Raw genomic sequence first — 83,499 nt, forward strand, 5'->3', positions numbered from 1 at the left:
CCCCCCCCCCCCCCACACAAAACACAAACAATTCGGCATACAAAAAAACAAGCAATCAAAACGCTGATTGCTTGCCTGTTTTTGTTGCGATTCTGTTAATCCAGAAGCTCCATCTTTTCGAGTGAGCGGTAAAGGACTACTGCTGTTTCTGCTCGTGTGATTTTTGCTTGTGGATCGAAGACGTTGCCTTGGCGACCTGTGATAAGTTCTAGTGCATATGCTTGTGATACAGCTTCAGCTGCGTATTTAGAGATTTTCGCGCTGTCTGCGAATTTGTGTTTCGTGTTCAAGCCTTCAAGCAGGGATGCTTCCTGGTATTTCACAGCGCGCATGATCATGACGGCTGTGTCCTGGCGGGAAATCGGTGCTTTCGGGTCGAACTTGTTGCCTGGCAATCCTTGAACGATGCCCGCGCGAGCTGCGGCTTCGATTTCTTTGGATGCCCATGTTTTGCCTGGGCCTGCGTCTTTGAATTTGCCTTCGTAGTCTTTCAGCGGCAATTCAAGTGTACGTGCCAATAGCGCTGCGAATTCTGCACGTGTCAGTTCCGCTTTTGGTGCAAACGTGGTATCGGTCTTGCCTTTGATGATGCCTTGTGAAGCGAGTGCTTCGATTTGGATTTTCGCCCAATGCGATTTGATGTCTGTGAACGTCACTTTCGATGCTTTCGTGATGGTGAATGTCTTTTCAGTGACGTGTCCACCTGCATCTGTAACTGTCACTTCGTATTGGTTGGCACCGATTTTCTTGACTGGCACTTTGACTTTGATGTCTTTGTTGAAACTTGCTTTGCCGTATGGCTCGGACATGTCTTGTTTGAAGACTTCGCTGCCGTTTACGTAAGCGTAGATTTCATCCATATTGTCTTTGATTTTCAATGTTACTTCCGCTTCAGTTACATTGGCACCTACCGTTTTCGGTGCGTTGACGATTGAAATGGCAGCCGGAGTTGTATCCACCAGGATCTGGCGGCGAAGCTCCATTTCATTGCCGAACTCATCCACTGCTTTGACCGTTACGTACTGAGAGCCGTCTTTCAATGAAACCGTGTGTTTGAAGTTGGTGCCGTCAAATTCTTTCGCTTTGACGCCATTGACTGTCAAGGAAACGATTTTCGAATCGTCTTCTACACGGCCAGCGACAACCACTTCTTTCGTATCGTACGTTTCCAGTGTTTCCGGTGAAGTGAAGAAAATGACTGGTGCTGTTGTTTCATTTTTCGAACCTGCTGTCAGGTTCACTTCTTTTTTATTGCCAGCGATGTCATAGAAAACCGCTGTTACTTTGTCTCCTGTTTTAACAGGTGCTTCCACTTTGTATGAAGTGGTTGTTGGCGCTAATGATTCGTTGGCTGGCGTAGCCGCGTTTTCCGTGACTTCTTTGCCGTTGACGAATACTTCCCAACGGTCTGCGCCAGCGCCTGATGCGTTATCCGCAAATTTCGTTACGGTCACTGTTTTGGTTTGTGCGTCATACTTGGCTGCCGCTTCCGGAGCTACCGTATCCACGATAATCGGGAAACTGATCGACTGCCATTGTGCATTCGGGTAATCAATGACTGCGCGAAGCTGGATCTGGTACTTTCCGTCTTTCGCCGGTTTGCCGTCGATCATTCCGTCCCAGCCGTTAAGCGGGTTGAATGTGTAAGGCTCCGTTGCTGAGTAATGCTTAGTCAAACTTGAAGCGGTACGGATCGTGCGCAATTTCTTGCCCGCTGCATCCAGAACGTTTACTTCAAATTCTTTGGCGTTGCGGATCAATGAGTAGACGGGTACTGCCATGTCCTGCAAACCGTCGTCATTCGGTGAAAATGCGAAACGTTCAGGAACGTATTTGCCGGCATGTGTGCCGCCTGTGATATCATTTCCTTCGTCATCCGCCAATAGTGTAATGCCGTAGTAAGAATCGGCATCCCATGCAAATTCGTCGAAGATGCTGGCATCGTCCCATCCGCCGTTAAAGCCGTAGTAAGGAACGACCAATTCCGTGTTGCCAGTTACAGCTTCATTGGTGTCGGTCAACGTGACAAACCCGTCCACGAAGAAACCGTTTTTGAACGCTGCGTATTCAGGTGTTCCTTTAAGTGCAGAAACATCGACTGTTACTTTGATTTCTTTTGTTCCGTTTGCCGGAACCGTGATTGTTTCAGGAGCCGTGACGGCCACTTTGTCTGTTACGACCGCTGAACCACGGACGTTCGGATTGGTGATATCCGTGTCTGTTGCTTTTCCTGCTACTACTTCTTTTTCTGATTTATCCGTTTGGACGTTTACATCCACGTTGTAGTTCGCTGCTTCTTTAGAGAAGTTTTCAGCTTGCAATGTGAAGGTGAATTTATCGCCGACGATTTCTTTCAGCGCCACTTTTGCGTCGCCTGTCGCTTTATTCGTCAGCATCACGTCTGTTGAAAGCGCGTCATGCAACTGCATCAAGCCAGCACCTTGGCGGCGTGGAGAGACAAATTCGCCTTTTGCGAATTCAACCGGATCTGCTGTGTTCATCATCAGGTTTTTAGCGAATTGAACGCGCTCACGCCCTTTTAAGCCAAGCTCTTCAATGCGCTGGAACATCAACGCCGTACCACCTGAAACGTGAGGAGCCGCCATAGACGTTCCGCTCATCAAGCCGTATTCATCGTTGTTCAAGGTCGAGAAGATGTTGCCGCCCGGAGCTGTGATTTCAGGTTTGAAATCCAGGTTCGGTGTCGGGCCCCAAGAAGTGAAGTCACTCATTTCACCAGCACTCGGGTTTTGAATATCAAGATAGTCGCCATCAAAAGATACAGTCACTTTTTTGCCTGCATCCAATTGTGCTTTCATTGCCAGACCGTCTGCTTGTAAAGCGGACATGTACGGAATTTTGATAGCCGGATCTGACGCCATGCTGATGGTGCCGGTTGCGTTGTTATAGACGATGACGCCGATCGCGCCAGCTGCCTGTGCAGCCAAGCCCTTTTCAACAAAACCGATTTCGCCGCGTGAAACCAACGCAAATTTGCCGGCAACGTTCTTGCCAGTGTATTCAGCTGGTTTTCCAAGTCCGACATCCACCACTTCGTAATTGGGATTCGGCAAGTTTTCCGGGTCAGCGTCATTGGCTAGCGTATAGATGGCTTGGCCGGTTTGCGTCCCGTCTACTTGGTAATTAAAGCTTTTCGCAGTGATTTTGTCATTTTCGAAAGATGCCACACCAAATGAATCGATTGATGTGCTTGGTGATCCTGTCAAACCGTAATCCTGGTTATCGGCGCGGGGGGCAGCATAGCCCGAACCGAACATATCGGAGTTTCCTGCTGAAATGGAAACCAGGATGCCATTGTTTGTCGCTCTTTCAACTGCTTTTTGTTCCGGGTTTGAGGAATCCACAAATCCTGCAGTGGAACCAAGGGACATATTTATGACGTCTGCACCCAGTTTGATCGAATCATCGATCGCTTTGATGTAGATGTCGCCATAAGTCGACGGGTAAAGCGGATCGTTGCCGAATACTTTCAGCGCCAATAATTGCGCTTCCGGTGCAACGCCTTTGATGCCGCCATTTTCTTCATTGCCGTTCGCCCCTACTGTTCCAGCAACGTGCATGCCGTGCATAGAAGCTTCCGGTCCAAGGTCAAGGATTTCGTTGTTGCCATCCATATAGTTGTAGCCGAAAGGCACTTTAGCTGTGAAGAATTTACCTTTATCGATGGATTTGTCAGCCAATAAGGCAGCTACATCGGATTTTGTGATGTCGCCTGTTTTGTTGTCTGTCAACACCATGTCTTTGTGGCTAGGGTCGATTCCTGTATCAATGACACCTACAACCAGGCCTTCGCCTTTGTAGCCGTAATCTTTCCATGCTTGTTGAGCCTGGACCAATTCTTTCGAGTATTTCATTTCCGGTTGAACTTCAGGGCGCTGGTATTCAGTCGCTTCGTAGACTGATTTGACGCCGCTCAAGTTCGCAATGTCTCCAACTTCGCCCGCTTCAACTTCTGCGGAGAATCCGTTGAATACCGTAGTGAAGTTTTCAAGATATGTAATGCGCGGAGATACGGAAGCAATCGATACTTGCACGGATTCCTGGCCCGTCACAACTGCTGCTTCCAATGTCTCTTTTTGTTTGTCAGGAAGATTTTTGTATAAAACGCCCTTTTCAGTAGCGCTTTCAATCGCCGGTGCTTTATCAAGCTCGATGATCACACGTACTTTTTTATCCGGGTCTTCCGGATTCACGAATTTTTCAGGGATGTTCAATTCCCCTTTTTTCGACTCTGTACTAGGTACGTTCGATGAATTCGCAGCAGCTGAGACCCCGGTCAGGCCAAAGACAGCTGAGCTGAATGTCATCATAAAGACCATCGCCAGCAATAAAAACGGTTTGAGCTTCGTCAATGTATTTCCCCCTTTGTTCTGATTCGCAATTGTAGAGAATCTTTACAATTGCACAACAACTTAAATTTACCATAATTTTTCAATGTTGCAAATATTAAATGGGGTTTATTTCATGTTAAAGAGGCTGATTTAAGAGGAATTTGCTAGATATAGCTTGATATTATTTAGTTTCTCGAATTAAAAAAATATTTTTTGAGATGGAATTTAAATTGTTTGCGTGCCTGGTGAATTGTGTGCGTGCCTGGCACGCACACAATTCAGTGGAGCGATCGTTGTTTATGGTTTGTAGTGAGTGATGGATTTCTTCTATATAAACAAATTGTGTTTCTACCTTCACTTTCGGAGCGGCTACTTGAATATGTCATCTCCCTACCTGATCTCATTGCTCCTTTATCTGCACAATCCGCATCTTTACTCATGCTTCACTTGTTTAAAAAGTATAACTCACACACAGCGACGGATTTCTTACCCATTGAGCATGTCCCATCTCATTTCTACGGAATTCATGTAGAAAAGTAGAAACATCATGTAGAGAAGCAACTAGTGAAGGTAGAGGCATCGCCTTTGTACGGTAGAACCCCAAATAGCTCATATAGAACCCCAAACTCATCCTGTACATCGACAAAATCCATATGTAACCTCTTTAATCTCAAGCGAAGGCGCGTGCACCATCGCTGCCGAGCATTTCGAGAACCCCACACTCCCTATCTATTTCAAACAAAAATAGAAATATGTATCTCCCCCACACCAAGCGGAGCGCTGTCCGGCTTATGACGGGAGTTCCCTCCAGAATCGTCGAAGCGCCTTATTGAATTGTGTGTGTGCCAGGCAAACACACAATTACAGGAACGCTCACAATTTAAACACATAAAAAAAGCCAAACCCGATTGCATGGGTTTGGCTGTACATATGGAGTCTACTTCTTCTTGGCTTGGCCTTTGTTGGTGACGACGGTGTAGTTCCCCAGCTCGTTGACGCTGAGTGTGAATGTGTTGCCGTCGAGTTGGCCTTGGATGATTTTCCATTTGCCTTTGTTGTCTTCACGTGCGCCGAACTGGACTTTGATGTCGCTTGTGGTGTCGAATGCCAGTGTTACCGGTGACGTGAATTTCACAGGCAAGTTGTTGCCTGCTGCGTCAGTGAGTGACAAGTCGATTTGGTTTGTTAAGGTTGGGCGTTTGTCGACTTCTGTTGCGTCATCAACTGCCACATCCAGTACAAATCCGTCTCCTGCTGCTTTTGCCAGTTGCTGAAGATTTTCTGCTGATAGTGTCAAATCGGCTGTCGGCATGTCGATCAGCAAGTCTTTTCCGCTTTCCAGCAGTTCTGCAACTGTTCCTTCCGTGAAGGCAATCGCCAATTCTCCGCTTTCATCCGGTTCGCCTGCAGTGATGACTGCCTGCTCTCCAGTGAAATCAGGGTCGGCTTGTTGTTCACCCGGAACTTGTTCCTTTTCAAATGCGATTTGCGCAAGCAATGGATCGTGATCCGATGCGCGGCCATGCTGTTCCATGAACATGGAGTTGATGTGGACCATGTCCAGTTCCGTACGTTCTGCCATGTTGTTTGTCACCAAGAGGTGGTCAAGCACTTGTGAATTCCCTTGATAGTAATACGAATAACGGTCTTCCAGTGGCACATCTTCGACTTTATTCGTTAAAATATCGCCTTTCAATGCCGCAAGTGCCGGTGTGAATTCGAAATCGTTCATGTCGCCTGCAACGATGACGTTAAGGTCCGGATCTTGTGCAAGTCCTTCTTCAATAAAGCCGTTGATGGCTGTTGCCAATTCGATGCGCTCATCGACCGAGCCCAGGAATGGCGGTTGGTTCTTGCCGAATAACGGTTGGTCTCCACCTTTTGAGTTCAGGTGGGCGCCGATCACGACAACTTGTTCACCTTGGAATTCGAATTGTGCAGCGATCGGTTTGCGTGTGTTCGGCATAGCGATTGGCTGAACGCGTCCCGGATTCAAGGCCAATTCGCCGTCAATCCATGAATTGTCTTCCGTTGCTGTGCCTTTTGTTCCTTCCGAAAGGGTGACGCGTTCAGGGTTGTACAAATAGCCGACGCGGATATTTCCGCCTGGCTCTCCGCCGTCTGTATTGTATTCAGGCGCAATGTCCGTCCAGGCATAAGTCGGACCGCCTGCAGCTTTGATGCCGTTGATCAGGCGCTCGTAGCTTGCCGTTGCGTCACTGTTCCCTGAAGTAATCGGGCCGTCGTTGTCCTGTACTTCCACCATGACGATGATGTCCGGGGAGTTCAGGTCTTTGACGAACGACTCTGCGATGCGCTGCGCTTTCGCGTTGGACGTGTGGTTCGGATCTGCAGAGAAGTTCTCTACGTTATAAGCCGCCACTGTCAGTTCATCTTCTTCTTTAGAAATCCATGTTTGTTCCGGCTTCGTCCCGCCGTCTACAAGTTCGGTAAGGTTGCTTTCTTTAGCCCAGATTTTGTAGTTCCCGAAGCCGAAACCAAGGACGCCTACAGGAGTTCCGGCAAATGAATCACCGGACTTCGCGATATAGTTTTCATTATCGATGTCGAAAGCAATGCGTTCCGGGTTGTAATCGTCTTCTGCAATCAACACGCCGCCTTGTTTATGGAAGTCGTTATTGGTCGCATTTTTGGAAACGACAATCACTTCGCCGTAGCTCTGCGGTCCGACGATTTGTGCATCAGCTACGCCAACGCGCATAAGTTCAAGCGATTCCCAGAAATCAATGCCATCTTCTTCTGGATTAAACTCAGTCAATCCGTCATTGTCGATAATCTTAGTTGGCGGGAATACGTCTTTACCGATAAGAATCGGTTCAGGAAGTGGCGCAGTTCCTGTCTTCACTGCGTCCGTTGCACGGATGCGCGTGATCGGCAGGTCATTGACTTTCATGTCGGAATAGCCTTCCTGGAAATGTTCTTCCACGGTTCCGCTGATTGTGACCACGTCACCGACATTCAGGCCGTTTGAAGCTTTGTTGACCATGATGGCTTCTGAAGTCGTCAAATCTTCATCCGGGTTGGTGTCTTGGATGACGAAGTTTGCAGAGTTGTAGAGATGCGTCACGACGCCAACGATTTCATTGACAGCGACTCCTTGGTAATTCGAGTAATGGCCTTCGCCTTGGATATCACGGATTTTCAAGTCCCCTGTTTTCAGGACGGTGTATTCGAACGTGAAAATCTCTGACGTTTCGTCAGCAATTGCGATTGCTTTGATTGCTGTATCTTTAGTCAGTTCGATTGGTGCTGTGTATTCAGTGCTTGCAGCAGTCGGTGTCGAGCCGTCAAGCGTGTAATGGATTGTTGCATCTTCCCATCCGGATGCCAAAGTGATTTTCGTGCCTTCTGAAACGACACCTGGGAATGTATCGGCATAAACAGCCGGTTTATTGACAAGTTCAAAACTGTCAAAGCCAAGCGTTTTCACTTGGTAAGAGTCGTTGAATTTCGAAGCGATTCCGTTTACATGAATCAAATCGCCTTCTTTGTATTGTTTCGTAAATTGCTCGAAAGTGAATCCGTTGCGGTTGTCGTTGCGGATTGTGACCGCTTCGCCGTTTTCAGCAATCGCCGAAAACTCAAACGTACCGAAATCGTTCACAGATTTAAGGCCCGTAATCGCAACGTTCTGCAGTTCGATGCGCTCGCCTTGCGTCTCTTCATTGACACCAGTTGGCGCAACGGTTTGAACCGCAGGCAGTTCGTTGTTGGAAGAAAGAACTTCCACTGTGTTCGGCTGCAATTGAAGTTCGCCGCTGTATTCAGAAACTGTGCCCGTCAAACGGACCGTGTCCCCCGGTGCAACGGTTGCACTTGATGTGTAGACATACAGTCCAGCCGTATCGTCTTGAACGTAAAAGGCATTCCCGCCCCAGAATCCTGTCCCTGTTGTGACTGTAGCTTCAACTTGGATCAGTTGGCCTGGCATCGTGCGTGCTTCTGCCAATGAAGCGACGACAGTTGCTTCAGGTGGTGCTTCACCTTCGGATAGAATGGTGAAAGCGGAAGCCGAGCGAAGTCCTGGCACTTGGAAATAGGCACCCAACGTTCCTGTAATCGTAACTTCAGCTTTAAAGTTAGCCGGATTGTCGACCAAATTCACTCCAGCACGTGTTGCCCCTGTCGGCAATTGAACCGGAAGGATTTTTGCCGGATCGGTTTCATCCGGAGAATCGGCCAGCCCTACATTGGTAGCGGCTGTGAACGGTGCTTCCTGATCATAATTTGTTCCACTAACCGCGACACCCACGATAAAGCCTTTTACTGTGGCCGCGCCGGAATTATTGGCAATCGCTTCAGCAACCGTAATCGGCTCTGCCGCGTCTGCTGTAACCGCCATATAGGGCAGCATTGCCGATAAAGCCAAAATGAGGCTTAGAAAAATCTTACTGACTGCATGCTTGGACAAGTTCTTCACTCCTAATCAATGAAATATCACTTCGATTACGCTGTATGTGTAAACTATTGCGGAATATAAATAGAAATAGAATTTTTCTTAACTTTATCCATACATTCATAAAAAAACAGCTTTGCTGCAGGTATCGCCGGCAGCAAAGATGCCATTATTGTTTTTTATTTTTGTACATAAGGAGCAAAAATCGAAATCATTTTTGCTGTTTCTGCACGAGAAGTGAATGCACCAGGTCTGAATTTGCCATTATAGCCTTCAACGATTCCCAGCTTATCCAACATTGTAATTGCTTCTTTATCGTATTTGCCGTAATCGCTGTAATCCGCAAAATCAGTCACTTTGTATTCGCCATTTACATTTTCATAGACACGCTTTAAAATCAAAGCAAAATGAGCACGTGAGATGTTTGCTCTTGGATTGAATTTCGTTTCACTGACACCGTTGATTATGCCTGCTGCATATGCTGCATCTATTTGTTTCGCTAAAGTTCCCGGAAGATTTTTCGTATCCGTAAACGGTGAAGCCGGTGCATTTTCAATTTCTATGCCCAACATGCGATTCAAGATAAGTACAGCCTGCCAACGAGGCAACGTTTCTTGAGGTGCAAACGATGTATCTGATTTACCAGTCATAAGTTTTCGGTTATAAACATCGGTGATGTATGGAGCTGACCAGTTTTCCATATTAACATCCGTATAAGGAATTACTGGACTGATGCGGTTTTCAAGTTTTGGTTCAACTGTTTTCAAACCGGCAATGTAGTCGATGAACATTTGATAATCGATGTTTCCTGGCTCGCTGACACGGCCGGCTTTATAAGCTGCGCCGAATGATTCAAAGCCGTCTCCGCCTTTAGCTGTGAACGTGTTGGTTGCCACTTTGTATGATTTGTTCAAATCAAGTGGTGTTTTGACATTGCCGTTGACCACATTCACTGAAGTAACACGTGATCCTGCTGCTTTTGCCGGATCAAATGAGAATTCGAGTCCTGCCACGTGCAAGAATCCGCCATTTTCAGCCGGGAACAAACGGACACTGTGCTCAAGTGCTGTTTTCAATTCTGAACCTTTTAAGTTCATGATCGCCAAAGCGTTGCCGAATGGCATCGTCGTCAATACTTCACCTACTGTGATATCGCCTTGTTCGATGGATGCACGGATCCCGCCGCCGTTTTGGACAGCGATCACTGTATTTGGATCAATCGTTTTGGCTGTGGCAAGCATGCCGTCTGTAATCAAGTTGCCCAGATTGGTTTCAGAAGCACGCACGCCGCCTTCGTTGCGTCCACCGTTAAGGAAGACTTCAGCCGTAGCACCTGTTGACTCGTTTTTCACTTCTTCCACTTCTGCAGAGTAATCTTTGAGAAGCTCAGCCGCTTCTGGATCTGCAACGATTCCTTCAGCGCCGACATCATGCAATTTGCCAGTATGTGAAGTGATCACACCTTCTTCATTAAACGTTAGATCCAATTGGCCAAGGAATTTATTGTATTCATTTGCTTGTACGATAACTGTCGGATCTGTGTTTCCTTCGAATACGAACGGTTTCTCCAACTTAACATGCGTGTGACCGCCAACGATGACATCGATGCCTTCAACTGCAGCAGCCAACAACTGATCGTTATCGAATTCAGCAGAGTCGTCAAATCCGATATGTGTCAAAGCAACGATTTTATTGACGCCTTCTGCTTCAAATGCATCAACCGCTCCTTGAGCAGCTTCAATGTAATCAGAGAAAGTGATTGCTCCTGGACTTGAGATGGATGTTGTTTCAGCAGTCGTCAAACCGAAAACTCCGACTTCTTCGCCGTCAATTTCCTTAATGATACCGTTATAGATTTGACCGTTTTCGGCTTCAGCTGTATATACTTTTTCTTGATATCCGGCCATGATGTCATCACCTGAAAAGTCTACGTTCGCTGCAACGAATGGGAAATCGGCACCGCCTACAAACTCACCAAGAGATTTATGGCCTTCTTCGCCTGAGCCTAAATCGAATTCATGGTTACCGAAAGTCATGGCGTCGTATTTCATCAAATTCATGAACGGCAAATCCGCTTGCCCTTCAAAGGTATTAAAGTACAATGTTCCAGAAAAAACGTCCCCTGCATCCAGCAATAGATTATTCGGTTTTTCTGCACGAATCTGGTTGACCAGTGTGACACGGTTCGCCACTTTATCCAAATTTGCGTGCGTATCGTTCGTGTGCATGATCGTCAGTTCAAAATCCCCTTCTGCTGCTTGTGCTGTTCCAGGTGACTGAACCCCAACTACACTTGCCGTCAATGCCACTGCAATTGCTGATTTAAACATTTTCCCCTTCATTTGACACCATCCTTAAGTTTTTTTGACTAATTGCCCCATGGGCAGACTGATTCCCTAACTAAAGTCAGCGAAGTTAGGCATGATGTACTACTTTAAACAGGCGCAATTATTCAGCTTAATTTTATCATGCAGTATTTCTTTCAACAATAGAATAATTTGAACTTTACTAATAATTTAACAATTTCTTTACTTTATTTACAAAATACATATTCTGCTTACATACTTCCAACAGGGACAAACATGTTATGATAATAAAAGTGCTTATCTCACAACAGCTTCAGATTTAAAAAGGTCAGGTGATACGATGAATTTATCCAGAAAATACTTAAATGAAGTCCAATATGCACGGGCACTTGCGTTGTTTGGGGTGTTTGCAGTCCATTCTTCTTCTACCGGTGTAGGCGGAAGCGATCCGAGTTCGCTTTCCTTTGCTTTATACAACTTTTTCAATATTGCTGGAAAGTTGGGCACCCCCACATTTATTTTTCTAAGCAGCTTTATCTTGTTTTATACTTACTACCACCGCGAGTTGACTATGAACCTGTTTCAAAAATTCTATAAGAAGCGCCTATTGTATATTCTGGTTCCCTACATTGTCTTCTCCGTATTTTATTATGTATTGAAATTGAATCTATATGACACATTTGTAGATTTCCCTACATTGATTTCCAGCTTTTTGGCAGCTTTAGCGACAGGCAAAGCGCATACCCATCTGTACTTCGTTTTTGTCAGTGTTCAATTCTACTTGATGTTTCCAATTTTGCTGTATTTGTTTAAACGGTTCAAGTTCGTCCGCAAATATGCGATTATCCTTGGGATCGTCATTCAGTGGACATGGGTTATCCTGAACTCAGAGATTTTCCAGGTAACCGCAAAGAATTCAATCGCTCTGTCCTACTTTATGTTTTACTTTTTTGGGGCATTCCTCGGCGTTTATTATGAACGTGTTGCGGCCTGGATTCGCAATTGGCGAAAAAACTGGCCTGTTTTGGCCGGAATCTTTGTCGCTTATGGCACGATGATTTTCATCTACGTCGGGATGATGTTCATGATTCGCACACAGCAAGGCAGTTACAGTAACCGGATGCTTGAATTCGCCTGGAGCACTCATGCATTTTTTGCTGCTGCAGTAATCTTCATTGTTATTCATTTTATTGAAATATGGAAGATGCCAAAATTCAAGAGAGTTTTAACGGAAATTGGCGCTGTCTCATTCGGCATGTACTTAATCCATCCGTTCTTCCTACTATTTCTGAGACGTTGGCTCCCAGGAGGCGAACCATTGATCTTCCATTCCTGGCAACTCATCACTTTTGGTGTAACGTTCTTCAGCAGCTGGCTGATCGTCCGCCTATTCTATGACTTTGTTCCGTACAGTTGGATCGTTTTTGGTCAAGGCAACCGTTTATTTAAAAAGCCTGAACAAACAAAAGAAGTAAAAGCATAGATCGATTAGGCATCCCATAAATAGGGATGCCTTTTTTAGTTGAATTTCGAGTGATTTGAGAAAGGAGTCATCCAGGATACCTCGCGGCGGCTAGTTCGGATTGGGTATCCACACTAAGCCGGGCAATCGGAGAACGCCGCCCGGCTGATCGTGATTCTGTAGCATAAATTTGTGGATCTAAATGATCTAGTTAGGATTCTACTGGAATAAGGCGATGCTTTTACCTCAACTAGTTTCTTCTCTACAGGAGGTACCTACTTTCCTACAGAAATTCCGTGAAAGATGAGAAGCATAATGGCGGGTTCAAGGAGCGAGAAATCCATTTTTGTGTATGAGCTAAGCCTAATCAGAACGTTATGCTCTTCATGCCGGCTGTTCGCTGAGCGACAGCCTCAATTTAAAGGCTTGAATTGTTTGCGTGCCAGGCACGCAAACAATTCCACACAAAAAAAGCCATCCTCAAGGTTTCACAACCTCGAGAACAGCATGTCTATTTAACGGTTCTTTACTTTTGTTTTTTCAGTGTATGCCAATGGTGCGGCGCTCGCGATTGGTGCCTCGATGGCGTCGAGGACTGTGCGTGCTGTTTCGTTGGCACGTTTTTGGAGCGGTGCGGCTGCTTGGGTGATTTTCTGCAGCTCGTCCGGATAGTTCGTGAAAATGCGTTCGATTGCCTGGACAAGGTCAGCGTGGTTCCAATCCGTGGCTTCTACGTGGCCAAGGACCGGCTGGCTGACGATGTTGGCGAACGAGTCGATTTTCGGGTCGTACGACAACGCGACAAAAGGCGTATAGCTGACAGCCGCGAAAATCAGAGCGTGCAGGCGCATGCCGAACAAGACGTCCGACTCTTTAATGATGGCCATCTTCTCTTGAATCGTGCTGTCATGAGGTGCGATATGCGCCTTGTTTTTCATTAGGTCTTGGACTTGCTGGGAAGTCTTGAAATCGTGTTTGCCGTGCATCGGAACAAACACAACTTCGTATCCTTTAGCCGCCAACTCGTCGAGCCCTTTTGCGATTTCACCGAAAGCATACGCTTCATTGTTCCAGTCGCGGACCGAGACGCTGATGACTTTATTTCCGAAGTTCTGCTGGCGCAGCCAAATGCTTTCGAAGCTTGCCGCCTCCAGCCCCATGACCGGATCGGGCACCAGGCGGATATCGGCAGTGACGCCGATTTTTTCCAGCAGTTGTTGGGATTGTTCGTCGCGGACCGTCAGCAGCTTCACTGAATTCAACACATGCTTGACGATCATCTGGTTGAGCCGGCTGCTGATTGGGCCCATGCCTTGTGCATAGACGAATACCGGTTTTTTCAGCTGTTGTGCGATTTTCATGACACCCGCGTAATACGGGATGCTTTTGCGGCCGGTCTCGTCCTGCAACAGGCTGCCGCCTCCGCTGATCAACCCGTCGGAAGATTTGATCGCTGCGCGCACATCTTTCAGGCTCCATCTATTGACGGCCTTGACACGATAGGTTTCAGCCGTTTTTTCCGGCTTATTGGATAGTACGATAATTTCAATTCTTGGATAGTACTCTTTCAATGAATGGATAATGGCATAGAGAATAGCTTCGTCTCCCACATTGTCAAAACCATAATATCCAGATAACACTATTCTCACGCCTGCCACCTCATTCTTATCATAGTGATCATTTTCTTCCACACAGTTTCATATAGCCAGATCAGGACAAGTCCTATTATAAACCCGAAAACTATACTATAACCACTTCTGAGCAAAGAAATCAATAACGGGATATGAAGATGAGTAAATGTATTCACTAAGGACAGAAAACCGATGACCCCTGGAATAAGCAGGAAATAATAGGCTTTCGGGTAACTCTTCACCATATGGAGTGCCAGGATGAACAACGGGAAGCCAATAAGGAATTCTTTTGTCCGCGGTCTGACGTATAGAAGCTGCTCCAGCATCAGGCGAACCTGCAGCTCAATCGCAGAAACTTGTCCGGCATTGCCTGTCCGGCTCATGTAATACAAAATAACCCCCGCTATAAGGGCGATGACCGCCATATGCCAGTAAATCACGTTCATTTTCAAGAGCTTTCTGATATTCCCCCACACCGCATAGATGGCGATAAAGGCAATTGGAATGATGTAAATCAACGATACCCCTCTGAACAAATCAATGCCCAGCAAGTATTGATTGCCATTTAGCAACACAACGATCAGCCAGATGCCGATGGCCGCAATGGACAGCGCCTGAGCGTAAGAGCGGATCAGGTACCATTTTTTCTGTGGTTCTTTTTTCAAAAGCACTGCCCAGATCGGCGCCGTCACGGCAACCGCTAAAGCGAATGCCTTCAAGACCATGCTTTGGCCGGTCACCAGATAAATAGCAGCAGCCAGTGCAGAGCCGATCAATGCCAATAAAGTCAGTCGGTTAGTTTTAAAGACATACTGAGCTGCCAGTGTCAGGAACGCAATGGCACCAAGCAGAGCCATGGCGGTTTGCCAAAGCGGTACGCTATACGTTTCGAATGAACGCGATTCACCGCGCACAAAGCTGTCCGGCATGTTGTTATTGACATCCGCCTGCAGCTCTTGCAATGCCGTCAATGCCAGATTGTATTCCGGTTGATCCATGTTGATGAAAAAAGCGCGCATATTGCGTTCTTTTGCTGCGCGGACAATTTTATCCGCGCTTTCCGCGATATTGCCATCTTCAACGGTCAGGCTGTGGAGACGCACGAGGTTCAAGTCATTGATATAAGCCAGCTGGTTCAAGCCTTTTTGGCCCGCAAATTCAATGCTCATCAGCCCGTATCCGGCTTCTTTCAACTGCTCGCCGAATTCTTTCAGGCGTTCAGGATCTGAATATACTGGAGCGTAATTCCCGCTGAACAGGATTTTTTCAACTCCAGGTTCTTTAATTGACAGAAGTTCCTCAATCATCCGCTCAGTCTGTTCCTCATCTGAATAGTCGCCCAGACGCGGCACAACCATAAGCCCTGCTTCCTGTATCGAAGCAATCACTTCCGGGTCATAGCCGACCGGTACGGAAAGGATCTTATCAGCAGCGCCCGGGATATAGGTGTACGCTTCATCATTTACAGTGAACGTAAATTTCTCTTCAAAAAAACCGGCTGTGGTTTCTTCAAAATCAAACGAGCCATTCGAATGGATAAACAATCCCGTTTTATCGAAAGGCGCTTCGAGTGGATCCTGCTGAGTCAACAGCAAATGTTCCCGCATACGGGACGTGCTGACAGCGGTGATCAGCCCTTTTCGTTCCAAGGAGCTGATTGTATCCGGTTCGAGGCTGACGCTTTGGATGCCCGTATTTTTGAAGTCGGACAGGATACCGTCCAACGTCAATGACGGATCATCGATCAGCCAGTTAGTGGTCAGCTTGAAAGGAACTATGGTCTCGATTTTTTTATTTGATTCTTCTATTTGAATGCGCTGAAATGCTGAAGGAATGGTCAATAGCAATGCCGCAAGGAGGATTCCGATTAAAACTTTCTTCACGTAAGTACACACCCTTAACTTTTCTTGGTTGGCCCGGATAACAGGCGTTATTTCTTGGCGATGAATTTATTTATGACAGGAATGCGCTGCAATACGCTTTGGTCCACTGCTTTTGTCACCAGCAGCAAGACAAAGTAGATGACGCCGCCGGCTGCTACTGCCGCTCCTACATACAATAAAGCTGAAAGTCGAGTCAGCTGTTCAAAATCCAATAGGTAACTTGGCAGCCAAATGGCTGCCCCCATGACAAGTGAGGCAAAGACGATGAGGCCTGTTTTTTTCGGGAAAAAGCTGAAACCCGTGTATTTGCGGATGGCTAGAGCGTTTAAAACGAATAAAATCAAGTAAATCGCTGCTGTGGAAACCGCAGCTCCTTCCAATCCGTAACGATTGACCAGCACCAGATTCAGCACCAATTTGATGAGGACACCGATGATGATGATCCAAGCGCCGAGCCGCGCTTTATTGATTCCCTGCAATACGCCTGTACCGAGGACAGTCAGCGAAGTGAACAAGGAACTGAATGAAACGATTGCGAGTACGGTGCTGCCTTGCAGGTCCGTGAACAAGCCTAAGTTGATCGGCAATGTCAGGACGACCAAACCGACAGCGGCTGGAACGGATAATAAATAAGTCAGGAAAAACGTGTTGTCGATCAGCTTAGCTGAGCCGATTTTGTCGTTCTGCGCCAATTTGGTTGAAATGGATGGAATCAATGGCAGGATGACAGAACTGGCAAAAACCGTAACGATTTGGACCAATGCCAGGCCCCTTCCGTATATTCCGTACAGCGAATTGATGTCTTCCGCAGCTTCTCCGTGCATTTTCAATGCGGTCGGAATGGTGATCGAGTCCACCAGGTTCAATAAAGCCATCGTAATGGCACCGATGCAAATCGGAATGGAAATCTTCAGGATCGTTTTGGCGGTTGATTTGAAGTCCGCCAGTTTATAAGGCAGCCCTTTTACAACTCTGACAGATGAACGGTTGTACAGAATACGGAGATAAATGAACGAACCGATCGCTCCGATGATGGAGCCGATCATGATGCCGCCCGCAATCTGCTCGTCGCTGTAAAGACGGTCCACCATATAGATGGCGACCAGCAGGATCAGGCCGACGCGGATGAATTGTTCGATGACCTGCGATACCGCAGTCGGCGTCATGTCCTGATGCCCCTGGAAATAACCGCGGTAAACCGCCATATAAGGCGCCACAAGCAAGGTACAGGAAACGGTGATCAGCGCAAGACGCGTCGTTTCGCCTCCAAGGACACCAGCGATTTGATGGGAAAATCCGTAGAGGATCAGGAAACTGGTAACTCCGAACAATAATGCAAGAATGCCGGAAGTGAAAAAGACGTTCTTGATTTGCTGTTGATCGTCTTTTGCACGGGCTTCCGCAATCAGTTTGGAGATGGCGATGGGAATTCCGGCGACCGACAAGGTCAAAGCGACCATATAGACCGGATACACCAAGGTGAAAATTCCCAGCACTTCATCTCCGGCGATGTTCTGGAGCGGAATCCGAAATAAACTGCCCAGTATTTTAGACAGCAAAGCTGCGATAGATAAGATTAAGGTACTTTTCAGCAAAGTATTCTTCATTCTTTACGTAAAGCCTTTCGCCCGATCACCGTCGCTGCGAATTTCGGCAGCACCAGCATGCGTTTCCAACGGGAAGGCTGCTTGACCAACCGGTAGAACCATTCCAGGTTCATTTTCTGCCATAGTTCCGGCGCACGTTTGACGGTTCCGGAAAAGACATCAAAACTGCCGCCGATGCCAATGAAAACACCTTTGTCGAATTCATCGATATGCGCACCGATCCATTGTTCCTGCCTCGGGAAACCGAGCGCTACAAAGACGATGTCCGGCTCCGCGTTCTTGATCTGCTGCGGCAGGAGATGATCGTTCCAATCAAAAAAGCCGTTATGGCTGCCGGCGATCCGAATGCCCGGATAATTCTCTTTCGCTTTTTTGACGGTTGCCTGCAGCACTTCTTCTGCAGCGCCCAAGAAAAAGATGCTGGAGTGGTTTTTGTCTGCCGCCTCGAGCAAATCAAGCATTAAATCATAGCCGCTGACGCGTTCCGGCAGCGGTTCGCCGACGATTGCGGCAGCTTTGACGATGCCGATGCCGTCTGCTGTTATGTATTGGGCTTTCGCTAAAGTTTGTTTGTATTGATCGTCTTCCAGGGAATGCATGACGATTTCCGGATTGGCTGTCACGACAAACGTTTTTTCCTGTCTTTCAATATGGCTTTGCAAAGTGTTGATAAAAGCTGTCTGGGTTGTGTGGATGAATGGCACTCCCAGTATATGAACAAATTTCGAAGTCATCGGTAATCTCCTCTTCAAGGCAAAATATCTTAGGCTAGTATAACATAAAGAAGAACCCTGTGTTCAAGCTATGTCCGCTTGAATACAGGGTTCTTCCGTTAAGATTGTGTAAATTTTATTTCTGAGCGAGCGGCAGCAATTTGATGTAATCGCCGTGTACGTAAGCCTTCGCATAGGAATTGTTTTCAGAAGCGACTTCATGCCACATTGCACCATTGGCAGCCTTCACTTGCTGATTGAGAATGACAGGAACTCCTGTTGTTTTCAACGTATAAATAGAAGCAAAGTTTGTGCTTGCATCTTTCCGGAAATTCAACGGGCTTGTTGTCGTATAGCCGAGCTCGTAGTGATTCAAATCTTTATTGCCAAGATACGAATCGATCCGGTACATATGCCCCGCGATTTTCTCTCCCCAGAATGCGTCAGATGCATAACGTACGTTCATGCCGATGCCTTTATGGCCGAGGACGGGTCCATTGTAATAGCCGCCAGTCGGTGACAAATAGCCTGAATTGATCCGTTTGGCTGCATCTTCAATCGACTCTCTGAATGTGGCGTAAGAATACGCCTTGTTATAAGCGTCTCCATCTACTGCTCCATAGCCGAAAAGATTCCGTTTGTCCTGTGCAATTTTGCTGGTTCCCCAGCCGCTTTCATGGATAGCGTGGGACAACAGGTAAAGTGCATTGATTTTGTGTTTCTGTTCCATTTCTTTAAAGAACTTGCCTGAACCGACAAGGGGACTGCTTGTCCAGACTTTGCCTTGCTGGGTTTTATTGTAGTAAGGGAATTTATCTTTGAGGAATTTATCCAACTCCTCTGCTGTATAGCTGCTTGCTGAATGAAGCGGAAGCTTGTTGAAATACTGATGGCTTTCCACAACTTTCGCTCCAGCCGACGTTGTGAATGTTGCGCCGTCCCAGCTGTAATACTTCATGCCGCTGACGAATTCTTTCGGCGCTTTGCCGATGATTCCCGTCGATACGTAGCTTCCAGTCGAATGATTGAAAAGTTTATGGACCAAGTTGCCTTTGTCCACTTCATAATAAGATTGCCCTTTCAACATCGGCTGCGGAATCAAACGGACCACTTTCGAACTGACGTAACCGGTTTTTCCGGCCAGTTCCACTTTGACGGTCGTCGCTGTAGCGTCCAGGAATTTCAATTCGGTATTTGCCGGTACGTACGGGCGGAATGTGCTTTTCGTATCCGCACTTAGCTTTTCCGTTGGATAAATCTCGGTAAAAGCGTTCGTTGCAGCAATCCCCTGCTTCATCCAGACGATTTGATTGCTGCGTTCGACGGCCTCAACTTTTGAATTCTTTTGTGCATAGTCTTTTGCTTGGTCAAATGTCTCAAAGTGCTTCACGACCGTGGTTTTGTCTGCTGTGACTGTTGATGCCTGAAACTCCAGATTTTTCGGCGGGAACACTTCATCTCTGCCTCTCAGCATAACCAAAGCCACCATCCATCTTTTTGAACTGTCTTTCGGTTTGAAAGTATTGTCTTTATTGCCTGTAATGATTCCGAGATGCGTAAGAATGCGAACGCCTTCTCTATGTTCATTTCTTATAGTAGAAGTATCCGTAAAATCCAATGCTTTTGTCTCTGAAACATCAATAACAAGGCCTTTTGCAGTTAAGGCCCGTGAAACCATGGTCGCCATTTGTTCACGGTTGATCAATTCATTCGGCTTAAATACATTGTTCGGATAGCCTTTGATGATCCCTGCCTCTACAGCTTCAGCGATTGGGTTAAAGTACCACTTTCCAGGCTCCACATCCTTGAAGTTTGATGTAGCTGCAACAGCCGTTGCTGAAAATCCGCCGTTTTCAGCAGAAGCGCTGGTTACGGGTGTGCCAAGTTCGAACGATTGCACAACCATTTTAGCGAACTCTGCTCGTGTTACTTCTTTATTAGGGCGAATCGTGCCGTCGTTATAGCCTTGGATAATCCCTAACTTCATTAATTCTCTCATTTCAGCTTCGTATGCATGGCCCGACAAATCATCTGCTGCTTTTGCAGTCTCTGACGAAAGAGTCGAAAGTACGATAAGCATAGCCAAGAAGCCTATCAGCAATTTTCTCATCTTGATAAATCCCCCTCTTGTAAATTAAGGCAATATTTTACTATTTATAAGGCAACTCATCTGCTCCTTATAAATCAGTTCTTACCTTAAAGCATTTTGACCGGGTAAACTATAATGCTAATTATCTATATTTAACCATTTATTTATGGATAAATATTCAATGAACAGGTTCAATTGTATCATCAACTCTATTCTTCACGAAAGACATATTTTTACTTTTTTTTTAATTGCGCAATAATATTCTAAAATTTCTCATATCTTTATCAACTTTATAGGCATTTAGTATTAGGTTGAAAATCACCGAACAGAAATAATACTTTTAAACCATACTATTTTCTCATTTATCAAAAATACCCATTAATTTGAATAAATTTCTGCTAATATATCTAACATAGAGAAAGAATTAATAGGAGGAAATGAAAATTAAATGAAAACCGTTTTATCGAAAGTTACCCTGTTTCTTATTGCTGCCGTTCTTGTGATTTCCAGTCTAGGTATAAATACTGCATCCGCTGCAGGCAATCCGTTTAAAGATGTGTCGTCTTCAGACGAGGAAATACTGTATTTATACAATAGAGGTACCATTAAAGGCATCTCTGATACGATGTTTGGTCCAAAACAAGCTGTAACACGCGAGCAAGCTGCTACATTGATTGGCCGTGCCTTGAATTTGGATGCCGACAAACGGAAAACTTCTTTTCCAGATGTCAATTCAGATCGTTATAGCTCAGGTTATATTCAAACAGCTTACGAAAAAGGTATTATTACTGGCGGTTCAGACGGGAAATTCCGTCCCCAGGATACGATGACCCGTGGCGAAATGGCCTTCTTACTTAGCCGAGCTTTTAATTACCAAAAGACCGGCCATGTTTACTTTACCGATATTAAAACTAACAACAATAGTGGCAGCCTGTACACGGCAGTCAATAAAATCGCTACGGCAGGTGTTTCGAATGGTACTGGAAAAGGCACCTATTCACCGAGCAGCAAATTGATCCGTGAAGAGTTCGCTATTTTCCTGGCTCGTGCATTGAATTCAAGCTTTAGAGTTACATACAAAAACGTAGCGTTCGCTGATTTGAACGTTACTGTCAACAACTTGAACGTCCGCAAAGGAGCTGGCACCGGCTTTGCATCCATCGGAAAATTGAATGCCGGCGCACCGTTCCGTGTCTATGGCTACAACGGTTCATGGGCATACGGCATCAGCGGCAACATGACAGGTTACGTCAGTACCGCCTATCTCGGAAAAGCAGTTCCAGTCTCAGCGAACAACCGCTTTATCACACTTGATCCTGGCCATGGGGGCAACGATCCGGGCGCAGTTGGCAACGGCTTACGCGAATCCGATATCAACTTGGATGTTTCCAAACGCATAGAAGCGAAATTGAAAGCAAAAGGCATCAAGGTCTATATGACCCGCACTACCGATGTGTTCCATTCATTGAGTGCTCGTGTTGATAAAGGGGTTGTCAGCGGATCGAATGCTTTCCTCAGCATCCATACCAATGCAGCCACTCCAGCAGCAAGCGGATCTGAAACTTTCTATTCTGCTTCAGTCGGCAACGACAGCAAGCAATTAGCGACATTTGTTCAAAACCGCTTGTATAAAGCGATGGACCACCAGAACCGCGGCGTTAAAAACTACGGCTTCCAGGTCATCCGCACGAACCCGCTGCCAGCTGCTTTAGTGGAATTAGGATTTATCACCAACAAATCCGACGCTTCTAAATTAGCTACCGCTACTTACAAAGATCGTGCCGCTACGGCAATTGCTTTAGGAATCGAAGATTATTACAATTGGAAAGCAAAAAATTAATTTTCCCAAACGGACTTTTTAGTCCGTTTTTTTGTTGTATACTACATGGAAAGCACATTGCCCAGAGGAGGAAATCTATTGAACAAATTAAGCGCTATCGCAATATCCGCTATACTTCTCAGCGGATTATCTGCCACCCACGCCGCTGCAGCCGAAACATCAAACGAATCAGAGCGTGTTATCATCTCTTTTAATGAAGAAATCGATTATAAATTGCTTGAAGAAATGGGAGCCGAAATCCACGAGGAGTTTGATTCCATTTCTGCAGTGTCAGTCACGTTGCCCGAAGAAGGCATGATCCAGTCAGCCAGCAACGAATCTTCCATTGAATACATAGAGGAGAATTCAGAAGTCAGAGCCGCTGCACAGACCACTACCTGGGGTTACCGCGCCATCAAAGCCAATACCGCTTCAAAGCTCGGATACACCGGTAAAGGCGTGAAAATCGCCATCATCGACTCAGGAATCAACGCCAAACATCCTGACTTGAAAGTGGCTGGAGGCATCTCCAAAGTTGAAAACTCCCGCCATGACACAGACAGCAACGGACACGGCACCCATGTGGCCGGAGTCATCGGAGCGCTGAATAATTCTATCGGCACAGTCGGCGTTGCGCCCGACGCTAAGCTTTATTCCGTCAAAGTCCTGTCAGCCAACGGAGTCGGCACACTTGAAGGCGTCGTAGCCGGCATCCAATGGGCCATCGACCAGAAAGTCGACATCATCAATATGAGTTTGACCACCATCAATGACGACAAAGTCTTGCGCGACATTACAAAAAAAGCATACGATGCTGGAATTGTCGTAGTCGCGGCTTCGGGCAACGAGCGGCGCACCGGCGTTTTCAATGACGTCCTGTTCCCTGCACGCTTCCCATCCGTCATCGCTGTCGGTTCGGTATCCAAGCTCAACCAGCTGTCTTACTTCTCGAATTACGGTGCTTCACAGGAATTAGTGGCGCCAGGCGAAGACATTTTGAGCAGCTTCGTCGATGCCAAAACCACCACTCAGGAAGATTATGCAGTTTCCGAAGGAACGTCGGTCGCTGCGCCTTTCGCAGCCGGCACCTTTGCGCAATACATGGAAGCCTATCCGCATCTGACAAATAAACAATTGCGCGAAACCGTGAAACGTTCAGCGACGGACCTGGGAGTAAAAGGCCGCGACAATACGTTCGGCAACGGACTGGTCCAATCGCTCCAGACCAAAGCCGCTCTCTATCCGGACATGAAGCTCAACGCCTGGTACACAGCACCCATCAAGAGCATTTTCGACCGTGGCCTCACCAACGGGTTCCCGGACGGCACATACCGCCCGAACGACACAATTACCCGCGCTGAAGCCGTAACCATGCTCGGCCGTGCGTTAAAGCTCGATAAGTCGAATAAAAACCACCGCTTCACTGACGTCCCAAAAGATTCTTATGCAGCCGGCTATATCAATAGCGCCTATGAACGCGGCTACATCAAAGGGGTCAGCGCCAAATCATTCCGCCCGAACGATCCCATCAAACGCGGCGACATGGCACTCATCATCCAAAAAGCATTCAAACTTTCCGGTACACAGCAAACCGGTTTTAAAGATGTACCCAAATCCATGTATTATTACGACGCCATCCAAGCAGCCTATTCAAACAATGTCGTCAAAGGCTACAAAGACAACACATTCCGCCCGAAAAACCCCATCACCCGCGCCGAAAACGCGGAGATTATGAGCAACGCTTTGAAGTGATTGATTGTAAAGCCGAACCGGTTTGCCGGTTCGGCTTTTTGATTTGGGGTTTCGGGGGCCTACAGGATGTTTTGCGGGGGCTACATGAGTTAGCGTGGCTCTTACATGAACTACTCGCTTCTCTACAGGGATGACGGGGGCTTACCTGCATATTTGTGAGTTCTACATGATGTTTTGTTGAGGCTACATGAACTAGCGTGGCTCTTACATGAACACCTCGCTTTTCTACAGGGATAACAGTGGCTTATCTGCATGTTTGTGGATTCTACATGACGCTTTGTTGGCGCTATATGAACTAGCGACGCTCTTACATGAATTAGTCGCTTTTCTACAGGGATGACGGGGGCTTACCTGCATGTTCATGGATCCTACACGACCTATTGTGAGCGCTACATGAACTATCGCTCCCCTTACATCAACATCTTACTTCCTTACCAGCCCCTCATCCACCCACCTCCAAATCACCCTCTCCCACACAAACCTTCCCCCTAACCAAAAACCTTATCTACCAAAAAAAAGCAGACCCCCTCGATAAAACCGAGGGGGATCTGCGATTCAAACCATATTTTATTTATTGATAGCTCTGTAAACAAATTTTGTGGATTCTACATGATGTTTAGTGAGAGCTACATGAACCAGCGACGCTCTTACATGAACTATTCGATTCTCTACAGGGATGACGGCGGCTTACCTGCATGTTTGTGGATTCTACATGACGCTTTGTTGGCGCTACATGAACTAGAGACGCCCTTACATGAACATCTCACTTCCCTACCAGCCCCTCATCCACCCACCTCCAAATCACCCACTTCCACACAAACCTTCCCCCTAAACAAAAACCTTATATACCAAAAAAAGCAGACCCCCTCGATAAAACCGAGGGGGTCTGCGACTAAAACCATCTATTATTTATTAATAGCTCTGTGAACAAATGTTGCGTATTCAGCTCTTGTTGCGTTGGCATTCGGCTTGAATGTGCCGTCTTTGTAGCCAGTCGCTAAATTGCTTGCGGTTACGCTGTTGATTGATCCTTCAGCCCAATGTCCTTTGACATCTTTGAAAGAGGTTGAAGAGTTCGAAGCTTTTAGCGCAAAAGCATTGGTCAAAATTTTACTGATTTCTGCACGGGTGATTTTGGCGTTTGGCGCGTAATGGCCAGGCGAACGCCCTTGGACGATTCCCGCTTTCATGACTGCGTTAATGTTGCCGGCTGCCCAATGCGATGAAGGGACATCTTTGAAAGCCGAGCTTTTGACTGGCTTCAGTTTTAATGCGCGTGCGATGATCGTTGCCGCTTCCGCTCTTGATACGTCATTGTTCGGTTTGAACAAGCTGACATCGTATCCTGTGATGATGCTTTGCGTGCTCAAGCTTTTGATTTCTTTAACTGCCCAGTGGCCTGTCGCTACATCATAATACTGGCCGACTGGAAGAGCTTTTTTGGCTACAGGTTTTGCGACAGGTTTCGATACCGGTGTCGCCACATTTTTGACTTCGCTCAAACGGCGGGCACCCGTGTATTTTGGAGCCCAGTATGAATTGGTGTTTAAGTTGGCAACCGTTACACCGCTGCTCGTTGCAGAAATGAAGTTGCCATTGCCGACATAGATACCGGCATGAGAGATTCCAGCTTTGTATGTACCCGAAAAGAATACCATATCGCCTTCTTTAAGATTGCTTTTGCTGACGCCTGTTCCAATTTTGTATTGTTCAGCGGCAGTTCTTGGAATTGAAATGCCGAAGTTGTTGAAAACGTAGCGTAGATAACCGGAACAATCGAATCCTGATGGTGTTGTTCCTCCGAATTTGTAAGGTGTTCCTTTAAATTTATTGGCATATGTTGTAATTTCATTGGGTGTTGCTGCATTGGCTTCGGTGGCATTGAATGGGTTGGCTGATAATAAAAGAACAGCAATTATCATAAGCATTAGACGTTTCTTCACATAGCACCTCTTGTGTGGGATTTCGGGATGGTGATCAAGCATCTACCGTTAGTTACTTATTTAGTATATTTTTGATTGTATCAGTAAAAACTCCCATATCATGTTACAGTTATATTACAGTTGCGTAACATTGCCTATTTGTATGTTTAATTTTAGGACATTACAGGTATATAAATGTCTAGATTTTAACTAGTTTAAAAGAACCGCCATAGACGAAAAAAGACCTTTTTGCCTGATGGCAAAAAGGTCTTTTTAAGATATTTATTTATTCGTGGCGATTTTCTTTGTCGCCCCAGCACTCAGTGTTTTTCAAGCCTGGAATATTTTTAGCAAAGAATTCCGGATTTTTGCCCGCTTTGCGCTGGCTTGTGTAATCCTCCAAAACTTTGAAAGCAATTTTTCCGAGGAGAGCGATAACGACCAAGTTGAGTATGGCCATGAAGCCCATGAACAGATCAGCCATGTTCCAAACCAGTTGAACTTGTGCCAACGCACCGAACATTACCATACCCAATACCCCGATACGATAAGCCAGCAACCAAGCACTGTGGGCATTGATGAACTCGATATTCGTTTCCCCATAATAATAGTTCCCGATAATTGAGCTGTAAGCGAAGAAAAGGATTGCTACCGCTAAGAAATAAGGAGCCCAATCGCCCAAGTGGACGTTCAATGAAGCTTGTGTCAAAAGGATGCCTTCTTGTTCGCCGTTCGAGTAAAGGTCTGCCAAGATAATAATGAACGCTGTCGCAGAACAAATGATGATGGTATCAAAGAAAACACCTAAACTTTGTACAAGACCTTGTTTGGCTGGATGCGAGACGTTAGCAGATGCCGCAGCGTTCGGCACAGAACCCATACCGGCTTCGTTGGAGAACAAGCCCCGGCGAACGCCTTGCATGATGGCTGCACCAATTCCGCCGCCTACTGCTTCTTCTAAGCCAAATGCACTCTTCACAATTAAACTGAAGACCGCTGGAATTTCAGTAAAGTTCATGATCACAATATAAAGTGCTACCAAAATATAGGCAACAGCCATGATTGGAACAACGACTTGAGTAACACGCGCAATCCGTTTAACGCCACCGAAAATGATGACGGCCGTCAATAGGACAAGAGCGGCTCCTACTGACCAATCTGGGATATTGAAAACATCTCCAAATGATTGGGCAATCGTATTTGATTGGACCGAGTTAAAAATAAAACCGAATGCCAAAGTCAATAGTATGGCAAAGACGATTCCCAGTTTGCGGGTTCCCAACGCCTTTTCCATATAGTAGGCTGGCCCACCACGGAATTGTTCACCATCGCGCACTTTATAAACTTGCGCTAGTGTACTTTCAATAAATGCAGTGGCCATTCCGATGATGGCGACCATCCACATCCAAAAAACTGCACCTGGTCCTCCAATAGCGATCGCTAATGCGACACCGGTGATATTTCCTGTTCCTACTCGTGAGGCTGTAGAGATTGTAAAAGCCTGGAATGCGGATACCCCGCTGTCTCCATCTTTTTTCTCAGTGATGACACGGAACATTTCGCCGAATAGACGAACCTGGACGAATTTGGTGCGAATTGTAAAATAAAGGCCAAGACCCAATAGAAGTGCAATTAATATGTATGTCCAGAGCAAAGTATTGACGTTATCGACGAACCACGTGATTCCTTCTAAAAAAGCATCCATCTCTGTTCTCCTCCTTTATTAGTAAACTTATTAACAATACCCTGTTTCCACTGGAAAGAAACTTCCTTTTCCTGGCGGATAGAAAAATGAGACCCTCTGTTGAGAGGGTCTCGGATATCGGCTCGCTTCATCATACCATGCGACTTTCTTACATAAGAGTTGTTTGTATTTTAAGTTATTTCCCGGGAAATAGTGGCTTAAGTTGTTTTCAATGTATGGGCCAATACCCGCGCACCGATGGCAAGGGCCCCGTGGTTAAAATTCATGTCCGGATGATGCAGCCCTGGTGCGAGATCCGCTCCGATTCCAATCATCGCCGCATGCAGTTGCGGTTTTTTGATTGTATAAAAATGAAAATCGTCTGCTCCTGTTGTATGGACCGGCGGCGCTGTAGCCTCATCACCCAAAGTTTCCCGGATAGCGGCATCGGCGATTTGCATGGCGACTTCCGATACTTCTGCCGCAGGCGTATAGTCCGTCCACTCAAAAGAGATATCGACATCATGCAGATTGGCGATTGCTGTTAAACCTTCACCTATTTTGCGCTGAAGTTCCGCCATTAATTCGTTTGATTGGGAGCGGACATCCATCGAAAACTTAGCGCTTCCCGGAATAATATTTAAGCTGTCTCCACCCGTTTCAATATGCGTCAGCTTCGCTGAATACGACTCGAATGGCGAAAAATAAATTGATTTCACGAACTGGTGAATCGCCGCAATGACGTCAATTGCATTTTTGCCTTGATGCGGACGGGCTCCATGGGCATCCACTCCCATGATTTTTCCTCTCAGGAAAATCCCAGATCCGTGATGAAGCGCAGGCGTCACTTGGCCAAACGGCAACTCCTCAATCGGACGCAAGTGCACTCCGTATAAATGCGATACCCCATCGATTGCTCCCCGCTCGATCATCGATAACGAACCGTTGCCCCGCTCTTCTGCCGGCTGAAAAATAAAACGTATACGTTTCGTCAGTGTTTCATCTTTCAGATGCAACAGCGCGCCAAGCACCATGGCCATATTGGCATCATGTCCGCAAGAATGATTGGCCTGCAGCTTGCCTTCCACTTCCTGCCAAAGCGCATCGATATCCGCACGTACGGCCACCACTTCAGGTCCTTCGCCGATTTCAGCAATCAAACCGGTGACATCCGGAAACGTATGGTGCTGAATGCCAAGCTCTGTCATAATCGCTGCCAGTTTCTTCGTCGTCTCGACTTCTTTCCAACTCACTTCCGGATGCGTATGGAAATGCTGAAAATATTCCAGTATTTGCTGTTCGATGTCCATGTAATTATCTCCTTTGGGTTGAGAAGTTCATGTTGATAATTTGATTGTACACGAGGAGATGGGCTGGGTGAAGGATTAATGAGAACGCGTCTATTATTTGAGGGGTTCTAAGTGAAGCTTTTGAGGTTCTGGATGGATAATGGATTCCTACATGACGTTTCAGCTTGTCTACATGAACAGATCGATCCTTTACATGAACAACTCCGCTTTCTACATGAAGTTTGTTGGGTTCTACATGAATTGCGGACTCCTACAGGACGTTTTAGCTTGTCTATATGAACAGATCGATCCTTTACATGAACAGCTCGATCCTTTACATGAACAACTCCACTTTCTACATGAAGTTTGTTGGGTTCTACATGAATTGCGGACTCCTACAGGACGTTTTAGCTTGTCTATATGAACAGATCGATCCTTTACATGAACAACTCCGCTTTCTACATGAAGTTTTACAACTTCAATGATCATACTTCATTTTTCCTGAGGTTGACGGATATATTGGCGATAGCGCCGGCCGCCCACGGGTTGGCAACCACTTCGGATAAGGAACCGCTTCGCTGCATCCAAACTTTTCAAGCCGATGAAATCGCGGCATTCGGCTGTATTGATAGTGGATTTAATTAGCATGAACCAATCCTGCAATGCAGCTGCATGAGCATCTTGGCTGACGAGCCGGCATGTTTCACATTCCCAGGCACGCTGCGTTCTTTCCATCTTGCCAAGTATGCAGCGGGGGCAAAAGACGCCGGTCTCGATTTCCGAAGGATCGATTTGAAATTTCGGGGCGAGCGGGAAAGGCTGGTACTCTTTATGCGTAACCACTAAGCGGCTTCCGAGCTGATGAAGTTCTTCTATAGAAAGAACCGGTGCTGGCAATTTCATTTCCGATAAGTGAACATTGACTTCTCCAGCAGCCAAAACTCGGACATTCGGCGGTGCGCCTTCAACAATTTGAGAGGGGTGCGCGATGATGATCACGTTGGCCACCGGCAACGGACATCCAAGAGTTTTTAAAAATTTGCTCATGCGCAATGCGGTTTCGTTCATTTGCGCGATGGGGCTCTTGTAGCTTTTAATTTCTCCGGTTGCTGAAATCGAATGCAGCGCACTCGGATTCTGCTTGAACTCGAGTTTGCCAGCGATGTTTTTGATCTCCAACAGAAATACACAACTCTGTGTGAGCACAACTGTGTCCACTTGGATTTTAAATCCCTCTCCTAATGAAAAATCTTGGATTATCCGGTGTGGATAAGGCGGATCAAAAAATTCCAGCGCCTCATCCAGCCGCTCTTCCCCACCATAGCCCGCTTTGGCATTATTGAGGCTATTTTTAACAGTTGCCCGTTTGGGGTGCGTCGGGGAAATCCTTTTCAATAAAGCTTCATACCCTTCAATTTTCATTGGCTTTTCACGGTGTTTAATGATCATAACATCTCTCCTTTTTTTCATTAGTCTAGCAGATAAAAGAAGAGATTACCATTTATATCCAAATGCGAGTTTTGAACCTTCTATAGTGCCCAAATATGAGATTTGAAGGTATATTAAAGTAAGGATTTTCGTTTTCTATATGAACTTCTTGTCCCTTTAAATGAGCTATTCATCCTCCTACCTAAACATTTCACGTTTCTACACGAATCAGACATCCCTATCTCACATTTCACCCTCTCTACCTGAACATCTCATCCCCATACATGAACTATCGACTCGCCTACCTAAACATCTCACTCCCCTACACGAATCACACATCCCTACCTCACATCTCACCCTCTCTACCTAAACAACTCCCCCCTTTTACATGAACGATCCACTCGCTTACCTAAACATCTCGCTCTCCTACACGAATCACACACCCCTATCTCACATTTCACCCCCTCTACCTGAACATCTCACCCCCTACATGAACGATCGACTCGCTTACCTGAACATCTCGCTCCCCTACACGAACCTCACATCCCTACCTCACATTTCACCCCCTCTACCTGAACATCCCATCCCCCTACATGAATAATCCACTCGCCTACCTAAACATCTCACTCCCCTACACGAATCCCCCCGCTCACACCCCCTCCCTCGCCCAACACCCCATATGCCAACCCCAAAACACGCTTTTCGCGCGCGAAAAGCCACAAAACAGCCCTTGAACTAAAACGATGAAAGCAGTTTGCTTGCTCTCATTATTCTCCCATTTTTAGTTTTCACTGCTGCCCTGTAATCTTTTCTAGCCAAAGAAAAAAACCACCTCAACGGTGGCTTTTTACAGGGATCGAGAGAATCATTTCTTCTAAGAGAATAGGCATTTCCTCGAATGTGTTTTTGATATGGAGGCGTTCGGTGCGTTTGTGGGCGTCTTTGCCGTAAGGGCCGACGTTTAAAACGGGCGCCGTTAATTGTTTCATTGCCTGGAACGGGATGCTGTAGGGATCGCCGTAGACAGGTGTGTTGTTTTCATAGGTGACCCAGCCGTCGCTTTGGTCGTTGTAGTTGACGTAGCTGAGGTCTGAAATGCCGTTGAAATAATGGACTTGTTCGATGTCCAGGTTGAACTTTTCTTTGGCATTGGCTGTCACTTGTTCGACGCATAGCTTCACCAGCTCGTTTTCGGATGAATTGACGGGTGGGTAGTAAGGCGGCGCGTACATCAGCACGATGGCTGGCGTCAGTTCCTGGCAGTTGATGAGCAGGATGTCGGTGACATGCATCGATTTTTCCCGCACATCCCATTCAGGATGCATCAGCGTATCACGCAGCAAATCGGTGACGTAGTCATTGCCGAATTTATTGAGTGCATATTCCATCAGCTTTTCGTAGCGCATGACACGGATACTGCCGACCGGTTCGATGTTTTCGCGTTCGCACATCGCGTGGTAGTCGCGCTCGCAGTGTGCTGCCGCCTCATTGGCAACGGTCTCAAAAATCTCGAAAACTTCTTCCGCCGTACGTTCCATCATAAAGACATTGTACATGGCAGCCGTGCGATAAGGCGTCTGCGCAGAATAAGACAGTTTTAAATCACGTTGCGTCAGAGTTACCGGCAAAGGCGTGGTTTCGCCATAGACGACTTCCTTGAAATTCGGATTCCATTCCATGCGATGTGTCAGATAAGTCGAGATGTAGCTTGATGTAATGCCTGACAATGGTTCACCGACATGCGTTTCTTTGCCGTAGAACAGCGCCGATGGCATGATTTTTCCGATTGATCCCGTGTAGAGGTAATGGGCCTTGTCGCCGGGTTTCATTGCAAAAACAGGTTCGCCGTTCAGGAACAGAATAAATTCAAGTCCGTGTTCACGTTCAAGATCCAGCAGCTTGGAAACACCGTAGCGCATGCCGGCCGAGTTGACTTCCTCATCCGGTACGGTCATCAGCAGCAAATTGATCGGCCATTCTTCGATGGAGGCTTTTTCGATCAATGCCATGTGCAGCGCTAAGCCCGCTTTCATATCCATGGTGCCCCGGCCGAAAAGATACTCGCCGGAATCAAGGTCGTTTAACGTATCCGCATCCAGTTCGTCGCGGATTAACTTAAAGGCCTCTGCCAGTTTATAAGGACTGCACGCCAAAGGTTCCAGATCTCCGTATTCTCCTGTATGGACGGTGTCGAAATGGCTGAGCAGGACGATGGTATCAACGGCTTCCGGATGCTTGTAGAGAGCTGTTACGTTTTGACGCTCCCAATTCACTTCACCCAATCCGATATATTCCGGATGTTCTTGGAAATACGGAAGCTCCATGAGCTTATCCTTCAACTTATAGGCAAACTCCACTTCTCCATCTGTCAAAGTCAGGCTTTTCCAACTGACAAGTTCACACAATAAATCCTGTAATTTCTCTGGCGTTCCCCATAATGTGGCCACGGCTTGTTCACTCCCCTGATTGTTCATAGCTGTCTAACTTTCTTCTATTATAGTGAACTTGGCTGCAAATAAAAAGAGGGCGCGAAAAAAGCATAGATACTCCTCCATAAAAAAAACGGCTCATTGTGAGAGCCGTTTTTTGCGTTTCTTCAATAAATCTTCTGCTGCACCGGAGCCGAACAACACTCCGATGACAATCAGCACAAGTCCGTATAAGTGGCCGGCAGTAATTTGTTCATTCAAAATCACACTGGCTCCCACGAGAGAAAATACTGTATTCAAGTTCATGAAGATGGCGGCTTTAGTCGGACCCGCCTGACCGATTGAATAATTATAGAGCATATGGCCGACCGCTGTTCCAAGCATGGCCGAGAACAGGAATGCCACCCAAAACGACGTTGGCACCGCAGCGAATGCTCGGATTTCACCTGGTTCCTGAATGAGCGAGATGATGAACAGAACCGTGGCCCCCACAATAAACATATAGCCTGTCAACAAGCGCGGATCCAGCGAACGTGCGGCATTGGCGATGACGATATAACTAAGCACCTGTGCCAGAATCGACAGGAAGACGAAAATGTCTCCGAGGTTCAAACCAGTGGCTGCGCCATTTCCCACCAGTACGGTCGCGGCTACTCCCGCAAAACCTACCACTACCCCCAGCCATTGCAGGCGAGACGGCACGTTTCTCATGATCAATGAAACCAGCACCGCTGTCAGCATCGGACCTGTCCCAAGAATTAACCCGGCATTCGAGCCGGTAGTCAGACTGAGCCCATTCGACAGGAAATAATGGTGGCCCACGACATTCAGCAGCGAACCGAGAAAAATGTATTTCCAGTCACTTTTGGCCGGCCAGCGCAGCATTTTGAAACCAGCCAGGATGCCGATGACCGACAAGCCGGCCAGCAAAATCCGAAACGCCGTCAATGTGACCGGGTCCACGAACGCGACCATGTATTTAACAGAGGCTAAGTTAAAGCCCCAGACAATCATAACTGCTGTCAGGATGCCATAAATTTTCCACTGATTCACTCGCGAAGACCTTCTTTCAACTTTCCGAATATAAGGCTGTATTTTACGCCTGTTTCAGGTATCTGTAAACGCCCAAAACTTTATTTGATCGATGATGTGTTGTAATTATAAGCTTTTCTGCCGATCAGCAAACTGAAAGCGATAAACGCTGCAAGCGACAGCAGCACCGGCAAAGTCACGGTATGGACGCCGAACAGGTTGCCGTTTTCCAGGTTGTAGAAATGCAAGCCGATATAGCTGATGATGCCCGTAGCCATCGAAGCGATCGCCCCGTATTTATTGCCCCATTTCCAATACAGGCCCAGCACAATCGGCCAAATAAAGGCTGCTTCCAACCCACCGAATGCGAATAAATTCAGGAAGATCAATAAATCAGGCGGATCCAGAGCAAGCAGAAAGACGATTACGCCCAAGATGCCAGTGACGCCGAACGACACTCGCTTGATGGTTTTGATGGTGGCATCAGGTTTTATGTAATTCAAGTAGACGTCTTTGACAATGGATGAACTGACCAACAGCAACAATGAATCGACTGTCGACATGATGGCAGCCATCGGGGCAGCCAGAACAATGCCCGCGACCCAAGGCGGCAAAGTTTCCAACGCAATGAGAGGAATAACTTTATCGCCGATTTCGATGCCCGGCATAACCGGACGGGCAAAAACGCCGATCAAATGCATGTTCAGCATAATAAAACCGGTGACAATCGTTCCAATAATCAGCGCTCTGTGCATCGAGCGCGAGTTTTTATAAGACATCGCCCGCACTGCAATCTGCGGCAGGCCGACAACGCCGACACCAACCAGAATCCAGAACGACGACACATAGGCAGCACTTAAATCGCCTTCTGCTCCGTACGGCGTCACCAAATTCGGGTTTTCATTGATGAGGTCATTGACGATATTCGGAATGCCCCCGCCCGCAATGATGACGGCAATCAGCAAGATCAGCGTCCCGATCAGCATAACTGCTCCCTGCACAGCATCCGTCAAGGCCACGGCACGGAAACCGCCGATCGTCACGTAGACAAGCACACTGATCGCAAATAAAAACAAAGCCGAGTTATACGATAAGCCAGTCAGTGATTCCACCAGGCGAGCGCCGCCTATCCATTGAGCGGCCATAGCGGAAAACAGGAAAATAATGATGCTGAGCGCCGACAGCAGCACAACGGCTGAACTGTCATAACGGGATTTCAGGAAATCGATCATTGTAATTGCTTTGTAGCGGCGTGCCATAATGGCGTATTTCTTGCCGAGAATCATCAGCACAAAATAACCGGTGACCACTTGGGACATGGCAAGCAATACCCAACCGAATCCCATCGTGTAAGCAGTGCCCGGCCCCCCCAGGAAACTGGAAGCACTGCCGTAAGTCGCGACCATGGTCATGGCCAGCACAAAGCCGCCAAGTTCACGGCCGCCAAGGAAATAATCACTGACAAAGTTGGAGGTAGTTGATAATTTCCGGCTTGCCCAGTAGCCGATAAAGAAGATGATCAATAAAAAGACGATCATCGGCACTAAAACTGCGTAATTCATTGCAGGTCCTCCTCTTCTTCAAATGGCACATCTGTAAAGAAGAACTTCACGATGACGATCACCAGAACCGCAATCACCAAAAATCCGACAACGCAGCTGTAGAAAAACCAATCCGGCAAGCCGAAGACGTAGCTGTATTCCTCTACCGGCCGTGAGCCCATGCCGTACGCAAAGCCGAACCACCAGACAAAATTGAACAACGCCAAGCCGACGCCGATTTTTGCTTCCCGGTGGGCAACTTTAAATCGCCAATCCGTTTCTTCCATTTCATACACTCCGTTCATCCGCTTTTTTCATCTGCATCTATCGTACACCATTGCCCGCTGCAGATTAACCCCATTTGTCCGCTTTTCTTCCAATTTAAAACCCGAAAGCAGCTGCTTTCGGGTCGAGTTGCTCGATTTTATCGGGCCAGTACATATTCGACATACGCACGCCAATTCGTATTCTTGGCATAGTCGAAATTCGGCTGACGATTTGGAAACGGCATGAAGACTTTAGGCGGTGCAGTGAAGTTCTCAAGCTTTTCTTCATTGAGAACCAGAATTCCCGCTTCCGGTCCTTCAGTCAGCACGGCTTTGCCGCTTACTTCAAAATTGGTGGCGACCGGCAGAACATCCGGACGGCCATTGATGTTCAAGGTATGGGTTTTCCCGGCGCTGCCATCGTAGTCGAAGAGCCAGTTTATCGGAAGGGCAACAGCATCTTCCGCTGTTTCCAAGGCGATAGCGGTGTTGACGTTGCTGCCAAACGGCATCTTGCTTTCAACCGGCGCATCCGCTGCAATCCGAATTTCGTAATAGGCCAGCGGGTTAGTCTGTTCTTTTGGATCTAATTGGTGATAGGCCACGAGCCATTTGGACTCTTCAGCAGGCATCTCGGAAACGCTGATAACCGTTCCAGTCGCAATGCCTTCGATCCCTTGCCCTTCAATATCCACTTGGTCCGAAACTTCAACCAATGGCCATTCATCTGCCAGCACATAGCTGAGGAATATTTTTTCATTCGAATAGATCTCAATGCTTAATGGTTCTGTATCCCGGTTGATTTTTGAAACCGTTCCATCTACCGGGCTGATGACTGACGGGTTCGACAGGCTTTGCGATAATTGAGCATCGAGTACCGCCAATTGGGATTCGATCGAAGCCAATTGCTGTTCCGCCTGCGCAATGCCCGCCGCATAAGATCCATCTTGTGGAACCGCGACACCGACAGAGACATTCACGTCGAACTTGATGGTTTCATCGTCTTCATTGGTAATTTCGGAATTGTCGGCTTTGTCTTGTGATACAGGTCCGCCTTGAGCAGCCCGCGCCTGTTGAAGCGCAGTGAGTGAACTTTGCACTTCAGTCCGCTGGCTTTCCAAAGCAGTCTTTTGTGTTTCCCAAACCTTGCGCTGTTCCTCGGATTCCGCTTCGTTCAAACTGGCAAGTTCCGACCCGGCCGTTACGCTGTCGCCTTCATTAACCATCCACTGCTGAAGCGCTTCGTGGTCCTGCACATAGATTTCCACAGTCCCTTGAGGTGCTGTCAATGCTTCTTTGAACAAATGGGTGTCGTATGTACGCGCATACGTTTGTTGATATTCGCCGACATAGACGCTTTTTGGCAAAATGCTTTTCTCACCGAACATCAGTAAAGTATTTGCCGTCAAAAAGGCAATGACCGCGATAGACAAACCTACGAAAAAGAATCTATTCAAACGGATTGCCCCCTTCCATAAAACCTCTCAGCATATCGTCCACCGGAATCAGGCTAAATGAAGCTACGATCAACGCTGCAACAATATGAAGCAGAATCAAACCAAGCAAAATCAGCTTTGGATTGATTTTCGTGAAATTACGAATAAACCGGTACTGAATCGCAATGATCAAAGACGTGAATAACGTCAATTGGTTGAAGAAATAAATTAAAAATTCGTTGTCCAGAAACGTCGAGGCAATCGGTCCGAATGAAAAAATCGATACGGACATCGTGAAGCCCGTCAAGGCAAACAGCAGGAAAATCAATCCTTTTTCAATAATCAGCAAAGCTGTCACATAAGTTTGCATGACAATCGCTGCACGCCATGGCATCCTCAGCATTTTGCTGAATAAAAAAGCAGCGATGTAAAGATGGAAAGCCAAATAGAAGCCCGCCCACAGCAGTGTTCCGGCAAGTGAAGTCCAGCGTGCCAATGTATACGCATCCCACATGCCCGCTGCCAGTAACGGCGTCAGCGATTCTGTGTTCATGCCCCAAATCTCCCCGAGAGCGAAAACCAGCAAGCCGATCGCAATAATCCAGGCAATGCGTTTACTGACATTGCGCATTTCGGTGTTTTGTAAATTATGTATGAGTTGCCCTTGTCTTGGGAAAAAGTGCCAGAATTTAAAGTCTGATATCATGCGCGTTGGTCCTTTCAAGGCATTTAACGTTCTGCTTCATTATACTTTACCAAAAAAACAACCTCTTTGGAACGCATCAGCTGGTACATTTTACAATATTTAAAACGTTTGAGCCGAAAGGCATAGGGAATTGGTTGAAGTGAATAAGCGGGAGAAATTGTGCGCGTGCCTGGCACGCACACAATTCCATGATATTCATGTAGAAACTAAGAAACTTCATGTAGAGCAGAAACTAGTTAAGGTAGAAGCATGACTTACTCTTGTAGAACCCCAAACTCATCCTGTACAACTACAAAACCTCATGTAGCCTCACACATCCTAAGCAAAGGCGCGTGCACCACCGCTGCCGAGCGTTTCCAGAACCTCTCTCTACCTATTTATTCCATACAAAAACAGATGCTTGTATCACCCCATCCCCCAGCTGAGCCGCCCCCCCGGAGTGGGTGGAGCAATAAGCCAGGCAGCGATCTTCAGCTGCCTGGCTTATTGTGGGAACCCACTCCAAAGCGGCCGAAGCGACTTATAGAGACACTACAAAGCTATTATCTTCCTCTTTTCTGCCTGGCTTATCGCGGAACCCATTCCAAAGCAGCCGAAGCGATTTATAGAGACACTATAAAGCTATTATCTCCCTCTTTTCTTCCTGGATTATCGCGGAAACCCCTTCCAGAGCGGTCGAAGCTACTTACAGAACCACTCAAAAACCATAAAAAAAAGAAGGCTGCTCTTGGCGAACAGCCTTCTTCCCATCTGAGATTATTCTTCGATGATACGGTATTTCTTATGTGAAATTACGGTCATGTTGGATGCCGCACCAATTTCTTTTGCGTCTTCTGGTGAAATTTCAACAATCACCGAGTTGTCCATAATTTTAAAGATGGTGCCGTTAACATCGACGCCGTTGCGAGTGAAAGAAATCCATTCGCCAATGTAGCGGGCTGCTACGAATTCTGATACTTCTTTTTCATGGGGTTGGAATGCCATCATTACCACGCCTCTCTTTTTAAAACACTATCTATACATTATAACACATTTCGCCACCCATTTCACCTCTCAGCCAACACCCGATCCAAATGATTTTATTCACAAAGCCGGTGTCAGAAGGCTTTTGGAAAATATAGAGAGGATATCTCTTCTTTAGTCATGGTCTTCCATTTTCATGAATCGGCGGACTGCGCATAACTCCGTTTCGTGTTTTGTGCCGGCCAGTTCAATGATTTCCACCGATCTTCCCGGCGTCGGGGAATGCAGCATTAATCCATTGCCATAGTAAATCCCAACGTGATGGAGATTCCCTTTTCCTTCTTCATAAGCAAAGAACAGCAAATCACCGATGTGCCAGGCATCCTGGTCGTACTTATCGATTTCCAGTCCTTCCAGCGACTGATCAACAGCATCGCGCGAAATGATGACGCCGTTCGCCTTCATTAAATTATAGGTGAATCCGGAACAGTCATAACCATAGCTCGACATGCCGCCCCATAAATAAGGCAGGTCCAAAAACCCGGCGCCTAGTTTGGCGATGTCCAGACCGCTCCCTCTTGGACTCTGGTTATAGGCAGCGACAATTTCCACAGCATCTGCCATGATCAAAGCGTCGCCATCCGGAGTTTGCAGGCGGACGAATTCGCCGAGTTCCTTAACCGGGAGCAGCGTATTAAAAGATACAGCTTTCAAAGGCGCGAAGCTTTCTGTCCATAGCTGAGCTTTATTTGCCGTTACACGGGCGTAGCCGAGTTCGGTCAGCGCTTCGACTTCCTTCAGCTGAGTCATCGGGACCCATCCCGGATAGCCTCGCTCGTCTTTGCGACACGGTTGCCACAATGCGATAATTTTCGCCCAACCGTCCACCACTTCCTCAATCACCACGGGCTCGCCGTAAAGAAGCTGTGTTTGGATACGGCCACTGTCAGTCAAGTCTTTATTGTCCTCACGGCTCATTTCCTGCAGCCATTTATTGATATTGGGATTTTCCGTAATGCCTTCCGCGTCGACCGGACGCGCTTTTTCCGGCGCCGTCCACACGGTCGCAACCGGCACACTGCATACCCACGTCGTAGATTCTGTCTGCAGCAAATTCTTCACTCCGTTTCTATTGTTCGTTCATTCAACTCCCGGAAGGATGGTCAAAGTTTTGGCATCGCCATCCAGCCGTGCAAGTGCGCCGAGCGGCACAGAGAAATGCGGTTCGCAATGGCCGATTTTAAAGCCTTTCACTACCGGAATCTTCAAGTCGCCAAAGTAATCGTTGAATACCTGATCCAAGGTCAGTGATGGCTTACGCTTTTTAGGGCTGGCATTTTTGAAATCGCCGATGACGATGCCTGCCGCTTCCTCAAATTTGCGTGCCAAGCGCAATTGGTTCAGGATTTCATCCACTTCATAAGGCTCTTCGTCGATGTCTTCAATCAATAAAATCTTGCCTTTGACATCCAAATCGAACTTGGTGCCGACTGCGCTGCGGATGAGCGACAAGTTTCCTCCGACCAGTTCGCCTTGCGCAATTCCGCCGACGATAGTTTCAAGCGGCGCTACTTCCTCTGTGTAATGCAGCTCAAACGGTTCAAACAATTGGCCAAACATGCGGCCGCTCCGTTCATGGAATTCCGGTTTGCCGACATCTGATGCCAACATCGGACCGTGGAACGTAACCATCTCGGCGTATTCCCCGATCGCCGTATGTAAAAAGGTAATGTCGGAATATCCCCAGAACACTTTCGGGTTTTCCATAATCATGGCGTAGTCGATCCGGTCTGCGTAGCGGGCAGCGCCGTAACCGCCGCCTGCGCAAATGATGCCGGACACTTCCGGATCCTCGAACATGGCATGAAGGTCGGCCAAACGTTCATCATCTGTTCCGGCTAAATAGCCATGAGCCGCATCCACCGATTTGCCGAGCTTGATCTTTAAGCCCAGTTCTTCCAAAAACGGCAGTGCTTTTTGCAGATTTTCTTGATTGGGTGGACTGGAAGGCGCGATGATGCCGACCGTATCCCCTTTTTTCAGTCGTTTTGGCAATTTCCGCAAAATGATCTACTCCTCTTTTTCTGTATTCATGCTTTTCCCATTATAACCTGAAATGCCTCAAGCATTATCAACTCACGATTCAGCAAAACTTCGCCTGCATGGCAAGTTCGGCCATCACCAGCATAGCCCGGTAGGCTTCCAGAATATCTTTCGCCTGAAAATGAACGATGGTCGTGCCTTCTTCCAAATGACAGCCGGGCATCATGGCAGCCAGTTCCGCTTCGCCATAATTGGTGAACTCGATTTTCAATAGCGGCGACTCCGGCGGCACCAGCGGTTTGACATTGGCACGATTCTCGATGGCACGAATGGTTTGTTCATGCAAAAGTATGTGGGCTTTTTTCGGATGCAATGTCTGAACGGCTGAACGCGATAATGATTTTTTGACTGCCGCTGTCGTAACGTTCGGGATCAAGGCCTCCGCTTCACGGCAAGCACAATCGTCTCCCGCCACCAATAAAACCGGAACCCCATGATAACCCGCCACGTACGCATTAAATCCCAGTTCCCCGATTTCCACTTCGTTGATCCACATCGATCGGATGGCAAAGATCATAGAATGGGCCATCACGCCTTTTTGTCCAGCGCGTGCGTGGTAGCCGGCAAAAAAAGCACCGGTGTAACTGCTGTCCAGTCCTTCGACCATCGAATACGTTTTCACGCCTCCACTGATCAAATCCGCTTCTTCATGCAGTTCCTCAGCAATGAGGTTGTTCATTTTCGAATGGCTGTCGTTGACCAAAAATGACGTTGCGCCGGCATCAACTGCACCGCAGATGACGGCGTTGGCATCTTCCGTCATCAAGCGGCGCCCCCGTTCATAATTGGCTTCTGCCGAATCGACGTAAGTGTAATCCGGCAAAGCTGTAACACCTTCCATATCCATCGATAAATAAAATTTCATGAGACCTTCCCCTTTCAGCTGACTTCCACTGCCTTTTATCAATCAATGTACCAATATCAACCCATAAGTTCAAATGCCGTTCTAGTGCAAAACGGGACAAATAAAACCTTTTTATTTTATTTTTTAGAATTTTTAGTTATTTTGTACGATGTTTATTAGGAATGATGCATTTATACTAAAAACAAGTTAGCAAACACTGCAACTTACCTGTAAGATCTTCCACTTACACAACCCAATCGAAAAGGAGCGGATCGTTATGAATTTTGACAAAGTACTGGAACTCGGCTGGGGAGATCTTGCAATCGGAGTCGCTGGATCGACAGCAGTTATGCTATTCATCAATTTCTACACACTTATGTAAGGGGTGACTTATGAATATCGCAGAAACCTAAAAGCTCTTTTCCCATTCAAACGGAAAAGAGCTTTTCATGTGCAGTTTTTTGCCATACAAAAACGCCTCCCCATTTATCCGGAAAGGCGTTACTATCCATAGGCTGCTGATTTCACTTTACAAACCTCCATATAATTGTTGTGATTCTCGCTGTTGGGCAATCAATGCATCGAACATTTCACGGTCCCCTGAACTCAATGCCTCATCGATCATTCGGCTGTAGTTTTCCTGTTCCAAGAAATAAATGGCATCGGCCGCTTCTTTTTGAGTTTGTTCGTTCACTTCGATCAACTCCGCTCTTTCTTCCTGCAGGATCGCTTGAAGATGTCTGTGAATATCCGACACGAGCAACAATTGATAGAGAGGTAAGCGGATAAAGCGATTGCCTTTTTGGAAGACGAAGACTTCGGAGAGATTTTCAACCTGGAACGTGTTGAGGTTAACGATGATCTCCTTGCCTTCCACCGGAATAAAATGGAACAGCTCGTCGTCTTTCATGATAGAGAAGTACTGATAAGCAAAAACGAACTTCACCAAATGCCCTTCTTTCTTCGTATAGAACGGCTTCATGAGTTTCACATGCAACATCTGACTCACCCCCATCTTTTTTCGTAATATTCTGATTACATATATCATACCATAAAATCCATTTTTCGAACATAGATTTGCATAAGAACAACCTTATATAATAGACGTTTAAGCATATTATTTTGTTACAATTTTGACATAAAATAATTATTTTTTTATTATTGCGAGACAAAAGAATTGCTTCGCAGCCCAGAGCTTTAACTATATTGTTTTAAGCATTTTGATTGGTGCCGTCCAATTCAAAACAGCCAAAGCGATTCCTCTTCCTACATTCTGCGATACTATCCGCCGCATAAAACACAAAAGCCCTCCAACCGCCTAAAGAGGCTGTTAAAGAGCTTTTGAAATGGAATTCATTATTTTTTAGTACGTGTTCGCTGATGCCGATGGCGAGGCGAAGAGACCACGAAGTGCATTTCGTTCGGATTGATATAAATGGATACTTTGTCCATGATATAGGCAATCAGCATATGAAATTCTTCATCTCCCATTTGCCTTCTGTGAAAAATGATCCTGTTCATTTTGAAATCGACCTGCACCTGCTCCAGATGATCCGGAAACAATCGCGGGTTGTGAACGCTGTAACATTCACCTTCTGATGAAATTTGCCAACTGATTTTGCCAAACACCAAGTCCGCTCTCGCGTCTACTACTTCCCATGCTACCACGTCTTTCGGCTGCAAAACGGAACGCAAGTCGGGGATTTCCAAAACAAACGAATTGAACAACTATCATTCTCCTATCCGAAACGCTGTAATTAGGTCTTTTATACTTTTATAATACCATTTACTTTACATAAAACAAGGATTATCAGAAAATAAAGTAATGATTCTGCGAGTTGAAAACCGATTAACTTTTCTTCATCGTTTACGGAGCTCTTAGAAAGTCGTATAATAGAGGGAAAGTCTATTTTGGGGCGATGCATATGGCTACGGTTCAATCCCTGGCGAAAAGATTCGAAGATACGATTCACAATTATATGGCTGCTATCGACAAATCCCTTCTCCCGACGCGTGCGTTGGATGAAGAAATGGTTCGAAAAGCAGTCTTTTTAGTGCGCCACGACGGCGTGCAGATTCAGTCGTTCAACGAAGAGCGCTTGTTGCTCGAAGCCGTCGTTAAAGACGCGCATGCAGTTAAAGTCATTCTTAATTTCGATAAACTGACGGCCATCTGTGCCTGTCCGCAGGAAACAATGTGCCGCCACCGTTTGGCAGTTATTTTTGCCCTTTATCAAAAAATCGGTTCGTTATCCGAATGGGTGGCGTCATGGCGCGAGCCTGAGAACAAGCAGCTGACCTTATTGTCCGAGAAGCGCTCTCCTGAGCAATGGACAAAACTGATCCGCAGCGTCTGGCGCGAAGCGATTCCGGATTACACGACCCGCAATTATTTTTATTTCGAGCAGATGTACGATGGCCGTTTGAAAAACGCGATGTCGTATGTGCCTTTGGAACGCGAATGGAAAGTGCTTTATCGCACTTATGCCCATTTCATTTCATTGACGGAAGTCTGGGCTACCTTCATCTCCGGGACCCAGGAGGTGCACCATTCGTTCTTCAAGACCTGGTTCGATGACGAACTGCATGAATTGCGCGACTTGCTTGGCCAGCTGCGTGGCCAGCACCGGACATTTGAAGCGGATGCTTTTTTTGAATACTTAAAGACACTCATCCGTGAATTCATGGAAGTGAAGGACGGTTCGTTCTCGCAGCGTTTTGCTCTTTATCAGCTGTTCTGGACCAATTTGTTCACCACCAGCAGGTTGCGCGAAGAAGAATTGGCTGCCTTGAAAAATCCCGATGAACGGCTGAAAGCCTTTTTTGCGATCAGTTTAAAGAAAGATCTTGATATCAAGAAAATTTCACCGAATGAAGCCCATGACTGGGTTGAGCTGGCAGTTCTTGCGGAAACTGAAAATCATCCACAGGCACTGGCCAATATATTGTCAGCAATTAAGCCGCACGTAAAAACCTTCCTGTTTGAAGGCCTGTATACGCAATACCGGCACCAATATGTGCGGACGCTGAGCCGCTTGTTTTCACAGATCGAATTGAGTGAATTGGACTGGGAAGATCTATTCAAACAATTTGGCCATTACGGCCTTCCCGCCTATTCGGCGTATTTGATCGAAAAGCGTTTATACAAACAATGGGCCGAACTGCATCATCTGCATAACTCTCCTCTTTACTTTGCAGAGGAATGTGGACTGAAGGAAGTGCAGTCATCAGCGCCTGATTACGTGCTGCCTTTGTTGCACCGCTATGCGCTGGCTTATTTGGAAGAGCGCAATCGTCCGAGCTACAAGCAGGCCGTCCGAATCTGGAAGAAGATGAAAGCTGCCTGCAAGAAAAGTGGTCAAATGGAGTTCTGGACTGCGTACATCAATGAAATCCGCACACAGAATAAACGCCTGCGTGCACTCCAGGAAGAGATCGAGAAAGGAAATCTGATATGAATCAATTCCAAACTGAAGGAAGCCGCCTCTACTATTTAACGATCAGCCGCGGAGAACTTTTCCGCATCCAGGCGACCAATGAAGCCGGCAACCGGATTCCACCGGAAATCTGGAAGCCATATTTGTATTTTCTGGACAAAGACAGCTTTTTCGGATTGACTGCACAAACAGATGGCTTGGATTTGATAGTGACGCCTGCTGATTTTGTCCGGCTGTTCCAGCGCGAACCGCATCATTATGTAACATTTGCAGGACAACGTGCGGAAGACGAAGCTTGGCTGAAACTTGCCGGTAAAGTAGCGGATTCTCTCAACGATCCTCTTTTATGGGATCATGTATCAGTTGACGGTGGCGAAATTTCCATCAACGATACATACGGCGATGAAGAAATCCGCACATTCCTTGCCGATACGATCCACCATCAATTGCGCCAAAAAGGCTTATCGGTTGGCCAACTGCCTTACATTCAAGGCTTTGTCCAAGAAGCTGGCTGGGAAGGCTTGGCGGATGCCGATGACTATGTTGTCGCTGTCCAGCTGAGTGAGCCGGATGCCGATGAATTTTGGTCCTTTAAAGTGGTCATGCGTTCGAAACGGGGCAGTGTATACTGGTCCCCTTCCAAGCGCCGAGCAGATGAACCGATCGACAAAGCATTGCCGGAGAAATGGCGTCCCTTTGCGGAAGACATCAAGAAACGCCAATCGCTGTTCTTAAGCCTCTGCCCTTCTGTCGATAGGTTCGACGAAGACCGCTTCTATCATGCGGAATGGACAGATGCCGAAATTCTTGAATTCCTGCGCAACGACGCGGAAATTCTTCAGGCTTTCGGTGTCGAAGTCTCGATTCCGTCTTGGTTAAAAGCCGTTCAGGAATCCAAGATCCGCGTCAAAGCCAATGTCAATTCGCCGATTAAGAAAGCGTCGGTCGTCGGGCTTGACCAAATCATCAATTTTGACTGGCAGTTTTCATTGAATGGCCATGAACTGAGCATGCAGGATTTCCAGCGTCTTGTTTCCGAGAACAAGGAGTTTATTCGCATCGGGAACGAATGGGTGCGCGTTGACTCGAATTTGTTGATGCAACTGCGGAAAATGATCGAAGAAGCCGAAGATGCAGACTGGACGATCAAAGACATGTTGTTCCAGAACGTACCGGAAATCATGCTCGATGAAACAGCGGATGAAGAGGATCCACTTGTGGAATTCCATTTGAATAGATCTTTAAAGACCTTGCTTGATAAATTATTGGATAAACGTGATTTGCCGGAAACACCGCTGCCAAACAATTTATTGACGGAGCTGCGGCCTTACCAGAAAATCGGTTTCGATTATTTGGTGTTCATGCGTGAAGAAGGCTTTGGCCTTTGCTTAGCGGATGATATGGGGCTCGGCAAGACAGTTCAGCTGATCACTTATTTGCTGCATGTCCACGGAAAAAATCCGGATCAGCCATCGCTGATTGTCTGCCCGACTTCGGTGCTTGGCAACTGGCAAAAAGAATTGGAGCGCTTTGCGCCTGATTTGAAAGTGGTGACCCATTATGGCAGCATCCGTCCGAAAGGCGAGGAATTCAATGCCTTTTTAGCGGCGGAAAAACCGGATGTCGTGTTGTCGACATACGGGATTGCATCTTCTGACGACGAGGAAATGCAGAGCCTGCACTGGTCAAGCATTACACTCGATGAAGCGCAGAACATCAAAAACATGTATACCAAACAATCGCGGACCATCCGGAAATTCAAAGGCGACCATCATATCGCCTTAACCGGAACACCGATTGAAAACCGGCTGTCTGAATTATGGTCGATTTTCGATTTCATCAATAAAGGCTACTTGTACCGCATCAAACAGTTCCAGGAAAACTTCATGATTCCGATCGAACGCGATAATTCTGAAGAAACGAAAGAAAAATTGCGTCAGCGGATTCAGCCTTTCTTGCTGCGCCGGACCAAGAAAGATCCGGACCTTCAACTGAACTTGCCAGAAAAACAGGAACAGCTGGAATATTGTCCACTGACACCGGAACAGGCCGCTCTTTACGAAGGGCTCGTCCAGGATACGGTGCAGAAAATGGAGACGCTCACAGGTTTCGAGAAAAAAGGGCTGGTGTTGAAAATGCTCAGCAAATTGAAGCAGCTATGTAACCATCCGTCTCTGTATTTAAAAGAGCCGTATACGAACGCTGCTGAAATTCTGCCCCGTTCTCAAAAACTGGAGCGCATTGTGACCTTGGCCGGGGAAATTGCGGAACGCGGGGAACAATGTTTGATCTTTACACAATACATCGGTATGGGGCATCTATTGCAGCAGGCCATCAATGAGCTGTATGGCCATGAAGTGCCGTTCTTGACAGGCAGCATGCCGAAACAGCAGCGTGATTCCCTGGTGGCTTCTTTCCAAGCCGGCAAATTCCCGATCTTCATCCTATCGCTAAAGGCGGGTGGCACCGGCCTGAACTTAACGGCTGCGACACACGTTCTCCACGCGGACAGATGGTGGAACCCGGCTGTTGAAAACCAGGCGACTGATCGTGCTTACCGCATCGGCCAGACTCAATTTGTCCATGTCCATAAATTTGTGACCATCGGGACAATCGAAGAGAAAATCGATTCCCTGCTGGTGCAAAAGCAATCGATGTCTGAAGAGTTTATTCAGTCCAGCCAGTGGATGACCGATCTGTCAGACAACGACTTGAAGGAATTGTTCACGTATTCGCTATAACTAGATAAATTAAACTAATAATCTATACCAATAACGATTCTATTATGGATATTCCGCAAACCAGCTACGCTTTCAGGCCCGCAGGATGCGGGTCATACAGCTGGTGTGACAGGACGTCGCGATGTCAGCTGCAAGGGCTTGCGCCGAACTAACTCGGGCTAATCACCCGAGTGGATTTCTCAGATGTCGCTGCGCTGCTCCCGTGGGAGTCTCCACTGGTTTGCTCCATATCCTGACAATTAATTTTTTGAAGACAATTAGAAGAAAGAGTGGAAGGCTGCGAAGGGTCAAAGATATGTTCCTGCATCACTGCGCTAGCTTCGTCCGCGGAAAGCGTCCGCCTGGAACCTTATCTTCATTTCTTCACTCCTGATTGAACTGAAAGGTAAATTCTTTAGTTCAATTCATATAACTTAATATGATTTCAAATAATCCGGCCAGGTCCCCACCTGGCCGGATTCCCCTTTTAGACGTGAAACTTTACCCTTTTTGGACGGAACGGAAGATCGATTTCAGTTCACTTAGTTCCCGCTCCGCCTCTGCCAAGCGCTGATGGAGCAAGGCGGTCAATCGGATCAATTGCTCCATATGCACTTCCAGTTGCAGCTGTACATCCTTTGGCATCGCTAAGTGCCTCCTTTTTTGATGGCTATACGTTTACTTGTTCCGTCCCTGGCGGTTGGAAATCGAAGTCTGCATCAGACTGCGGTGATTCCTGCTGAGGGGCGGTTTCTTCTTGTGGTTTTCTTCTGTCGAGGAAGCGGATCTGGTCGCCAAGGACTTCTGTCACATAGATGCGCGTCCCGTCTTCTTTATCATACGAACGTGACTGCAGACGGCCCGTAACGGCGACAAGTGATCCTTTAATGCAGTATTTCGAGACATTATGGGCTGGCTTGCCCCATGTTGAGCAAAGAACGTAATCTGTTTCGGTTTCTCCTTTCTGGTTTTTATAGTTCCGGGAAACTGCGACAATGAAGGAAGTATGTACCCGCCCTTCATTCAATACGCGCATGGTTGGATCTTTGGTTAAGCGTCCTACAATTCCGACTTGGTTCATTTTCTCACCTCCTTTCGCTTACTTGAAGCATACTAAGAAGATTGAATTCTTTGCAAAACCGGAAAAATTATTTTTAGCAGCTTTTGAGCTGTCATATTTCATTTTTGAAGCATGAGTAAACTTTTTTTCTTCCTGTGAATGGCAAGGTTCAGCGTCTTTTCATCTCAATACAGCTCCAATCAAAACTGGATTTTGATAGTATTCCAGTTTTTTTACATCCTCTTTTTCCGTTCGCTTGCCAATTCGTGCTTATGCTATACTGAAACAAAGCTAGTATTGGAGGCATTGCCGCATGAAAACATTTAATATGCTGTCATTGGGAATTGAAAAAGACGATCAAGTCACCGATTATCCGGTGCATGACGGCCTCATCATCAACCAGGAAAACAAAGACCGCTCATGGATCCTTGAAATGCTGGTCGACATTCAGCACCTGGATATATTTGAAAAACTGAAGAATTCCGAGGAAACAATCGATGTACAGGTTGTCATCTCCTACCCAGGAAACGAACCTGCACCTTTTGAAGTGGTTGTCCGCAAAGTGAAGATCATCGGGGACCATGCCTCCGTATTGATGAAAGGCACATTGAAACGGGCCCGCCGAAAATACGCAGAAACACTTCTTTCAGAACTGCTTGAAGACGGTCTTGAAGGACAGGAATTGTTGGAACGCTTTGAAACCGACATGCGTACGCGCCCCGGCCTGCGAAAAGATGAAGCCAAGTCATAAGTTTCTTCATACCCACTGTCCGGAAAAACAGGATAAATTTCAAAGCCTATAGTAAAAGAGCTGTTCTGAAAGTCAGGTTTGACTTTCAGAACAGCTCTTTATTTTCATTGATCTATTATTTCTCAGCAACTGGACCCAATGCGAACAAAATGTCGCATTCGCAAGCAAGTTCTCCGTCGACAGTGGCAATTGCATGGCCTTTGCCCATTGACCCGCGCAGTTTTGTCAATTCAACTTCCAGACGCAATTGATCGCCTGGAACTACCTGCCGTTTAAAGCGGCAATTGTCGATTCCGGTGAAAAATGCCAAACGGCCTTTATTGGCGTCCAGCTGAAGTACAGCTGCAGCTCCAACCTGTGCCAATGCTTCCACAATTAAGACACCGGGCATTACCGGATAACCCGGGAAATGGCCATTGAAAAAGTCTTCATTCGCTGATACGTTTTTCAGGCCGACCGCTTTCTTGCCGGCTTCAATTTCCAGAATTCGATCCACCATCAAAAATGGGTAACGATGTGGTAAAATTGCTTGAATTTGTTCTGTTGTCAACAATCGATTCATCTCCTCTTCACTTTCCGCTCATGATATCAAATATGTGCTGCCAGGTTTCCCATTTCAGCGCATCAGCAGGCTTTCCGTCGCCAATGACGCCAAATCCCACCATTGCCCCTAGAACGGCTGCTAACGCAACCAAAGCAATTACAATGAGAATACGGAGCCATATCGGAAACAGACGAATTTGCACCCACCACGTCTTTTCAGCGCCCTGTGTGTCTTTTTCTTTATCGGCTTTTTTCCGAAGAGAAAAATTCTTTTTCAGTTCAGCCATTCACTCCGTCAACCTTTCTTTCTGCTGGATTCCCGGCTATCGGGCAAAGCTCATGTCTAGTCATTATACTAAAATGTCCGGTTTTTGGCATCAGCTATTTGTCTTTGTTTGCTTTTCCGGAAAATGTTTTCTTTTGCTTCCAGCATCAGTCCAGTTCCCAATGCGACACATTCCAATGGATTTTCTGCAATGGACACAGGAATCTGCAATTGGGCAGCCAGCAGCTGATCTAACCCATCAAGCAGTGCACCTCCGCCCGTAAGAACGGCTCCGCTTTCAATTATATCTGAAGCCAGTTCCGGCGGGGTCTTTTCCAAAACCATCCGCGCCGCTTCAACAATTGAATTGACGGATTCTTTCAATGCTTCCCCAATCTCCATGGAGTTGATCTTCAGCGTCCGGGGAAAACCAGTCAGGATATCGCGCCCCCGGATTTCTATTTCTTTGGCTTCCGTATGTTTTAACGCTGTCCCAATTTCAACTTTAATTTTTTCCGCGGTTTTTTCACCGATCAACAGCTTATGGTGGTCTTTGACGTATTTCATAATCTGTCGATCAAATGAATCTCCAGCCGTTTTTATCGTTTCGCTTGTGACAATGTCTCCCATAGATAATACTGCGACATCCGTCGTGCCGCCGCCAATATCGATGACCATGCTGGCATTCGGCTGATAGATATCCAGGCCTGCTCCGATGGCTGCCACTTTCGGCTCGACTTCGACATAGACTTTTTTGCCGCCTGCCTTTTCGGCCACTTCGCGAATAGCATTTTGTTCAATGCTCGTGATATTCGTCGGACAACAAATTAAGATGCGCGGTTTGGTCATAAACCCTTTCAGCTTTAGGATATGCATAAAATGTTTCAGCATCGCTTCGGTAACGTCAAAGTTGTGGATGACGCCATCCTTCAATGGCCGGACCGCCACAATATGCTTTGGCGTTCTGCCCATCATTTTGCGCGCTTCTGTGCCGACAGCCAGCACTTCCTCCGTCTTCCGGTCCATCGCCACTACAGAAGGTTCATTCAAGATGATTCCTTTGCCTTTTACATAGATCAGGACATTTGCTGTCCCTAAATCAATTCCTATATCTTTAGAAAACATCAAGCCGCACTCCTTTTCTACCATCTATCCTGTTGAATTAATTTTTCTACAGCATATGTATTGATTAAATGATTCTCTTAACTGAATAGTTTATCACAGTCAGGATCTCATTGACAAAAATCCCTGGATTCAGCTCCTGCAATTAAAAAGGCTTACGGAGCTGTAAACCAGCGCCGCAAGCCTATGAAGAATAGATTAGACCAATTGCTCGACTTTCGTTTCTGCCTGTTCAACTGACACGCGCTCAATATCAGCGCCCAATGCTGCCAGTTTTCCGTGGAAGTTAACGTATCCGCGATCTAAATGATAAAGTTCATTAACACGAGTGATGCCCTCTGCAGCCAGTCCAGCTAAAATCAAGGCAGCAGCAGCTCTCAAATCGGTTGCTGCAACTTCTGCACCTTGCAGATCAGATGGCCCTTCCATAATAACAGAACGCCCTTCGATTTTAACCGTTGCGTTCATGCGGCGGAATTCTTCCACGTGCATAAAGCGATTTTCAAAAACGGTTTCTGTCAAAATGCCGTTGCCTTTGGCAGTCAGCATCAATGACATCATCTGTGATTGCATGTCCGTCGGGAAGCCTGGATGCGGCATGGTTTTGATGTCGATCGAGCGGAGTGGACGGTTTGCACGGATGCGCAATCCTTCTTCTGTCTCCTGAATGTCTACACCCATTTCACCCATTTTGGAGATCAACGCCGTCATGTGTTCAGGAACGGCATTCTCAATGATTACATCGCCTTCAGTGATTGCAGCAGCAACCATGAATGTGCCGGCCTCCACACGGTCTGGAATGATATAATGCTCTGCACCATGTAATTCTTCTACACCTTCAATGCGCATTGTATCTGTTCCAGCACCGATTACGCGGCCGCCCATTTCGTTGATGTAGTTTGCAACATCAACAATTTCCGGTTCTTTTGCAGCGTTTTCGATTAATGTAGTACCTTCTGCCAAAGCGGCAGCCATCATGATGTTTTCAGTTGCGCCGACACTTGGGAAATCCAAATAGATTTTTGCTCCGCGCAAACGGCCAGTTGTTTTAGCTTCCACAAAGCCGTTTCCGAAAGTAATGCTTGCGCCCATTGCTTCAAACCCTTTTAGGTGTTGGTCAATCGGGCGTGATCCTATTGCACATCCGCCTGGCAAAGCTACACGAGCAAATCCATTACGCGCAAGAACTGGTCCCATCACCAAAATCGAAGCGCGCATTTTGCGTACATATTCGAATTGAGCTTCGCTTGATAATGTTGCTGAAGAATCGATCAGCATTTCATTTTTTTCAGGAAAATACTCAACCTGCACATTCAGGCTTCTCAAAACCTCCTGAATCGTGTAGACGTCGGCTAAATTCGGTACCTCTTTAATGATGCTCTTTCCTTTTGAAGCCAATAGCGCTCCAGCTAATACCGGAAGAACTGCATTTTTAGCACCCTCGACCCGTACTTTCCCTTTTAATTTTTGGCCGCCTTTTACAATAATTTGATCCACTGATATGCCCTCCATGTGTTTAATAGTCATCTATATGTATCCCATATACGTTAAAGTCCAATGTCATTATTTAGAAACAAAACCTTACTCATCCTACCCTGTTTTTTAGTAAAAAACAAGCAACTTTACTCTCATTTTGTGCTATTCATCTCATGGGACAATACATTGTTCGAAAAGTTTTCCGTTTTTATGTCCGCTAAAGGAAAAAAGTCACGTTTTAAAAATCAACTAGTAGACCTTTTCCCCTCATTAGAACCATTAAACCTTATACGAAATTTTATTTCCCTGGAAATAAAGATTTGCCGTTTTGCCATAGCCGTGAGGTTCAAAGCCATGGCAAAACGGCAATTTTAAAAAAGATAAGGCAATTGCCGCGACCAAGATGAAATATTTAGGAAAAAAGTAGATACCATGGTCCCGATTGCAATGCTAATAAAAATATAAAGAATTTGTGCTTGAAGTACATGATGCTTATGAATCCATTTTTCGAACATGACAGCACGCATCGCATAAAAAGCAACACCGGTAAAGAATATGTGGCTGAAGATTGAAATCAAAGCCGTTTGCCCAATCATGGTTTCCATCTGATGCACCCTTTCATAAAATGTCAGTTATTCAGTGATGTGAATCCCGTTAATCGCTTGTTGACCCATGCGAGGAAATTTCCTTGCTGATCAGTTGTCAGCTTTTGAAAATCTCAGTATCCTCGTTCTGTAGAACTACAGAACTAAATCCAATCTATAAGAAATAGAAAAAGCGGACAAAAGTCAATTGCCCTTCTGCCCGCTTTTGCCTACACTTTTTTAAATATCCAGCTTCAGTGGCCAACTCCTTAGGCTTAAATCCTGCAGGAGCCGAACGGCCGCTTATGCTTTACTTTATTGTCCAGCTTCAGCGCCCGGATTCTAAGGTCATAAGCCACCCTGGCTACACGGCAAAGAACGCCGCTTCGCCAGTGCGTCTTATCCCCGTCGAATCTACACGGACGCTTATGCTTTTATTTAAACATTACCCTCATAAACGTTGATACGATTCATCGCACGTTTTAACGCCAATTCTGCACGTTTAAAGTCGATTTCATCTTTATTAGCCTGTAAGAGTGCTTCTGCACGTTTAGCGGATTCCTGAGCGCGTGCCAGATCGATGTCTGTTGCGCGTTCAGCCGATTGTGCAAGAATGGTCACTTTTTCAGGGCGGATTTCAAGAAATCCACCGTTTACAGCAACCAATTCTGTCGAGTTCTCTTTTTTCAATCGGACTGCACCGATTCCAAGAGGAGCGACTGTCGGAATGTGGCCGGGCAAAACGCCCATTTCGCCGGTTGCTGTAACTGCAATAACCATAGATACTTCTGAATCGTATACCGGGCCGTCGGGAGTGACAATATTGACTGTAATGGTCTTCATTTTTTTCCCTCCTGGTCCCTGGTTTTAGACTTCTACGCCCATGCTTTTTGCTTTTGCAATAACATCTTCAATGCGTCCGACCAAACGGAAAGCATCTTCTGGCAAGTGGTCATAGTTTCCATCAAGAATTCCACGGAATCCTTTGATCGTTTCTTGAACTGGAACATAAGAACCTTTTTGGCCTGTGAACTGTTCAGCAACGTGGAAGTTCTGAGAAAGGAAGTTTTGGACGCGGCGTGCACGGTTAACCGTCAGCTTGTCTTCATCACTTAACTCATCCATACCAAGGATTGCAATGATATCTTGTAATTCTCTGTAGCGTTGAAGCGTTTCTTGAACTTCACGTGAGATATTGTAATGTTCTTCGCCAACAATTTCAGGTGACAATGCACGAGAAGTTGAAGCCAAAGGATCCACCGCTGGGTAAATACCCATCTCAGAAAGTTTACGCTCAAGGTTAGTTGTCGCATCCAAGTGAGCGAAAGTTGTAGCCGGAGCCGGATCCGTATAGTCATCGGCTGGTACGTAAATCGCTTGGATAGACGTTACTGAACCTGTGCTTGTAGTTGTGATACGTTCCTGCAATTGGCCCATTTCAGTAGCAAGTGTCGGTTGGTAACCAACAGCTGATGGCATGCGGCCAAGAAGTGCTGATACTTCAGATCCTGCTTGAGTAAAGCGGAAGATGTTGTCGATGAAAAGAAGAACGTCCGCGCCTTGTTCGTCACGGAAGTATTCTGCCATAGTCAAACCAGTCAAGGCAACACGCATACGTGCACCAGGCGGCTCGTTCATTTGGCCGAAGACCATTGCCGTTTTCTTGATAACGCCAGAATCGCTCATCTCAAAGTACAAGTCATTTCCTTCGCGCGTACGTTCACCAACACCAGCGAATACGGATAAACCACCGTGTTCTTGAGCGATGTTGTTAATCAATTCCTGGATAAGAACTGTTTTACCTACACCGGCACCACCGAAGAGACCGATTTTACCGCCTTTGATGTAAGGGGCAAGCAAGTCAACAACTTTGATACCTGTTTCAAGAATTTCAACTTCTGTGGAAAGATGCTCGAACGTAGGTGCTAAGCGGTGAATCGGATCACGGCGCTCTGTTGCAGGAATTTCTTCCCCTAAGTCGATAATTTCACCAAGTACGTTAAATACTCGGCCTAATGTTACATCTCCAACTGGAACAGAAATTGCTCTGCCCAAGTCAGTTACTACTGAACCACGTTGCAGTCCATCAGTAGATTCCATCGCGATTGTACGGACTGAATCGTCACCAAGGTGAAGAGCCACTTCAAGCGTCAAAACGACTTGAGCTTGTCCGGGACGATCAATATTTACAGTTAGGGCGTTGTAGATAGCTGGAAGTTGGCCATCAGCAAACTTTACATCTACAACCGGTCCCATAACCTGAAGAACGTGTCCTGTGTTCATGCTGTTCCCTCCTGTCTTACTTTTATTGAAACTTTATTGCAAGCTTCGGCGGCTTAATCGGCCGCCTTCGCTTCAATTTTTTCGTTATTGTCCAGATTCCAGCGGCCCAGCTCTTCGGGTCATAAGCCAACCCAGCTGTGCGGCAAAGAACGCCACCCTGCTGGTCTGTCTTATGCCTGTCAGAGCTTAACGGGCGCTGTCGCTTTTCGTTATTATTCCAGTGCAGCTGCTCCGCCGACAATCTCTGTAATTTCCTGAGTGATTGCTGCTTGGCGTGCACGGTTGTATTGAAGTGTCAGTCCATTAATCAAATCAGACGCATTATCAGTCGCGCTCTTCATTGCTGTCATGGATGCAGCATGTTCACTTGCTTTGCCATCAAGAACGGCTCCAAAGATCAAGCTTTCCGCATATTGAGGAAGAAGAACTTCCAAAATCGCTTCTGCTGAAGGATCGAACTCGTAAGATGCAGTTGATCCGGTCGGTTGAATATCCGTCAGCGGCAAGACTTTTTTCTCTGTAACTTCTTGTTGAATAGCTGAAACAAAGTGATTATAGTACATATAAACTTCGTCATATGTCCCATCTGCGAACATACCAACAGCTTTGCGCGTTAATTCTTTAATATCCGAAAACGTCGGATGGTCCGGAAGTGCAATTGCACTTTCAAGAATCGTCATTCCTTGCTTCGCAAAGAATTCCTTCCCTTTCCGGCCAACGCTCAGGATAACAAAGTCGTCATTGGATGTATGCCGTTCACGGATTCTGCTCATGACAGTACGAAGAATATTACTGTTATATCCGCCTACAAGGCCACGATCCGATGTGATTACTAAATAAGCTGTTTTCTTTACAGGGCGGGCAATCATCATCGGGTTGCTGGTGTCCGTAGACCCGGCTGCGATGGATGCCACCACGTCCTGTATTTTATTCATGTAAGGAACGAATGCTTTCGCATTCACTTCCGCACGGCTTAGTTTAGATGCCGAAACCATTTGCATGGCTCGTGTAATCTGGCTCGTTTTCTTGGTTGACGTTATTCGTGTTTTTATATCGCGTAAAGATGCCACTGGTATTTCACCACCCTATTATTTTTTCTTCATATTCGACTCAGCGATTCCCCCGGTTTAACGGGCAGTATGTCTCCCGCATTGATATGCAGGAGATGGACTGACCGGTAAAATCCGATTGGATCAACCAGCATTCAGTAAGGCAAAAACCTTAACTGAATAGAGTTTCTCTTTACTCTGATTTTGCGAAAGTGCGTTTGAATTCATTGATCGCTGCACCGAATGCGTCATCAGCAGGTAAACCTTGAGTTGTACGAATAGTATCCAAAATTTCTGTGTGGTTCGAATCCAACCAGCTTGTCAATTCAGCTTCAAAGCGAGAAATGTCGTTGATAGCGATGTCGTCTAGGAATCCACGAGTCAACGCATAGAAAATAACAACTTGTTTTTCAACTTTGATCGGATTGTTCAAATCTTGCTTCAAGACTTCAACTGTACGTTTTCCGCGTTCGATCTTAGCAGCTGTTGCCGCATCAAGGTCAGAACCGAACTGAGAGAATGACTCAAGTTCACGGAAAGAAGCCAAGTCAAGACGCAATGTACCCGCAACTTTTTTCATTGCTTTGATCTGAGCTGAACCACCAACACGTGATACAGAAAGACCGGCGTTGATCGCTGGGCGTACACCTGAGAAGAATAGATCCGATTGAAGGAAAATCTGGCCATCCGTAATCGAGATAACGTTTGTTGGAATGTATGCAGAGATATCGCCAGCCTGCGTTTCAACGAACGGCAATGCTGTGATAGATCCTGCTCCTAGAGTTTCGTTCAACTTCGCAGCACGCTCAAGAAGGCGTGAATGCAAGTAGAAGACATCCCCTGGATAAGCTTCACGGCCTGGCGGACGACGAAGCAATAGTGAAAGTTCGCGGTAAGCAGATGCTTGTTTTGTTAAATCATCATAGACGATCAACACGTGCTTGCCTTCAAACATGAATTCCTCTGCCATTGTGATACCTGCATAAGGAGCAAGGAACAGCAATGGAGCAGGCTGTGAAGCAGAAGCTGTTACAACGATTGTGTAATCAAGTGCTCCGTTTTTACGGAAAGTTTCTACTACGTTACGTACAGTAGATTCTTTTTGTCCGATAGCTACATAGATACAGATCATATCTTGGTCAGCTTGGTTCAAGATTGTATCGATCGCTACAGAAGTTTTACCTGTCTGGCGGTCACCGATGATCAATTCACGCTGTCCACGACCGATCGGCACAAGTGCATCGATCGCTTTGATCCCTGTTTGAAGTGGTTCATGAACCGATTTACGGGCCATAACCCCTTGTGCAGGGCTTTCAATTGGACGTGATTTTGTCGTGTTGATCGGCCCAAGACCGTCAACAGGTTGTCCAAGTGGATTTACTACGCGTCCGATAAGTTCATGTCCTACCGGTACTTCCATAATACGGCCAGTCCGACGTACTTCATCGCCTTCTTTAATGTCTGTGTACGGGCCAAGGATAATGATACCAACGTTGTTGGCTTCCAAGTTTTGCGCCATACCAAGGACACCAGTTGAGAACTCTACAAGTTCTCCAGCCATGACGTTGTCGAGGCCATGAGCGCGCGCGATACCATCACCAATGGTGATTACTGTACCAACGTCGTCAACTTTCATCTCTGATTGATAATTTTCAATCTGTTGTTTGATCAGACCGCTGATCTCTTCAGCTTTGATGCTCATGTATGTCACCCTCTCATAATTTCATAATTAACCGATTAGTTGACGCTGCAGACGTGCCAATTTCGTGCTCACGCTGCTGTCATAAATACGGTTTCCGATTTGAAGACGCAATCCGCCGAGCAACGATGGATCGATGATGTTTTCAATTCGTAAAGATTGTTTACCGATTTTTTTAGCGAAAATGGAAGAGATGGATGCGCGTTCTTCTTCCGTCAAAGGACGTGTAGAATAAACTTTCGCATCTTCAATTCCTTGTGCGTCATTAGATAAAGCAACGAACTCATCAGCCAAAGAGCCGACTTCGTCCAGACGTTTGCGTTCTGCCATCAATTGAAGCGTATTCACCACAAACGGATTTGCTTCGTTAAATACTTCATTGATCAAGTTTCTTCTTTTCTCAGCAGAAAGTTTTGGTGAAACGATCAAATTGTAAAGTTCCGGAGTCATTTCGAAGACTTTTTTCACTTCACGCAAATCATGTTCAATATCCAAAGACGATCCGTGCTTCTGAGCGACTTCAAACAATGCTAAAGCGTAGCGTTCTGCAACTAGACTCACTGAACTTCGCCTGCCTTCGCAATCGTTTCGTTAATCAACTGACGGTTGTCTTCCTCAGAGATTTCTTTTCCAAGCACTTTCGTAGCAGCAAGCAATGACAATGCCACAACTTCTTCACGAACCGCTGAAATAGCTTTATCTCTTTCGTTGGCAATTTCCTGAACCGCTGCTTCTTTCATGCGGCCAGACTCAGCACGTGCAGTCGTAATGATTTCCTCACGCGAAACTTCGCCTTGCTTTTTAGCGTTCTCAACGATTTCCTGTGCTTGTGTACGCGCATCTTTAAGAAGGCTGCGCTGCTCTTCAAGCAACTTTTGTGATTCTAGACGGCTGTTTTCAGCAGTTTCGATTTCACTCTTGATCAAATCTTCACGCTGCTGCATTACGCCCATCAAAGGACCCCATGCGAATTTCTTCAAAAGCACCATCAGCAAGGTGAAGATAACAAGTGTAGCGAGAATGTCTCCGATATTCAAAAACTCCCCGGTTGCACCGAGTACAAGATGGTCAAAAAACACGATTGTTTCACTCCCTTCAAGAGCCTAAAATACAATTTCTTCTATAGTAAGATCTTTTACTCTGTAAGATGAATTTTCAAAAGCAAGGTGGTGCATACAAGTTTAAATGGCGAAAATCATGTAGTAGCATCCCCACCATTAAACTTTGTGACTATTAAATACTATTGGTTCATAACGATGAACGCGATAACTACAGCGATGATCGGCAATGCCTCAACCAATGCAACCCCGATGAACATAGTTGTTTGTAGAACTCCGCGAGCTTCTGGCTGGCGAGCGATACCTTCAACTGTTTTTGAAACGATAAGACCGTTACCAATACCTGCGCCTAGTGCTGCTAAACCTACTGCGATTGCTGCTGCTAATAAACCTAATGAACCTGTCATTTTGATGTGTCCTCCTCAGGATAGTTGTTTTTTTTTTGCTCTACGAGCAGTTTATACTCAATGGTCGTCGGCAACTTTGTGCGACATGTAGACCATCGTTAACATAACGAAAATAAACGCCTGGATTGCCCCGATAAAGATCGAGAATCCTTGCCATGCCATCATAGGCACGATTGCTGATGCGAATCCAAATGCACCTGCTGATGCGAGGCCTGCCAACAAAGTCAACAGGATTTCCCCCGCATAGATGTTACCGTAAAGACGCAGACCGAGTGTCAGCGTATTTGCGAATTCCTCAATGATGTTCAATGGGAATAAGAATTTCATTGGCTTGATATAGCCTCCGGCGTATCCTTTGAGCCCTTTCAGCTTGATGCCATAATAATGGCTCAAGATTAGCACCATTGCGGCCAATGTCATCGTTACCGTCGGGTCAGCTGTTGGCGATTTCCACCAAAGATCTCCGTTGACAACTATTGCAAATGGAAGGCCTAACATGTTCGAAACAAAAATGAACATAATCAGGGTGATTCCAAGAACATGGAATCGGCCACCATCTTTCCAATCCATATTGCTGTTGATTATTCCTTTAACGAAATCCATGATCCATTCCATGAAGTTCTGCATGCCCGTTGGTTTGAGCTGCAGTTTCCGTGTAGAAATATAAGCAATAAGGAAAACGATAAGAGCGGCTATAGTTAGCATCATAACGTTCGATAGGTTAAACCAGATCCCGAACACCTCGAGCATAGGAGCGCCATGTTCCACGATTGTTTCACCTCTCTTTCCACATTGTTAATGGTGTTTCACATGATAAACAATCCGCTCTGCCAATAACAGAGCGTAAGGGACCATCAACCCAATTACCGTACTGACCAAGTGAATGTGCTCTGCGAACAAAATGGCGATCGCCACAGCTGCAACACCTGATGCAAACCGTAATGCCGTTCCAAGCGAACGAACTTTCGAGCCTTCAGCCACCGCACGGTCGAATTTCTCCATCCGCCGAACCAGGATCCACATGTTGTAAATGCCGAACAAAGTTCCGATTATGAGACCCGCGAACACTTCTTGATAAGGGGTAAACCCCCAACCAATAACGCAGAACGCCAAGATGAAAAAAATCATCTTTTTTAGTCGTGTATATATCTCCCTAAGTCCTTCCATTTTTTACTGGTCTCCTGATTCGAATTTGCGGACAGTCTGAAGCATTGCCCAAACACCGGCAGTGATGCCTATGAATAGGCAGATGATCATGAAAAACGGGGCGGTTCCGAGCCTGTCATCAAGCCACATACCTGTGAACACGCCGATAAGCACGGACCCGACAAGTTGTGAGAGGATGGCACTATAAATTGCCATCGCTTGTAAGGGACTTTTTGTTGGGCGCATGATAACCCCCTCGAACTTCGTTGATTTGACATTAAACCCTTAAAAAGAGCCGTCGCATCAGGCTTTCAAGACCACATAATCTATGTAAGAAAACCTTCTCATGCATACCCTTTGTAAGCATACAATAGGGGTAAAATCATGTCAATTAGTAGAAGTGAAAAACTTCACAAGCGATTTCCTTCCGACATATTGTCGACAAATTTTACCGAAAAATTTGAAATTGACGGTCTATCCCATTTACAGCTTTGAAAAATACGTATGCAGCGCTTCGACGATCCGGGCAGATGCTTGGCCGTCTCCGTATGGATTGGATGCTTGGGACATCGCCTTGTAGGCAGATTCGTCCGTCAGCAATTCTTTAGCCAATCCGTAAATCGTCTCTTCGTCAGTGCCTGCGAGCTTCAATGTTCCCGCGGTGATGCCTTCAGGGCGTTCAGTGGTATCACGCAAAACCAAAACCGGCTTGCCAAGTGAAGGCGCCTCTTCCTGAATTCCGCCTGAATCGGTCAGAATAAAGAATGAACGGGCCGCAAAGTTATGAAAATCCAATACTTCCAGCGGTTCGATCAAATGGATGCGCGTGTCACGGCCCAGTACTTCATCCGCCACTTCACGTACAGCCGGATTCATGTGAACCGGGTAAACCACTTGGATATCATCGTGCTCTTCAATCAACCGTTTAATTGCGCGGAACATATTTCGCATCGGCTGCCCTAAGTTTTCACGGCGGTGCGCCGTCAGCAAGATCATACGGTCTGTACCGATTTTCTCCAGGATCGGATGTGTGTAAGTTTCGCGAACAGTCGTTTGAAGCGCATCGATAGCCGTATTGCCTGTAATGTAGATGGTTTCTGCCTTCTTGTTTTCATCCAGCAGGTTCTGAGCGGATTTTTCAGTTGGCGAAAAATGAATATCCGCCATGACACCCGTCAACTGACGGTTCATTTCTTCAGGATATGGCGAATATTTATTGTGTGTACGCAAACCGGCTTCCACATGCCCTATGGCGACCTGGTTATAAAAAGCAGCAAGGCTGGCAGCAAAAGTCGTTGTCGTATCGCCATGCACCAGCACGATATCCGGCTTCGCTTCTTTCATAACCGAATCAAGCCCCTGCATGGCACGCATCGTAACATCGGTCAATGTCTGGCGGTCTTTCATGATATTCAAATCGAAGTCAGGCGTGATCTGGAAAGTCTCCAGCACCTGATCCAACATTTCCCGATGCTGCGCTGTCACTGTCACAAGCGGTTCAATGGTGTCGGGATGTTTTTGAAGTTCCAAGACAAGCGGCGCCATTTTAATGGCTTCAGGCCGCGTACCAAATATCGTCATTACTTTCCATTTTTTCGTCAAGCTGGTTTACCCCGCCCTCTTATTTAGTACCGAATAACCGGTCTCCAGCGTCTCCAAGACCTGGAACGATGTATCCTTTTTCGTTCAATTTCTCATCAAGTGCTGCGATGTAGATATCCACATCCGGGTGAGCTTCTTGCAGTGCTTCCACACCTTCAGGAGCTGCGATGATGCACATGAAACGGATTTTCGTAGCGCCACGCTTTTTCATGGAGTTGACTGCTTCAATTGCAGAACCTCCGGTAGCAAGCATTGGATCTACAACGATGAAGTCCCGTTCCTGCACATCGGATGGCAATTTCAAATAGTACTCGACAGGCTGCAATGTGACCGGGTCACGGTACAAACCGATATGTCCGACTTTAGCTGCCGGAATCAATTTCAGGATTCCATCGACCATGCCGATTCCTGCGCGCAAAATAGGAACAACGCCCAATTTTTTCCCTGCAAGGACTTTCGATTTCGCCATTTGGACCGGCGTTTCCACGTCGATTTCCTCTAGCGGCAAGTCGCGTGTGATTTCAAACGCCATCAATGTGGCAATTTCGTCAACCAATTCGCGGAATTCTTTCGTGCCTGTAGACTTGTCACGAATGTACGTTACTTTGTGCTGAATCAGCGGATGATCAAAAACGTATACTTTTCCCATGGCCTATCTCTCCTTTTCAAACATTATCTTAAATAGTATAACAGAAAATTCTTTGCCCTAGTGGCCAGATCCTGCTTTGGTATTATTCAGTTAATTTCGCCTATGCTTTATTTTTCCAAAGAAAAAAACCGGGAAATATTTCCCCGGCTTAGCAGATGTTTCATTTGTTCATTTAAATGCATTTCAACATCGGGTTCAAAAGTGTCCCATTCCCGCTATGCTGAAACTTTTTTTCTTCTGTTATAATAAATACGCTTCATTGAGCGGCATCGGCTTGTAGAAGAAATAACCCTGACCGACCTTGCAGCCAAGCGCCAATAATGTTTGGCGATCCTGCTCAGTTTCCACACCTTCAGCCACTGCGCGCATATTCAGGTTCTCCGCAAGCTGAATGATGGTCCGGATAATCGCCAAAGTTCCCGGTTCGTGCATAGTTGAAATGAACGAACGGTCGATCTTCAATTCTTCGACAGGCAGCTTCTGCAGATAGCTGAGCGACGAATAGCCGGTGCCAAAATCATCAATCGATGTCGTAAACCCGCAATGCCTCAGATGCCTAAAGACTTTATTGGCCGTTTCGATATCCACAAAACCGATTCGCTCGGTTATCTCCAATTGAATCCATTTCGGGTCAATGCCGTATTCGGCCGTCATGTCCATCAAATACGGAACGAAAGAATGATGGAAGAAATGATCTGCAGAGATGTTGATGGCAACTTGCCGAATCTTCAACTCCTGCTCTGTTCTTTTCTTCATCCATTGCAGCACTTGCTTCAAGACGTTTTGCTCCAGCATGCGGATTTTGCCATTTTTTTCAGCTGCCGGAATAAAGACGTCCGGCGGTATGGTCCCAAGCTCAGGAGATGTCCAACGGGCCAGAGCTTCAAAACTCAAGATTTCACCGGTTGCCAAATCGACTTTGGGCTGCAAATGGACGCCGACTTCATTGCGTCTCAGTGCTGCTGTCAATTCATTCGCCACACGCAGGTCCTTCATCATGAATTCATCATGCTCACTTTCAAAATAACAGATCGCCTCACCAGTCTGAAGTTTCGCCTGTGACAACGCACTATCTGCACAACGAATTAACTCCTCGGAATCCTGCTGGTTTGGCGTTACGATCGCTACCCCCATTTTCAAGGTCAGGAACAATTCCATATCCCCTACTTTGACAGGTTCCACCAGTCCGCTCAGCAGATGATCCAAGTAATCCGGAATTTTTGTGAAAGGCGTCGCACTGTACATGGCTAGGGTTGAATCCGAAAAACGTGCAATCAGGTTATCCGACAAATTCTGTGAAAGCATCAACCGTTTGCCGATTTCGCGCAGGATCGTGTCCCCCGCCCGGTGGCCATATTGATCGACCACTTTGACGTATTCATCTGTCGACAAAAATGCGACAAAACCTTCTTTGCCTTCTTTCAGCAAATCCGTGATTTCAGTTCTGAAATAATTTCGGTTGGGCAAATCCGTATTTTCATCGGTATAAGCCAAGCGCAAAACCTCTTCGTGCTGACGGGAATATTTGATGGCCAGCGAAGCGATCGATGCAACTTCTTCCATGAATGCCAAATCTTTTTCATGCGGCGTCAACGGCGAAGGGAAATAAATTCCGAAAGTACCGATGGCGCTTCCTTCAACATTAAATATTGGAATTGACCAGCTGGACACCAAGTTATAGGTTTTCACTAATTGCTGATGATTTCGCCACAAGTAGTCCGTGCTCATATCATCCACGATTACTGCTTCTTGCCGGTGGAATGCTGCACCACAAGTACCGATGTCTTCCTCAACCACCGTTCCGTCGATGGCATCCTGGAACCCTTTCGGCATGGAACTGGCCGCACCGATTTTATAAAGTTCGGTATCGTCGATCAACAATACCGTACATTTCGCTCCATCAATAAAGAACGATTCGGCGGTAGTGCAGATATTCTGCAGCAACGCGCTGAGCATATAGCCTTTTTCGATTCCCGTGTATGTCTCTTTTTGAAGCTTGATCAAGGCTTCTGCACGTTTGCGGTCGGTGATATCGTGCTGGAGCATCAATGTGAATTTGAAATCCTTTTCTGGAAAAGATAAAGGCTGCACAGTGATTTCATTCCAAAAAGGAGTGCTGTTTTTTCGGTAATTCACAATCTCCACAATGCCGCTCTTACTGGCATCCACACATTTCCGAATTTGCTCTTTCGCTTCCATTGCAGTTTTTTCACCATGCAGAAAACGACCATTCCGCCCCAGGGTTTCCTCTTCGCTATAGCCGATCATTTTGTAAAAGGCATCGTTCGCATAAACGACGGGCTGGTCTTCCATCTCCGAATTAACGATCAGAAATGATGTATGGAATTCAACACCGAGACGGCGCAGCCACTCCATGATTACCTTTTTATCTCTCTTCAGTTCATGCGTGTGCATACGACGCGTCCCTCCTGTGTTGCTATGTATTTTAATAAAGCAAAGAAATCTGCTCCAAATTATGCAGAAAAAATAAAGCTGCCAAGCAGTTTACCCGGCAGCAGTATTCAGTTATTTATATAATGGATGCGCAGCAGTCAATTTGGCTGTACGTTCTGCAGCATCTTTTTTCACGGATTCATCTTCCGGATTTTTCAGGAGCATTGCCATGATTGCAGCAATTTCTTTCATTTCCGCTTCTTTAAATCCACGGGATGTTACGGCTGCAGTTCCAAGACGGATACCGGAAGTGACAAATGGGCTTTCCGGATCGAAAGGAATGGTATTTTTGTTTGTTGTAATACCGACTTCATCAAGTACGTGCTCTGCGACTTTGCCCGTCAGGTTCAACGAGCGGAGGTCGAGCAGCAGCAAGTGATTGTCTGTGCCGCCGGAAACGATGTCAACGCCTTCAGCGATCAAGCCTTCAGCAAGTGCATTGGCATTTTTCACGACTTGTTCAATATAGGTTTTGAATTCAGGTTGCTGCGCTTCACCGAATGCAACGGCTTTCGCTGCGATGACGTGCATAAGCGGACCGCCTTGAATTCCAGGGAAAATGGTTTTATCGATTTTTTTCGCAAATTCTTCATTGCAAAGAATCAACCCGCCGCGTGGACCGCGAAGTGTTTTATGCGTAGTCGATGTAACGAAATGGGCATGAGGGACAGGATTAGGATGAGCCCCAGTAGCAACAAGGCCCGCGATATGTGCCATGTCGACCATCAGGTAAGCTCCGACTTCATCAGCGATTTCACGGAATTTAGCAAAATCCAATTTACGCGAATAAGCGCTTGCTCCAGCTACAACCATTTTCGGCTTGTGTTCCAAAGCTGCCTGGCGGACTGCTTCATAATCGATCAATTGCTCTTCTTCTGTAACGCCGTACTCGACAAAATTATACTGCATACCGCTGAAATTCACTTTACTGCCGTGCGTCAAATGCCCGCCATGGTTCAGGTTCATTCCAAGAATCGTATCGCCTTTTTCCAAAACTGCGGTATAGACAGCCATATTAGCTTGTGATCCAGAATGGGGTTGAACGTTCGCATGTTCCGCGCCAAAAATTTCTTTCAGGCGGTCGCGTGCAATGTTCTCAACGACATCCACAAATTCGCAGCCTCCGTAATAGCGTTTGCCCGGATAGCCTTCCGCGTATTTGTTGGTTAATACTGATCCCTGTGCATCCATAACTGCTTGTGAGACAAAGTTTTCAGAAGCGATCAATTCGATATTCGCTTCCTGTCTTCCTTTTTCTGCATTCATCGCTTCATATACTGCTGGGTCTAGCGCCTTAATCAATTCCATCTGTGTATCCCTCCTGTAATTGAACAAGCTCACGATCATAGCTCGCGCGTGCCCCGCCGATCAATTTCGGCCGGGTAGTAGCAGCTGCCACAATCGCTTCACCTACTAGTTTAACAGAAGTTCGCAGAGGAACGGCAACTCTTTTCAAATGCATGCCAATCATTGTTTGTCCGATATCGATTCCCGCATGGGCCTGGACTTCTTCCACTACGACCGGATCGGCCATATTGCTGAATGCATATGCACTCATCGAACCGCCAGCTTTGGCGACTGGAATAACCGAAACCGGTTCCCATCCATATTTTTCAGCAGCCTGCCGCTCAACCGTTAATGCGCGGTTGATATGCTCGCAGCCTTGAAACGCCAAAAAGAGCTGATGGCGTGCCGCAAATTTCTCCAAAGGTTCAAACAGACTTTCTGCAATATCCAATCCGCCGCCTGTTCCGATGCGTTTTCCTGCTACCTCTGATGTCGAACAGCCGACTACAAACACTTGGCCTTTCCTGAACTCGATCTGCTGCTCCAATTCGCTTAAAATCTCTTCCAGTTGCAATTGCCATAAAGTTTGCATGCCGACTCCTCCTTATTTTTCGAGGTCTGTGATTTTTTGGATGCGTTTTCCGTGTCTGCCGCCTTCAAATTCTTCTGTCAGCCAAGTTTGAGCGATTTCACGTGCAAGGCCCGGACCAATTACGCGTTCCCCCATTGCCAGGATATTTGAATCGTTATGCCCTCTTGTCGCTTTTGCACTGAATACATCATGGACAAGCGCGCAACGAATGCCTTTGACTTTATTTGCCGAGATGGACATGCCGATGCCTGTGCCGCAAATCAAAATACCACGGTCAAATTCTCCGCTTGCCACGCGGTCAGCAACCGGTTTTGCATAATCCGGGTAATCGACTGAATCGTCTGTATGCGGACCGAAATCCTGATATTCTATGCCAATTTCGTTCATTAGGTTAACGATTTCTTTGCGCAGGTTATTCCCGCCGTGATCTGATGAAATTGCCACTCTCATGGTAAACCCTCTTTTCTTAAAATCAAATTTATGGTTCAGCAAAAGCGCTCTTGTCGAATTGTGCCGAATTGCATTACGCTTTTAATTAATTCTAACATTTTTACGCAAAAAAGACAGGCAAACCCTCACTGGCTCGCCTGTCTTTTTCAGTTAAGTGATTTTTTCAATTAATTTATCAATCAGCTCTCTGAGTTCATGAAAGGTCTCTTCATAAAGTTCCAGCGGCCCTCCGTATGGGTCACTGATATCTTCTGCCGAACCTTCGGTGAATTCCTTCAATGTATAAAGCTTTGTCGCTGCTTCAGGCTGCGCCTGCAGAAGCGTCATTTTATGCGAATTGGTCATCGTCAAAATCAATTCCGCCCATTGCATATCCCCCGCCTCCAGAGGCTTGGACGTATGCGTAAACGAAATTTGCTGTTGGGATAAAACAGATTGGGCATTCCTGGACAGCGGTGCGGCGCCAGCAAATATCCCCGCCGAACGGACTTCGATGCCAGGCAATTTTTTCGCTGACAGGATGGCTTCAGCCATCGGGCTCCGGCATGTATTGCCCGTACAGACAAATAGAATCTTCATCCTGCACCTCCTTTCAAACAATCAGCTGAACCATTTATGGTCCGCTGCTTTTTCAAGTCTGTTCATTAACGCTTCGTCCATTTTCCCACCGGTTTCAACCGATGCCAAAATCAGGTCTGCATCTGTTGAATCACATTTGCGCAAGCTGGCATAAAGAGTTGCCATGGACAATGGAAAATTAAAATCAGCTTCAGGGTATTCTTCTTTGCTGATGACAGCTACGCGTTTCCCTTTTCCCCGGACATATTCAATTGCTTTTTCAATTAAACCTTCTTCATTTTCAATCAAATACAATGGAGCTGCAGGTGCGTAATGCATGTACTTCATCCCCGGGGATTTAGGCGTGTTGTTTTTGTTGTCAGAAGACAAACGGACCGTTCCGATGACATTCTCCAACTGCTGTTTCGACACTTTCCCTGGACGCAGAATAACCGGCGGCTCACAAGTTGTATCCAGCACTGTGGACTCGATGCCGATTTCCGTGGGACCGCCGTCCAAAATCAGCGGAATTTTGCCATCCATGTCATGGTATACATGTTCAGCCAAGGTTGGACTTGGCTTTCCGCTTGTATTGGCGCTCGGTGCCGCCAAAGGCAGCTTCAGTTCCTGCAAAAGCTTCAGCGCTACCGGATGATTCGGCACACGGACTCCGACTGTTTCAAGATTTGCGGTAACATTTCCGGCAAAGGTTTCAGGTTTTGCTTGCATGATCAGCGTCAAGGCTCCTGGCCAAAAAGCATCCATGCATTGCAACGCTTTTGCTGATACTTCCTGCACATATGTCAATGCTGTTTCCTTCGAATCAACATGGACAATCAATGGATTATCAGCAGGTCGTCCTTTTGCTTCAAAAATTTTATTGACGGCTTCCCAATTGGTCGCATCCGCTCCCAATCCGTAAACTGTTTCAGTCGGAAACGCAACAACCTCACCATTCCGAATGATTTCCACAGCCTGTTTATAACTTTCTTTTTCATCCACATTCTTATCCACAGAAATAATTTCCGTCTCCACAAGAACAACTCCTATTTTTAAGGGTTTTTATCGTCCTATCCACACAAAGTGGATAACTCCCTATTAGTTGTGCGCAAATTGTGTATAACTTACTCGATAATCGCAAAAACCATGCGATCCTTTTTGTTGATATCTTCTTTAATATAGACCACTGCGTCCGGAAAAGCGCTTTTTAGCATTTTTTCGACCGCCGGCCCCTGTTGATAACCTATTTCGAATCCAATGATACCTGGTTTATTGATCAACTTCGGAAACTGTTCAGCCATTTTTTCATACAAAGCCAAGCCCTCCTGATCGGCGAACAAAGCATTATGGGGCTCAAAATCGCGGACACTGTCGGACAAACTCGGCGCTTCTTCATGTCCGATATAAGGCGGATTCGATAAGACGACATCCCATTTCCGGTCTTTGATCGGTTCCGTCAAATCACCTAACCGGAAATCGATTTCCGCATGAAGGCGTTCGGCATTTAATGCTGCCGTCTCCAATGCAGGCTGCGAAATATCGGTGGCGGTTACCAGCGCATTTGGCAACTCACATTTCATCGTGATGGCGATAATGCCGCTTCCTGTACCAATATCAGCGATCGCCAATTCTTCCTTGAAAAGATGGCGTTCAATCAGCTGCAGCGTTTCTTCTATTAGTTCTTCTGTTTCAGGCCTTGGAATCAAGACATCCGGATTTACCAGGAAGTTTCTGCCATAAAATTCTTCACTGCCCGTCAAATGCTGCACTGGAACCCCTTTGGCATGCTGCTCCACATTTGCCCAGAACCGGTTAAATTGAGCTTCACTGATTTCATCGCGCATGGCAGCGATCAAGCCCGAATACGAAAGGCCCAGTTCATGCTGAAGAAGGATGCGTGCAGCTCCTTCTTCACGGCCGTTCTCCAGTAAAAAAGAAGAAGCCCTCTTCAGGGCCTCATAAACATACTTAAGCTTGGTCATTGTTCAGGCTTTCCATGCGGGCTGACTGTTCTTCCACAATCAACGCCTCTATGATTTCATCCATTTTCCCTTGCAAAATCTGATCCAGCTTCTGGATCGTCAATCCGATGCGGTGATCGGTGACACGGTTTTGAGGGAAGTTGTATGTCCGGATCCGTTCAGAACGGTCGCCCGTTCCAACCGCAGATTTACGGACTGCGTCATATTCAGCCTGTGCTTCCTGCTGGAATTTTTCATAAACGCGTGCACGCAATACTTTCATGGCACTGGCTTTGTTTTTGATCTGTGATTTTTCATCCTGGCAGGTAACCACAGTGTTGGTCGGAATGTGCGTCAAACGGACAGCTGACATCGTGGTGTTAACCGATTGTCCGCCGGCGCCTGAAGATGCATATGTGTCAGTCCGGATATCATTCTCATGGATATCGATTTCCACTTCTTCAACTTCCGGCAAACAAGCCACCGTTGCGGTCGAGGTGTGGATCCGCCCGCCCGATTCTGTTTCCGGCACCCGTTGTACACGGTGTGCTCCGTTTTCATATTTCAATTTCGAATAAGCGCCTTTCCCTGTAATCATAAAGACGATTTCCTTGAATCCGCCAAGTCCGGTCGGGTTCGAATCCAGCACTTGGACTTTCCAGCCGTTCGTTTCGGCAAAACGGGTGTACATGCGGTAAAGGTCACCTGCAAATAACGCGGCTTCATCTCCGCCAGCTGCTCCACGGATTTCCATAATAACGTTTTTATCATCATTGGGATCTTTCGGAATCAACAGCTTATGAAGGCGCTCTTCAATCACTGAAATCTGTTCTTCCAATTCGCTGACTTCTTCCTTGACCATTTCGCGCATGTCGGCGTCCATCTTATCGTCGAACATGGCTTTTGCTTCAGCCAATTGAGTTGTCAGATCTTTGTATTCACGATAGGCTTCAACCGTTTCCTGCAGATCCGATTGTTCCTTGGAATACTCACGCAGTTTATTGGTATCGCTGACGATATCTGGATCGCTCAGCAATTCGTTCAAACGGTCATATCTATCTTCTACTGATTGTAATCGATCAAACATAGGTGTCACCTCGAGTTCTAATTTTGTGTTGTTTTTGTGTTGGATTGAAACTTCATCATTGCTGTTCGCTTGATTGGTTAAAGATTTTAATAAGCAGCTATACTTTGTCATCCGTATATTTCAGCTATGGAGCAACCCAGCGGAGACTCCACAGGATAGCGGAGCTGGTTTGTGGAATATCCGTATTCCAACTTAACTATTCACTTAACAGTAACACCTGCAGGCACTTCATGATGATGGCGGCAGCGTGGTTCGTAGGCCTCAGATGCACCGACCAGAATTGTCGGATCATCTGACCCAGCTGGCTTGCCGTCGATCAGGCGCTGCGTCCGGCTCGCCGGAGAACCGCAAACGGTACAGACAGCTTGGAGTTTCGTCACTTGTTCGGCAATGGCGAGCAAAGCTGGCATGGGGCCGAATGGACGTCCTCTGAAATCCTGATCCAGTCCGGCAACAATTACACGGAAACCATGATCAGCAAGCTTTTGGATGTTTTCGATGATGTCTTCATCAAAAAATTGGGCTTCATCGATGGCAATGACGTCAAATTCATCTGTAATGTGATCCCACATATCGGTTGAGCGGGAGATCGGCAGAGCGATTACTGTTGCTCCATTATGGGAAACAACCGCTTCTTTGCTGTAACGGTCGTCGATTTTTGGTTTAAAAACGATAATTTTTTGTTTGGCGAATTGCGAACGGCGCACTCGGCGGATCAGTTCTTCGGATTTTCCGGAAAACATGCTGCCACAGATTAATTCGACCCATCCTGTTTGTTTCATGACGTACATAGGTGAGACCCCTTTCGGACACTTTGTTGTTAGTTTAATCATACCAAAAATCATTCAGCTTCTTGCTGTTTTTTGGAATATGTAAGGTGTTTTTTTCTAATATGGAGAAAGCCATAATCAGGCAGCTTCTCCTTTATCTAAGGTGGATAAGGCATCCACTTGCTGAAAAAGCAGGAATAAACGAAAAAAAAATACCCGCCAGGCGTTTTCGCGCTAGGCAGGTATATTTTTAATTGATGCAGGAAAGCGGTAAACAGGAGGACAGAAATTCGTTGCGGAATTTCTGCTTCCTGTCCATGCTCTTCCAATATTACTCGTTGATTTCTTCTTTAAGGCCGTATTTTTTGTTGAAACGGTCTACGCGGCCATCTGCTGAAGCGAATTTCTGACGTCCAGTGTAGAATGGATGACATTCAGAGCAAAGCTCAACGCTGATGTTTTCTTTTACAGAACCAGTTGTGAAAGAGTTCCCACATGAGCAAGTTACTGTAGCTTGTTTGTAATCTGGATGAATACCTGATTTCATTTTGTTTTCTCCTCTCGCCCTGAACCATCTGGAACAGAGTTTAATCTATTTTTACTATTGCCTTACACGGTTCTTTAGACCGTATATGCAATAGCTTTGGTTTGATTCACTCTCATAATCATATCAAATTCTTGTGTCGTTTGCAAGCATTTAAATCATCTTCTTGTTGCTTCGGTGGGTCTTCATTTCCGTAGCCAATTGCTCGAAGAATTCTTCATTTGTATCTGTTTGGCCCAGCTTCTTCAGGAAACGTTCACCGAAATCATGAGAATCCGAGAAAGTTTTTCGGATGGACCAAAGCTTTTCAAGCTGTTTCGGCTCGATCAGCAACTCTTCCTTACGCGTTCCGGAACGGCGTATATCAAGTGCAGGGAAAATGCGGCGTTCAGCCAAAGATCGGTCAAGATGCAATTCCATGTTGCCGGTCCCTTTAAATTCCTCGTAAATGACTTCATCCATTCGTGACCCGGTTTCCACTAAAGCGGTCGCTAAAATCGTCAAACTGCCGCCTTCTTCGATATTTCGGGCGGCACCGAAAAAGCGTTTTGGACGGTGGAAAGCTGCTGGGTCTATTCCTCCTGATAGTGTACGCCCGCTTGGCGGAATCACCAAATTATATGCTCGGGCAAGGCGCGTGATGGAATCCATCAAAATGACAACATCACGTTTGTGCTCAACAAGGCGCATCGCCCGTTCAAGGACAAGCTCTGCGACTTTCACATGATTTTCAGGCACTTCATCAAATGTCGAAGATACAACATCCGCATTTACGGAACGTTCGATATCCGTTACTTCTTCCGGACGCTCGTCAATCAGCAGGACAATCAATTCAGCTTCGGGATGATTGGTTGTAATGGAGTTCGCAATTTCTTTTAGAAGCATGGTTTTCCCGGCTTTTGGCGGTGCTACGATCAATCCGCGCTGACCAAAACCGACTGGCGCAACCAAATCCATGATGCGTGTAGACAAATGAGCCGGTGTCGTTTCCAGACGGATATGGCGATCTGGATAAAGTGGCGTCAACCCAGGGAAATGCACACGTTCTTTGGCTACTTCCGGATCTTCGCCGTTAACGGCTTCGACTTGAAGCAAACCGAAATAACGTTCGTTTTCCTTTGGAGGACGCACTTTCCCGGAAACTTTGTCCCCATTCCGCAAATCGAAACGGCGGATTTGGGATGCCGAGATGTAGATGTCCTGTGAACTTGGGGAATAGTTGATCGGGCGCAGGAAGCCAAAGCCTTCTGATTGGATAATTTCCAAAACACCTTCCATAAAGAAGAAGCCTTCCTGTTCCGCGCGTGTCTTCAAAATCGCAAAAATCAGTTCTTTTTTTGTCAGCTTGCTGTAATTGGTCAATTTATATTCTTTTGCTAAATTATATAGTTCTTTTAATGTCATATTCTCCAATGCGGAGATTGTTATCGTTGCCATGTATCGGACACCACTCTTATTCGTATTATTTTTTTGTAGATAAGTTGAATGAATGGATGAGCCTTTTTCCATCGACCAGAAGAACTCACGTAAGGCAGAGCTTCTTCTAAAACCAATTATGGCCTTTCATCGTTGTATTGGCTGCACTCTTCATAAGAAATAAAATAAGGGGGAAACCTGAGCCGGTTCACACCATATCATCTTGTTAATTTCCCTTGATTAAACCATTGATTCAACTTATAGGGTTTGAGGATCGGTAGTGAATGATTGAGAAGATCTTAAAGAAGAAGTCCGGCAATTTGCCGGACTCATTTTATGAAGTAGGATCGTTAATCGTTCATTACGAGATTTGGTTTTTTCTGAAGGCTGTGACGCCCTTCGATAAAGCGGATCGTTCCGGATTTCGCGCGCATCACCAATGTATGGCTTTCTGCGAAACCGCCTTTCAGCTGAACTCCTTTTAAAAGTTCCCCGTCTGTTACGCCTGTTGCTGCAAAGATGGCATCATCGCCTTTAACAAGGTCATCCATCATCAGGACTTTGCTGACGTCAATACCCATATCGATGCAGCGCTGTGCTTCTTCTTCGTTTTGCGGAACAAGCTTCCCTTGGATTTCGCCACCCAGGCATTTTAAGCCGACTGCAGCGATAACGCCTTCAGGTGCTCCTCCAATTCCGAATAGAATATCAACGCCTGTCTGGTCGAACGCTGTATTGATCGCGCCGGCTACATCGCCGTCACCGATCAGTTTAATGCGTGCTCCAGCTGCTCGGATTTGATCAATGATGTCTTTATGGCGCGGACGGTCCATAATGGTGGCAACCACTTCTTCGATGTCTTTGTTTTTGGCTTTCGCCACTGCACGAAGATTATCGATGACTGGTGCGTTAATGTCAATTTTGCCTACAGATTCAGGCCCAACCGCAATTTTGTCCATGTACATATCCGGTGCGTTGAGAAGGTTGCCGCGATCAGCTATGGCCAGAACCGCTAATGCATTCCAACCGCCGGCTGCTACGATATTTGTTCCTTCTAAAGGATCCACTGCAACGTCCACTTCCGGACCATTGCCTGTCCCTAATTCTTCACCGATATAAAGCATGGGCGCTTCGTCCATCTCGCCTTCACCGATGACAACCACACCGCGCATCGGAATAGTATCAAATACGACTCTCATTGCAGTGGTGGCTGCATCATCCGCTTCGTTCTTCATGCCGCGGCCCATCCATTTTGAAGAAGCAATTGCTGCCGCTTCAGTGATACGCACTAATTCCATCGAAAGACTTCGTTCCATACTATCAGTTCCTCCCGTTCAGCTTTAACTATGCCTTCAATATTGTAGCATATATTTTTATGCTAAAAGACCGTTAATTTGCATCCTGGCTAAGGTCGGACTTCATGCTTGCCACCGGGTCAATCGTCTCTCTCCGGATATCTGCACCAAGGCCCTGCAGTTTTTCAATGATGGACGCGTAGCCACGTTCGATGTGGTAGATTTCACGGATTTCTGTTTCGCCTTCCGCCAGTAATCCGGCAATGACCAATGCGGCTCCTGCACGCAAGTCAGAAGCTACAACGGTTGCCGCAGTCAAAGGAGTCGGCCCTGTAACGATCGCCGCTCTTCCTTCCACACGGCCGCTTGCATTCATGCGGCGAAGTTCATCAATATGCTTGAAACGTGCGGAATAGATGGTATCGGTAATCATTGAAGCTCCTTGAGCCTGAGTCATCAGCACAGAAAACGGCTGCTGAAGATCTGTCGGGAATCCAGGGTACACCAATGTTTTTACGTCGATGGCCGTCAAGTTGTTGGATTTTGGAATATAGATCGATTCTTCGCCTTCCTGCACATCTACGCCCATTTCGCGTAATTTGGCAGTCAAAGCTTCCATATGGAAAGGAATTACGTTGTCGATGGTTACCCCATCTCCTGCAGCCGCAGCCATAATCATGAATGTTCCGGCTTCAATGCGGTCAGGGATGATTGTATGGTTGGTGCCATGCAATTCTTCCACGCCGTCAATACGGATGACATTTGTTCCGGCTCCTTTGATTTTCGCACCCATATTGGTCAATAAAGTCGCTACATCAATGATTTCCGGCTCTTTTGCCGCATTTTCAATCGTTGTTTGGCCTTTCGCCATAACAGCTGCCAACATGATGTTGATTGTTGCACCAACACTGACGACATCCAAATAAATCTTGGCTCCACGAAGCTCATCGGCACGCAAGTAGATGGCGCCGTGTTCATTCGTGACTTTCGCACCTAATGCTTCAAAACCTTTGATGTGCTGATCGATTGGGCGAGGCCCTAAGAAACAACCGCCCGGAAGGCCGATTGCTGCATGTTTGAAACGGCCCAGCATCGCGCCCATCATATAATAGGAAGCACGCAGTTTTTTCACATTGCCGTTCGGCAAAGGCATATCAATCATTTTCGTCGGATCGATGCTCATTGTTCCGTCTTCAAATGTTACTTCCCCGCCGATTTCTTCCAGAATACTTTTCAGTGTCCATGCGTCGGAAATACCCGGTAATCCTTCGATCGTTACTGGCGAATTCGCCAAAATCGATGCAGGAATCAATGCCACCGCACTATTTTTAGCACCGTTGACTTTGATTGTTCCGGAAAGGCGCTTACCGCCCCTTACTTTATATACATCCATAAATTTTCTCCTTTATCCCGCTTTAACGGGCAGTACGATTTCCGCTTATCCAAGCGGAAGATCCACTGACCGTAAAAGTCCGATTGGATCAACTAACAATCAACGGGGCAAGCCCCTTTTGATTGAAGTTTCTCTTTATCCACTTTTCCCGGCAGTATAGTTGGCCGCAAAAGTTCCATTGCTTCAGCATGCCAGTCGGCTGCCGATCACAACTTGGGTTTTTCCTGCCATTAAAGGCAAGTCAATTTCCCGCCCTAAAAGCGGGAAATCTCTTGATGCTCTTATTTTACGCCGTCTTCTACTGAACGTTTTTCCCAGTCAGCCAAAAATGCATCGATTCCTTGATCTGTCAACGGGTGCTTGAACATTTGGTGCATTACTTTAATCGGCATCGTAGCGATATGTGCACCATTCAATGCAGCTTCCGTTACGTGCTGTGGATGGCGGATTGAAGCAGCAATGATCTCTGAAGAAATATCATGGATAGCAAAGATTTCAGCAATTGTTGAAATCAAGTCCATGCCGTTATGTCCGATGTCGTCCAGGCGTCCAAGGAATGGCGAAACGTATGCCGCTCCGGCACGCGCTGCAAGCAATGCCTGGTTTGCACTGAAAATCAATGTGACGTTAACTTTTTTGCCTTCTGAAGCAAGTACTGAACAAGCTTTCAATCCGTCTGGCGTCATTGGCAATTTCACTGTGATGTTCGGCGCAAGATCAGCCAATTCACGGCCTTCTTTGATCATGCCTTCTGCATCAAGGGCAATCACTTCTCCGCTGATTGAACCATCAACAAGCGCCGCAATTTCTTTCAAGCGGTCATGGAATGAAACGTTTTTCTCTTTTGCTACCAAAGATGGGTTTGTTGTAACGCCGGAAAGGATTCCCCAGGCGTGTGCTTCTTTAATTTCGTCAAAGTTTGCTGTATCGATGAAAAATTTCATTATTTTTCTCCTCCAGTATGACGGGAAAAAGAGAAGGCGCCTTTCGGACGCTTCTCTCCCATCTTTTTTTGTGTCGTTATTATGCTTTTCCTGAACTTCCAAACTCACGCATTTTGCCGATTACAGTCTTTTTGATTGCTTCGCGGGCTGGTCCCATGTATTTGCGGGGATCATAGACATCCGCGTCGTTGTTCAAAACCTCGCGTACGGCTTGTGCTGAAGTGATCTGGCTTTCTGTGTTGACGTTGATTTTCGATGTACCAAGAGAAACGGCACGTTGAATATCTTTAGTTGGAATTCCTGTACCACCGTGCAATACAAGCGGAACGTCGCATTGCTGTGAAATTTCTTCCATTTCAGTAAACCCAAGATTCGGTTCGCCTTTATAAGGGCCATGGACTGAACCAAGAGCCGGCGCCAAGCAATCAATTCCAGTCTGTTCAACCAGCTGCTTGCATTCTTTTGGATCGGCATAAATAACGCCATCAGCAATAATGTCGTCTTCCTGTCCGCCGACAGTTCCCAATTCCGCTTCCACGGATACATTATGTTGTCGCGCATATTCTACAACTTGTTTAGTGATTTCAATGTTTTCTTCAAACGGGTGATGAGACGCATCAATCATTACGGAAGTGAATCCTGCATCAATCGCTTCCTTGCATTTTTCAAAGCTCGAACCGTGATCCAAGTGGATTGCCACGGGAACGGTGATTTTGTAATCATGCATCAATCCTTTGACAATATTAACAACTGTCGTGAATCCACCCATGTAACGTGCTGCTCCTTCTGAAACTCCGCAGATTACCGGAGAATTCTCTTCCTGTGCAGCTTGAAGAATGGCTTGTGTGAACTCCAGGTTGTTTAAATTGAATTGACCGATTGCATATCCTTCTTGTTTTCCTTTTATCATCATTTCTTTCATTGAAACCAATGGCATTTAGAATTCCTCCTCAGCAATGTTTAAAGCAAATATCCTTTATACTATATCAAAAACCCTGTACTTACGCTACTTCTTCGCTGTTTACTGCTGCAATAGACCATTCACGGCATCGCGCACCTCAAAGACGTCGAAAGGCTTGGTAAAATAGCGCTCAGCTCCCCAGTTCATCGATTCCTTAATTAAATCCAATTCGCCGTATGCGGTCATCATGATGACGTGAACTGAGGGCTTGTTCTTCTTCAATCGCTTCAATATTTCAATGCCGTCCATACCTGGAATCTTCATATCCAACAACACCAGGTCCGGGCACACTTCCTGCACCAATTCGAGTGCTTCTTTGCCGCTTCCGGCAGTGAACGTCTGGTATCCTTCTTTGCTGAACACTTCTTTTAACAACAGCCGGATTCCCGGTTGGTCGTCTACAATTAAAATGGTTTTCAAGAAGAACCACTCCTTTGTCTGCTATACTTTTTTACGAGGTGAGTTTTATGGAACTGTTAACTGCACAATTAACTCCGCTGTTTGAGCACCTGGCAAAACAGCAGGAAGCCATTGACGCTGTAGCTGGTGTTTTGGCACAAGCTGCTGTTGCAGGCGGCACTATTTTCATCGCGGCGTTCGGTGAAATGAAAGCCGTCGACTCCGTTGCCTTTCATAGCAAAGATCCGTTGGCTTCTGCGGCCGAATGGTCGCCTGCAAGCATTGTCACCAGCAGCGACCGCGTTTGGATACTGGCAGCGGATGAAGAAGGCGATGAACTTGCTGGACGGCTTTCGGATGCGGGCATCCCCTTCGCTTTTATGGCACCGGATTCCGGCAACAGCGAGTTAGCCGATGCCTTTCTTCCATTGGACAAGCAGAAAGGCGCACGGTTACAGGACGATGCTCTGTCCATGATAGTTCCAGATGCCATGACCGCACTCTATGTCTACCACGCTGTCAAATCAAGCATCGACCAACTGCTGGCCGATTAAATTTTCCATGCATAAAAGCCTTCCCCTTCTTTATGAGGGAAGGCTTTTCCGTTTATTTATTGGCAATAGATGCTTTTACAAATTCACGGAACAATGGCTGCGGACGGTTCGGACGTGAAATGAACTCCGGATGGAATTGGCAAGCCAAGAACCATGGGTGGTCAGCGACTTCAACGATTTCCACTAGGCGGCCATCCGGGCTTGTGCCTGTAAATTTGAATCCGGCTTTTTCAAAAGCTTCACGGTATTCGTTGTTGAACTCGTAACGGTGGCGATGTCTTTCGTAAACCAATTCTTCGCCGTATGCTTCATGGGCTCTCGATCCTTTTTCAAGTTTCGCAGGATACAAGCCAAGGCGAAGCGTGCCGCCTAAATCTTCGATGTCTTTTTGCTCGGGCAACAGATCGATGACCGGGTAAGCCGTTTTAGCGTTCAATTCAGAAGAATGTGCGCCTTCAAGATTCATGATGCTGCGTGCAAACTCAACAGAAGCCAATTGCATGCCCAGGCAAATACCGAAGAATGGCACTTTGTTTTCGCGTGCAAATTGAGTAGCAATGATTTTCCCTTCAACTCCGCGGTCGCCAAAGCCACCCGGAACGAGAATGCCGTCGCAATTTGTCAATGTTTCTGCCACATTGTCAGCATTGATGTGTTCGGCGTTGATCCATTCGACTTCGATTTCAGAATCGAATGCGAAACCGGCATGTTTCAAAGCTTCTACTACAGAAATATAAGCATCCTGCAGTTCCACATATTTCCCGACAAGACCGATGCGCACAGTGTTTTTAAGCGACTTCACTTTATCAACAAGCGTGCCCCAATCCGTCATATCGGCCTCTGGCGCTTCAATTCCGAAGTGATCAAGGACGATTTGGTCCATATGCTGTTCCTGAAGGCGAAGCGGCATTTCATAGATCACGTCAACATCGCGTGATTCGATTACTTCTTCCGGCTTGATGTCGCAGAACAAGGCAATCTTATCTTTCATGTCCTGTGGCACTGGGTGTTCTGTGCGAACAACGATCAGGTTTGGCTGAATGCCCAGGCTGCGAAGTTCTTTTACGCTATGCTGCGTAGGTTTGGTTTTCATTTCTTTTGCTGCTCCAAGATACGGAATCAACGTACAGTGTACGTACATGACTTCGTCGCGCCCAAGATCTGAACGCATCTGGCGGATTGCTTCGAGGAATGGCAATGATTCGATATCTCCGACGGTTCCGCCGATTTCCGTGATGACGACATCCGCGTTGGCTGTTTTCGCAGCACGCAATAGACGGTCTTTGATTTCATTGGTGATATGCGGAATTACTTGAACGGTTCCACCCAAATAATCGCCGCGGCGTTCTTTTTGGATAACAGTCGAGTAAACTTTCCCTGTTGTTACGTTAGAGTATTTGTTCAAGTTGATGTCGATGAAACGCTCGTAATGGCCAAGGTCCAAATCCGTTTCCGCGCCGTCATCCGTCACAAAAACTTCTCCGTGCTGGTATGGGCTCATTGTTCCTGGGTCAATGTTGATGTACGGATCAAACTTTTGAATCGTTACATTCAACCCTCTGTTTTTCAATAAACGCCCTAAAGACGCTGCTACAATCCCTTTACCGAGTGATGATACAACCCCACCCGTCACAAATATATACTTCGTCATGCCTGTTTCCTCCTCGAATGGTAAAAATAAAAAGCGCTCCACCTGCTGCATATGCAGGGGGAGCGCGTAAACTGTACGAATCATCTCTCCTATTTTAAGGAGCCCAGTAAAATCTTATCCAGTCTAGCCTAATAAGTCAAGGTAATAAAATGTTCAAATTACTTCAAATCGTCTTCTTCATCTTCTTCGTCTTCGTCTTCGTCTTCGTCGTCGATGATGTTGCCATCCAGATCTTCTACCAAAACATCGACGTCTTCTTCGTCGTCATCGTCTGCGTCGAAATCCAGGACTTCCACTTCGACAGGTGATTTGATCACTTCGTCATCATCATCCTCGTCGTCATCGTCGTCTTCACCGAAGTCTTCGAATTCCAACTCGTCTTCCAATGCCAATTCATCCAAATCGTCAAAGCCTTCATCGTCAGCGACTTTCGCTTTCTTCTTACGTGCTTTAACAGTCGGAGCGGATTCTTCTTCGATCTGCTCTACCGGGTACCATTCGCGAAGGCCCCAACGGTTTTCGCCCAAAATCAAAAAGCGGCCGTCGATATTCAAATCTGTGTAGAATTGAACCAGACGATCTTTCATTTCCTCTTTTGATAAGTTGAGCAATTTCTCGATTTCTTCAACCAATTCTGCATACGTTTTCGTTTCATGTGTTTCTTCAAGCATTGCATATGTCAAGTCAACAAATGACTCTTCTATTAGTTCTTCTTTAGATAATTCACGAATTTTCATTCCGTGCACGTCCCTTCTTCTTTCTTAACTTAATCCATTATATACAAACAACCTAGTCTCCGCTACCGTGTTTTCTTTTTTCTCGGATCTAATTGCATCCACCCGAAATAAAACAAATAGAGCGCCAAGATCATAAAAGGAATGGATCCCAAAGCTTTATTGTACAGGAAGAAAATCAGTATGACACAGATTAGGATAATTATGTAGTGCACAGCTTTACGCATCGGATCATCCTTCTTGTTTTCTGGGATGTGTTTTCATTCATTATACAGAAAAAGGGTGGAGATATCGACTGGATAAGCGTGTGGAATGGGCTTTATGAAGATTGTTTTTGCATCCGGTTGGAAATTTTTTCTTAATAAAATATATTATTGGATGTAATTTAAATAAATTAGCGTTTTATCTGCTGAACGTGCGTATTTTCTTATAAGCGTGCATATTTTTTCTCCAAGCCTGCGTATTTTTCTCCAAGCGTGCGTATCGCTTTTCAAACTAATAAAAACCTTCGCCGATTTGAAAATCAGCTCTTTAGTTCTTCTCAAAAAAGCGAAAATCCCGGCTTTGGCGGGTTTTCGTCTTTTTTCGTGTTTTGATCCATTCAGCTTTTAGGCCTTAACTCGGCAGAACGCCTGCAAATCTGATCCAGCTCGCATCCCCACAAAAAAAGTAAGCAAAATCCACTTGAAATCGGATTCCGCTTACTTTATTGTATTTCATTCAAGCCCAGCTCATCGGAATCTTGAGTCAACGCCGCTTCGCCAAGTCGCCTAAAACCTTAATGCTCCTGTTTCTGCATCGCTGCGCTAGCTTCAGAACATGAAGAGCGTTGCAGCACTCTGTGCTTCGTCGCAAAGAGGTGACTCAAACTACCTTTGAGCCACCTCTTGCCTGTCGGAGCAAAACGGCTGCTTCCGCTTTTCT

Annotated in this window: 68 protein-coding genes; 7 read left to right on the forward strand and 61 right to left on the reverse strand. The window is 46.3% G+C overall.

From position 1 onward, the window contains the following. Positions 1-95: 95 nt before the first annotated feature. From QMA01_RS16780 to QMA01_RS16790, 3 genes are all read right to left on the reverse strand, one after another. Complete coding sequence (locus QMA01_RS16780) at positions 96-4,373, reverse strand: S8 family serine peptidase (protein ID WP_290215524.1); 4,278 nt, start codon at positions 4,371-4,373, stop codon at positions 96-98. A gap of 916 nt (positions 4,374-5,289) precedes the next feature. Next, complete coding sequence (locus QMA01_RS16785) at positions 5,290-8,793, reverse strand: DUF6359 domain-containing protein (protein WP_290215525.1); 3,504 nt, start codon at positions 8,791-8,793, stop codon at positions 5,290-5,292. A gap of 155 nt (positions 8,794-8,948) precedes the next feature. Then, positions 8,949-11,111, reverse strand: coding sequence for a 5'-nucleotidase C-terminal domain-containing protein (locus QMA01_RS16790; RefSeq protein ID WP_290215526.1), 2,163 nt, complete (start codon positions 11,109-11,111; stop codon positions 8,949-8,951). 304 nt (positions 11,112-11,415) lie between these two features. Here QMA01_RS16790 and QMA01_RS16795 point away from each other — a divergent pair, with 304 nt between their 5' ends. Continuing rightward, positions 11,416-12,558 (forward strand): acyltransferase, encoded by a 1,143-nt coding sequence (locus tag QMA01_RS16795; RefSeq protein WP_290215527.1) that lies wholly within the window; start codon positions 11,416-11,418, stop codon positions 12,556-12,558. Positions 12,559-13,052: 494 nt separating this feature from the next. Here QMA01_RS16795 and csaB read toward each other — a convergent pair whose 3' ends face one another. The 5 genes from csaB to QMA01_RS16820 form a co-directional block, all read right to left on the reverse strand. Further along, on the reverse strand, positions 13,053-14,186 hold the full coding sequence (gene csaB / locus QMA01_RS16800; protein ID WP_290215528.1) for a polysaccharide pyruvyl transferase CsaB: 1,134 nt from the start codon (positions 14,184-14,186) through the stop codon (positions 13,053-13,055). Next, positions 14,183-16,063 carry a DUF5693 family protein gene (locus QMA01_RS16805; RefSeq protein ID WP_422766038.1) on the reverse strand — a complete coding sequence of 627 codons (1,881 nt, stop codon included), beginning with the start codon at positions 16,061-16,063 and terminating at the stop codon, positions 14,183-14,185. Before QMA01_RS16805 ends, csaB begins: the two co-directional genes overlap by 4 nt. A 35-nt stretch (positions 16,064-16,098) precedes the next feature. After that, the gene (locus QMA01_RS16810; protein ID WP_290215530.1) at positions 16,099-17,658 is read right to left on the reverse strand and encodes a putative polysaccharide biosynthesis protein; all 1,560 of its coding nucleotides are present in this window, start codon (positions 17,656-17,658) and stop codon (positions 16,099-16,101) included. Then, positions 17,655-18,392 (reverse strand): WecB/TagA/CpsF family glycosyltransferase, encoded by a 738-nt coding sequence (locus QMA01_RS16815; RefSeq protein ID WP_290215531.1) that lies wholly within the window; start codon positions 18,390-18,392, stop codon positions 17,655-17,657. Before QMA01_RS16815 ends, QMA01_RS16810 begins: the two co-directional genes overlap by 4 nt. Before the next feature lie 115 nt (positions 18,393-18,507). Continuing rightward, entirely contained in the window at positions 18,508-20,481 is a 1,974-nt protein-coding gene (locus tag QMA01_RS16820; RefSeq protein ID WP_290215532.1) for an S-layer homology domain-containing protein, read from the reverse strand. A gap of 427 nt (positions 20,482-20,908) precedes the next feature. Here QMA01_RS16820 and QMA01_RS16825 point away from each other — a divergent pair, with 427 nt between their 5' ends. Next, positions 20,909-22,300 carry an N-acetylmuramoyl-L-alanine amidase gene (locus QMA01_RS16825; RefSeq protein WP_290215533.1) on the forward strand — a complete coding sequence of 464 codons (1,392 nt, stop codon included), beginning with the start codon at positions 20,909-20,911 and terminating at the stop codon, positions 22,298-22,300. A gap of 78 nt (positions 22,301-22,378) precedes the next feature. Continuing rightward, positions 22,379-24,031 carry a S8 family peptidase gene (locus tag QMA01_RS16830; RefSeq protein WP_290215534.1) on the forward strand — a complete coding sequence of 551 codons (1,653 nt, stop codon included), beginning with the start codon at positions 22,379-22,381 and terminating at the stop codon, positions 24,029-24,031. A 905-nt stretch (positions 24,032-24,936) separates the two neighbouring features. On the opposite strand, the gene QMA01_RS16835 is transcribed toward QMA01_RS16830, so the two are convergent. From QMA01_RS16835 to QMA01_RS16910, 16 genes are all read right to left on the reverse strand, one after another. After that, complete coding sequence (locus QMA01_RS16835) at positions 24,937-25,974, reverse strand: C40 family peptidase (RefSeq protein ID WP_290187193.1); 1,038 nt, start codon at positions 25,972-25,974, stop codon at positions 24,937-24,939. Between the two features lie 265 nt (positions 25,975-26,239). Further along, complete coding sequence (locus QMA01_RS16840; RefSeq protein WP_290187194.1) at positions 26,240-27,658, reverse strand: alanine/glycine:cation symporter family protein; 1,419 nt, start codon at positions 27,656-27,658, stop codon at positions 26,240-26,242. Positions 27,659-27,855: 197 nt separating this feature from the next. After that, a complete protein-coding gene (locus tag QMA01_RS16845; protein ID WP_290215535.1) occupies positions 27,856-28,947 on the reverse strand; it encodes an amidohydrolase in 1,092 nt (363 codons plus the stop codon). A gap of 471 nt (positions 28,948-29,418) precedes the next feature. After that, positions 29,419-30,375: a nuclease-related domain-containing protein gene (locus tag QMA01_RS16850; RefSeq protein ID WP_290215536.1), complete on the reverse strand. Its 957-nt coding sequence runs from the start codon at positions 30,373-30,375 to the stop codon at positions 29,419-29,421. An 812-nt stretch (positions 30,376-31,187) separates the two neighbouring features. Then, positions 31,188-32,801, reverse strand: coding sequence for a M20/M25/M40 family metallo-hydrolase (locus tag QMA01_RS16855; RefSeq protein WP_290215537.1), 1,614 nt, complete (start codon positions 32,799-32,801; stop codon positions 31,188-31,190). A gap of 120 nt (positions 32,802-32,921) precedes the next feature. After that, positions 32,922-33,836 (reverse strand): DMT family transporter, encoded by a 915-nt coding sequence (locus QMA01_RS16860; protein WP_290215538.1) that lies wholly within the window; start codon positions 33,834-33,836, stop codon positions 32,922-32,924. Positions 33,837-33,916: 80 nt separating this feature from the next. After that, positions 33,917-35,377 (reverse strand): sodium/pantothenate symporter, encoded by a 1,461-nt coding sequence (gene panF / locus QMA01_RS16865; RefSeq protein WP_290215539.1) that lies wholly within the window; start codon positions 35,375-35,377, stop codon positions 33,917-33,919. After that, positions 35,374-35,643 carry a YhdT family protein gene (locus QMA01_RS16870; protein ID WP_191714464.1) on the reverse strand — a complete coding sequence of 90 codons (270 nt, stop codon included), beginning with the start codon at positions 35,641-35,643 and terminating at the stop codon, positions 35,374-35,376. Before QMA01_RS16870 ends, panF begins: the two co-directional genes overlap by 4 nt. Before the next feature lie 137 nt (positions 35,644-35,780). Further along, positions 35,781-37,079 (reverse strand): efflux RND transporter periplasmic adaptor subunit, encoded by a 1,299-nt coding sequence (locus QMA01_RS16875; protein WP_290215540.1) that lies wholly within the window; start codon positions 37,077-37,079, stop codon positions 35,781-35,783. Then, on the reverse strand, positions 37,072-37,764 hold the full coding sequence (locus QMA01_RS16880; RefSeq protein WP_225218305.1) for a hypothetical protein: 693 nt from the start codon (positions 37,762-37,764) through the stop codon (positions 37,072-37,074). The genes QMA01_RS16875 and QMA01_RS16880 overlap by 8 nt, the downstream gene beginning before the upstream one ends. Before the next feature lie 756 nt (positions 37,765-38,520). Then, positions 38,521-38,751 carry a DUF2187 family protein gene (locus QMA01_RS16885; RefSeq protein WP_225218304.1) on the reverse strand — a complete coding sequence of 77 codons (231 nt, stop codon included), beginning with the start codon at positions 38,749-38,751 and terminating at the stop codon, positions 38,521-38,523. Between the two features lie 150 nt (positions 38,752-38,901). Beyond that, positions 38,902-39,840: a C40 family peptidase gene (locus tag QMA01_RS16890; RefSeq protein WP_290215541.1), complete on the reverse strand. Its 939-nt coding sequence runs from the start codon at positions 39,838-39,840 to the stop codon at positions 38,902-38,904. A 27-nt stretch (positions 39,841-39,867) separates the two neighbouring features. Then, positions 39,868-40,791, reverse strand: coding sequence for a S66 peptidase family protein (locus QMA01_RS16895; protein WP_191713578.1), 924 nt, complete (start codon positions 40,789-40,791; stop codon positions 39,868-39,870). A gap of 79 nt (positions 40,792-40,870) precedes the next feature. Further along, entirely contained in the window at positions 40,871-41,695 is an 825-nt protein-coding gene (locus tag QMA01_RS16900; protein WP_290215542.1) for a M55 family metallopeptidase, read from the reverse strand. 508 nt (positions 41,696-42,203) lie between these two features. Next, positions 42,204-42,674: a transcriptional regulator gene (locus QMA01_RS16905; RefSeq protein WP_203339069.1), complete on the reverse strand. Its 471-nt coding sequence runs from the start codon at positions 42,672-42,674 to the stop codon at positions 42,204-42,206. Between the two features lie 356 nt (positions 42,675-43,030). Next, positions 43,031-43,402 carry a hypothetical protein gene (locus QMA01_RS16910; protein WP_290215543.1) on the reverse strand — a complete coding sequence of 124 codons (372 nt, stop codon included), beginning with the start codon at positions 43,400-43,402 and terminating at the stop codon, positions 43,031-43,033. Positions 43,403-43,599: 197 nt separating this feature from the next. Here QMA01_RS16910 and QMA01_RS16915 point away from each other — a divergent pair, with 197 nt between their 5' ends. Further along, on the forward strand, positions 43,600-45,132 hold the full coding sequence (locus tag QMA01_RS16915; RefSeq protein WP_290184003.1) for a hypothetical protein: 1,533 nt from the start codon (positions 43,600-43,602) through the stop codon (positions 45,130-45,132). Next, positions 45,129-47,852, forward strand: a complete 2,724-nt coding sequence (locus tag QMA01_RS16920) for a DEAD/DEAH box helicase (RefSeq protein ID WP_203339066.1) — start codon at positions 45,129-45,131, stop codon at positions 47,850-47,852. The genes QMA01_RS16915 and QMA01_RS16920 overlap by 4 nt, the downstream gene beginning before the upstream one ends. A gap of 480 nt (positions 47,853-48,332) precedes the next feature. Here the strand turns inward: QMA01_RS16920 and QMA01_RS16925 are convergent, their stop codons facing one another. Beyond that, positions 48,333-48,476: a hypothetical protein gene (locus tag QMA01_RS16925; RefSeq protein WP_191713572.1), complete on the reverse strand. Its 144-nt coding sequence runs from the start codon at positions 48,474-48,476 to the stop codon at positions 48,333-48,335. A 25-nt stretch (positions 48,477-48,501) separates the two neighbouring features. Further along, entirely contained in the window at positions 48,502-48,912 is a 411-nt protein-coding gene (locus tag QMA01_RS16930; protein ID WP_203339065.1) for a single-stranded DNA-binding protein, read from the reverse strand. Positions 48,913-49,204: 292 nt separating this feature from the next. On the opposite strand from QMA01_RS16930, the gene QMA01_RS16935 reads away from it, so the two are divergent. Next, positions 49,205-49,642 carry a YwpF family protein gene (locus QMA01_RS16935; RefSeq protein WP_191713570.1) on the forward strand — a complete coding sequence of 146 codons (438 nt, stop codon included), beginning with the start codon at positions 49,205-49,207 and terminating at the stop codon, positions 49,640-49,642. 115 nt (positions 49,643-49,757) lie between these two features. Here QMA01_RS16935 and fabZ read toward each other — a convergent pair whose 3' ends face one another. From fabZ to QMA01_RS17100, 33 genes are all read right to left on the reverse strand, one after another. Then, complete coding sequence (fabZ, locus tag QMA01_RS16940; RefSeq protein ID WP_191713569.1) at positions 49,758-50,195, reverse strand: 3-hydroxyacyl-ACP dehydratase FabZ; 438 nt, start codon at positions 50,193-50,195, stop codon at positions 49,758-49,760. A gap of 16 nt (positions 50,196-50,211) precedes the next feature. Then, positions 50,212-50,472 (reverse strand): DNA-directed RNA polymerase subunit beta, encoded by a 261-nt coding sequence (locus QMA01_RS16945; RefSeq protein WP_191713568.1) that lies wholly within the window; start codon positions 50,470-50,472, stop codon positions 50,212-50,214. A 68-nt stretch (positions 50,473-50,540) separates the two neighbouring features. Beyond that, a complete protein-coding gene (mreB, locus tag QMA01_RS16950) occupies positions 50,541-51,575 on the reverse strand; it encodes a rod shape-determining protein (protein ID WP_191713567.1) in 1,035 nt (344 codons plus the stop codon). Between the two features lie 195 nt (positions 51,576-51,770). Beyond that, complete coding sequence (murA, locus tag QMA01_RS16955) at positions 51,771-53,069, reverse strand: UDP-N-acetylglucosamine 1-carboxyvinyltransferase (RefSeq protein WP_191713566.1); 1,299 nt, start codon at positions 53,067-53,069, stop codon at positions 51,771-51,773. A 350-nt stretch (positions 53,070-53,419) separates the two neighbouring features. Beyond that, positions 53,420-53,653 (reverse strand): DUF1146 family protein, encoded by a 234-nt coding sequence (locus tag QMA01_RS16960; protein ID WP_203339063.1) that lies wholly within the window; start codon positions 53,651-53,653, stop codon positions 53,420-53,422. Positions 53,654-54,070: 417 nt separating this feature from the next. Continuing rightward, a complete protein-coding gene (locus QMA01_RS16965) occupies positions 54,071-54,475 on the reverse strand; it encodes a F0F1 ATP synthase subunit epsilon (RefSeq protein WP_191713564.1) in 405 nt (134 codons plus the stop codon). Positions 54,476-54,499: 24 nt separating this feature from the next. Further along, complete coding sequence (atpD, locus tag QMA01_RS16970) at positions 54,500-55,915, reverse strand: F0F1 ATP synthase subunit beta (RefSeq protein WP_191713563.1); 1,416 nt, start codon at positions 55,913-55,915, stop codon at positions 54,500-54,502. Positions 55,916-56,127: 212 nt separating this feature from the next. After that, positions 56,128-56,985: an ATP synthase F1 subunit gamma gene (gene atpG, locus QMA01_RS16975; RefSeq protein WP_191713562.1), complete on the reverse strand. Its 858-nt coding sequence runs from the start codon at positions 56,983-56,985 to the stop codon at positions 56,128-56,130. A gap of 172 nt (positions 56,986-57,157) precedes the next feature. Beyond that, positions 57,158-58,666: a F0F1 ATP synthase subunit alpha gene (atpA, locus tag QMA01_RS16980; protein WP_191713561.1), complete on the reverse strand. Its 1,509-nt coding sequence runs from the start codon at positions 58,664-58,666 to the stop codon at positions 57,158-57,160. Positions 58,667-58,693: 27 nt separating this feature from the next. Beyond that, positions 58,694-59,224, reverse strand: a complete 531-nt coding sequence (locus tag QMA01_RS16985; RefSeq protein ID WP_191713560.1) for a F0F1 ATP synthase subunit delta — start codon at positions 59,222-59,224, stop codon at positions 58,694-58,696. After that, complete coding sequence (atpF, locus tag QMA01_RS16990; protein WP_191713559.1) at positions 59,221-59,742, reverse strand: F0F1 ATP synthase subunit B; 522 nt, start codon at positions 59,740-59,742, stop codon at positions 59,221-59,223. The genes QMA01_RS16985 and atpF overlap by 4 nt, the downstream gene beginning before the upstream one ends. Positions 59,743-59,903: 161 nt before the next feature. Beyond that, positions 59,904-60,128, reverse strand: coding sequence for a F0F1 ATP synthase subunit C (gene atpE / locus QMA01_RS16995; protein ID WP_006829234.1), 225 nt, complete (start codon positions 60,126-60,128; stop codon positions 59,904-59,906). A 57-nt stretch (positions 60,129-60,185) separates the two neighbouring features. After that, on the reverse strand, positions 60,186-60,896 hold the full coding sequence (gene atpB / locus QMA01_RS17000; protein WP_191713558.1) for a F0F1 ATP synthase subunit A: 711 nt from the start codon (positions 60,894-60,896) through the stop codon (positions 60,186-60,188). A 27-nt stretch (positions 60,897-60,923) separates the two neighbouring features. Then, on the reverse strand, positions 60,924-61,295 hold the full coding sequence (locus tag QMA01_RS17005) for an ATP synthase subunit I (RefSeq protein ID WP_191713557.1): 372 nt from the start codon (positions 61,293-61,295) through the stop codon (positions 60,924-60,926). Between the two features lie 3 nt (positions 61,296-61,298). Beyond that, positions 61,299-61,520 carry an AtpZ/AtpI family protein gene (locus QMA01_RS17010; RefSeq protein ID WP_290215544.1) on the reverse strand — a complete coding sequence of 74 codons (222 nt, stop codon included), beginning with the start codon at positions 61,518-61,520 and terminating at the stop codon, positions 61,299-61,301. Positions 61,521-61,757: 237 nt separating this feature from the next. Beyond that, positions 61,758-62,876 (reverse strand): non-hydrolyzing UDP-N-acetylglucosamine 2-epimerase, encoded by a 1,119-nt coding sequence (gene wecB, locus QMA01_RS17015; RefSeq protein ID WP_290215545.1) that lies wholly within the window; start codon positions 62,874-62,876, stop codon positions 61,758-61,760. A gap of 19 nt (positions 62,877-62,895) precedes the next feature. After that, the gene (gene upp, locus QMA01_RS17020; protein WP_191713556.1) at positions 62,896-63,525 is read right to left on the reverse strand and encodes a uracil phosphoribosyltransferase; all 630 of its coding nucleotides are present in this window, start codon (positions 63,523-63,525) and stop codon (positions 62,896-62,898) included. Positions 63,526-63,765: 240 nt separating this feature from the next. Next, positions 63,766-65,940, reverse strand: a complete 2,175-nt coding sequence (locus tag QMA01_RS17025) for an EAL domain-containing protein (protein WP_290184000.1) — start codon at positions 65,938-65,940, stop codon at positions 63,766-63,768. A 111-nt stretch (positions 65,941-66,051) separates the two neighbouring features. Then, on the reverse strand, positions 66,052-67,287 hold the full coding sequence (glyA, locus tag QMA01_RS17030) for a serine hydroxymethyltransferase (RefSeq protein WP_191713554.1): 1,236 nt from the start codon (positions 67,285-67,287) through the stop codon (positions 66,052-66,054). Then, entirely contained in the window at positions 67,274-67,858 is a 585-nt protein-coding gene (locus tag QMA01_RS17035; protein WP_191713553.1) for a TIGR01440 family protein, read from the reverse strand. The genes glyA and QMA01_RS17035 overlap by 14 nt, the downstream gene beginning before the upstream one ends. A 12-nt stretch (positions 67,859-67,870) precedes the next feature. Beyond that, a complete protein-coding gene (gene rpiB / locus QMA01_RS17040) occupies positions 67,871-68,308 on the reverse strand; it encodes a ribose 5-phosphate isomerase B (RefSeq protein WP_191713552.1) in 438 nt (145 codons plus the stop codon). A gap of 150 nt (positions 68,309-68,458) precedes the next feature. Then, entirely contained in the window at positions 68,459-68,887 is a 429-nt protein-coding gene (locus tag QMA01_RS17045) for a low molecular weight protein arginine phosphatase (RefSeq protein ID WP_191713551.1), read from the reverse strand. A gap of 21 nt (positions 68,888-68,908) precedes the next feature. Then, complete coding sequence (locus tag QMA01_RS17050) at positions 68,909-69,901, reverse strand: L-threonylcarbamoyladenylate synthase (protein ID WP_191713550.1); 993 nt, start codon at positions 69,899-69,901, stop codon at positions 68,909-68,911. A gap of 89 nt (positions 69,902-69,990) precedes the next feature. Beyond that, positions 69,991-70,848, reverse strand: coding sequence for a peptide chain release factor N(5)-glutamine methyltransferase (gene prmC, locus QMA01_RS17055; protein WP_290215546.1), 858 nt, complete (start codon positions 70,846-70,848; stop codon positions 69,991-69,993). After that, entirely contained in the window at positions 70,835-71,914 is a 1,080-nt protein-coding gene (prfA, locus tag QMA01_RS17060) for a peptide chain release factor 1 (protein ID WP_191713548.1), read from the reverse strand. Before prfA ends, prmC begins: the two co-directional genes overlap by 14 nt. A gap of 200 nt (positions 71,915-72,114) precedes the next feature. Then, entirely contained in the window at positions 72,115-72,705 is a 591-nt protein-coding gene (locus QMA01_RS17065; protein ID WP_191713547.1) for a thymidine kinase, read from the reverse strand. A 310-nt stretch (positions 72,706-73,015) separates the two neighbouring features. Further along, on the reverse strand, positions 73,016-73,231 hold the full coding sequence (gene rpmE / locus QMA01_RS17070) for a 50S ribosomal protein L31 (RefSeq protein WP_191713546.1): 216 nt from the start codon (positions 73,229-73,231) through the stop codon (positions 73,016-73,018). A gap of 150 nt (positions 73,232-73,381) precedes the next feature. Further along, the gene (gene rho, locus QMA01_RS17075) at positions 73,382-74,665 is read right to left on the reverse strand and encodes a transcription termination factor Rho (protein ID WP_191713545.1); all 1,284 of its coding nucleotides are present in this window, start codon (positions 74,663-74,665) and stop codon (positions 73,382-73,384) included. 329 nt (positions 74,666-74,994) lie between these two features. Further along, on the reverse strand, positions 74,995-75,960 hold the full coding sequence (glpX, locus tag QMA01_RS17080) for a class II fructose-bisphosphatase (RefSeq protein WP_191713544.1): 966 nt from the start codon (positions 75,958-75,960) through the stop codon (positions 74,995-74,997). A gap of 73 nt (positions 75,961-76,033) precedes the next feature. Further along, positions 76,034-77,332: a UDP-N-acetylglucosamine 1-carboxyvinyltransferase gene (locus QMA01_RS17085; protein WP_191713543.1), complete on the reverse strand. Its 1,299-nt coding sequence runs from the start codon at positions 77,330-77,332 to the stop codon at positions 76,034-76,036. Positions 77,333-77,613: 281 nt separating this feature from the next. After that, a complete protein-coding gene (fsa, locus tag QMA01_RS17090; RefSeq protein WP_191713542.1) occupies positions 77,614-78,276 on the reverse strand; it encodes a fructose-6-phosphate aldolase in 663 nt (220 codons plus the stop codon). 79 nt (positions 78,277-78,355) lie between these two features. Next, a complete protein-coding gene (locus tag QMA01_RS17095; RefSeq protein WP_191713541.1) occupies positions 78,356-79,213 on the reverse strand; it encodes a class II fructose-bisphosphate aldolase in 858 nt (285 codons plus the stop codon). 84 nt (positions 79,214-79,297) lie between these two features. Then, positions 79,298-79,657 (reverse strand): response regulator, encoded by a 360-nt coding sequence (locus QMA01_RS17100; RefSeq protein WP_203339057.1) that lies wholly within the window; start codon positions 79,655-79,657, stop codon positions 79,298-79,300. Positions 79,658-79,704: 47 nt separating this feature from the next. On the opposite strand from QMA01_RS17100, the gene QMA01_RS17105 reads away from it, so the two are divergent. Next, positions 79,705-80,190: a DUF2529 family protein gene (locus tag QMA01_RS17105; protein ID WP_290215547.1), complete on the forward strand. Its 486-nt coding sequence runs from the start codon at positions 79,705-79,707 to the stop codon at positions 80,188-80,190. Positions 80,191-80,242: 52 nt separating this feature from the next. On the opposite strand, the gene QMA01_RS17110 is transcribed toward QMA01_RS17105, so the two are convergent. Further along, positions 80,243-81,841, reverse strand: coding sequence for a CTP synthase (locus QMA01_RS17110; protein WP_191713538.1), 1,599 nt, complete (start codon positions 81,839-81,841; stop codon positions 80,243-80,245). Positions 81,842-81,999: 158 nt separating this feature from the next. Beyond that, positions 82,000-82,578, reverse strand: coding sequence for a DNA-directed RNA polymerase subunit delta (gene rpoE, locus QMA01_RS17115; protein WP_290215548.1), 579 nt, complete (start codon positions 82,576-82,578; stop codon positions 82,000-82,002). Positions 82,579-83,499 lie beyond the last annotated feature (921 nt).

This window comes from Planococcus notacanthi (genome assembly GCF_030407825.1).
Lineage (GTDB): Bacteria > Bacillota > Bacilli > Bacillales_A > Planococcaceae > Planococcus > Planococcus notacanthi.

What these genes read in the sequence shown, in the direction of transcription:
- QMA01_RS16790 (WP_290215526.1), bottom strand. Translation starts at nt 11,111, where the DNA reads ATGAAGGGGAAAATGTTTAAATCAGCAATTGCAGTGGCATTGACGGCA.
- QMA01_RS16795 (WP_290215527.1), top strand. Translation starts at nt 11,416, where the DNA reads ATGAATTTATCCAGAAAATACTTAAATGAAGTCCAATATGCACGGGCA.
- QMA01_RS16810 (WP_290215530.1), bottom strand. Translation starts at nt 17,658, where the DNA reads ATGAAGAATACTTTGCTGAAAAGTACCTTAATCTTATCTATCGCAGCT.
- QMA01_RS16815 (WP_290215531.1), bottom strand. Translation starts at nt 18,392, where the DNA reads ATGACTTCGAAATTTGTTCATATACTGGGAGTGCCATTCATCCACACA.
- QMA01_RS16820 (WP_290215532.1), bottom strand. Translation starts at nt 20,481, where the DNA reads ATGAGAAAATTGCTGATAGGCTTCTTGGCTATGCTTATCGTACTTTCG.
- QMA01_RS16825 (WP_290215533.1), top strand. Translation starts at nt 20,909, where the DNA reads ATGAAAACCGTTTTATCGAAAGTTACCCTGTTTCTTATTGCTGCCGTT.
- QMA01_RS16840 (WP_290187194.1), bottom strand. Translation starts at nt 27,658, where the DNA reads ATGGATGCTTTTTTAGAAGGAATCACGTGGTTCGTCGATAACGTCAAT.
- QMA01_RS16845 (WP_290215535.1), bottom strand. Translation starts at nt 28,947, where the DNA reads ATGGACATCGAACAGCAAATACTGGAATATTTTCAGCATTTCCATACG.
- QMA01_RS16850 (WP_290215536.1), bottom strand. Translation starts at nt 30,375, where the DNA reads ATGATCATTAAACACCGTGAAAAGCCAATGAAAATTGAAGGGTATGAA.
- panF (WP_290215539.1), bottom strand. Translation starts at nt 35,377, where the DNA reads ATGAATTACGCAGTTTTAGTGCCGATGATCGTCTTTTTATTGATCATC.
- QMA01_RS16870 (WP_191714464.1), bottom strand. Translation starts at nt 35,643, where the DNA reads ATGGAAGAAACGGATTGGCGATTTAAAGTTGCCCACCGGGAAGCAAAA.
- QMA01_RS16880 (WP_225218305.1), bottom strand. Translation starts at nt 37,764, where the DNA reads ATGATATCAGACTTTAAATTCTGGCACTTTTTCCCAAGACAAGGGCAA.
- QMA01_RS16885 (WP_225218304.1), bottom strand. Translation starts at nt 38,751, where the DNA reads ATGATGGCATTCCAACCCCATGAAAAAGAAGTATCAGAATTCGTAGCA.
- QMA01_RS16900 (WP_290215542.1), bottom strand. Translation starts at nt 41,695, where the DNA reads ATGAAATTTTATTTATCGATGGATATGGAAGGTGTTACAGCTTTGCCG.
- QMA01_RS16905 (WP_203339069.1), bottom strand. Translation starts at nt 42,674, where the DNA reads ATGTTGCATGTGAAACTCATGAAGCCGTTCTATACGAAGAAAGAAGGG.
- QMA01_RS16915 (WP_290184003.1), top strand. Translation starts at nt 43,600, where the DNA reads ATGGCTACGGTTCAATCCCTGGCGAAAAGATTCGAAGATACGATTCAC.
- QMA01_RS16920 (WP_203339066.1), top strand. Translation starts at nt 45,129, where the DNA reads ATGAATCAATTCCAAACTGAAGGAAGCCGCCTCTACTATTTAACGATC.
- QMA01_RS16925 (WP_191713572.1), bottom strand. Translation starts at nt 48,476, where the DNA reads ATGCCAAAGGATGTACAGCTGCAACTGGAAGTGCATATGGAGCAATTG.
- QMA01_RS16930 (WP_203339065.1), bottom strand. Translation starts at nt 48,912, where the DNA reads ATGAACCAAGTCGGAATTGTAGGACGCTTAACCAAAGATCCAACCATG.
- QMA01_RS16935 (WP_191713570.1), top strand. Translation starts at nt 49,205, where the DNA reads ATGAAAACATTTAATATGCTGTCATTGGGAATTGAAAAAGACGATCAA.
- QMA01_RS16945 (WP_191713568.1), bottom strand. Translation starts at nt 50,472, where the DNA reads ATGGCTGAACTGAAAAAGAATTTTTCTCTTCGGAAAAAAGCCGATAAA.
- mreB (WP_191713567.1), bottom strand. Translation starts at nt 51,575, where the DNA reads ATGTTTTCTAAAGATATAGGAATTGATTTAGGGACAGCAAATGTCCTG.
- QMA01_RS16960 (WP_203339063.1), bottom strand. Translation starts at nt 53,653, where the DNA reads ATGGAAACCATGATTGGGCAAACGGCTTTGATTTCAATCTTCAGCCAC.
- QMA01_RS16965 (WP_191713564.1), bottom strand. Translation starts at nt 54,475, where the DNA reads ATGAAGACCATTACAGTCAATATTGTCACTCCCGACGGCCCGGTATAC.
- atpD (WP_191713563.1), bottom strand. Translation starts at nt 55,915, where the DNA reads ATGAACACAGGACACGTTCTTCAGGTTATGGGACCGGTTGTAGATGTA.
- atpA (WP_191713561.1), bottom strand. Translation starts at nt 58,666, where the DNA reads ATGAGCATCAAAGCTGAAGAGATCAGCGGTCTGATCAAACAACAGATT.
- atpE (WP_006829234.1), bottom strand. Translation starts at nt 60,128, where the DNA reads ATGACAGGTTCATTAGGTTTATTAGCAGCAGCAATCGCAGTAGGTTTA.
- QMA01_RS17005 (WP_191713557.1), bottom strand. Translation starts at nt 61,295, where the DNA reads ATGGAAGGACTTAGGGAGATATATACACGACTAAAAAAGATGATTTTT.
- QMA01_RS17010 (WP_290215544.1), bottom strand. Translation starts at nt 61,520, where the DNA reads ATGCGCCCAACAAAAAGTCCCTTACAAGCGATGGCAATTTATAGTGCC.
- upp (WP_191713556.1), bottom strand. Translation starts at nt 63,525, where the DNA reads ATGGGAAAAGTATACGTTTTTGATCATCCGCTGATTCAGCACAAAGTA.
- QMA01_RS17025 (WP_290184000.1), bottom strand. Translation starts at nt 65,940, where the DNA reads ATGCACACGCATGAACTGAAGAGAGATAAAAAGGTAATCATGGAGTGG.
- glyA (WP_191713554.1), bottom strand. Translation starts at nt 67,287, where the DNA reads ATGGAATTGATTAAGGCGCTAGACCCAGCAGTATATGAAGCGATGAAT.
- QMA01_RS17035 (WP_191713553.1), bottom strand. Translation starts at nt 67,858, where the DNA reads ATGCAAACTTTATGGCAATTGCAACTGGAAGAGATTTTAAGCGAATTG.
- rpiB (WP_191713552.1), bottom strand. Translation starts at nt 68,308, where the DNA reads ATGAGAGTGGCAATTTCATCAGATCACGGCGGGAATAACCTGCGCAAA.
- QMA01_RS17045 (WP_191713551.1), bottom strand. Translation starts at nt 68,887, where the DNA reads ATGAAGATTCTATTTGTCTGTACGGGCAATACATGCCGGAGCCCGATG.
- prmC (WP_290215546.1), bottom strand. Translation starts at nt 70,848, where the DNA reads ATGACCAAGCTTAAGTATGTTTATGAGGCCCTGAAGAGGGCTTCTTCT.
- prfA (WP_191713548.1), bottom strand. Translation starts at nt 71,914, where the DNA reads ATGTTTGATCGATTACAATCAGTAGAAGATAGATATGACCGTTTGAAC.
- QMA01_RS17065 (WP_191713547.1), bottom strand. Translation starts at nt 72,705, where the DNA reads ATGTACGTCATGAAACAAACAGGATGGGTCGAATTAATCTGTGGCAGC.
- rpmE (WP_191713546.1), bottom strand. Translation starts at nt 73,231, where the DNA reads ATGAAATCAGGTATTCATCCAGATTACAAACAAGCTACAGTAACTTGC.
- rho (WP_191713545.1), bottom strand. Translation starts at nt 74,665, where the DNA reads ATGGCAACGATAACAATCTCCGCATTGGAGAATATGACATTAAAAGAA.
- glpX (WP_191713544.1), bottom strand. Translation starts at nt 75,960, where the DNA reads ATGGAACGAAGTCTTTCGATGGAATTAGTGCGTATCACTGAAGCGGCA.
- QMA01_RS17085 (WP_191713543.1), bottom strand. Translation starts at nt 77,332, where the DNA reads ATGGATGTATATAAAGTAAGGGGCGGTAAGCGCCTTTCCGGAACAATC.
- fsa (WP_191713542.1), bottom strand. Translation starts at nt 78,276, where the DNA reads ATGAAATTTTTCATCGATACAGCAAACTTTGACGAAATTAAAGAAGCA.
- QMA01_RS17095 (WP_191713541.1), bottom strand. Translation starts at nt 79,213, where the DNA reads ATGCCATTGGTTTCAATGAAAGAAATGATGATAAAAGGAAAACAAGAA.
- QMA01_RS17105 (WP_290215547.1), top strand. Translation starts at nt 79,705, where the DNA reads ATGGAACTGTTAACTGCACAATTAACTCCGCTGTTTGAGCACCTGGCA.
- QMA01_RS17110 (WP_191713538.1), bottom strand. Translation starts at nt 81,841, where the DNA reads ATGACGAAGTATATATTTGTGACGGGTGGGGTTGTATCATCACTCGGT.
- rpoE (WP_290215548.1), bottom strand. Translation starts at nt 82,578, where the DNA reads ATGAAAATTCGTGAATTATCTAAAGAAGAACTAATAGAAGAGTCATTT.